Origin of the sequence: Aureimonas flava, from assembly GCF_003583935.1 — a bacterium.
Classification (GTDB): Bacteria; Pseudomonadota; Alphaproteobacteria; order Rhizobiales; family Rhizobiaceae; genus Aureimonas; species Aureimonas flava.
Genome location: NZ_QYRN01000005.1, coordinates 280,639 through 391,221 on the forward strand (window position 1 = coordinate 280,639; position 110,583 = coordinate 391,221).

At 70.3% G+C, this 110,583-nt stretch carries 113 protein-coding genes, 1 other RNA gene and 1 pseudogene (2 of these 115 cut by a window edge); 56 read left to right on the forward strand and 59 right to left on the reverse strand.

Annotation, left to right across the window (positions count from 1 at the left end; genetic code table 11):
* Positions 1–967: the 3' portion of an FAD-binding oxidoreductase gene (locus D3218_RS11150; RefSeq protein ID WP_119540149.1), read on the forward strand. Its footprint begins 443 nt before the window's first position; only the last 967 of its 1,410 coding nucleotides appear in the window; the start codon falls outside the window, past its left edge; it ends in the stop codon at positions 965–967.
* A gap of 27 nt (positions 968–994) precedes the next feature.
* On the opposite strand, the gene D3218_RS11155 is transcribed toward D3218_RS11150, so the two are convergent.
* The 5 genes from D3218_RS11155 to D3218_RS11175 form a co-directional block, all read right to left on the reverse strand.
* Positions 995–2,251 carry a serine hydrolase domain-containing protein gene (locus tag D3218_RS11155; protein ID WP_245415007.1) on the reverse strand — a complete coding sequence of 419 codons (1,257 nt, stop codon included), beginning with the start codon at positions 2,249–2,251 and terminating at the stop codon, positions 995–997.
* A gap of 73 nt (positions 2,252–2,324) precedes the next feature.
* Positions 2,325–2,855 carry a retropepsin-like aspartic protease family protein gene (locus tag D3218_RS11160; protein WP_119540150.1) on the reverse strand — a complete coding sequence of 177 codons (531 nt, stop codon included), beginning with the start codon at positions 2,853–2,855 and terminating at the stop codon, positions 2,325–2,327.
* Positions 2,856–2,968: 113 nt separating this feature from the next.
* Positions 2,969–3,598, reverse strand: a complete 630-nt coding sequence (upp, locus tag D3218_RS11165; RefSeq protein WP_119540151.1) for a uracil phosphoribosyltransferase — start codon at positions 3,596–3,598, stop codon at positions 2,969–2,971.
* 81 nt (positions 3,599–3,679) lie between these two features.
* Positions 3,680–4,873 carry a phosphopentomutase gene (locus tag D3218_RS11170; protein ID WP_119540152.1) on the reverse strand — a complete coding sequence of 398 codons (1,194 nt, stop codon included), beginning with the start codon at positions 4,871–4,873 and terminating at the stop codon, positions 3,680–3,682.
* A gap of 83 nt (positions 4,874–4,956) precedes the next feature.
* On the reverse strand, positions 4,957–5,403 hold the full coding sequence (locus D3218_RS11175; RefSeq protein ID WP_119540153.1) for a pilus assembly protein N-terminal domain-containing protein: 447 nt from the start codon (positions 5,401–5,403) through the stop codon (positions 4,957–4,959).
* Positions 5,404–5,646: 243 nt separating this feature from the next.
* Between D3218_RS11175 and D3218_RS11180 the strand changes: the two genes are divergently transcribed.
* The 9 genes from D3218_RS11180 to D3218_RS11220 all read left to right on the forward strand — a co-directional run bounded on the left by D3218_RS11180 (position 5,647) and on the right by D3218_RS11220 (position 14,425).
* Positions 5,647–5,826 (forward strand): Flp family type IVb pilin, encoded by a 180-nt coding sequence (locus D3218_RS11180; protein WP_119540154.1) that lies wholly within the window; start codon positions 5,647–5,649, stop codon positions 5,824–5,826.
* 52 nt (positions 5,827–5,878) lie between these two features.
* Complete coding sequence (locus tag D3218_RS11185) at positions 5,879–6,370, forward strand: A24 family peptidase (protein ID WP_119540155.1); 492 nt, start codon at positions 5,879–5,881, stop codon at positions 6,368–6,370.
* A gap of 127 nt (positions 6,371–6,497) precedes the next feature.
* Positions 6,498–7,319 carry a Flp pilus assembly protein CpaB gene (gene cpaB / locus D3218_RS11190; protein WP_119540156.1) on the forward strand — a complete coding sequence of 274 codons (822 nt, stop codon included), beginning with the start codon at positions 6,498–6,500 and terminating at the stop codon, positions 7,317–7,319.
* Between the two features lie 3 nt (positions 7,320–7,322).
* Positions 7,323–8,900, forward strand: a complete 1,578-nt coding sequence (locus D3218_RS11195; protein WP_119540157.1) for a type II and III secretion system protein family protein — start codon at positions 7,323–7,325, stop codon at positions 8,898–8,900.
* On the forward strand, positions 8,897–9,604 hold the full coding sequence (locus D3218_RS11200) for a CpaD family pilus assembly protein (protein WP_119540158.1): 708 nt from the start codon (positions 8,897–8,899) through the stop codon (positions 9,602–9,604). The genes D3218_RS11195 and D3218_RS11200 overlap by 4 nt, the downstream gene beginning before the upstream one ends.
* Before the next feature lie 13 nt (positions 9,605–9,617).
* Positions 9,618–10,892: a CpaE/TadZ family protein gene (locus tag D3218_RS11205; RefSeq protein ID WP_119540159.1), complete on the forward strand. Its 1,275-nt coding sequence runs from the start codon at positions 9,618–9,620 to the stop codon at positions 10,890–10,892.
* A gap of 13 nt (positions 10,893–10,905) precedes the next feature.
* A complete protein-coding gene (locus D3218_RS11210; protein ID WP_119540160.1) occupies positions 10,906–12,384 on the forward strand; it encodes a TadA family conjugal transfer-associated ATPase in 1,479 nt (492 codons plus the stop codon).
* The gene (locus tag D3218_RS11215; protein ID WP_119540161.1) at positions 12,381–13,379 is read left to right on the forward strand and encodes a type II secretion system F family protein; all 999 of its coding nucleotides are present in this window, start codon (positions 12,381–12,383) and stop codon (positions 13,377–13,379) included. Before D3218_RS11210 ends, D3218_RS11215 begins: the two co-directional genes overlap by 4 nt.
* A 56-nt stretch (positions 13,380–13,435) precedes the next feature.
* Entirely contained in the window at positions 13,436–14,425 is a 990-nt protein-coding gene (locus tag D3218_RS11220; RefSeq protein WP_119540162.1) for a type II secretion system F family protein, read from the forward strand.
* Positions 14,426–14,574: 149 nt separating this feature from the next.
* On the opposite strand, the gene D3218_RS11225 is transcribed toward D3218_RS11220, so the two are convergent.
* Entirely contained in the window at positions 14,575–15,459 is an 885-nt protein-coding gene (locus D3218_RS11225; protein ID WP_245415008.1) for a tetratricopeptide repeat protein, read from the reverse strand.
* Positions 15,460–15,558: 99 nt separating this feature from the next.
* On the opposite strand from D3218_RS11225, the gene D3218_RS11230 reads away from it, so the two are divergent.
* The 3 genes from D3218_RS11230 (at position 15,559) to D3218_RS11240 (ending at position 18,224) form a co-directional block, all read left to right on the forward strand.
* On the forward strand, positions 15,559–16,941 hold the full coding sequence (locus D3218_RS11230; RefSeq protein ID WP_119540163.1) for a leucyl aminopeptidase family protein: 1,383 nt from the start codon (positions 15,559–15,561) through the stop codon (positions 16,939–16,941).
* 72 nt (positions 16,942–17,013) lie between these two features.
* On the forward strand, positions 17,014–17,364 hold the full coding sequence (locus tag D3218_RS11235; protein ID WP_119540164.1) for a MarR family transcriptional regulator: 351 nt from the start codon (positions 17,014–17,016) through the stop codon (positions 17,362–17,364).
* Complete coding sequence (locus tag D3218_RS11240; protein ID WP_119540165.1) at positions 17,361–18,224, forward strand: C40 family peptidase; 864 nt, start codon at positions 17,361–17,363, stop codon at positions 18,222–18,224. The genes D3218_RS11235 and D3218_RS11240 overlap by 4 nt, the downstream gene beginning before the upstream one ends.
* A 4-nt stretch (positions 18,225–18,228) precedes the next feature.
* On the opposite strand, the gene D3218_RS11245 is transcribed toward D3218_RS11240, so the two are convergent.
* The 9 genes from D3218_RS11245 to D3218_RS11285 form a co-directional block, all read right to left on the reverse strand.
* On the reverse strand, positions 18,229–19,125 hold the full coding sequence (locus D3218_RS11245) for a 2-hydroxyacid dehydrogenase (RefSeq protein ID WP_168990495.1): 897 nt from the start codon (positions 19,123–19,125) through the stop codon (positions 18,229–18,231).
* Positions 19,126–19,166: 41 nt separating this feature from the next.
* Positions 19,167–19,826: an NUDIX domain-containing protein gene (locus D3218_RS11250; protein WP_119540167.1), complete on the reverse strand. Its 660-nt coding sequence runs from the start codon at positions 19,824–19,826 to the stop codon at positions 19,167–19,169.
* Positions 19,823–21,478, reverse strand: coding sequence for an ABC transporter ATP-binding protein (locus D3218_RS11255; protein ID WP_168990483.1), 1,656 nt, complete (start codon positions 21,476–21,478; stop codon positions 19,823–19,825). The genes D3218_RS11250 and D3218_RS11255 overlap by 4 nt, the downstream gene beginning before the upstream one ends.
* A 15-nt stretch (positions 21,479–21,493) precedes the next feature.
* Positions 21,494–22,501, reverse strand: a complete 1,008-nt coding sequence (locus D3218_RS11260) for a cation diffusion facilitator family transporter (RefSeq protein WP_119540168.1) — start codon at positions 22,499–22,501, stop codon at positions 21,494–21,496.
* 7 nt (positions 22,502–22,508) lie between these two features.
* The gene (locus D3218_RS11265) at positions 22,509–23,615 is read right to left on the reverse strand and encodes an ABC transporter permease (RefSeq protein WP_119540291.1); all 1,107 of its coding nucleotides are present in this window, start codon (positions 23,613–23,615) and stop codon (positions 22,509–22,511) included.
* A 121-nt stretch (positions 23,616–23,736) separates the two neighbouring features.
* Positions 23,737–24,822 carry a microcin C ABC transporter permease YejB gene (locus D3218_RS11270; protein ID WP_119540169.1) on the reverse strand — a complete coding sequence of 362 codons (1,086 nt, stop codon included), beginning with the start codon at positions 24,820–24,822 and terminating at the stop codon, positions 23,737–23,739.
* A gap of 38 nt (positions 24,823–24,860) precedes the next feature.
* Positions 24,861–26,741: an extracellular solute-binding protein gene (locus D3218_RS11275; RefSeq protein WP_119540170.1), complete on the reverse strand. Its 1,881-nt coding sequence runs from the start codon at positions 26,739–26,741 to the stop codon at positions 24,861–24,863.
* A gap of 10 nt (positions 26,742–26,751) precedes the next feature.
* Positions 26,752–28,698 (reverse strand): extracellular solute-binding protein, encoded by a 1,947-nt coding sequence (locus D3218_RS11280; protein ID WP_425359304.1) that lies wholly within the window; start codon positions 28,696–28,698, stop codon positions 26,752–26,754.
* A 238-nt stretch (positions 28,699–28,936) separates the two neighbouring features.
* The gene (locus D3218_RS11285; RefSeq protein ID WP_119540172.1) at positions 28,937–29,917 is read right to left on the reverse strand and encodes a c-type cytochrome; all 981 of its coding nucleotides are present in this window, start codon (positions 29,915–29,917) and stop codon (positions 28,937–28,939) included.
* 219 nt (positions 29,918–30,136) lie between these two features.
* Here D3218_RS11285 and D3218_RS20110 point away from each other — a divergent pair.
* Positions 30,137–30,838: pseudogene (locus tag D3218_RS20110) on the forward strand (3-deoxy-manno-octulosonate cytidylyltransferase); the annotation flags it as partial.
* Complete coding sequence (locus tag D3218_RS20115) at positions 30,812–31,726, forward strand: prephenate dehydratase (protein ID WP_245415021.1); 915 nt, start codon at positions 30,812–30,814, stop codon at positions 31,724–31,726. The pseudogene D3218_RS20110 and the gene D3218_RS20115, both read left to right, overlap by 27 nt.
* A 74-nt stretch (positions 31,727–31,800) precedes the next feature.
* Here the strand turns inward: D3218_RS20115 and D3218_RS11295 are convergent, their stop codons facing one another.
* The 3 genes from D3218_RS11295 to D3218_RS11305 form a co-directional block, all read right to left on the reverse strand.
* A complete protein-coding gene (locus tag D3218_RS11295) occupies positions 31,801–31,947 on the reverse strand; it encodes a DUF1127 domain-containing protein (protein WP_119540174.1) in 147 nt (48 codons plus the stop codon).
* A gap of 137 nt (positions 31,948–32,084) precedes the next feature.
* The gene (gene nudC, locus D3218_RS11300; protein WP_119540175.1) at positions 32,085–33,011 is read right to left on the reverse strand and encodes an NAD(+) diphosphatase; all 927 of its coding nucleotides are present in this window, start codon (positions 33,009–33,011) and stop codon (positions 32,085–32,087) included.
* Complete coding sequence (locus tag D3218_RS11305; RefSeq protein ID WP_119540176.1) at positions 33,008–33,427, reverse strand: HIT domain-containing protein; 420 nt, start codon at positions 33,425–33,427, stop codon at positions 33,008–33,010. The genes nudC and D3218_RS11305 overlap by 4 nt, the downstream gene beginning before the upstream one ends.
* 30 nt (positions 33,428–33,457) lie before the next feature.
* Here D3218_RS11305 and ffs point away from each other — a divergent pair.
* From ffs to D3218_RS11330, 5 genes are all read left to right on the forward strand, one after another.
* An RNA gene (gene ffs, locus D3218_RS11310) (signal recognition particle sRNA small type) lies at positions 33,458–33,554 on the forward strand.
* Positions 33,555–33,779: 225 nt separating this feature from the next.
* Positions 33,780–35,714, forward strand: coding sequence for a DNA polymerase III subunit gamma/tau (locus tag D3218_RS11315; RefSeq protein ID WP_119540292.1), 1,935 nt, complete (start codon positions 33,780–33,782; stop codon positions 35,712–35,714).
* 24 nt (positions 35,715–35,738) lie between these two features.
* Positions 35,739–36,062, forward strand: coding sequence for a YbaB/EbfC family nucleoid-associated protein (locus tag D3218_RS11320; protein ID WP_119540177.1), 324 nt, complete (start codon positions 35,739–35,741; stop codon positions 36,060–36,062).
* 64 nt (positions 36,063–36,126) lie between these two features.
* Positions 36,127–36,732 carry a recombination mediator RecR gene (recR, locus tag D3218_RS11325; RefSeq protein ID WP_119540178.1) on the forward strand — a complete coding sequence of 202 codons (606 nt, stop codon included), beginning with the start codon at positions 36,127–36,129 and terminating at the stop codon, positions 36,730–36,732.
* A 78-nt stretch (positions 36,733–36,810) separates the two neighbouring features.
* Complete coding sequence (locus D3218_RS11330) at positions 36,811–38,034, forward strand: lytic murein transglycosylase (RefSeq protein WP_119540179.1); 1,224 nt, start codon at positions 36,811–36,813, stop codon at positions 38,032–38,034.
* Between the two features lie 63 nt (positions 38,035–38,097).
* Here D3218_RS11330 and ppa read toward each other — a convergent pair whose 3' ends face one another.
* The 4 genes from ppa to D3218_RS11350 form a co-directional block, all read right to left on the reverse strand.
* The gene (gene ppa, locus D3218_RS11335; protein WP_119540180.1) at positions 38,098–38,673 is read right to left on the reverse strand and encodes an inorganic diphosphatase; all 576 of its coding nucleotides are present in this window, start codon (positions 38,671–38,673) and stop codon (positions 38,098–38,100) included.
* Positions 38,674–38,777: 104 nt separating this feature from the next.
* Positions 38,778–39,284 carry a GNAT family N-acetyltransferase gene (locus tag D3218_RS11340; protein ID WP_119540181.1) on the reverse strand — a complete coding sequence of 169 codons (507 nt, stop codon included), beginning with the start codon at positions 39,282–39,284 and terminating at the stop codon, positions 38,778–38,780.
* Between the two features lie 157 nt (positions 39,285–39,441).
* Positions 39,442–39,825, reverse strand: coding sequence for a PH domain-containing protein (locus tag D3218_RS11345; RefSeq protein ID WP_119540182.1), 384 nt, complete (start codon positions 39,823–39,825; stop codon positions 39,442–39,444).
* Positions 39,826–39,827: 2 nt separating this feature from the next.
* Complete coding sequence (locus tag D3218_RS11350) at positions 39,828–40,856, reverse strand: zinc-binding alcohol dehydrogenase family protein (protein ID WP_119540183.1); 1,029 nt, start codon at positions 40,854–40,856, stop codon at positions 39,828–39,830.
* A gap of 162 nt (positions 40,857–41,018) precedes the next feature.
* Between D3218_RS11350 and D3218_RS11355 the strand changes: the two genes are divergently transcribed.
* The gene (locus tag D3218_RS11355; RefSeq protein WP_245415009.1) at positions 41,019–42,458 is read left to right on the forward strand and encodes an Nramp family divalent metal transporter; all 1,440 of its coding nucleotides are present in this window, start codon (positions 41,019–41,021) and stop codon (positions 42,456–42,458) included.
* Between the two features lie 90 nt (positions 42,459–42,548).
* On the opposite strand, the gene D3218_RS11360 is transcribed toward D3218_RS11355, so the two are convergent.
* From D3218_RS11360 to D3218_RS11370, 3 genes are all read right to left on the reverse strand, one after another.
* Positions 42,549–42,737 (reverse strand): hypothetical protein, encoded by a 189-nt coding sequence (locus tag D3218_RS11360; RefSeq protein ID WP_119540185.1) that lies wholly within the window; start codon positions 42,735–42,737, stop codon positions 42,549–42,551.
* A 159-nt stretch (positions 42,738–42,896) separates the two neighbouring features.
* Entirely contained in the window at positions 42,897–44,726 is a 1,830-nt protein-coding gene (typA, locus tag D3218_RS11365; protein WP_119540186.1) for a translational GTPase TypA, read from the reverse strand.
* Between the two features lie 125 nt (positions 44,727–44,851).
* Positions 44,852–46,900, reverse strand: a complete 2,049-nt coding sequence (locus D3218_RS11370; RefSeq protein WP_119540187.1) for a M3 family metallopeptidase — start codon at positions 46,898–46,900, stop codon at positions 44,852–44,854.
* A gap of 232 nt (positions 46,901–47,132) precedes the next feature.
* On the opposite strand from D3218_RS11370, the gene D3218_RS11375 reads away from it, so the two are divergent.
* On the forward strand, positions 47,133–47,540 hold the full coding sequence (locus tag D3218_RS11375) for a MarR family winged helix-turn-helix transcriptional regulator (RefSeq protein ID WP_245415010.1): 408 nt from the start codon (positions 47,133–47,135) through the stop codon (positions 47,538–47,540).
* A gap of 2 nt (positions 47,541–47,542) precedes the next feature.
* Here the strand turns inward: D3218_RS11375 and D3218_RS11380 are convergent, their stop codons facing one another.
* A complete protein-coding gene (locus D3218_RS11380; protein ID WP_119540189.1) occupies positions 47,543–48,556 on the reverse strand; it encodes an LLM class flavin-dependent oxidoreductase in 1,014 nt (337 codons plus the stop codon).
* Between the two features lie 181 nt (positions 48,557–48,737).
* On the opposite strand from D3218_RS11380, the gene D3218_RS11385 reads away from it, so the two are divergent.
* Positions 48,738–50,516: an L-lactate permease gene (locus D3218_RS11385; RefSeq protein WP_119540190.1), complete on the forward strand. Its 1,779-nt coding sequence runs from the start codon at positions 48,738–48,740 to the stop codon at positions 50,514–50,516.
* Between the two features lie 70 nt (positions 50,517–50,586).
* Here the strand turns inward: D3218_RS11385 and D3218_RS11390 are convergent, their stop codons facing one another.
* A complete protein-coding gene (locus D3218_RS11390) occupies positions 50,587–51,807 on the reverse strand; it encodes an argininosuccinate synthase (RefSeq protein ID WP_119540191.1) in 1,221 nt (406 codons plus the stop codon).
* 289 nt (positions 51,808–52,096) lie between these two features.
* Here D3218_RS11390 and D3218_RS11395 point away from each other — a divergent pair, with 289 nt between their 5' ends.
* Positions 52,097–52,735, forward strand: coding sequence for a LysE family translocator (locus tag D3218_RS11395; RefSeq protein WP_119540192.1), 639 nt, complete (start codon positions 52,097–52,099; stop codon positions 52,733–52,735).
* Between the two features lie 10 nt (positions 52,736–52,745).
* Here the strand turns inward: D3218_RS11395 and D3218_RS11400 are convergent, their stop codons facing one another.
* The 8 genes from D3218_RS11400 to D3218_RS11435 all read right to left on the reverse strand — a co-directional run bounded on the left by D3218_RS11400 (position 52,746) and on the right by D3218_RS11435 (position 58,300).
* A complete protein-coding gene (locus tag D3218_RS11400) occupies positions 52,746–53,405 on the reverse strand; it encodes a glutathione S-transferase family protein (RefSeq protein WP_119540193.1) in 660 nt (219 codons plus the stop codon).
* Positions 53,406–53,451: 46 nt separating this feature from the next.
* The gene (locus D3218_RS11405; RefSeq protein ID WP_119540194.1) at positions 53,452–53,673 is read right to left on the reverse strand and encodes a BrnA antitoxin family protein; all 222 of its coding nucleotides are present in this window, start codon (positions 53,671–53,673) and stop codon (positions 53,452–53,454) included.
* 10 nt (positions 53,674–53,683) lie between these two features.
* A complete protein-coding gene (locus tag D3218_RS11410; RefSeq protein WP_119540195.1) occupies positions 53,684–54,124 on the reverse strand; it encodes a hypothetical protein in 441 nt (146 codons plus the stop codon).
* 30 nt (positions 54,125–54,154) lie between these two features.
* Positions 54,155–55,378, reverse strand: a complete 1,224-nt coding sequence (rlmN, locus tag D3218_RS11415) for a dual-specificity RNA methyltransferase RlmN (RefSeq protein WP_119540196.1) — start codon at positions 55,376–55,378, stop codon at positions 54,155–54,157.
* A 202-nt stretch (positions 55,379–55,580) separates the two neighbouring features.
* Entirely contained in the window at positions 55,581–56,081 is a 501-nt protein-coding gene (locus D3218_RS11420) for an invasion associated locus B family protein (protein ID WP_168990486.1), read from the reverse strand.
* A gap of 255 nt (positions 56,082–56,336) precedes the next feature.
* Positions 56,337–56,798: a YkvA family protein gene (locus tag D3218_RS11425; protein ID WP_119540197.1), complete on the reverse strand. Its 462-nt coding sequence runs from the start codon at positions 56,796–56,798 to the stop codon at positions 56,337–56,339.
* Between the two features lie 82 nt (positions 56,799–56,880).
* Positions 56,881–57,462, reverse strand: coding sequence for an RNA 2',3'-cyclic phosphodiesterase (thpR, locus tag D3218_RS11430; protein WP_119540198.1), 582 nt, complete (start codon positions 57,460–57,462; stop codon positions 56,881–56,883).
* A 184-nt stretch (positions 57,463–57,646) separates the two neighbouring features.
* Positions 57,647–58,300 (reverse strand): arylesterase, encoded by a 654-nt coding sequence (locus tag D3218_RS11435; RefSeq protein WP_119540199.1) that lies wholly within the window; start codon positions 58,298–58,300, stop codon positions 57,647–57,649.
* Positions 58,301–58,395: 95 nt separating this feature from the next.
* Here D3218_RS11435 and D3218_RS11440 point away from each other — a divergent pair, with 95 nt between their 5' ends.
* From D3218_RS11440 to D3218_RS11460, 5 genes are all read left to right on the forward strand, one after another.
* Entirely contained in the window at positions 58,396–59,109 is a 714-nt protein-coding gene (locus D3218_RS11440; protein ID WP_119540200.1) for an ABC transporter ATP-binding protein, read from the forward strand.
* Positions 59,110–59,186: 77 nt separating this feature from the next.
* Positions 59,187–61,679: an ABC transporter permease gene (locus tag D3218_RS11445; RefSeq protein ID WP_119540294.1), complete on the forward strand. Its 2,493-nt coding sequence runs from the start codon at positions 59,187–59,189 to the stop codon at positions 61,677–61,679.
* 214 nt (positions 61,680–61,893) lie between these two features.
* The gene (locus D3218_RS11450) at positions 61,894–62,670 is read left to right on the forward strand and encodes a Bax inhibitor-1/YccA family protein (RefSeq protein ID WP_119540201.1); all 777 of its coding nucleotides are present in this window, start codon (positions 61,894–61,896) and stop codon (positions 62,668–62,670) included.
* Between the two features lie 137 nt (positions 62,671–62,807).
* Positions 62,808–63,365: a GNAT family N-acetyltransferase gene (locus D3218_RS11455; protein WP_119540202.1), complete on the forward strand. Its 558-nt coding sequence runs from the start codon at positions 62,808–62,810 to the stop codon at positions 63,363–63,365.
* Between the two features lie 87 nt (positions 63,366–63,452).
* A complete protein-coding gene (locus tag D3218_RS11460; RefSeq protein WP_119540203.1) occupies positions 63,453–64,187 on the forward strand; it encodes a DUF4396 domain-containing protein in 735 nt (244 codons plus the stop codon).
* A 7-nt stretch (positions 64,188–64,194) separates the two neighbouring features.
* On the opposite strand, the gene D3218_RS11465 is transcribed toward D3218_RS11460, so the two are convergent.
* From D3218_RS11465 to acnA, 3 genes are all read right to left on the reverse strand, one after another.
* On the reverse strand, positions 64,195–64,575 hold the full coding sequence (locus D3218_RS11465; RefSeq protein WP_119540204.1) for a DUF2794 domain-containing protein: 381 nt from the start codon (positions 64,573–64,575) through the stop codon (positions 64,195–64,197).
* A 160-nt stretch (positions 64,576–64,735) separates the two neighbouring features.
* The gene (locus D3218_RS11470; RefSeq protein WP_168990487.1) at positions 64,736–65,518 is read right to left on the reverse strand and encodes a DUF1223 domain-containing protein; all 783 of its coding nucleotides are present in this window, start codon (positions 65,516–65,518) and stop codon (positions 64,736–64,738) included.
* Positions 65,519–65,711: 193 nt separating this feature from the next.
* Complete coding sequence (acnA, locus tag D3218_RS11475) at positions 65,712–68,465, reverse strand: aconitate hydratase AcnA (RefSeq protein WP_119540206.1); 2,754 nt, start codon at positions 68,463–68,465, stop codon at positions 65,712–65,714.
* A gap of 366 nt (positions 68,466–68,831) precedes the next feature.
* Here acnA and ccmA point away from each other — a divergent pair, with 366 nt between their 5' ends.
* From ccmA to D3218_RS11505, 6 genes are read left to right on the forward strand one after another with little or no spacing between them, the layout of a single operon-like run.
* Entirely contained in the window at positions 68,832–69,512 is a 681-nt protein-coding gene (gene ccmA, locus D3218_RS11480) for a heme ABC exporter ATP-binding protein CcmA (RefSeq protein WP_119540207.1), read from the forward strand.
* Positions 69,512–70,171, forward strand: a complete 660-nt coding sequence (gene ccmB, locus D3218_RS11485; protein WP_119540208.1) for a heme exporter protein CcmB — start codon at positions 69,512–69,514, stop codon at positions 70,169–70,171. The genes ccmA and ccmB overlap by 1 nt, the downstream gene beginning before the upstream one ends.
* Before the next feature lie 15 nt (positions 70,172–70,186).
* The gene (locus D3218_RS11490) at positions 70,187–70,621 is read left to right on the forward strand and encodes a GNAT family N-acetyltransferase (RefSeq protein WP_119540209.1); all 435 of its coding nucleotides are present in this window, start codon (positions 70,187–70,189) and stop codon (positions 70,619–70,621) included.
* 41 nt (positions 70,622–70,662) lie between these two features.
* The gene (locus tag D3218_RS11495; RefSeq protein ID WP_119540210.1) at positions 70,663–71,415 is read left to right on the forward strand and encodes a heme ABC transporter permease; all 753 of its coding nucleotides are present in this window, start codon (positions 70,663–70,665) and stop codon (positions 71,413–71,415) included.
* A 4-nt stretch (positions 71,416–71,419) separates the two neighbouring features.
* Positions 71,420–71,593 carry a heme exporter protein CcmD gene (gene ccmD / locus D3218_RS11500; protein ID WP_119540211.1) on the forward strand — a complete coding sequence of 58 codons (174 nt, stop codon included), beginning with the start codon at positions 71,420–71,422 and terminating at the stop codon, positions 71,591–71,593.
* 44 nt (positions 71,594–71,637) lie between these two features.
* Positions 71,638–72,186, forward strand: coding sequence for a DsbE family thiol:disulfide interchange protein (locus D3218_RS11505; RefSeq protein WP_119540295.1), 549 nt, complete (start codon positions 71,638–71,640; stop codon positions 72,184–72,186).
* On the opposite strand, the gene D3218_RS20265 is transcribed toward D3218_RS11505, so the two are convergent.
* Positions 72,183–72,308 carry a hypothetical protein gene (locus tag D3218_RS20265; RefSeq protein WP_280959969.1) on the reverse strand — a complete coding sequence of 42 codons (126 nt, stop codon included), beginning with the start codon at positions 72,306–72,308 and terminating at the stop codon, positions 72,183–72,185. The genes D3218_RS11505 and D3218_RS20265 overlap by 4 nt on opposite strands.
* Positions 72,305–73,522: an MFS transporter gene (locus tag D3218_RS11510; RefSeq protein WP_119540212.1), complete on the reverse strand. Its 1,218-nt coding sequence runs from the start codon at positions 73,520–73,522 to the stop codon at positions 72,305–72,307. The genes D3218_RS20265 and D3218_RS11510 overlap by 4 nt, the downstream gene beginning before the upstream one ends.
* 113 nt (positions 73,523–73,635) lie before the next feature.
* On the opposite strand from D3218_RS11510, the gene D3218_RS11515 reads away from it, so the two are divergent.
* The gene (locus D3218_RS11515) at positions 73,636–74,205 is read left to right on the forward strand and encodes an NUDIX hydrolase (protein ID WP_119540213.1); all 570 of its coding nucleotides are present in this window, start codon (positions 73,636–73,638) and stop codon (positions 74,203–74,205) included.
* 56 nt (positions 74,206–74,261) lie between these two features.
* Here the strand turns inward: D3218_RS11515 and D3218_RS11520 are convergent, their stop codons facing one another.
* From D3218_RS11520 to D3218_RS11550, 8 genes are all read right to left on the reverse strand, one after another.
* Positions 74,262–74,852, reverse strand: a complete 591-nt coding sequence (locus tag D3218_RS11520) for an IMPACT family protein (RefSeq protein WP_119540214.1) — start codon at positions 74,850–74,852, stop codon at positions 74,262–74,264.
* A gap of 33 nt (positions 74,853–74,885) precedes the next feature.
* Complete coding sequence (locus tag D3218_RS11525; protein ID WP_119540215.1) at positions 74,886–75,752, reverse strand: tellurite resistance TerB family protein; 867 nt, start codon at positions 75,750–75,752, stop codon at positions 74,886–74,888.
* Positions 75,753–75,851: 99 nt separating this feature from the next.
* Entirely contained in the window at positions 75,852–76,499 is a 648-nt protein-coding gene (locus tag D3218_RS11530) for a septation protein A (RefSeq protein ID WP_119540296.1), read from the reverse strand.
* A 56-nt stretch (positions 76,500–76,555) separates the two neighbouring features.
* On the reverse strand, positions 76,556–77,923 hold the full coding sequence (gene ftsY / locus D3218_RS11535; RefSeq protein ID WP_425359305.1) for a signal recognition particle-docking protein FtsY: 1,368 nt from the start codon (positions 77,921–77,923) through the stop codon (positions 76,556–76,558).
* Positions 77,924–78,060: 137 nt separating this feature from the next.
* A complete protein-coding gene (locus D3218_RS19955; protein ID WP_210209668.1) occupies positions 78,061–78,342 on the reverse strand; it encodes a hypothetical protein in 282 nt (93 codons plus the stop codon).
* Positions 78,343–78,365: 23 nt separating this feature from the next.
* Entirely contained in the window at positions 78,366–79,658 is a 1,293-nt protein-coding gene (gene mtaB / locus D3218_RS11540) for a tRNA (N(6)-L-threonylcarbamoyladenosine(37)-C(2))-methylthiotransferase MtaB (protein ID WP_245415011.1), read from the reverse strand.
* The gene (gene dapF, locus D3218_RS11545; RefSeq protein ID WP_119540217.1) at positions 79,655–80,548 is read right to left on the reverse strand and encodes a diaminopimelate epimerase; all 894 of its coding nucleotides are present in this window, start codon (positions 80,546–80,548) and stop codon (positions 79,655–79,657) included. The genes mtaB and dapF overlap by 4 nt, the downstream gene beginning before the upstream one ends.
* Positions 80,549–80,626: 78 nt before the next feature.
* On the reverse strand, positions 80,627–81,391 hold the full coding sequence (locus D3218_RS11550) for a sulfite exporter TauE/SafE family protein (protein ID WP_119540218.1): 765 nt from the start codon (positions 81,389–81,391) through the stop codon (positions 80,627–80,629).
* A gap of 194 nt (positions 81,392–81,585) precedes the next feature.
* Here D3218_RS11550 and rplS point away from each other — a divergent pair, with 194 nt between their 5' ends.
* From rplS to leuC, 3 genes are all read left to right on the forward strand, one after another.
* Positions 81,586–82,044 (forward strand): 50S ribosomal protein L19, encoded by a 459-nt coding sequence (rplS, locus tag D3218_RS11555; RefSeq protein WP_119540219.1) that lies wholly within the window; start codon positions 81,586–81,588, stop codon positions 82,042–82,044.
* A gap of 111 nt (positions 82,045–82,155) precedes the next feature.
* Positions 82,156–83,208 carry a bile acid:sodium symporter family protein gene (locus D3218_RS11560; RefSeq protein WP_119540220.1) on the forward strand — a complete coding sequence of 351 codons (1,053 nt, stop codon included), beginning with the start codon at positions 82,156–82,158 and terminating at the stop codon, positions 83,206–83,208.
* A 288-nt stretch (positions 83,209–83,496) separates the two neighbouring features.
* Positions 83,497–84,912: a 3-isopropylmalate dehydratase large subunit gene (leuC, locus tag D3218_RS11565; protein WP_119540221.1), complete on the forward strand. Its 1,416-nt coding sequence runs from the start codon at positions 83,497–83,499 to the stop codon at positions 84,910–84,912.
* Positions 84,913–84,937: 25 nt separating this feature from the next.
* Here leuC and D3218_RS11570 read toward each other — a convergent pair whose 3' ends face one another.
* Positions 84,938–86,137, reverse strand: a complete 1,200-nt coding sequence (locus tag D3218_RS11570; protein ID WP_119540222.1) for a GGDEF domain-containing protein — start codon at positions 86,135–86,137, stop codon at positions 84,938–84,940.
* A gap of 212 nt (positions 86,138–86,349) precedes the next feature.
* On the opposite strand from D3218_RS11570, the gene D3218_RS11575 reads away from it, so the two are divergent.
* From D3218_RS11575 to dps, 8 genes are all read left to right on the forward strand, one after another.
* Complete coding sequence (locus D3218_RS11575; protein ID WP_119540223.1) at positions 86,350–86,820, forward strand: GNAT family N-acetyltransferase; 471 nt, start codon at positions 86,350–86,352, stop codon at positions 86,818–86,820.
* A gap of 163 nt (positions 86,821–86,983) precedes the next feature.
* Positions 86,984–87,373 (forward strand): succinate dehydrogenase, cytochrome b556 subunit, encoded by a 390-nt coding sequence (sdhC, locus tag D3218_RS11580; RefSeq protein WP_119540224.1) that lies wholly within the window; start codon positions 86,984–86,986, stop codon positions 87,371–87,373.
* Positions 87,374–87,387: 14 nt separating this feature from the next.
* Entirely contained in the window at positions 87,388–87,765 is a 378-nt protein-coding gene (gene sdhD / locus D3218_RS11585) for a succinate dehydrogenase, hydrophobic membrane anchor protein (RefSeq protein ID WP_119540225.1), read from the forward strand.
* 5 nt (positions 87,766–87,770) lie between these two features.
* Complete coding sequence (sdhA, locus tag D3218_RS11590; RefSeq protein ID WP_119540226.1) at positions 87,771–89,606, forward strand: succinate dehydrogenase flavoprotein subunit; 1,836 nt, start codon at positions 87,771–87,773, stop codon at positions 89,604–89,606.
* A gap of 157 nt (positions 89,607–89,763) precedes the next feature.
* Complete coding sequence (locus tag D3218_RS11595) at positions 89,764–90,930, forward strand: App1 family protein phosphatidate phosphatase (protein WP_119540227.1); 1,167 nt, start codon at positions 89,764–89,766, stop codon at positions 90,928–90,930.
* Positions 90,931–91,075: 145 nt separating this feature from the next.
* Entirely contained in the window at positions 91,076–91,855 is a 780-nt protein-coding gene (locus D3218_RS11600; protein ID WP_119540228.1) for a succinate dehydrogenase iron-sulfur subunit, read from the forward strand.
* A 69-nt stretch (positions 91,856–91,924) separates the two neighbouring features.
* The gene (gene msrA, locus D3218_RS11605) at positions 91,925–92,548 is read left to right on the forward strand and encodes a peptide-methionine (S)-S-oxide reductase MsrA (RefSeq protein ID WP_119540229.1); all 624 of its coding nucleotides are present in this window, start codon (positions 91,925–91,927) and stop codon (positions 92,546–92,548) included.
* Between the two features lie 117 nt (positions 92,549–92,665).
* Positions 92,666–93,169, forward strand: coding sequence for a DNA starvation/stationary phase protection protein Dps (dps, locus tag D3218_RS11610; RefSeq protein WP_119540230.1), 504 nt, complete (start codon positions 92,666–92,668; stop codon positions 93,167–93,169).
* A 102-nt stretch (positions 93,170–93,271) separates the two neighbouring features.
* Here the strand turns inward: dps and fsa are convergent, their stop codons facing one another.
* Positions 93,272–93,925 carry a fructose-6-phosphate aldolase gene (fsa, locus tag D3218_RS11615; protein WP_119540231.1) on the reverse strand — a complete coding sequence of 218 codons (654 nt, stop codon included), beginning with the start codon at positions 93,923–93,925 and terminating at the stop codon, positions 93,272–93,274.
* Between the two features lie 274 nt (positions 93,926–94,199).
* Here fsa and D3218_RS11620 point away from each other — a divergent pair, with 274 nt between their 5' ends.
* The 9 genes from D3218_RS11620 (at position 94,200) to D3218_RS11660 (ending at position 102,931) form a co-directional block, all read left to right on the forward strand.
* Positions 94,200–96,374 carry a primosomal protein N' gene (locus D3218_RS11620; protein ID WP_483458055.1) on the forward strand — a complete coding sequence of 725 codons (2,175 nt, stop codon included), beginning with the start codon at positions 94,200–94,202 and terminating at the stop codon, positions 96,372–96,374.
* 148 nt (positions 96,375–96,522) lie between these two features.
* On the forward strand, positions 96,523–97,026 hold the full coding sequence (locus D3218_RS11625; RefSeq protein WP_136625084.1) for a hypothetical protein: 504 nt from the start codon (positions 96,523–96,525) through the stop codon (positions 97,024–97,026).
* A 75-nt stretch (positions 97,027–97,101) separates the two neighbouring features.
* Positions 97,102–97,497, forward strand: a complete 396-nt coding sequence (locus D3218_RS11630; RefSeq protein WP_119540234.1) for an AGROH133_08824 family phage infection protein — start codon at positions 97,102–97,104, stop codon at positions 97,495–97,497.
* A gap of 213 nt (positions 97,498–97,710) precedes the next feature.
* A complete protein-coding gene (locus tag D3218_RS11635; RefSeq protein WP_119540235.1) occupies positions 97,711–98,271 on the forward strand; it encodes a F0F1 ATP synthase subunit delta in 561 nt (186 codons plus the stop codon).
* On the forward strand, positions 98,271–99,800 hold the full coding sequence (atpA, locus tag D3218_RS11640) for a F0F1 ATP synthase subunit alpha (RefSeq protein WP_119540236.1): 1,530 nt from the start codon (positions 98,271–98,273) through the stop codon (positions 99,798–99,800). The genes D3218_RS11635 and atpA overlap by 1 nt, the downstream gene beginning before the upstream one ends.
* A gap of 54 nt (positions 99,801–99,854) precedes the next feature.
* The gene (locus D3218_RS11645; RefSeq protein ID WP_119540237.1) at positions 99,855–100,742 is read left to right on the forward strand and encodes a F0F1 ATP synthase subunit gamma; all 888 of its coding nucleotides are present in this window, start codon (positions 99,855–99,857) and stop codon (positions 100,740–100,742) included.
* Positions 100,743–100,850: 108 nt separating this feature from the next.
* Positions 100,851–102,302 carry a F0F1 ATP synthase subunit beta gene (gene atpD, locus D3218_RS11650; RefSeq protein WP_119540238.1) on the forward strand — a complete coding sequence of 484 codons (1,452 nt, stop codon included), beginning with the start codon at positions 100,851–100,853 and terminating at the stop codon, positions 102,300–102,302.
* 4 nt (positions 102,303–102,306) lie between these two features.
* Positions 102,307–102,534, forward strand: coding sequence for a glutathione S-transferase (locus tag D3218_RS20120; protein WP_119540239.1), 228 nt, complete (start codon positions 102,307–102,309; stop codon positions 102,532–102,534).
* Positions 102,527–102,931 (forward strand): F0F1 ATP synthase subunit epsilon, encoded by a 405-nt coding sequence (locus tag D3218_RS11660; RefSeq protein WP_119540240.1) that lies wholly within the window; start codon positions 102,527–102,529, stop codon positions 102,929–102,931. Before D3218_RS20120 ends, D3218_RS11660 begins: the two co-directional genes overlap by 8 nt.
* 80 nt (positions 102,932–103,011) lie before the next feature.
* On the opposite strand, the gene D3218_RS11665 is transcribed toward D3218_RS11660, so the two are convergent.
* The 9 genes from D3218_RS11665 to D3218_RS11705 all read right to left on the reverse strand — a co-directional run.
* Positions 103,012–103,539: a GNAT family N-acetyltransferase gene (locus D3218_RS11665; protein WP_168990488.1), complete on the reverse strand. Its 528-nt coding sequence runs from the start codon at positions 103,537–103,539 to the stop codon at positions 103,012–103,014.
* Positions 103,536–104,051 carry an RNA pyrophosphohydrolase gene (locus tag D3218_RS11670; protein WP_119540242.1) on the reverse strand — a complete coding sequence of 172 codons (516 nt, stop codon included), beginning with the start codon at positions 104,049–104,051 and terminating at the stop codon, positions 103,536–103,538. The genes D3218_RS11665 and D3218_RS11670 overlap by 4 nt, the downstream gene beginning before the upstream one ends.
* Before the next feature lie 83 nt (positions 104,052–104,134).
* Complete coding sequence (locus tag D3218_RS11675; protein WP_119540243.1) at positions 104,135–105,307, reverse strand: divergent polysaccharide deacetylase family protein; 1,173 nt, start codon at positions 105,305–105,307, stop codon at positions 104,135–104,137.
* A 98-nt stretch (positions 105,308–105,405) separates the two neighbouring features.
* The gene (locus D3218_RS11680) at positions 105,406–106,752 is read right to left on the reverse strand and encodes a S41 family peptidase (RefSeq protein ID WP_119540244.1); all 1,347 of its coding nucleotides are present in this window, start codon (positions 106,750–106,752) and stop codon (positions 105,406–105,408) included.
* The gene (locus D3218_RS11685) at positions 106,742–108,166 is read right to left on the reverse strand and encodes a murein hydrolase activator EnvC family protein (protein ID WP_168990489.1); all 1,425 of its coding nucleotides are present in this window, start codon (positions 108,164–108,166) and stop codon (positions 106,742–106,744) included. The genes D3218_RS11680 and D3218_RS11685 overlap by 11 nt, the downstream gene beginning before the upstream one ends.
* Before the next feature lie 240 nt (positions 108,167–108,406).
* Complete coding sequence (gene rlmH / locus D3218_RS11690; protein ID WP_119540246.1) at positions 108,407–108,889, reverse strand: 23S rRNA (pseudouridine(1915)-N(3))-methyltransferase RlmH; 483 nt, start codon at positions 108,887–108,889, stop codon at positions 108,407–108,409.
* Positions 108,890–108,920: 31 nt separating this feature from the next.
* Positions 108,921–109,331 (reverse strand): ribosome silencing factor, encoded by a 411-nt coding sequence (rsfS, locus tag D3218_RS11695; protein WP_280959972.1) that lies wholly within the window; start codon positions 109,329–109,331, stop codon positions 108,921–108,923.
* Between the two features lie 77 nt (positions 109,332–109,408).
* The gene (locus tag D3218_RS11700) at positions 109,409–110,002 is read right to left on the reverse strand and encodes a nicotinate-nucleotide adenylyltransferase (RefSeq protein ID WP_119540248.1); all 594 of its coding nucleotides are present in this window, start codon (positions 110,000–110,002) and stop codon (positions 109,409–109,411) included.
* A gap of 41 nt (positions 110,003–110,043) precedes the next feature.
* Positions 110,044–110,583: the end of a glutamate-5-semialdehyde dehydrogenase gene (locus D3218_RS11705; RefSeq protein ID WP_119540249.1), read on the reverse strand. It continues 735 nt past the right edge of the window; only the last 540 of its 1,275 coding nucleotides appear in the window; the start codon falls outside the window, past its right edge; its stop codon occupies positions 110,044–110,046.

Below are 110,583 nucleotides of genomic sequence, written 5' to 3' on the forward strand. Positions count from 1 at the left end.
CGGCAGCCACGCCTTCCGTTTCGGCATGATGCAGGATCTCGTGCTGGGGCTGGAGGTTGTGCTGGCCGACGGCACGGTCTGGAACGGCCTGCGGGCCGTGCAGAAGGACAATGCCGGCTACCAGCTCCGCCGGCTGTTCTGCGGCTCGGAAGGCACGCTCGGCGTCGTCACCCGCGCCGTTCTGAAGCTCCATCCCGCGCCCCGCCAACGCGCGACGGCGCTCCTGGTCCTGCCCGATGCGGCCGCCACGGTGGCCTTCGGCACGCGGCTGCGGGCGGAGGCGGGGGACGTGCTCACCGGACTGGAATTCTTCAGCGAGATCGGGCTCGAACTCGCGCTGCGCCACATCCCGGCGCTCTCCTATCCGCTGGGGACGCGGGGCGGCTGCTACCTCCTGGTGGAGGTCGCCAGCGCCTCCGACTGCATGCCGCTGGAGGACATCCTCTCCGCCACGCTCGAATGGGGCATGGGGGAGGGGCTCGTGCTGGACGGGACGATCGCCGCCTCGCAGGCCCAGCGCGCGGCCTTCTGGCGGCTGCGCGAGGAGCAGCCGGAGGGCCAGCGGCTGGAAGGGGCGCAGCTCAAGCACGACGTCGCCGTGCCGCCCGGCCGGATCGCCGAGTTCCTGCGGGCGGCCGGTGCGCTGTGCGAGCGCCTCCTGCCGGGCGTGCGCGTCAACCCGTTCGGCCATCTGGCGGACGGCAACGTCCACTACAACCTATCGCCCCCGGAAGGGGCGGCGGACTTCGACGGCAGGGCCGGCGAGATCGGGCTCGCCGTCGCGCGGCTGGCGACCGGGATGGGCGGCAGCTTCGCGGCCGAGCACGGCCTCGGGCAGGCCAAGGCTGGGCTCGCCGACACGCTGCGCTCGCCCGAGGAGCGGCGGCTGATGCGGGCGCTGCGCCGGGCGCTCGATCCCGGCGAGACGCTCAACCCCTGGGCGTTGGCGCCGGCGGACGGGGGGTAGAGCCGATCCGCCCCTCGCCGGCCACCCTCAGTCGAGCGCCGCGGCGACTGCGTCGAAGAACACCAGCGGATCCACGGGCTCCTTGCCCACGGGTTTGGGCTGCGCGCCGAAGGTGACGATCACGACGTCGCGCTTGGGATTGATGTAGATGTTCTGCCCCTGGATGCCGATCGCGGCGAAGGCGCCGTCGGCGATCGACGGCTCGGTCCAGCCCGTCCACCACATGTAGCCGTAGTCGAGCTTGGAGCCGTCCTCGAGCGCGGTCGGGCCGGCGGCTTCCCGCACCCAGCCGTCCGGCAGGATCGAAGCGCCGTCGATCGTCCCGTTCTCCAGGAAGAACTGGCCGAAACGGGCGTAGTCGCGTAGCGTCGCCGAGATGCCGGAGCCGCCGATCTCGTGCCCGTCCGGCGAATCCAGCCACCAGTTGGCGTCCGCCTCCATGCCGTAGGGCACCCAGATCTTCTCCGACAGGTACTCGGCCAGCGGCTTGCCGACCGCGCCGCGCACGACCTCGCCGAGCACCTGCGTCTCGCCGGTGGAGTAGTTGTTGGCGGTGCCGGGCTCGGCCGCGCGCGGCAGGCTCGCCATCAGCTTCATCGCGGAGCCCGGCTCCTGCGAGACCTGCGCCTTCAGGAGCGCGCGCCGGTCGGAGGCCGGGTCGGTATAGGTCTCGTTCCAGCGAACGCCCGAGGTCATCGTCAGCACGTCGCGCAGGGTGACGCCCTCGTAGGCGCTGCCCTTCAGGGCGGGCACGTGGTCGGTGACCGGCGCGTCGAGACCGGAGAGCTTGCCCTCCTTGATGGCGATGGCGGCGAGCGTCGAGGTGATGGACTTCGCCACCGACATCGACATCCAGCGCGTGTCCGGCGTGTTGCCGCGCTGGTATGTCTCGAACGCGACCTTGCCGTCCTTCAGCACGATCATGGCGGTGAAGCTGTCCAGCGCCATCACGTCGAAGAGGTCGTAGGTCTTGTCTCCCTCGGTGAAGACGACCTCGCCGAGCGGCGTCTCGGCTGCGGGGAGCGCGCGCACGGTGCCGCCGGCCGCGATCGTGCGCGTCGGGAACAGGCGGTCGATGTTGCGGAAGGTCGACACCGCCTGGTCGGGCAGGAGCTTGCCTTCGTAGACCTGCGTGACCGTCCCGATCGGCTCCTGCGCATGCGGATAGTCCGCCGCCCGGCTCGGCGCCGCAACCAGCACCAGGCCTGCCAGGGCGCAGGCGATTCCCGTTCCGCTGCGCGCCCGCGCGCCCGCCGTCCCCACGATCCGCTTCCGCATCGCCATCTCCCCTCCGAATCAACGTGGGCAGTGTTTCCCGGCTAAGGAGCGGAAGGCAAGGCAGGACGGGAACGCGCGTCTACTGCGACAGCGTCAGCCGTCCGCCTTCCGCCTGGAAGCGCGCGAGGCGCTTCAGGAAGCTCATGCCGAGGAGCGTCGTGCCGGGGCCTTGCCCCTGCAGCACCATGACGTCGACGTCGAACAGCTCCACCGGGCCGATCGACAGGCGCCGCACGCTGGCGAGCGCGGCCCGCACGCTCCCCTGCGCCGTCTGCGCCCGGTACACGAAGTCGGATGGCCCGACGCGCAGCCCGAGGCGCCGTGCCGCGTCCTCGCCGAGCGCCACGTAGGTCGCGCCCGTGTCGATCATCACGTCCTCGTTTCGCCCGTCGAACCGGGCGAGGGTGCGGAAGTGGCCGTCGGCGCCCGCTTCGAGGCGGACGGTGCGGCCGGTGGCCGGCGGCAGGGCAGCCTCCACGACGGGTCGGGGCGAATCCAGTCGCTCCACCTCGCCCTCCGAGACGAGGTTGGCCCGGTAGCGCTCGAAGGCGGAAGGGAAGACGAGCGCGATCGCCGTGGCGCCGACGAGAAGGGGAAGGAGCTTGGACATCGGCCGGCATCCGGGACTGGCGCGCCGAAAGCGCCGCGCCGGTCCAGCCTGAACCAGCCGGGTTGCCAAAGCGTTGAGGCGCGCGAACCTCGCGCGGGGCAGGGGGCCGGCGGCTACTTGGTGCCGTACATCCGGTCGCCCGCGTCGCCGAGGCCCGGCACGATGTAGCCCTTCTCGTTGAGCTGCCGGTCGATCGCGGCGGTGAAGACCGGAATGTCGGGATGGGCGTCGCGGAAGCGTCGGATGCCCTCGGGCGCCGCGAGCAGGCACAGGAAGCGGATGTTGCGCGCGCCCCGGCTTTTCAGCATGTCCATGGCGGCGGTGGCCGAGTTCGCCGTGGCCAGCATCGGGTCGACCACGATGATGAGGCGGTTCTCCAGATCCTCCGGCGCTTTGAAGTAGTATTCCACCGGCTGCAGCGTCTCGTGGTCGCGATACAGGCCGACATGAGCGACGCGCGCGGCGGGCACCAGGTCGAGCATGCCCTCCAGGAGCCCGTTGCCGGCGCGCAGGATGGAGGCGAAGACCAGCTTCTTGCCTTCCAGGATGGGCGCCGTCATCGGCTCCATCGGCGTCTCGATCTCGACTGTGGTGATGTCGAGGTCGCGCGTCACCTCGTAGCACAGGAGCGTCGAGATCTCGCGCAGCAGGCGGCGGAAGCTCGCGGTCGAGGTTTCGCGTTTGCGCATCAGGGTCAGCTTGTGCTGGACCAGCGGATGATCGATCACGGTGACGCCGTCCATGCGGATGTCCCTTCGGCTGATGTCTGCCCCAAGCCTCTAGTGCCTGCGGCCCGCGCCGCCAAGGTCGCGGGGTCCGGGCGTCTACAGAAAGCTCGCCCCGTGCGGGCCGTGCGGCAGGCCGAGATGGGCGGCGACGCTCTCGCCGATGTCGGCGAAGGTGGGGCGGGTGCCGATCGAACGCGGCCGGATGCCCGGCCCGAAGCCGAGCACGGGCACTCGCTCGCGCGTGTGGTCGGTGCCGGGGAAGGTGGGATCGCAGCCGTGGTCGGCGGTGAGGATCGCAAGGTCCCCGTCCCTGAGGCGCACCGCCAGCTCGGGCAGGCGCCGGTCGAAGGCCTCGAGCTCCGCCGCGTAGCCGGCGACGTCGCGCCGATGGCCGTGCACGCTGTCGAAGTCCACGAAGTTGGCGAACACGAGGTCGCCGTCGCCCGCCTCGTCCACCGCGCCGAGAAGCGCGTCGAACAGGGCCATGTTGCCGTTGCCCTTGCGCACCTCGGAGATGCCGCGATGGGCGAAGATGTCGCCGATCTTGCCGACCGCCGTCACCCGGCGTCCGGCGGCCAGCGCGCGGTCGAGAAGGGTGGGCTCGGGCGGGGGAACGGCGTAGTCGCGGCGGTTGCCCGTGCGCCGGAAGGTGGCGGCGGTTTCGCCGAGGAACGGCCGGGCGATGACGCGGCCGATGTTGAGCGCGTCGACGTGCCGGCGCGCGATCTCGCACAGGGCGTAGAGCCGGTCGAGACCGAAGGCGGTCTCGTGGGCGGCGATCTGCAGCACGCTGTCGGCGGAGGTGTAGAGGATCGGCATGCCGGTGCGCAGGCTGCGCTCGCCCTCGGCCGCGATGATCTCGGTGCCGGACGCATGTCGGTCGCCGAGGATGCCGGGAAGACCGGCCTCCCGCACGATCGCGGCGACGAGCGCGGAGGGCAGGCAGGGCACGGTGTGCGGAAAGTAGCCCCAGTCGAAGCGCACGGGCACGCCCGCGATCTCCCAGTGGCCGGAAGGGGTGTCCTTGCCGCGGCTGATCTCCTCGGCCGCGCCGTGCAGCCCCGCGGGCGCCGGGCCGTCGTCGAGACCGGCGGCGGCGAGAAGGCCGAGGCGTTCGAGGTGCGGGATGGCGAGCGGACCCTTTCGCAGACCCGCCCTGTCGGCCCGACCGGCGAGCGCGGCCGCACGGATGTGGCCGAACGTGTCGGCGCCCGAGTCGCCGAAGTCGGCGGCGTCCGGCGCGTGGCCGATGCCGAAGCTGTCGAGCACGATCAGGATTGCGCGGGCCAAGCGTCCCTCCTCTTGCGGGCCTCCCTTCGGCGACGAAAGCGGCCGATCCTGGGCGGCCCCGGATCGGGCCGCGCGCGGGCCGCTCAGTTGGCCGGCTGGGACAGGCCGTCGTGCTGCTTGACCTGGTCCACGGCCACGCTGAAAGCGCCTAAGTCGTCGCCGATCACGACCTTCGGCGCGCAGATCGGCGAACAGGAATAGGTGGTCCTCACGTCCTGTCGATACACGCGCACCGAGTGGTCCTCGACGCTGGAAACCAGAACGCTGTCGTCCAGCATGACCTCGCCGTCGTTGTCGAGGACCACGAGGTTGGTCACGCCGTAGGACCGCCCGGTCAGCACCAGCGTGCGCGAATCGTGGATCGTGATGTCGGCGATCGAGGGGTTGCCGATGATCACGCTGGCCGCCTGTCGCGGGATGCGCAGGATCCGAGCCTGGTCGATCGGCACGGTCAGGCCGTCCGTGCTTCCGGCCTGCGCGACGGAGGGACCGGCAAGAAGGACGACCGCTGCGAGAACGACGTGACGCATGGAACAGACTCCGCCGGTCGCAAGATGCCGGCAGTCCAATTCGTAATGCCGCGATGATTAAGGAGAGGTTGCCTCACTTCGTTTGCAATGCCTTCACCATGGCGCGAGCGGGAAAGGTTTCACGCTTTCTTAAGGGTGTTCCTTAAGCCAGCGGAAAACGCTTCCCGGTAGTGTGGGACATACCGAACGACGGACGATGTCGGGTCGTCGGGACTGGTTTCCATCGAACGGGCAGGAGTTTCCATGTTCAAGCTCATCAAGCGTTTCCGCAAGAACGAATCCGGCGCGACCGCGATCGAATACGGTCTGATCGCCGCTCTCGTCGGCATCGCCATCATCACCGGCGCGAGCGCGCTCGGTTCGTCTCTGAGCAGCACCTTCTCCTATATCGGCACCGAGCTCGACGGCGCCCGCCCGAACTAACCGATATCACTACGAAGGTTAGCTGACCCGACGAAGAGGAGGACCCGTTTCCATGGCAGCGGTCCTCCTTTTCGCGTTTCCGATCGCCATGGTCCTGGCCGCGGCCACCGACCTCGCCTCCATGACGATCCCCAATCGGCTGGTCCTGGCGCTGGCGCTGGTGTTCCCGGCCTTCGCCCTGGCCGCCGGCTGGCCCCTGCCATCCGTCGGGGTGCATCTCGCGGCGGGCCTCGCCATGCTGTGCATCACCTTCGGGTGCTTCGCCGCCGGCTGGATGGGCGGCGGGGACGCCAAGCTCCTGGCGGCGGCCGCGTTGTGGCTCGGCCCGACGCCCACGCTACTGACCTTCCTGGTCTGGACCTCGGTCCTCGGCGGCGTCCTGACGCTGGCCTTCGTTCTCGCCCGGACGTGCCTTGCGCCCACCACCGGCGTGGCATCCCTGGACAGGCTCCTGCGCGCCGACACCGGCATTCCCTATGGGGTGGCCATCGCGGGCGGGGGGCTTCTCTCGGTCCCGGCGCTGCTGGCGACGCTGCCCGCCTGACGGTCCGGTTTACGGTTCCTCACCCCGGACCGCCCGCGTCAGCAAAGCGTTAACCATGCCTTGAGGATTTATCCTCCATAACGCCTCATCGGTCGATTTCCCCGAGACCGCAAGAGGAGTTGAGAGGATGCAGGCAGCCCGCTTGGCGATCTTCGGCGTAGCAGCCGTGGCTGCGGTCGGGGCCGGTTTGCTCGCACTGAACCTCGGCAAGGCACCGCCCGAGCCGATCATCATCTCCGCGCAGCCCGTCCAGCCGCCGATCAAGCTCGTGGAGGTCCTCGTGGCCTCCAAGGACATCGGCATGGGATCGGCCACCGCCGGCGCGCTCGACTGGATGAAGTGGCCCGAGGACGGCGTCACCGAGACGCTGATCCGCCGCGACAAGCGGCCCGACGCCATCGACGAGCTGAAGGGCACGGTCGCCCGCCAGAGCTTCTTCTCGGGCGAGCCGATCCGCGAGGCGAAGCTGATCCACTCCGATCGCGGCTTCATGTCCGCGATCCTGCCGACGGGCAGCCGCGCCGTCGCGGTGCAGATCTCGCCCGATACCTCCGCCGGCGGCTTCATCCTTCCGAACGACCATGTCGACGTCATCATGACGCGCGCGCGTCCGACCGTCGAAGGACAGCCCGCCAGCTTCGACACCCAGACCGTCCTGAAGAACCTGCGCGTCCTCGCCATCGACCAGACGATCGAGGAGAAGGAGGGCGAGCGGGTGGTCGTCGGCTCCACCGCGACGCTGGAGGTCGATCCCAACCAGGCCGAGGCGCTGACGGCGGCCCAGCGCATGGCGGACCGGCTGGTCCTGTCGCTGCGCTCCCTGTCCGACTCCGTACCCGGCTCGCCCGGCTACGCCGCCTTCCTGCTGGAGCAGGCGAAGGGTCCGAGCCACAACGAAATCCGCCTCGTCCGCTATGGCAAGACGACCAACCTGACCGCGGGGAACTGACCGATGGCCAACCGCATCCTGCGACCCCTGGCCCATGTCGCCATGGCCGCCTTGGCGGCCGGCGCGCCGGACATGGCGCTGGCCGCGTCGAACGACGCCATCATCTCCGTGCACCGGCTCAACCAGACGATCCCGCTCGGCCTGGCCAAGAGCAAGGTGGTCGATCTGCCGCGCGACGCCCACGACATAGTGGTGGCCGATCCCTCGGTGGCCGACGCGGTCACGCGCACGCCCCGGCGGATCTATCTCTTCGGCAAGCGGGTCGGTCAGACCAACATCTTCGTGTTCGATGCGGCCGGTCGCGAGATCGCCGTCCTGGACCTCAAGATCGAGCGCGACATCGAGGGGCTGGCCGCCACCATCCGCCGCTTCATCCCGACCGCGGACGTCAAGGCGGAGATGCTGAACGACAACGTCATCCTGACGGGAACCGTGCAGAACGCGCAGGACGCGGCACGCGCCGTGGACCTCGCCACGATCTTCACGCGCGGCGGCGAGGCGACCACGGGCCAGTACGTCAGGACGGCGTCGGCCTCGAGCACGTCGGCCAGCATTTCCTCCTCGTCCGTCTCGCAGATCGCCCCGAGCCTCCAGCGCAGCCAGATCGTGAACCTCCTCCAGATCCAGGGCGAGGACCAGGTCACGCTCAAGGTGACCGTGGCGGAGGTACAGCGCTCCATCGTGAAGCAGCTCGGCATCGACGGCATCGGCATCGCCTCGATCGACGGCATCGCTTTCTCCGCCGCGACCGACAACCCGTTCGGCCTCGGCAAGGCGATCTCGAACTCCGGCCTCAACCTCCTGAACGGCGGCAGCAGCGACAACGGCATCTCGGCCCAGCTCCAGGCGCTGGAGCAGGCGGGCGTGATGCGCACCCTGGCCGAGCCGAGCCTCACGGCCATCTCGGGCGAGAGCGCCTCGTTCAAGGTTGGCGGCGAGTTCTCGATCGCCAGCGGCAAGAGCGAGACCGCGCAGACGCGCACGGCGATCCTCAACAACGCCGGCAACATCGTCGGCTACGACACGACGCCGGCCAGCGTGGAGTACGAACACCGCGAGATCGACTACGGCATCGGCCTCGACTTCACCCCAGTGGTCCTGTCGCCTGGCCGCATCAGCCTGAAAATCCGCACCTCCGTGTCCGAGCCGACCTTCGAGTCGCCTTACGCCATTCCGGGCGGCATCGCGCCGGGCGTCAATCTCGTGGGTATCCGCAAGCGCCTCGCCGACACCACGGTGGAGCTGCCCTCCGGTGGCAGCCTGGTGATCGCCGGCCTCGTGCGCGACGAGATGCGGCAGGTGATCTCCGGCTATCCCGGCCTGTCCAAGATCCCGATCCTCGGCACGCTGTTCCGCTCGCGCGACTTCCAGCGCTACGAGACCGAGCTCGTCGTGATCGTGACGCCCTACCTCGTGCGGCCCGTGGCGCGTCAGGACCTCGCGCGGCCCGACGACAACCTGGCCTTCACCTCGGACGGTTCCGGCAACCTTCTCGGCCGCATCAACCGCGTCTACGGCCGGTCCGAATCCGCCCCTCCGTCCAGCCGCTACCACGGCACCGTTGGATACATCTACAAATGAGAGCGCACGCGACCCCCTCCGCCGCCCGGCGCCTCGCCTCGGCCGGCTTCGTCCTGGCCGCCCTCGGCCTCGCCGGCTGCGCGCAGCGCCCGGACGCCTCGTTGAACTTCGTGCCGGACGACTACCGCGCCCGCCATCCGATCATCGTCGGCGAGGCCACGCAAGACCTCGACATCCTGGTCGCCTCGTCCGAGACGCGACTGACCTACGCCGACCTCACGCGGGTGCAGAGCTTCGCCGCGCGCTTCCGCGCCTCCCGCGCCGCCGTGATCCGCATCCAGACCCCGGCCGGCACGCGCAACGCCGCCGCGGCGGGGCTGGTGGTCAAGGACATGGTGCGCGCGCTGGGCCGCGAAGGCGTGCCGCACTCGCGCATCCTCGTCTCCTCGTACGACGTCGACGCCGGCGGCGAGGCGTTCCCGATCCGCCTCTCCTTCAACGGGCTCACAGCCGCACTCGACCACCCGTGCGGCCAGTGGCCGAAGGATCTCGGCGACACCTACCAGAACCGCAACTACGAGAACTTCGGCTGCGCCAGCCAGGCCAACCTCGCCGCCCAGATCTCCGATCCGCGCGACCTGCTCGGGCCGCGCGGCATGAGCGAGATCGACGCCGAGCGTCGGACCACAGTGATCGGCGACTACCGGCAGGGCAACGCGACGGCCTCCGAACGAAGCCGAACCGAATCCAACTACGACTGGTAGGAAGGTGCCGTCCATGTCATCCACGCCCTTCTCCGAGACCGCCTACCATCTCGACGACGAGACGCTGAGGGAGCGCCTCGACGCGCTCCGACCCATCCCGCGCATCTCGGTCCAGGCCTTCTGCGAGACGCCCGAGGTCGCAGGCGTGATCGAGGCCGCCGGTGCCGATCGGCGCATGTCCAAGGCGCATCTGCGCGTCCACACCGGGGGCATCCGCGCCGCGGCCGAACACTACGCTTCGGCGCCCACGCCCAACCTGGTGATCCTGGAATCCCAGTTCGCCCCGGCCGAGCTCCTGGCCGAGCTCGACACGCTCGCGGAAGTCTGCGATCCCGGCTCGAAGGTCGTGGTGGTCGGCCACTGCAACGACGTGTCCCTGTACCGCGAGCTGACGCGGCGCGGCATCTCGGAATACGTGCTGGCCCCCATATCCCTGTCCGAGCTCGTGGGCCTCGTGTCGCAGCTCTTCGCCGCGCCGGACGCGGCGCCGCTGGGCCGCTCGGTCGGATTCGTCGGCGCCAAGGGCGGCGTCGGCTCCTCCACCGTCTCGCACAACGTCGCCTGGTCGATCGGCAAGCTGTTCGCCTCCGACGTGGTGCTGGCCGACCTCGACCTGCCCTTCGGCACCGCCAACATCAACTTCGACAAGGATCCCGCCCAGGGTGTCGCCGAGGCCGTGTTCTCGGCCGACCGGCTGGACGAGGTGTTCCTCGATCGCCTCCTGGCCAAGTGCGCCGACCACCTGTCGCTGCTGGCGGCCCCGTCGACGCTGGAGCGGACCTACGACTTCGAGCCGGAGGCCTTCACGCCGCTGATCGAGGCGGCCCAGCGCGGCACGCCCTCGGTGGTGCTCGACCTGCCCCATGCCTGGAACGACTGGACGCGCAGCGTGCTCCAGCGGATCGACGAAATCGTCATCGTGGCGACGCCGGACCTCGCCAACCTGCGCAACGCCAAGAACCTCGTCGATACGCTGAAGCGGCTGCGGCCGAACGACGTGCCGCCGCGGCTCGTGCTCAACCAGACCGGCATGCCCAAGCGCCCCGAGATCGACCCGCAGGAGTTCGCCGAGCCGCTGGGCCTCGCCCCGCTGGCGACGATCGCCTTCGACCCGGCCGTGTTCGGCACGGCGGCCAACACGGGGCGGATGGTCTGCGAGGCGGAGCCCAAGCATCCGTCGGTGGAGGCGTTCGCCGAGATCGCCCACGCGGTGACCGGGCGCAACCCCGCCAAGCGGGCGCAGAAGTCGGCGCGGTCCGGCCTGTTCGGCCTGATGCGCCGCCGCTAGGTTCGGAGGAAACATGTTCGGAAAGCGCGGACCCGACACCCCGGCCAAGGCTCCCATGCCGGCCGCCGCCCTGGCACCGGCGCCCGCGCGCCCGGCGGCTCCCGCCCCGGTCGCGGCTCCGGTCGCGGCGGCGGCGCCCGCGCCGGCGCGCCGCGCCCCCGAGCCGCCGCCCGCATCCGCAACCGCCGCCAAGCCCCGGTCCGACAGCTACTACGAGACCAAGAGCAAGGTCTTCGCCGCGCTGATCGACACGATCGACCTGTCGCAGCTCGCCCGGCTCGAAACCGAAGCGGCGCGCGAGGAGATCCGCGACATCGTCAACGACATCATCGCGATCAAGAACTTCGCGATGACGATCGCCGAGCAGGAAAGCCTGCTGGCCGACATCTGCAACGACGTGCTCGGCTACGGGCCGCTCGAGCCGCTGCTGGCGCGCGACGACATCGCCGACATCATGGTCAACGGCGCCCGGCAGACCTTCATCGAGGTCGCCGGCAAGGTGCACGAGGCGGGCGTCCGCTTCCGCGACAACCAGCAGCTCCTCAACATCTGCCAGCGCATCGTCAGCCAGGTCGGGCGACGCGTCGACGAATCCTCGCCGATCTGCGACGCGCGCCTGCCCGACGGCAGCCGCGTCAACGTTATCGCGCCCCCGCTCGCCATCGACGGCACCGTCCTGACGATCCGCAAGTTCAAGAAGGACAAGCTGACGCTGGATCAGCTCGTGAACTTCGGCGCGATCTCGCCAGAGGGCGCGGAAATCCTTCAGATCATCGGTCGCGTCCGCTGCAACATCGTGATCTCGGGCGGCACGGGCTCGGGCAAGACGACGCTCCTCAACTGCCTGACGCGCTACATCGACGAGGACGAGCGCATCATCACCTGCGAGGACTCGGCCGAGCTCCAGCTCCAGCAGCCCCATGTCGTGCGCCTCGAGACCCGCCCGCCCAACATCGAGGGCGAGGGCGAGATCACCATGCGCGATCTCGTCAAGAACTGCCTGCGCATGCGCCCCGAGCGGATCATCGTCGGCGAGGTGCGCGGCCCCGAGGTCTTCGACCTCCTCCAGGCGATGAACACGGGCCACGACGGATCGATGGGAACGATCCACTCCAACTCGCCGCGCGAGTGCCTCAACCGTATCGAATCCATGATCGCCATGGGCGGCTTCTCCCTGCCGTCGCGCACGGTCAAGGAGATCATCACGGGCTCCATCGACGTGATCGTGCAGGCGGCCCGCCTGCGCGACGGCTCGCGCCGCATCACCCACATCACCGAGGTGCTGGGGATGGAGGGCGACGTCATCACCACGCAGGACCTCTTCGTCTACGACATCCTCGGCGAAGACACGCGCGGTAGGCTGATGGGCCGCCACCGATCCACCGGCGTCGGGCGCCCGGCCTTCTGGGACCGCGCGCGCTACTACGGCGAGGAGCAGCGGCTCGCGCGCGCGCTCGATGCGGCCGAGGTCAAGGGCGGGACGGGCGCATGATCGCGATCGCGTTCGTCGCCCTCGCCACGATCGCGCTCGGGGCCCTGACCTATGCGATCCTGGAGCCCCGCCTCCAGGTCGAGAAGAACGCGCGAAGCCGCCTCGGCCAATACAAGCAGAGCGAGAGCGATGCCCTCGCGAAGCGGCAGGCGCGCGACCGCATGCAGGAGGTGGCCAAGCGCCGCAAGTCGATCCAGTCGTCCCTGGACGACCTCGACAGCAAGCAGAAGGCCAAGTCCCGCCACGCCCGCAACGCGACGATCGACAGGCGCATCGTCCAGGCGGGGCTCAAGCTGTCGATGCGCGCCTTCGTGCTCGCCAGCGTCGGGCTCGGCGTCGTGATGGCCCTCGTGGCGCTCGTCTGCGGCGCTCCGCTGCTGGTGGCCGCCGGCATCGGCATCGTGGGCGGCCTCGGCGTGCCGCGCTGGCTCCTCGGCTTCCTGCGCAAGCGGCGGCAGAAGAAGTTCGTGGACGAGTTCGCCAATGCCGTGGACGTGGTGGTGCGAGGCATCCGATCCGGCCTGCCCTTGAACGACACGCTGCGCATGGTGGCCGCCGAGACGCCGGAACCCGTCCGCTCCGAGTTCGCCCGCGTGGTGGAGGGGCTTCAGATGGGCCTCTCGATGACCGAGGCGGTGGAGCGGCTCTACCAGAACATGCCCCTGGCCGAGACCAACTTCTTCGCGATCGTGGTGTCGATCCAGAGCCAGGCGGGCGGCAATCTCGGCGAGGCCCTGTCCAACCTGTCGCGCGTCCTTCGCGAGCGAAAGCGGATGAAGGGCAAGATCCAGGCGATGTCCATGGAGGCCAAGGCATCCGGCGCCATCATCGGCGCTCTGCCGTTCATCGTCGGCTTCCTCGTCTACCTCACCTCGCCCGACTACATCTCGATCCTCTTCACCACCAGCTCGGGCAACCTGGTTCTCGTGTGCGCGGGCATCTGGATGTCGGTCGGCATCGTCGTCATGCGCAACATGATCAACTTCGACTTCTGACGCCGCGCGGTGGCCTCGGCGCCACCCGGACGGCGGCCCTCTAGGATGCAGCGCCCATGGACGCAGTTCTGAGCCTCCTCGGCCTATCGAGCCAGGCGGCGCTCGGCCTTCTGGTGGCCGTCGCCGTGTTCGCGACCTTCGTCTCGGTGGCGCTGCCGCTGCTGACAGGGCGCGAGATGAAGACGCGGATGCGCGCCGTGGCGCTGGAGCGCGAGGAACTGCGCGCGAGAGAGCGCGCGCGCCTGGCGAGCGAGCGCGACTTGGGGCGCGGCCGAGGCCTGCGCAAGGAGCAGGACGTGTCGTTCGCGGCCCGCGTCGTGGAGCGGCTGGACCTGCGCACCGCGCTGATGGACGAGGCCACGCTGGCCAAGCTGCGCGTGGCGGGACTGCGCTCGCAGCGGGCCACCACCCTGTTCCTGTTCTGCCGGGTGACCCTGCCGCTCGTGTTCGGTCTGCTGGCTGTCTTCTACATCTTCGGCCTCAAGCTGATGGCGGGATACACGCTTCCCGTGCGCCTGTTCGTCTGCATCCTGGCGGCCTATGCCGGGTTCTACGCGCCCAACTTCTACGTCAGCAACCGATCCACCAAGCGCGGCCAGTCGATCAACCGTGCCTGGCCGGACGCTCTGGACCTGCTCCTGATCTGCGTCGAATCCGGCAATTCGATCGAGGCCGCGTTCCGCCGCGTCGCGGACGAGATCGGCATCCAGTCGATCGAACTGGCGGAGGAACTGGTGCTGGTCTGCGCCGAGCTCTCGTATCTGCCGGAACGGCGCCAGGCCTACGAGAACCTCGTCGCCCGCACCGGCATGGAATCGGTGCGCTCCGTCTCCACCGCGCTGATCCAGGCCGAGCGCTATGGCACGCCGCTCGGCGTGGCGCTGCGCACCATGTCCCAGGAAAGCCGCGACATGCGCATGATGGCGGCCGAGAAGAAGGCCGCCGCGCTGCCTCCCAAGCTCACCGTGCCGATGATCCTGTTCTTCCTGCCGGTTCTCTTCGCCGTGATCATCGGCCCGGCCGCGATCCAGATCATCAACCGGTGAAGCGATGACCCTGGAGGATGCGGGTGTGGCCGGTCCTACGCCGGCCGATCCGTGACGTCCGGACGCAAAGGATGCGTCGCGACGTCGCCCGTTCGCGTAGCGTTCGCTAGGCGGACGGCCGCGCCTCCATTCAGGCGGCGGGGCGTGCGTCAGCCGCGGTCCTCGGCGGCGAGTTCGGACCAGGTGTTCTTCTGCGACAGCATCTGGCGCAGATAGACGACGTTGGCCTTGGCCTCCTCGGGGCTGAGAACGGCCGAGGCGGTGCGCTCGGCCTCGTCGAACCGCCCCTGCAGGCCCATCACCAGCGCCAGGTTCTGGCGCACGCGGGCGTCGGCGCCGGGCTGGGCCACGGCGCGCGAGAGGTAGCTCTCGGCCTTCGGCAGATCGTTGGCCAGAAGGTAGGACATGCCGAGGTTCGACAGGATCGAGGGCTCGCTCGGCTGGATCACCAGCGCCTTCTCGTAGAGGACGCGCGCCTTCTGGGGCTGGCCGAGCTGGTCGAGGATGGCGCCTTCGGCCGAAAGGAGGCGCCAGTCGGGGCGGTCCGGCGTCTGGGCGCGGCGCACGGTCTCCAGCGCCTTGGGCAGATCGCCGGCGGCGGCCAGCGCCTTTCCGTAGGCCGACAGGACGTCGCGGTCGTTGGGATGGGCGATCGCCATCTGCTGCATCACAGCGAGCGACTGATCGTTGCGGCCGGTCATCTGGAGCGCCGAGGCGAAGGCGAGGCCGTTGTCCTTGTCCTTCGGGTTGCCGTCGTAGCGCGCGCCGTAGGCCCGGACCGCGCCGGCCAGTTCCTCGGCCGACATCTCGGACAGCGGCTTCTCGCCGCGCAGGGCGGTGGCCGAGGCGGACGCCGCAGGGGAGGGGCCGATCGACCCTGTGTGCATGCGCGAGGTCTGGTTGCAGCCGGCCAGCGCCGCCAGCGCGGCCAGGCCCCCGGCGAGCGCCGCCCGCCTTGCGCGAAGCGCCGGCCGGGCGTAGGCCCCTTCGTGAAGCGAGGCGGCGGACCGGCTGAAAGGTTCGATGGCGCGCATGGGTCCCGATCCGGCTGTGCAGTCTGTCGCCAAGCCATAAATCGTTAACCTTACCGCTCCCTTAATCCTTCGGAGCGCGCCACGAGGAACCCATCGCCCATGACATCCCGCCTCCTGCCCCCGGGTTCCGCCGCACGCCCCGTCCACCTCGCGGGCGAGGGCGACACCGCCGCGCTGCCGGAGGCGCTCGGGTCCTGGGCCCGCGCGACGGGCTGGAAGGGCGGAGCGGGCAGCGTCCTTCTCGCGCCGGGCGCCGACGGGGCGCTCGCCTCGGCCGCGCTCGGCCTCGGCGCACCCGGCGCCGGCGCGGCGGAGCGGTCGCTGCTCACCGGCGCGCTGGCGACCGGCCTGCCGGCCGGCGACTGGGCCTTGGCCGCCGGCCACGGGCTGGACCCGGATCTGGCGGCGCTCGGCTTCCTGCTCGGCGCCTATCGCTTCGACCGCTACCGGTCCAAGGCCGCCGACGACGGGCCGCGGCTGGCGCTGCCCGAGGGTGCCGACGAGGCGCGCGTGCGCCTGGAGGCGGCCGCCGCCGCGCTGGTGCGCGACCTCGTCAACACGCCCGCCAACGATCTCGGGCCGGACGGGATCGAGGCGGCCGCGCGGGCGCTGGCGCGCGAATACGGGGCGAGTGTCTCGGTGACGGCGGGCGACGAGCTTCTGTCCGCCGGCTTCCCGATGATCCACGCCGTGGGCCGTGCGAGCGCGGTGGCTCCACGCCTGATCGACATCGGCTGGGGTCCGGAGGACGCGCCCCGCGTGACGCTGGTGGGTAAGGGCGTCGCCTTCGATACCGGCGGTCTCGACATCAAGCCCGCGTCCGGCATGCTCCTGATGAAGAAGGACATGGGCGGCGCGGCCAACGTGCTCGGGCTTGCCCGCATCGTGATGGGCGAGGGGCTGCGGGTGCGCCTGCGCGTGCTGATCCCGGCGGTCGAGAACGCCATCGCCGGCAACGCCTTCCGGCCCGGCGACGTGCTGCCGAGCCGCAACGGCAAGACGGTGGAGATCGGCAACACGGACGCGGAAGGGCGGTTGATCCTCGCCGACGCCCTGAGCCTTGCCGACGAGGAGGCGCCCGAGATCCTGGTCGACATGGCGACGCTCACGGGGGCCGCGCGCGTCGCGCTGGGCCCGGACCTGCCGCCCTTCTTCACCGACGACGAGGGTTTCGCGGCCGAGCTCGCGGCCGCGGCGTCCGCCGTTCACGACCCGCTCTGGCGCCTGCCTCTCTGGAAGCCCTACGCGCGGAACCTCGCCTCCAAGATCGCCGACGTCAACAACGTGACGGCCGACGGGTTCGCCGGGTCGGTCACCGCGGCGCTGTTCCTGCAGGGCTTCGTCGCCCGGGCGAAGACCTGGGCGCATCTCGACGTCTACGGATGGCGCCCGCAGGCGGGGCCGACCGGCCCGGCCGGCGGCGAGGCGCAGGGCATCCGCGCGCTCGCCAGGGTGCTGCGGGCGCGCTATCCGGCTTCTTGAAACGGCCTCAATCCCCATGTCCTGTGACCGGACCGGTTCCGAAACGAGAGCCGGATTCGGTGGGGACCGGGGATGGCGATCGAGATCCGCCCGGCGCAGGCACTGCGCCTGCTGCACGGCAACGCATTGAAGCAGACGCACGAGGCGGGACCGGATCTGACGACCCGCCAGACCGCGATCCTCCTGACCGTCTATCTGGAGCCGCCGCCCCATACGGTGCGTGGGCTGGCCGAGAAGCTGAAGGTCACCAAGCCCGTGGTGACGCGCGCCCTCGACACGATGGGGCGGCTCAACCTCCTGGAGCGCCGGCGCGATCCGCAGGACCTGCGCAACGTGCTCGTGCGCCGCACGGTGGAGGGCAGCCTCTTCGTGTCGCAGATGGCCGACCGGCTGGTGGACGAGGCAGGCGGGCTCGCCCGATGACGGTGGCGCTGGACCGCCGCATCCACGCCGCGCGCCCGGACCTTGCCGACGAGCGGCTGCGCGGGCGCGTCGAGGCCGACCGCTTCGTGCGCGGCGAGCCCGCTCACGTCGACGCGCCGCTGGCCGACCTGCGCCGCCATCCCTCGCCCGACGCCCCGCTGGAGACGCAGTCCCTGCACGGAGAGTCGGTGACGATCTTCGAGGAGACGCCGGAGGGCTGGTGCTGGGTGCAGCTCGAGCGCGACCGCTATGTCGGCTGGATGCCGGCCGCGGCGATCCTCGCGGGGCCGCCGCCGGAGGCGACCCACCGGGTGCGCGTGCCCCGGACCTTCGTCTTCCCGGGCCCGGACATCAAGCGCCCGCCGATGCGCGAGCTGACGCTGGGCGCGCGCGTCAGCGTCCGTGCCGAGGCCGAGGACCACAACGCCACCTATGCGCTGATGCTGCCCTTCGGCGCGGTCGTGGTGCAGCATCTCGAACCCGCCGATGTCCGCACCGCCGATTTCGTTTCGGTGGCGGAAGAGTTGCGGGGGGTGCCCTACCTATGGGGCGGCAAGTCGGCTTCGGGCATCGACTGCTCGGGCCTCGTGCAACTAGCCTTGAGCTTTGCGGGCATCGAGGCGCCGCGCGACACCGATCTTCAGGCCGCGTCGCTGGGGCGTCCCCTCCGGGCGGACGAGCCCTTGCAGCGAGGCGACCTCGTGTTCTGGCGCGGCCATGTCGGGGTGATGCTGGACGGGGAGACGCTGCTCCACGCCAACGCCCACCACATGATGACGGCGGCCGAACCGCTGGCCGAGGCCGAGCGGCGGGCGCTCGCCAAGGGCTCGCCCGTGACGGTGCGGCGGCGCCTCGGCTAAGGCGTCAGTAGCCGGCGCCGCGATCCACCACGTTGCCGAGCGCCTCGCCGCGCCGGTGCGCCGCGATCTGCGACATGATGATCGGTGCGAGCGCCGCCGGATCGGACGAGGCGGCGGCGTGCGGCGTCACGAACACGCGGGGATGGCGCCAGAGCGGGCTGTCCGGGGCGAGCGGCTCGCGCTCGAACACGTCGAGCGAAGCCTCCATCAGGCGCCCGTCGTTCAGCGCGCGCAGGATGGCGGAATCCTTCTGGAGGCCACCGCGCCCCGCGTTCACCAGCGAGGGCGTGCCGAGCGGCGTCTCCCGCTTCAACCGCGACAGGAAGCCGTCGTCGATCATGCCCCGCGTTTCCGCGGTGAGCGGCAGGAGCACGACCAGGATGTCCGCCCGCGACAGCACGGCGTCGAGCCCGGCCTCGCCGTGGAAGCACTCGACGCCTTCGACCGTCTTCGGGCGGCGGCTCCAGCCCGAGACGCGGAAACCGAGGGTCCCGAGCTTGGATGCGGCGTCGCGGCCGAGTTCGCCGAGCCCGAGCACGCCGACCTCGATCTCGGACGCCGCCGGCTGGCGCCGCTCGTTCCAGATCCGCGCCGCCTGCTGCGCGCGGTAGGTCATGCCGCGCCGGTGGTGGTCGAGCACCCGCCACACGACGTATTCGCTCATGCGGTGGGTCAGGTCGTCGGCCACGATGCGCAGGATCGGCACGTCCGGCAGCGTCTTGTCCTGCAGGATGTGATCGACGCCGGCGCCGAGCGAGAACACGGCGCGCAGGTTCGGCAGGTTCGACAGCACGCCGGGCGGCTGCCGCCAGACCACGGCGTAGTCGATGCTCTCGTCGGCCGCGCTGGCGGGACGCAGCACCACCGTTTCGCCGGGCGCGGCCGCCAGGAGGGCCTCCATCCAGCGCGTGGCGTCGAAACCGGTGACGGAAAGGAGGATGCTCAAGAGACGGGGTCCGTTTGGATCGAATCGGCGAGAAGCGCGGCATGGGCACGGCCGTGGCGCGCGAACCAGTGCGTCGCGCAGACCAGGAACCCGTTCTGCACGGCGCCCCGGTCCACCGCGTCCAGCAGCGCGTCGAAGGGGGCGGGGATGGCGAGGATGTCCTCGTCCTCGTCGGCCTTGCCGCCCCGGCCGGTGAGGTGCGCGGTATCGACGATGGCCAGGAACACCATCGCCAGTTCGTCGGTGAGCCCGGGCGTCGACAGGACGGAGAAGCAGTGCGCCACCGCGCGCGGCCGGAGACCCGTCTCCTCCTCCAGTTCGCGCGCGGCGCCGGCGGCGGGGTCCTCGCCCTCGTCGATGCCGCCGGCCGGCAGCTCCAGCGGCGCGGCGTGAGGCGTCGCGAGCGCGGCGCCGACGCGGAACTGGCGGATCACGACGATCGCGTCCCGCGCCGGATCGTAGGGGATCACCACGGCGCAGCGCCCGCCGCGCACGATCTCGCGCCGCACCCGCCCGCGCCGCGCCTCGGCCAGCGGCGCGTGGGTCAGCGTGAGCACGTCGAGCGGGCGGAACCCGTCGAACACGCGCCGCTCCTCGCTGACGGAGAAGTCGAGCGGCTGGTCCTCCAACCGCGCGCGGTAGGTCGGGGCGCTCACTGGGCGACGTCCGCCGCGCCGGCCGCCTCGATGCGGAAGGCGGCGGCCATCAGGGCCTTGGTGTAGTCGGTCTTCGGGCGCTCGAAGATCTCCTCCGAGGGGCCGCGCTCCACCACCTGGCCGCCGCGCATCACGATCACCTCGTTGGCGAGCGCGCGCACGACCTTGAGGTCGTGGCTGATGAAGAGATAGGCGAGGTCGTGCTTGCGCTGAAGGTCGCGCAGGAGATCGACCACCTGCGCCTGCACGCTCATGTCGAGCGCCGAGGTCGGCTCGTCCAGCATCACGAAGCGCGGGTTGAGCACCATGGCGCGGGCGATGGCGACGCGCTGGCGCTGGCCGCCGGAGAACTCGTGCGGGTAGCGGAAGCGCGTCGCGGGATCGAGGCCGACCTCCTCGAGCGCGGAGACGACGCGCGCGTCCCGCTCCGCCTTCGAGAGCTTCGGCTGATGCACCTGCAGGCCTTCCGCCACGATGTCGGCGATGGGCATGCGGGGGCTGAGCGAGCCGTAGGGGTCCTGGAACACGATCTGGATGCGGTCGCGCCAGTCGCGCATCTCGCGCGACGACTTGGTGTCGATCCGTGTCCCGTCGAAGCGGATCTCGCCCTCGCTCGCGATCATCCGGCAGAGCGCGAGGCCGAGCGTCGTCTTGCCCGAGCCGGATTCGCCGACGACGCCGACCGTCTGACCGGCGCGCACGGCGACGTCGATCCCGTTCACCGCCTTCACATGGTCGCTCACGCGCCGCATGAGGCCCGTGCGCACGGGAAACCAGACCTTCACGCCCCGGCCTTCCATGACGAGCGGCGCGTTGGCGTTGGCGGCCGGCGGGCGTCCCTTCGGCTCGGCCGCCAGAAGGTGCTTGGTGTAGGCGTGCTGCGGGTTGGCGAAGATCTCCGCCGTCGGTCCGGTCTCGACGATCTCGCCGCGATACATCACGCAGACCCGGTCGGCGATGCGCCGGACGATGCCGAGGTCGTGGGTGATGAAGAGGAGGCCCATGTCCCGCTCGGCCTGGAGCCGTTTCAGGAGCTCGAGAATCTGCGCCTGCACCGTCACGTCGAGCGCGGTGGTCGGCTCGTCGGCGATCAGGAGGTCCGGCTCGTTGGCGAGCGCCATGGCGATCATTACGCGCTGCCGCTGGCCGCCCGACAGCTGGTGCGGATAGGAGCCGAGCCGCTTCTCGGGCTCGCGGATGCCGACCTGATGGAGCAGCTCGAGGGTGCGCTCGCGCGCGGCCCTGTCGGACAGGCCGCGATGGATCTTCATCACCTCGCCGATCTGGCGCTCGATCGTGTGGAGCGGATTGAGCGAACTCATCGGCTCCTGGAAGATCATCGAGATCTTGTTGCCGCGCACGCCGCGCAGCGCCTTGTCGTCGGCGGCGATGAGATCCTTCCCCTGGAAGACCACGGCGCCGCCGGGATGGCTGGCGGACGGATAGGGGAGGAGCTTGAGGATCGACAGCGCCGAGACCGACTTGCCCGACCCTGATTCGCCGACGAGCGCCACCGTCTCGCCCTTGTGGATCGCAAAGGACACGCCTTTGACGGCAAGGCTCGTCTCGCCGTTCTGGTGGAAGGCGACCTTCAGGTCGCGGACGTCGAGAAGCGGTGCGCCGGCGTCGGGGCGGGGGGCGATCTGGCTCAAGCGGCTCTCATCCTCTCAGGCCGGACGGGGGTGGGCGCCGTGGGCGTGGTGATGGTGCCCGTGATCATGGCTCGCGTGGTCATGGGCATGATCGCCGCCGCAGGCGGTTCCCGCATCGGCGCAGTGCCCGTGCTCGAGTTCCACCGTCGCGTGGTCGATCCGGAAGTCGTCGCTCAGCATCGCCTTCACGCGGCGCACCACGGCCGTCCCGTCGGCGCCCTCCGGCACGCAGACATGAAGCGTCGCCGCCCGGCGGCGCGGCGTGATCATCCAGACATGGACGTGGTGCACGTCCTCGATGCCGGGGATCGCTGCGCGCAGGTGGCGGCCGACCTCCGTGCCGTCGACGCCCGCCGGCGCACCCTCCAGGAGCACGTGCGCGGACTCCCGCACCAGACGCCAGGCGTTGGCGAGGATCAGGAGGCAGACGAGGACGGACAGGATCGGGTCGATCTGCGTCCAGCCGGTGGCAAGGATCACCACCGACGCCACGATGGCGGCGACGGAGCCGAGAAGGTCGCCGAGGACATGCAGCAGCGCGCCGCGCATGTTGAGGTCTTCCTTGTCGCCCCCGTGGAGCACGTAGAAGGCCGCGACGTTGACGAGGAGACCGGCGACGGCGACGACCAGCATCGGGCCGGCGAGGATCTCGACCGGCTCCGAGAACCGCCGCCACGCCTCGTAGACGATCACGGCGGTGATGCCGAAGAGCACGAGGCCGTTGGAATAGGCGACGAGGATCTGGAACCGGTCGTAGCCGTAGGACCGCTTGGCGTCGGCCGGCCGAAGGGCGAGGCGCGCGGCGGCGAAGGCCAGGACGAGGCCGGCGAAGTCCACGAACATGTGGCCGGCATCGGCGAGAAGCGCGAGCGAGCCGGAGATCAGACCGCCCGCGATCTCCGCCAGCATGAAGAGGCCGGTGAGGGCCGCCGCGATGCCGAGCCGCTTGGTGCTGGCATGCGCGGCATGGTCGTGGTGGTCGTGGCCGGCGTGGTCGTGGGAATGGCCGTGATGGTCGCTCATGACGCGGTCACCGGAAGCTCTTGCGAGGGTCGAAGGCATCGCGCACCGCCTCGCCGACGAAGACGAGAAGCGAGAGCATCAGCGACAGGACCACGAAGCCCGAGATGCCGAGCCAGGGTGCCTGGAGGTTGTTGCGGCCCTGCGCCAGGAGCTCGCCGAGGGATGGCGAGCCGGGCGGCAGTCCGAAGCCCAGGAAGTCGAGCGACGTCAGCGTGGTGATCGACCCGTTCAGGATGAAGGGCAGGAAGGTCAGCGTCGCCACCATGGCGTTGGGCAGGAGGTGGCGGCCCATGATGGTCCAGTCGCCGACGCCGAGCGCGCGGGCGGCATTGACGTATTCGAAGTTGCGCGCGCGCAGGAACTCGGCCCGCACCACGCCCACGAAGGCCACCCACGAGAACAGGAGCATGATGCCGAGGAGGATCCAGAAGCCGGGCGGCAGGATCGCGGCGACGATCAGGAGCAGGTAGAGCACCGGGATCGAGGACCAGATCTCGATGAAGCGCTGGAACAGAAGATCGACCCAGCCGCCGAAATAGCCTTGAACGGCGCCCGCGAAGACGCCGATCACGGCCGAGGCGGCGGTCAGGATCAGGCCGAACAGGACGGAGATGCGGAAGCCGTAGATCAGCCGGGCGAGCACGTCCCGCGCCTGGTCGTCGGTGCCGAGCCAGTTCCAGTTGCCGACCGTGCAGTTGGGGTCGGCCACCCCTTGCGGGTAGCGCGCGCAGCGCTCCTCCTTGGAGAAGGTCCAGGACGGCGGGGAGGGGGCGGGCGTCGGGATCTCGTTGTTGACGCTCTGGTAGGAGTAGCGGATCGGCGGCCAGATCATCCAGCCGTTGGCGGCGATCTCGTCCTGGATGAACGGGTCGCGGTAGTTGGTGACGGGCAGGAAGCCGCCGAACACCTCCTCCGGGTAGTCCCGGAAGATCGGCGCGTAGTACTCGTTCTTGTAGGAGATCAGGATCGGCTTGTCGTTGGCGACGAACTCGGCGCAGAGCGTCACCACGAAGAGCAGGCCGAAGATCCAGAGCGACCACCAGCCGCGCCGGTTGGCCTTGAAGTTCTGCCAGCGGCGCTGGTTGAGCGGGGACAGGCGCGGCGGCCGGCCCATGGCGACCACCGGCGGCCCGGCCTGGGCGACGCCGCTGGCGCCGCCCTGCGCCTCGCGCAGCGTGGCCGGCTCGGCCGGGCGATCCTTGGCGTTGCGGTCCTCGACGGTATCGGTCACCGGGTCAGACCTCCCGCCGCTCGAAGTCGATGCGCGGATCGATCCAGGTATAGGTGAGGTCGGAGATCAGCGTGGTCACGAGCCCGATCAGGGAGAAGATGTAGAGCGTGGCGAACACCACCGGATAGTCCCGCTTGTAGATGCTCTCGAAGGACAGGAGGCCCAGCCCGTCCAGGGAGAAGATGGTCTCGATCAGCAGCGAGCCGGCGAAGAAGGCCGAGATGAAGGCGCCCGGAAAGCCGGCCACGATGATGAGCATTGCGTTGCGGAAGACGTGGCCGTAGAGCACGCGCCGCTCGGCGAGGCCCTTGGCCCGCGCGGTGGTCACGTACTGCTTGCGGATCTCGTCCAGGAACGAGTTCTTGGTCAGGAGCGTGGTGGTGGCGAAGGCCGAGAGCGACAGCGCGATCAGCGGCAGCGTCAGGTGCCAGAAGTAGTCGGCGATGCGCGCCGGCCAGGACAGCTGCGCCCAGTTGTCGGAGGTGAGGCCGCGCAGCGGAAACCAGTCGAGGAACGAGCCGCCCGCGAACAGGACGATCAGCAGGACGGCGAACAGGAAGCCGGGGATCGCGTAGGCGACGATGATGACGGCGCTCGTCCAGGTGTCGAAGCGCGAGCCCTCGTGCAGCGCCTTGCGGATGCCGAGCGGGATCGAGATCACGTAGGAGAGAAGCGTGATCCAGAGGCCGAGCGAGATCGATACGGGCAGCTTCTGGACGATCAGGTCGACCACGGTGGCGTTGGAGAAGAAGCTCGTCCCGAAGTCGAAGCGGGCGTAGTTCCAGATCATCTCGCCGAAGCGCTGCCAGGCCGGCTTGTCGAAGCCGAACTGCTCCTCCAGCCGCTTGATGAACTCCGGGTCGAGCCCCTGCGCCCCGCGGTAGCCGGACGTGTCGCCGCTCTGGGCGGCCATGTCGCCGCCCCCGCCGCCCAGCCGGTCCGCCGCGCCGCCGCCCTGGCCCTGGAGGCCGGCGATCACCTGCTCCACCGGGCCGCCGGGCGCGAACTGGATGACCACGAAGGACACGGCCATGATCCCGAGCAGCGTCGGGATCATCAGGAGAAGGCGTCGAAGGATGTATGCGGCCATTCAGCGGTTCCGTTGTGCGAAGGCGTCGGCGGGCGCGATCACGCCCGGCCGATCGCCTTGGCCTTGGATTCGTCGTACCACCAGAGATGTTCCACCGGAAAGCCGTATTCGGGCTTCGTGGGCGCCATGCCGAACATGTCCCACCACGCGCTGTTGTGGCCCTCGGCGTGGATGTTCGGGATCCAGTCGAGCCGCCAGCGCAGCACGCGGTCGAGCGCGCGCATGGTATGCGTCAGCTCGTCGCGGCTCCTCGCCTCGCCGATCCGGTCGAGAAGTCGGTCCACCGCCGGGCTCGCCATGCCGGGATAGTTGTAGGACCCGTCGCGGTCGCGCGCGTTCGAGCCGAAGAAGAGCGACATCCCTTCGCGCGTCGGCGTGCCGTTGAAGCCGAAGCGGCAGAGGATCATGTCGAAGTCGAAGCGGTTCAGCCGGTCCTGATACTGGGCGGCGTCCACCACGCGCATCGACGCCTCGACGCCGAGCAGCTTCATGTTCTCGACCATCTTCCCGTAGACGCGACCCTGCTCGGGGTCGTTCAGGAGATATTCGAGGCGGAATGGCTGGCCGGCCGCGTCCACTAGGGTCGAGCCCCGCCGCGTCCAGCCGGCGGCGGCGAAGAGCTCGGAGGCTTCGCGCAAGGGCCGACGGTCGCGGCCCGAACCGTCGGTGACGGGCTGGGTCCAGACCTCGCCGAAGACCTCCGGCGGCAGGTCGGCCCGCAGCGGCTCGAGGACGGCGAGTTCCTCCGGCGTCGGCGCGCCGGTCGCCACGTAGTCCGACAGCTCGAACGGCGACTGAGAGTGCTGGCGCAGGCCGAACAGGAGGTTGGCGTTGGTCCACTCGAAGTCGAAGCACAGGTTGATCGCGCGTCGCACCCGCGCGTCGCCGAACTGGGCCCGGCGCTGGTTCAGCGCCCAGCACTGGAAGTTCGGCCAGCTCTCGCCGGGGATGGTGTCGCGCTTCACGCGTCCGTCCTGCGCGGCCGGGAACGCGTATTCGCTCGCCCAGGCGCGCGGCGTGAACTCCTCGCGATAGGTCACGTCGCCCTTCTTGAAGGCTTCCAGCGCGGCTTGACGGTCTCGGAAGCACTCGACGCGGATGGTCTGGAAATGGCCGAGCCCCTTGGAGAAGGGCATGTCGCGGCCCCAGTAGTCGGCGCGCTTCTCGTACTCGATGAAGCGCCCGGCGGCGTAGCGGCCCACCTCCCATGCTCCGGAGCCGGGAATAGCATCGAAGCCGCCCTGCCCGAAGGGTCGGTCGGCGAAGAAGGCGGCCGGCACGATCGGCATCGACAGCGCGGCCAGCGCGGTCGGCACGGTCTGGCGGCCGGAAAAGACGATGCGAACGGTCCGCTCGTCCTCGGCGGCGACCTCGGTCACCTCCACGAGCTGGATGGCAAGGGACGGATGGCCCTCCCGTTTCAGCGTGTCGTAGGAGAACACGACGTCGGCGGCCGTCACCGGCGCGTCGGTCGAGAAGCGCGCCTCAGGCCGCAGCCGGAAGGTGAAGCGGTTGCCGTCGGCGGAGACCGCGACGCTTTCGGCCAAAAGCCCGTAGATCGCGTCCGGCTCGTCCAGCGTGGAGAGCATCAGGCCCTCGTAGAGCATCTCCATGCGCGGCGGCGCGTTGCCTTGGAGCACCAGCGTGTTGAACGTGTCGAACGTGTCGGGGGACTGGTTGAAGAACCAGGACGGCACGGTGAAGGTGAACCGGCCGCCGGCCGGCGCCTCCGGCGTCGCGTAGTCGAACTGCGCGTAGTCCGCCGGATATTTCAGATCGCCGAAGGCCGACAGGCCGTGCAGCGGCGTGTCGGCGGGATTGTCGGCGAAGGACAGGCGGGGCAGGGCGGCGGCCGCCGCCGCGCCCATCGCCAGCTTGCCGAAATGGCGACGGCTGATGCGAACGAAGCTTTCCGTCATCGGTCGGCCCTCAGGGTCGCGAGGCGGGAATGGCGGGCGCGGCGGCCGGGTCGGGCGCGCCCGCAGCCGCCTGATCTGCCGGCGTGTTCACCGGCACCTCGCCCTTGACCCACCACGAGAACGGATCGATGCCGGCATAGGCCGGTCGCCGCTCGGGCATGCCGAACTTGTCCCACCAGGCGAGCCAGATGTTGGGGTTGTGGTACTGCGGCACGACGTAGAAGTTCCACAGGAGAACCCGGTCGAGGGCGTGCGTCGCGGCCACGAGACTGTCGCGGTCCGGCGCGTAGATGATCTTCTCGATGATGGCGTCGACGGCCGGGTTGCGGATGCCGGCCGCGTTGCGGCTACCCGGCTGGCTCGCCGCCGCGCTGGACCAGAAGTCGCGCTGCTCGTTGCCGGGCGAAAGAGACTGCGCCATGACGTCGGTCACTACGTCGTAGTCGAAATTGTCGGCGAGCGCCTGATACTGCGAGGCGTCCACGATGCGCGTCGAGGTCTCGATGCCGAGACGCTTGAGCTGGTTGGCGAAGGGATCGATGACGCGGCTCGAGGACGGGTCGGCCGCCAGGAACTCGATGCGGAACGGCTCGCCCTTGGCGTTCACGAGCTGCGAGCCCTGCCGCTTCCAGCCGGCCTGCGTCAGGAGTTCGAAGGCCTCGCGCAGGTAGGTGCGCTCGGCGCCCGGGTCCGAGTAGTCGGGCAGGGTGAAGGGCGTCGTGAAGACTTCGGGCGGGATCTCGGCGCGCAGCGGCTCGAGGATCTTCAGCTCCGCCTCGCTCGGCAGGCCCGAGGAGGCGAGCTCGGTGCCCTGGAAATAGCTCGTGGTGCGCGCGTACTGCCCGTAGAACAGCGAGCGGTTCATCTCCTGGAAGTTGTAGGCGAGCGTCAGCGCGTGACGCGTGCGCGGATCGGAGAACTTCTCGCGCCGCGTGTTGAGCACGAAGCCCTGCATCGGCTCGCCGCTCTCGGAGGGAATCGCCTCCTTCTTGACGCGCCCGTCGCGGAAGGCGGGGAAGTCGTAGCCCTGCGCCCAGCGGCCGGCGCTGTTCTCCGAGCGGTAGTCGGAGAAGCCGCCGCGCTTGAAGGCCTCCCAGCCGGCGCTCTGGTCGCGGAAGTAGGTGTAGCGGATCTCGTCGTAGTTGAAGCGGCCGCGGCGGGGGCCCTTGTCCGCCGCCCAGTAGTCCGGCACGCGCTCCCAGGTGACGGTGGACCCGGGCTGGTAGGCCTTGACGCGGTAAGGGCCCGATCCGACCGGGACCTCCAGCGTCGGGTTGTCGATGTCGCGCTTGCGCCCCTGCGCGTCCGTGCCTTCCCAGAAGTGCCGGGGCAGCACCACGAGGTCGCCCATGATGTTGGGCAGCTCGCGGTTTCCGGTCTGATCGAAGCGGAAGGTCACCTCGCGCTCGCCGGTCACCTCGGCGCTGGTCACGTTGTGGTAGTAGTTGGCGTAGAGCGGGGACAGGCGCGTCACCGTCCGGAAGGTCCAGATCACGTCGTCGGCGGTGATCGGCTGCCCGTCCTGGAAGCGGGCGTCGGGATCGAGACGGAAGGTGACGGAGGAGAAGTCGTCCGGGTAGCGCATCGCCTCGGCGATCAGCCCGTGGCTGACGCCCGGCTCGTCCGGTGCCTGGTCCATCAGCGTGTCGTAGGCGATCCCCCCGCCGAAGGCGGCGAAGCCGGCCGCCGGGGTGCCTCGGACGGGGAAGGGGTTGAAGCTGTCGAACGTCCCCGACGTCTGGAGATTGAGGCGCCCGCCCTTCGGCGCGTCGGGGTTCACATAGTCGTAATGGGCGAAGTCGTCGCCGTATTTCGAGGGCCGGATCAGCGACGACGAGGTCCGCCATTCGCCCGCCTGCCGCGTCGGCGTACCGGGCGCTGCGGGTGCCGCCGCCTCCTGCGCCAGGGCCGGCGCGCCCGACAGGGCGAGGAAAGCGGTCAGGGCGAGGGCGGACACGGCGCGCGAGACTGGCGGCAAATCGATCTCCATCTGGCGGGGCCGGCGCGGCGGGCGGGCCGGATGCCCAGACCCCGCCCGAGCTTTGTGGCCTTCCTCGGGCGAAAGGCGCGTCTGACGAAAGTGTAAGCTTCGCCGCCACCCTGTCCACCCGAGCTAGCGCGCGAACCGGGCCCGAAACGAAGAAAGCCGGACCTTGGCCGGTCCGGCTTTCCCGTCGTCGAAGCGTCTTCTGTGCTTACTGCGCCGGAGCCGGAGCCGGAGCCGGATTTTCGGCCGGGGCGGCGGGAGCCGCCGGCGTCGCGGGGGCCGGGTTCTGCTGCGGGGCCTGCGTGCCCGGTGCCTCCGGCGCGGCCTGGCCCGGCTCGGCCGGCGGCACGGGGGCACCCGCCGGCGCGCTGGTCGCGTTGTCGCCGGTGGCGGGCACCGTTCCGGCGGGCGGGGTGGTCGGGGCGGCGCCCGTGGTCTGGTCGGTGGTGCCGGCGCCCTGCGGCTGGCTCACCGCGTCGTTGGGCAGCGCGTTCGCGTTGGTGGTGGCGTTCGGCGTGGTCGGCGCGGGGGCGGCCGCGCCCTCGGCGGGCGCCGCGGCACCCTCGGCCGGCGCTGCCCCTTCGGCAGGTGCCGCGCCCTCGGCCGCCGCTTCGCCGCCGGCCGGCGCGCCGGCGTCGGGCGCGGGCGGCGGGGGCGGGTTGTCGGACAGGGTGCCGAGATAGGCGAGAAGGTCCGCGCGCTCCTGGTCCTTCGGGATGCCCGCGAAGCCCATGGCCGTGCCCTGGACGTACTGCTTGGGGCCGTGCAGGAAGTGGTTCAGGTGGTCCCAGTCCCAGACGACCGACTTGCCCTGCGAGAACTCGGTCAGCGCCGCCGAGTAGCTGAAGCCCTCGTGCGAGGCGATCGGCCGGTTCACGATGTCCCACAGGTCGGGGCCGACCTTGTTGGGGCCGCCCTTCTCGCCCGAGTGGCAGGCCTGGCAGCGCTTGAAGATCGCCGCGCCCGCCTCGGCGTTGGCGGACTGCATGAGCTGGCCGACCGGCGTCACCTCGTTGGCGGCCGGGGCGGCGCCGCCGCCGGCCGGCGCGTCGGGCACCGCGATCTCGAAACCGGGTTTCTCGGGCGTCTCTGCGTGGAAGATGCCCTCGGCCAGTAGGCTGCCGCCGAACAGAACGAACACGGTGCCGAGCAGGGCGCCGAAGATCTTGTTGGCCTCGAACGAATTCATGATAAAGGGCGGCTCCCTCTGCAGCCGGCGCAAGGGGCCGACGACACGCGCTTTCGACGTTCCGCGGACCGAAGCGTGTTCCGCCGGCTCCGGCGGCCCCTGCTGAGCCCGTCAATTGGAAGCGTTCTGACATTCCGATCGGAATCGATCAAGCGCCCTCCTGTCACAGCTTCGCCTAAATTTCCCACGTCCGCACCAGAGTTCCCGTCCATGTCCACCATGATCCTCATCCCGTCCCGACTGGCCTCGACCCGGCTTCCCGCCAAGCCGCTCGCCGACATCGCGGGACGTCCGATGATCGTGCGCGTGGCCGAGCGTGCGCGCGAGGCCGCCATCGGCCGCGTCGTGGTGGCCACCGACGATCCCTCGATCCGGGACGCGGCGGTGGCGGCCGGCTTCGAGGCGGTGATGACGGGCGGCCACCACCAGTCGGGCTCGGACCGGATTTTCGAGGCGCTGGAGCGCCTCGATCCGGCGGGCGAGGTGGAGACGGTGATCAACCTCCAGGGCGACCTGCCGACCATCGAGCCGGAGACGATCCGCGCCGTGCTGCGCCCGTTCGAGGATCCGCGCTGCGACATCGCAACCGTCGCGGTCGCCATCGCGAACGAGGCGGACCGGGACGATCCGAGCGTGGTCAAGCTGGTCGGCACGCCGGTGGGGCCGGACCGGCTGAGCGCCCTCTACTTCACCCGCGCCACGGCGCCCACGGGCGAGGGGCCGCTCTATCACCACGTCGGCATCTACGCCTATCGGCGGGCGGCGCTCGCGCGTTTCGTGGCGCTCGCGCCCTCGCCGCTGGAGACGCGCGAGAAGCTGGAGCAGCTCCGCGCGCTGGAAGCGGGAATGCGGATCCAGGCGGAGGTCGTGGACGCCGTGCCGCTCGGTGTCGACATGCCCCATCAGCTGGAGGAGGCGCGCCGCTTCTTCGAGCCGGCGGCCCGTTCGGGCCGGATTTCCTTCCAGGGCGAGCCGGGCGCGAATTCCGACACCGCGTCCCGCACCATGTATCCCGATCTCGAGCCCCTGCCGTGCCCGACCTTCGAGGATGCGCTGGCCGCCGTGACGCGCGGCGAGGCCGACCTCGCGATGATCCCGATCGAGAACACCATCGCCGGCCGCGTCGCCGACATCCACCATCTCCTGCCCGTCTCGGGCCTCCAGATCGTGGGCGAGTTCTTCCTTCCGATCCGCTTCCAGCTCATGGCGAAGCGCGGGGTGGCGATGGGCGACATCCGCGAGGTGCACAGCCATATCCACGCCCTCGGCCAGTGCCGCGGCATCCTGCGCCGCAACGGCTGGAAGCCGGTGGTGGCCGGCGACACGGCCGGAGCGGCGCGCGTCGTCTCGCAGATGCCGGAGCCCCACGTCGCCGCGCTCGCGCCGCGCCTGGCGGCCGAACTCTACGGGCTCGACATCCTGGCCGAGAACGTCGAGGACGCCGAGCACAACACGACGCGCTTCGTGGTCCTGTCGCGGCCGGGCCGGGGGCGGGAGCTCTGGGCGCCGCGCTCGGAGGGGGTGGTGGTGACGACCTTCGTGTTCGAGGTGCGCAACCTGCCGGCCGCCCTCTACAAGGCGCTCGGAGGCTTCGCCACCAACGGCATCAACATGACCAAGCTCGAAAGCTACCAGCTCGAGGGCAAGTTCGTGGCGACGCAGTTCTTCTCCGACATCGAAGGCCATCCCGAGGACCCGGGCGTCGCCCGCGCGCTGGACGAGCTGCGCTTCTTCTCCAAGCGCGTGTCGATCATGGGCGTCTACCCCGCTTCGCCGGACCGTCCGGCCCATCCGCACGCGGCGGACTGAGGGCGCCCCGCCCCAACGAAAAAGGCCCCGCGCGAGCGGGGCCTTTTTCGTTGGGGCGATGGAGAAGCGGCGGCTTAGCGGCCGACGCGCACCATGCGGTCGATGTCGCCGCGCAGCACGCCGATGTCGCTCAGCATGCGGTCGTCCATGCTGTTGAGCTCGATGATGGTGCGGCGGTGCGAACGGAAGGACTGGATGCGCTGGGCGATGGAGTTGAGCATGGGAGCCTCGGGGAACGTCGGATTTCGTTGAACCCGATATACGCCCCGCAGATGCTTAAAAGGAGAGCATGTTTCGCACGACTGTTGTGCACATCGCGCATAACTCCGCCAATTCCGCGTTCATGTCATCTTAATGCCTATTTCGAAGACAGCTCGTTGCCGCTTGCGAAGGCAGCCAGCAGGTGGTGCGCGATCGCGAAGCGCGCCGGCGCGACGAGGCCCTCTGGATGCCGGTTCTCCATCATCGCCCGGACCTCCGCGCGGTCGAACCAGCGGCAGTCCTCAAGCTCGGTGGCGTCGAAGGCGATCGGCCCGTGGGGGCTCCGCGCGATGCAGCCGATCATCAGCGATCCGGGGAAGGGCCAGGGCTGCGAGGAATGGTAGCGCACCTCGTCCACCGCAAGGCCGGCCTCCTCCAGGGTCTCGCGCCGGACGGCGTCCTCCAGCGTCTCGCCCGCCTCCACGAAGCCGGCGAGGCACGACCACATGCCGGGCGCGAAATGCGGCTGGCGACCGAGCACGCAGCGCCCGGCCCCGTCGTGCACCAGCATGATCGACACGGGGTCGGTGCGCGGGAAGACGAGGTGCCCGCAGGCCGTGCAGCGGCGGCGGAAGCCGGCCGCCTCGCTGCGCGTCGGCGCGCCGCACCGCCCGCAGAAGCGCGCCGAGGCGTGCCAGTTCAGGAGATGGGCGGCCTGGGCGAGCTGCCCCTCCACCTCGGGCGGCAGCACCTCGCGCATGCCGAGCGCGCGAAGGTCCCAGCCGGCGACGTCGCCGTCCGGCTCGCGCGGCGCGATCGCGGCGGCGAGCCGGGGCGCGCCTCCCTCGTGCCCCAGCAGCAGTTCGATCGCCGCGTCGCCCGCCAGCGCGGCGGCCTCCGCCACAGAGAAGGCCGGGTCGGGCGTCTCGTCGCCCCGGCATAGCCACTGCCCGCCGGCGGTGAGGTAGACGCGCGCGGCGGGATCGGCGAGCGCCTCGGCCAGCGACGCCTCGTTGCGCAGTTCGCCGTCGCGGCGCAGCGGGTTGCGGGAGTAGCCGAGGCGGGGAGGATCTGCGGGGGTCATGCGAGTCTTTCCAGGACGGAGCGGGCGAGCGCCTCCTCGGCGCCGGCCGGATAGGGAAGGGCGCTCTCGAAGCCCCAGACCGGCCTCGGCCAGTTCGGGTCGCCGGACGAGCGCGCGACGACGTGGAGATGGAACTGCCGGACGACGTTGCCGAGGGCGCCGAGATTGATTTTCTCCGACCCCGTGGCCGCGCTCAGGACCTCCGCGACGCGGTTCGCCTCCGCCAGGAGCGCCAGCCGGTCGCGTTCCTCCAGGTCGAACAGCTCGACCAAGGCAGGCCGGCGGGGCACCAGGATCAGCCAGGGCCAGCGCGCGTCGCGCATCAGCAGGAGCCGGCACAGCGGCAGGTCGCACAGGAAGCGCGTGTCCGCGTCGAGGCGTTCGTCGAGCGAGAAGGCGAGGGGGTCGGCTTGCATTTCGAGGCGATCTCCACGATATGGAGGGCGGGAGGTTGGTGGTGGACGAGCCGCTCGCCAACCGGGTCAGGTCCGGAAGGAAGCAGCCCCAACGATTCCGGCACGGGTCATCGTGCCAGCCTCCCACCCTTTCGTCCGGCATCCGGTGTCCGGGGCGATTCGCCTTCATAGGCGAAGCGCGCGGTCGCCGCGAGATGCGACGGATCTGCCCATCCCGAGCCCGATCGCTTTTTCCATGTCGGCCGTCGCTGCGACGGCGCGCCGATTGCATTGTGCGAAAAGCCGCGTAGGGTCGCGCCGGCGCCGCCGGCTCGAGCAGCCGGTCGCCGCGCCCCGCAGCCGAATGGAGCCGATGGCCGAGGATCCCCATCCCCCGACCGCCGCGACGCCCTACCGCGTCCTGGCGCGCAAGTACCGTCCCCGTTCCTTCGACGACCTGATCGGCCAGGAGCCGATGGTGCGCACCCTGACCAACGCCTTCGAGGCGGGGCGCATCGCGCAGGCCTGGATGCTGACCGGCGTGCGCGGGGTCGGCAAGACCACCACGGCGCGCATCCTCGCCCGTGCGCTGAACTACGAGACCGAGACCGTCCACCAGCCGACGATCCACATGATCGAGCCCGGCCTCCACGATCAGGCGATCATGGAGGGGCGCCATGTGGACGTGGTGGAGATGGACGCCGCCTCGCACACGGGCATCGACGACATCCGCGAGATCATCGCGCAGGTGCGCTACCGCCCGGTCTCGGCGCGCTACAAGGTCTACATCATCGACGAGGTCCACATGCTGTCCACGCAGGCCTTCAACGGCCTGCTGAAGACGCTGGAGGAGCCGCCAGAGCACGTGAAGTTCGTGTTCGCCACCACCGAGATCCGCAAGGTCCCCATCACCGTCCTGTCGCGCTGCCAGCGCTTCGACCTGCGGCGCGTCGATCCGGCCGTGATGATCGCGCACCTGCGCCGGGTACTGGACGCCGAATCCGTCGAAGCCGACGACGACGCGCTGCGCCTCCTCGCCCGCGCGTCGGAGGGATCGGTGCGCGACGCGCTGTCGCTCACCGACCAGGCGATCGCCCACGGCGCGGGCCATGTCGAGGCCGGCACGGTGCGCGACATGCTGGGCCTTGCCGACCGGGCGCGCATCGTCACCCTGTTCGAGCTGCTGATGCGGGGCGACGGAGCGGGGGCGCTGCGCGAGTTCGCCGGACAGTACGAGGTCGGCGCCGATCCGCTGGTGGTGCTGACGGACCTTGCGGACTTCACCCATCTCGTCACCTCGCTGCGCTTCGTGCCCGAGACCGCGGGCGACGCCTCGCTTTCGCCGGTCGAGGTGGAGCGCGGCCGCGACTTCGCCGAGCGCCTGTCGGTGCGCACCCTGTCCGAGGTCTGGCAGATGCTGCTCAAGGCGATCGAGGAGACGCGCGCGGCGAGCGCGCCGCGGCAGGCGGCCGAGATGGCGCTGATCCGCATCGCCTACGCCACCACGCTGCCCTCGCCGGAAGACCTCGCCCGGCTCCTGCGCGAGGGGGGCGCGCGCCCGGCGTCGAGCTCCCCCGGGCCGTCGAACGGGGCGGCAGCGCCGCGCGGCGACGGCGCACCGGCTGCGGTCGCGCCGTCCGTCTCGGCAGCCGTCGCGGCCCCCCCGCCGACGGCGCCGCAGATGCGCGCCGGCGGGCCGACCCTGGCCGCGCGCATGGTGGCCTCCGCCCCGCAGCCCGTGTCGCCGGCCGCCGCGCCCGCCGTGGTGGCGGACCCCGACAGCCTGCCAGCCTCGCTGCGCGACCTGGAGAGGCTGGCGGGCGAGCGGCGCGACTCCCGCATGAAGGCATGGATCCGCCGCTATCTGCGCCTCGTGCGCATGGAGCCCGGACGCCTGGAGATCGAGCTTGCCGATGGCGCGCCGGTGGCGCTCTCCGGCGAGCTCACCAAGCGGCTGTTCGAATGGACCGGCATGCGCTGGGTCGTCACGGTGGCCGGCAAGGGCGGCGGCGAGACGCTGGAGGAGGCGGACGCCGCGCGCCGTGCGCGTCTGATCGCCGAGGCCGAGGCCGACCCGGAGGTCGCCGCGATCCTCGCCGCCCTGCCGGGCGCGAAGGTGCGCGAGGTGCGCCTGCGCGGGGAGCCGGAACCGGCCGAGCCGGCCGACGACGGACCGCCGCTCGCCGACGAGAGCGACCTGCCGGAACGCATCGACATCGACCCGTCGGACCTTGGCTTCGACGGCGGCGATGACGACATGGGGGAGGGCGTCCTGTTCGAGGCGGACGCCGACCCCGAGGACGACTGACATCAACAGCAAGGGACAGGGCGCATGAAGGACCTCATGGGCATGATGAAGCAGGCCAAGGCCATGCAGGAGAAGATGCAGGGGTTGCAGGCCGAGATCGCCGAGACCACGGCCTCCGGGCAGGCCGGCGGCGGCGTCGTGTCGGTGACGCTGAAGGGCACGGGCGAGCTGGTCTCGGTCGAGCTCGACCCCTCGCTGCTCAAGCCCGACGAGAAGGACATCCTCGAGGATCTCCTGGTCGCCGCCCATGCCGACGCCAAGCGCAAGCTCGACGCCGTGGTGCAGGAGAAGACGCAGGCCCTGACCGCCGGCCTGCCGCTGCCGCCGGGCATGAAGCTGCCTTTCTAGGCGTCCGTCTCCCAGCCGCCGGGCGCCCGCGCGCCCGGCTTCGCCCCTTCGAGGCCGCCCTTCCATGTCCAAGACCATCGCCGGCCCCGAGATCGAGCGGCTGATCCAGCTTCTGTCGAAGCTTCCCGGCCTCGGCCCCCGCTCGGCCCGGCGCGCCGCGCTGCACCTCGTGAAGCGGCGGGAGCAGATTCTGCGGCCCTTGGGCGATGCGATGGCGGAGGCCGCCGAGAAGGTGCGCGTCTGCTCCAACTGCGGCAACATCGACACGCGCGACCCCTGCACGATCTGCCGCGACCCCGCGCGCGACCAGACCACGGTGATCGTGGTGGAGGACGTGTCCGACCTCTGGGCGCTGGAGCGGGCCAAGGCCCTCAACGCCGCCTATCACGTGCTGGGCGGCGTCCTGTCGCCTCTGGAAGGCGTCGGCCCCGACGACCTCACCATCCGCCGCCTGGTGGAGCGCGTGGCGGAAGGGTCGATCGGCGAGCTGGTGATCGCCGTCAACGCCACCGTCGAGGGGCAGACCACCGCGCACTACATCATCGACCAGCTCGCCGACTTCGATGTCTCGGTCACCCGCCTCGCGCATGGGGTGCCGGTGGGCGGCGAGCTCGACTACCTGGACGAGGGCACGCTCTCGGCCGCCATGCGCTCGCGCACGAAGATCTGATTCCCCGCCGCCGCGAGATCGACGCAAGCCCGCCGCATTAGCCTTCCGGCAGGACGAGGCATGCCGGGGACTTGAGACATGAGACGGATCGCATGGGCGCTGGCGGCATGGCTGGCGATGGGCGGGGTCGCCGCGGCGCAGGACGTGCAGGCCGGCTTCCGCGCCTTCCTGCAGAACGACATCTGGCCCGAGGCCCGCGCCGTCGGCGTGTCGCGGCGCACGTTCGACGCGGCATTCGAGGGCGTGCGCGCCAACACCAAGCTCCCCGACCTCCAACTGCCCGGCGACGCGGCCAAGGTCGAGGAGATCAACCGGCAGGCCGAGTTCCAGAGCCCGACCGCCTATTTCGACGAGGCGAAGATGGCGGCGACCGCCGCCCGCGGGCGCGCGATGCTCGCGCAGTATGCCGGCGTCATTAAGCGGATCGAGGCGCGCTACGGGGTTCCGGGGCCGATCGTGGTGGCCGTCTGGGGGCGCGAATCGGGCTACGGCGCGGCCAAGATCCCCTACGACGCCTTCGAGGTGCTCGGCACCAAGGCCTATCTCGCACGGCGCAAGGAGATGTTCCGGGCCGAGCTCATCGCCGCGCTCCGGATCGTCCAGGACGGAGACCTGACGGCGGCGCAGATGAAGTCGTCCTGGGCCGGCGCGCTCGGCCAGCCGCAGTTCATGCCGACCAAGTTCCGCGCGCTCGCGGTGGACTTCGACGGCGACGGGCGCCGCGACATCTGGAACTCGGTGCCCGACACGCTCGCCTCGATCGCCAACTACCTGCGCCAGTCCGGCTGGCAGCCGGGGCGCGACTGGGGCTTCGAGGCCAGGGTGCCCGCGTCGGTGTCCTGCACGCTGGAAGGGCCCGACCAGGGGCGTCCGATCGCCGATTTCGCCCAGGCCGGCGTGACCCGCGTCTCGGGCCGCGCGTTTCCGCCGAACGAGATGCGGGCGACCGGCCATCTCCTGATGCCGGCCGGGCGCTTCGGGCCGGCCTTCGTGGCCACGCCCAACTTCTACGTCATCAAAGAGTACAACAACTCCGACCTCTACGCCCTGTTCATCGGGCACCTCGCCGACCGGATGGCGGGCGGCGGCCCGTTCTCGGGCGAATGGCGCAAGGTCGCGGGGCTGACGCGGGGCGACGTCGCGCGGCTCCAGGAGCGGCTCGTCGCGCGCGGCTACGACGTCGGTCGTCCGGACGGGCTCGCCGGCTTCAAGACGCGACGCTCGATCGGCGCCTATCAGGAAAAGGCGGGCCTGCCCTCCACCTGCTGGCCGACGCGCGAACTCGCCGCGCAGATGCGCTGAGCCGCCACGAAAAAGGGGGCCGCGGGGCCCCCTTCTCGAATTGGATCGTGCGTCCGGACGGCGTCAGGCGTTTTCCTGGCCCACGGGCGTCGCGGTCCTCTCCGCCTCCGTCGCGGCGTCGTAGCGCGCGACCGCCTCGCGGATCATCGTCTTCGCCTCGGCCGCGCCGGCCCAGCCGCCGATCTTCACCCACTTGCCGGGCTCCAGATCCTTGTAGTGCTCGAAGAAGTGCTCGATCTGCTTCAACGTGATCTCGGGCAGGTCGGTGTGCTCGAAGACCTTGGTGTAGCGCTGGGTCAGCTCGGGCGAGGGGACCGCGATCACCTTCTCGTCCAGACCCTTGTTGTCCTCCATCTTGAGGACGCCGATCGGGCGGCAGTTGATGACGCAGCCGGGAAACAGCGGGCGCGTCGAACAGACCAGGACGTCGATCGGGTCGCCGTCGTCCGACAGCGTGTGCGGCACGAAGCCGTAGTTCCCCGGATAGGTCATCGGGGTGTACAGGAAGCGATCCACGAAGAGCGCGCCGGACTCCTTGTCCATCTCGTACTTGATCGGATGACCCCCGACCGGCACCTCGATGATGACGTTGATGTCCTCGGGCGGGTTCTTGCCGCGAGCGATGGCGTCGATGCGCATGGAAATCTCCGAGTTGAGCTCGGCGGTTCCTAGCCAATCGCCGCGCGGGAGGCAATCGAAGGCGCACGGAAGGGTGAACGGCCGCCCGCCCGATGCCGGGGCGCCTACTGGAAGCAGTAGGCGATCTTGTGCAGCGTCACGCCCTCGAACGTCTCCGACCCGGTCGCCACGTCGGCGCCGCCGGCCGCTTCGTAGAAGCGCACGGCGTTCTCGTTGTCGGCGAGCGACCAGACCGCGACGCCGCGAAGGCCGCGCGCCGCCATCAGCGTGCGGCAGGCGTCGAACAGGCGCCGCCCGAAGCCGACGCCCTGGAACTCGGGCTTCAGATACAGCTCGTAGACCTCTCCGTCGACGCTGAGGCCCCGCGTGCGGTTCCGGCCGACCGTGGCGTAGCCGACGATCTCGCCGCCGTATTCCAGCACCAGGATGGTGGCCCGGTTGGCGATGGCCCGCGACCACCAGTCCGGCCCGCGCCGCGCCACCATGGCCGAGAGCGCCCGGTAGGGAATCAGGCCCCGGTAGGCCGACGTCCAGGACGCGGCGTGCACCAGCGAAAGCGCGCCGGCGTCGGCGGCCTCGGCAAGTCGGACATCGGCGGCGATCGTCTTCATGTCGCGTTAACTATGATCGCGGCGGGACGATCCATCGAATTCGACCGAAATGTGGACCGGGTATGTCGAGGGCATGCCATTGCGTTCTGGTAGCTCGGAGGGGCGAGCGCCTCAATGGCTCGCGAGGCAAATCCCCACCGCAATGCGGCGGGCGTCCTCAGCCCCGCCCGAGGGTGCCGGAAGCCAGCGCCTTCTGGATGCCGGCGAGGTTGGTACCGCGCGACAGGTTCTGCAGGAAGGGCTGCGACTGGCCGGACACCCAGATGCGCAGCTCGGCGTCCGCGTCGAAGGAGCCGGCCGTCTCCACCGAGAACATGGTGATCGCCCGGTAGGGGATCGAATGGTAGGCGCGCTTGCGCCCGGTCATGCCCTGCTTGTCGACCAGGATCACGCGCCGGTCGGTGAACGCCATCTGGTCGCGCACGATCTGGAAAGCGACCTCGATCGTCTCGTCGGGCAGCAGGACCGGCTCCAGCTCGCGGGCGAGGGCGCCGGTGTCGAGGTCGCTGGCAAGGCCCAGGAGGCCCGAAAGGAGACCCATCCTCAAGCCTCCGGCGTCGCGGCCGGCCAGCCGGCGATCACGGTCTTGCCGAGCGTGCGCCCGGTCTCGCTCATCCGGTGCGCCTCGCGCACCGTCTCCGCCGAGATCGGCGCGAGGGTGCGGGTGCGGGTCGAGCGAATGCGCCCGGCGTCCACCAGCCGCGAGACCTCGGCCAGCAGCCGGTGCTGCTCGATCATGTCGGCGGTCTGGAAGACGGGGCGCGTGAACATGTACTCGAAGTGCAGCGACACCGATTTGAAGCGGATCGGCGACAGGTCCATCTCCGCGCTGTCGATCACGCAGAGATGCCCGAACGGGCGGATCAGAAGCCCGATGTCGGCCATGTGGTCCGGCGTCCGGGTGACGCCGAAGACGTAGTCCACCGGGCCGAGGCCCAGCGCCTCGATCTGCGGCGCCATGGGCTGCGAATGGTCGATCACGTGGTGGCAGCCGTGGTCGAGCGCGAAGTCCCGGCTCTCGGCGCGCGAGGCGGTGCCCACCACGGTCAGCCCGGTCAGCTCTCGGGCGAGCTGCGTGGCGATCGAGCCGACGCCGCCGGCCGCCCCGATCACCAGGAGCGTGCCCTTCTCGCTGAGGTCGGGCTGGATGCGGAAACGGTCGAACAGGGTTTCCCAGGCCGTGATCGCGGTGAGCGGCAGGGCGGCCGCGTCGGCGAAATCGAGGCGTGACGGCTTGCGGGCCACGAGCCGCTCGTCCACGAGCTGGAATTCCTGGTTGGAGCCCGGCCGGTCCACGGCGCCCGCGTAGAACACCGCGTCGCCGGGGCGGAACAGGGTCGCGTCCTCGCCCGCCGCCTCCACCGTGCCGGCCGCGTCGAAGCCGAGGATGCGCGGCAGCCGGGCGGGATCGCCCACCGGACCGCGCTGCTTGGTGTCCACCGGGTTGACCGACACCGCCTCGACCCGGATCAGGAGATCGCGGCCCGTCGGCGTGGGCGGCGGCAGGTCGAGATCCGCCAGATGCTCGACCGACCCGTCGGGAGGCGACGCCGCGTATCCCACCGCTCTCATGCTCGCCTCCGTCGCCTTTCGCCCGGCTGACCTATCGCGCGGCGCGCCGGCATCAAGGTTTCGTGGCGGTGCGGGCGCCTTTCCCGCAGCGCCCTATCTAGGGGGATTGCCCGAGGGGGCGCCCGCCGCGCTGGGGTCGGCGGGCCGCAATCAGGAGGATCGATGTCCAACCCAAGCAGGGAGATGCGCGGCTCGGCCGCCGATCTCTTCCCGACCCATGTCCTGGGTCGACCGGAGGTGCGCGAGCTACCGCCCGCGCCCGCCAACACCGGAAAGCTGATCGGCCCCGGCATCGTCGCCGCGGGCGTCGGCCTGTCGTCCGGCGAGTTCATTCTCTATCCCTACATCGCCAGCCAGGTCGGCATGGCCTTCGTCTGGGCGGCGCTGCTCGGCGTGATGACCCAGTTCTTCCTGAACATGGAGATCGAGCGATACACGCTGGCGACCGGCGAGACCGTGCTGACGGGCTTCAGCCGGTTCTGGCGGCACTGGGGCCTGGTGTTCGCGCTGATGACGTGCTTCGCCAATCTGTGGCCCGGCTGGGCGACGAGCTCGGCCACCATGCTGTCCTACATCGTGGGCGGCGAGCCACGCTGGATCGCGATCGCCATGCTGATCTCCATCGGGCTGATCCTGACGCTGGCGCCCGTGGTCTACGTCATGCTGGAGCGGCTCCAGATGGTGAAGGTCGCGGCCGTCGGCCTGCTGATCGTCATCGCGGGCTTCTTCGTGATCACGGCCGAGGACTGGGCGGCCCTGCCGCAGATCGTCACCACCGCCTCGATCCCGACCGAGCTCGGCTTCGCGCTGCTTCTGGGCGCGCTGGCCTTCGCGGGCGCCGGCGGCGGCCAGAACCTGTGCCAGTCCAACTGGATCCGCGACAAGGGTTTCGGCATGGGCAAGTACGTGCCGCGCATCCGGAGCCCGGTGACCGGCCAGCCCGAGGCCGCACCCTCGACCGGCTTCGTGTTCGAGCCGACGCCCGAGCACATGGCTCGCTGGAACCGCTGGTGGCGCTTCGCCAACTGGGAGCAGCTCCTCACCTTCGTGGCGATCACCTTCGTCACCATCACGTTCACCTCGCTTCTCGCCTATGCGACGGTCTACGGGCAGGAGGGGCTCCCCAACTCGGTGGCCTTCGTGCAGAGCGAAGGGCAGGTGCTGGCCGAGCGGGTCGGCGGCTGGTTCGGCGCGCTGTTCTGGTTCATCGGCGCCTTCTCGCTGTTCGGGGCGGCCACGGGCATCGTGGACTATACGGCCCGGCTGGCAGCCGACGTGCTGCGCACCTCCTACCTGAAGCGCGCGAACGAAAGCCGCCTCTACTTCTGGATCGTCTGGACCCTGGTCGCGATCGGCGTGGTGGTCCTCCTGGCCGGGCTCACGCAGCCGCTCGTGCTGCTGGTGATCTCGGCCTGCGTCGGCGGCCTGATGATGTTCATCTATTCGGGTCTCCTGATCCGCCTCAACCGTCGCCTGCTGGTGCCCGAGATCCGGCCGGGACCGGGCCGCGTCGCGGCGCTCGCCTGGGGCTTCCTGCTGTTCGGCTTCCTGTCGGTGCTCACCGTGGCCCAGCAGATCCCGAAGCTCTGGGGGGGCGGCTGACCACATGAAAAAAGGCGGTGCCGGTTCCCGGCATCGCCTCGCTCGCGTCGATCGTTCGTGAGTGCGCCAGCCGTCCCGTCGGTTCCGCCCTCAGGCCTTGGTGGCGGCTCGAAGGCCCGGCGGACGGCGGTTCATCCAGCCCGCGCCCTGTCCGGCCTGCATCGACTGGTCCGGCAGGGAGGCGCCGAGCGCGCTGAACCAGTCCTTCCGGTTCATGTCGATCGGCTGGAGGTGGTTGTCGGCGACGATCTCGCCGGCTTGGGGCGACAGGTACGACATGGCACATCCTCCTTGCCCGCTGAACGGCCGGAAGGGGGGCGCGTTCCTGCGGATGATGAAGGATTCGGCGCGATGATGCATTCGTGAACATGCGCCCACGAAAAAGGGGACGCGGGCGGTGCCGCGTCCCCTCGATAGGATCGTTCGTCGAGCTGGAGGTCAGGCGACCTTGCGGCTCTTCTCGAAGCGCTTGCGCTCGTTCGGGTCGAGATAGAGCTTGCGCAGGCGGATGTTCTTCGGCGTCACCTCGACCAGCTCGTCGTCCTGGATCCAGGAGAGGGCGCGGTCCAGCGTCATGCGGATCGGCGTCGTCAGCTTCACCGCCTCGTCCTTGCCGGCGGCGCGGATGTTGGTGAGCTGCTTGCCCTTGAGGACGTTCACCTCGAGGTCGTTGTCGCGGCTGTGGATGCCGATGATCATGCCCTCGTAGACCTTCACGCCCGGATCGATGATCATCGGGCCGCGGTCCTCGAGGTTGAACATGGCGTAGGCCACGGCCTCGCCGGCGGCATTGGCGATCAGGACGCCGTTGGTGCGGCCCGCCAGCGCGCCCTTGTAGGGGGCGTAGGAGTGGAACAGGCGGTTCATGATCGCCGTGCCGCGCGTGTCGGTGAGCAGTTCCGACTGGTAGCCGATCAGGCCGCGCGTCGGCGCATGGAACACGAGGCGCTGGCGACCGCCGCCCGACGGGCGCAGCTCCTTCATCTCGGCCTTGCGCTCGCTCATCTTCTGCACGACGACGCCCGAATGCTCCTCGTCGACGTCGATCACGACCTCTTCGATCGGCTCCAGCGTGTCGCCGGTGGCCTCGTCCTTCTGCATCACGACGCGCGGGCGCGAGACGCCGATCTCGAAGCCCTCGCGGCGCATGGTCTCGATCAGCACCGCGAGCTGAAGCTCGCCGCGGCCCGACACGAAGAAGGAGTCCTTGTCCTCCGATTCCTCGATCTTCAGCGCGACGTTGCCCTCGGCCTCCTTGAGCAGGCGGTCGCGGATTACGCGGCTCGTCACCTTGTCGCCCTCGGTGCCGGCGAGCGGCGAGTCGTTGACGATGAAGCTCATGGTGACGGTCGGCGGGTCGATCGGCTGCGCCTTGAGCGCCTCGCTCACGGACGGGTCGCAGAACGTGTCGGCGACGGTGCCCTTCTGGAGGCCCGCGATGGCGACGATGTCGCCCGCCTCGGCGTACTCGATCGGCGTGCGCTCCAGGCCGCGGAAGGCGAGGATCTTGGAGATGCGGCCCGACTCGAGCTGCTGGCCCTCGCCGTTCAGGACCTTGATCGTCTGGTTCGGCTTGATCGAGCCGGACTGGATGCGGCCCGTGATGAGGCGGCCCAGGAACGGGTTGGCCTCAAGGATCGTGCCGATCATCTTGAACGGCTCGTCCTTGCCGGCGGTGTCCGGCTCGGGAACGTGCTTCAGGATCAGGTCGAACAGCGGCTCCAGGCCCTTGTCCTGCGGGCCCTCCGGCGCCTCGGCCATCCACCCGGCGCGGCCCGAGCCGTAGAGCACGGGGAAGTCGAGCTGCTCGTCGGTGGCGTCGAGATTGACGAACAGGTCGAAGATCTCGTTCAGAACCTCCTCGTGGCGCTGGTCGGGGCGGTCGATCTTGTTGATCGCCACGATCGGCTTGAGGCCGACCTTGAGCGCCTTGCCGAGCACGAACTTGGTCTGCGGCATCGGGCCTTCCGACGCGTCCACCAGGATCACGGCGCCGTCCACCATGTTCAGGATGCGCTCCACCTCGCCGCCGAAGTCGGCGTGGCCCGGGGTGTCGACGATGTTGATCCGCGTGTCCTTCCACTCCACCGAGGTGGCCTTGGCGAGGATCGTGATGCCACGCTCCTTCTCGAGGTCGTTGGAGTCCATCGCGCGCTCTTCGGTGCGCTGGTTCTCGCGGAACGAGCCGGACTGGGCGAGCAGCTTGTCGACCAGGGTCGTCTTGCCGTGGTCAACGTGCGCGATGATCGCGATGTTGCGGAGCTTCATGTGTCGGGTCACCGGAAGGAGTTGAAACGCGTTTGGAGGCGCGTCTCAGAAGAAACGGCCCAAGGACGTCGCGGTCATTGGGCCGCTCCTTAAAGGATTTTTCGCAAAAGCGAAAGGGAGGTCCGTCAGGCCGCGAAACCGCGCTTGCGCATCAGCGCGTCCGGGTCGGGCGCGCGGCCGCGGAACCGCTCGTAGAGGGCGGCCGGGTCGTCCGAGTCGCCGGCGGCGTAGACGAACCGCCGGAGCCGCCCGGCGGTCTGCGCGTCGAACGGGTCGCCCGCCTCGCCGAAGGCCTCGAAGGCGTCGGCGTCGAGCACCTCCGACCACATGTAGGAATAGTAGCCCGCCGAATAGCCGTCGCCCGAGAAGATGTGGGCGAAGTGCGGCGAGCGATGGCGCATCACGATCTCCCGCGGCATGCCGAGCCCTGCCAGGATTTCCGCTTCGCGCGCCATCGGGTCGGCCGGCGCCTCCCGCTCGCGGTGGAACAGGAGGTCCACCAGGGCGGAGGCGGTGAACTCCACCGTGTCGAAGCCCGCGTCGAAGGTCCGCGCCGCCTCCAGCTTCCGCATCTTGGCGGCCGGCAGCGGCTCGCCCGTCTCGGCGTGCAGCGCGTGGCGCTCGAGGATCGCCGGCACGGTGAGCCAGTGCTCGAAGAGCTGGGACGGCAGTTCCACGAAGTCGCGCGCCACGGCGGTGCCGGCGAGCGAGGGGTAGGTGACGTCCGACAGGAGCCCGTGCAGCGCGTGGCCGAACTCGTGGAACAGCGTGCGCGCGTCGTCCACCGACAGGAGCGCCGGCCGGCCGCGCGCCGGCTTGGCGAAGTTGCACACGTTGTAGATCACGGGCGTCTGGCCGCCGTCGATCCGGTGCTGCGAGCGCAGCGCGCTCATCCAGGCCCCGGATCGCTTGGAGGTGCGGGCGAAATAGTCGCCGATGAAGAGGCCCCGTTCGGTCCCGTCGGCGTCGAGGACGCGCCAGACGCGCGCGTCGGGATGCCAGGCGCGGATCTCGGGCAGGGGCTCGAACCGCAGGCCGAACAGCCGGCCCGCGACGTCGAAGGCGGCCTCGATCATCCGGTCGAGCTGGAAGTACGACTTCAGCGCCCCCTCGTCGATGGCGAACTCCGCCTGCCGCCGCTTCTCGGCATGGAAGCGCCAGTCGGCCGCCCCGAGTGGGGCGTTGTCCCCGCCGGAGGCCGCCAGGGTCGCGAGCGTGCGGGCGTCGGCCTCGGCGCGCTCGCGCGCCTTGTCCCAGACGCGCCGCAGCAGGGCCTCGACGGTCTCGGGCGTCCCGGCCATCGTGTCGTCGAGCTTGTAGGCGGCGAACGAGGGGAAGCCGAGGAGCCTCGCTTTCTCGGCCCGCAGTCGCAGGATCTCGGCGAGCACCGGGCGGTTGTCGGTCGCGCCCTCGCGCTCGCCCCGCCGCGTCCACGCCCCGAACACCTCCTCGCGCAGGCCCCGGTCCGGGCAATAGGTGAGGAACGGCACCACGATCGAGCGCGACAGGGTGACCACGTGGCCCGTCAGCCCCCGTTCGGCGGCGGCGTCCGCCATGGCCGAGACCAGGAAGGCCGGCAGGCCCGCGAGGTCGGTTTCCGCCACGGGGCGCGCGTAGGCGCTCTCGTCGGCCAGAACGTTCTGCGAGAAGCCCGTGCCGAGTTCGGCGAGCCGCGCGTTGATGTCGGCGAAGCGCTGTCGGTCGTCGCCCGCGAGCCGGGCGCCCGAGCGCACGAAACCGGCATGGGTGCGCTCCAGGAGGCGCATCTCCTCGGCGCCGAGGCCGGCCTCGGCGCGTCGCTCGAACAGGGCGTCGATCCGCGCGAACAGGGCGGCGTCCAGCGAGATGCGCGAGCCGTGGCGCGAGAGCGCGGGCGAGACGTCGCGCTCCACCTGCTGGATGCCCTCGCTGGTATGGGCGCCGGCCAGCGCGAAGAACAGCGAGGCGACGCGCGACAGCGGACGGCCCGCGCGCTCCAGGGCGAGGATCGTGTTCTCGAAGTCCGGCTCGGCGGCCTCGCCGGCGATCGCCTCGATCTCGGCCGCGTGCGCGTCCATCGCCCTGCGGAAGGCTGCGGCAAAGTCGTCCGGCGCCAGGCTTTCGAAGTCCGGAAGCAGCTGCCGCTGGGGAAAGGCAAGGCGGGAATCAAACGCCTCGATTTGGGATTCTGTCATTTTTAGGCTCATTTTCAAAGAATCGTCCCTTGCCCGTAGCCGTCGAATGAAGGACATGGTGCGGGCGACACGTGACGTCTCGGCCGATCGAAGGAACGGCTTGGCTCTCGATTGACGAAAAAGGCGGCGACCTGTGCCAGACTTGACGATGGGAAATGCGTTCGGGTTTCTCCTTACCGATACGTCTCGGCTTTTCCGACAGTATTTCGAGAAGACCGTCGCGGAAAACGGGTTGGGGCTGACCCCGGGTGAAATTCGGGCGCTCGGCCACGTGATCCGCTTCCGAGGGTCGCGCCAGGCGGTGCTCGCCGAACGGATGGGCGTCGAGCCGATGACCCTGTCCGCCTATCTCGACCGGCTGGAGGCGCGCAAGCTGATCCACCGGACGATGGACCCCAACGACCGCCGGGCCAAGCTGATCGAGCCGACCGAAGAGGCGTTCCGCATCATGCGCGAACTCGATCCGCTGTTCGACAAGATCTTCAGCTTCGCCACGCAGGGGCTCACCGAGGAGCAGATTCGCGCGGCCGGCGCCGTGCTGCGCATCGTGCGCGGCAACCTCAGCACCGACCCGCAGCTCGAGGAGCCGGTGAACCTCCTTTGCAAGGAGCCGCGCGCCGAGGGTTCGAACACGGCCTGACCCTATTCGGCGGCCTGCACGCTCGCGCCACCGATCGCGCGCATCGCGTCGGCGGCCAGCGCGAAGGAGTGCAGCCGGGCGCCGTGGTCGTGGATCTGGCCGGTCAGGATCACCTCGTCCGGCCGATAGCGGGCGACGAGCCGCTCCAGCCCCTCGCGAACCCGCGGCGGTCCGCCCACCACCGAGACGCGCAGCGCCTCGTCTACCATGGCGCGCGCGCCGGCGTCCAGAACCGCGTCGATATCGTCGACCGGCACGGGCAGCGGGCCAGGCCGACCCGAGCGCAGGCGCGCGAAGGCCTGCTGCATCGACGTCTGGAGGCGGCGGCCTTCGGCGTCCGTATCGGCGGCGAAGACGTTGATCGCCAGCATGAAGTGCGGCGCCGCCCACTCGGCCGAGGGTCGGAACGTCTGCCGGTAGATCTCCGCCGCGTCGTCCAGCGCCTGCGGGGCGAAGTGCGAGGCGAAGGCGTAGGGCAGGCCGAGATGGGCGGCGAGCTGCGCCCCGTAGAGGCTGGAGCCGAGGATCCAGACGGGCACGTTCGTTCCCGCGCCCGGCACGGCGCGAAGCCGCTGGCCGGGCTCGGCGTCGGCGAAATAGCCCATCAGCTCCACCACGTCCTGCGGGAAGCTGTCGGAGCTCTCGAGATTCCGGCGCAGCGCGCGGGCGGTCATCATGTCGGTGCCGGGCGCCCGGCCGAGCCCGAGGTCGATGCGGCCGGGATAAAGCGTCGCCAGCGTGCCGAACTGTTCGGCGATCACGAGCGGCGCGTGGTTGGGCAGCATGACGCCGCCGGCGCCGACGCGGATGGTTCGCGTGCCGGCGGCGACGTGGCCGATGGCCACCGCCGTCGCGGCGCTGGCGATGCCGGTCATGTTGTGATGCTCGGCCAGCCAGAAGCGCCGATAGCCGAGCCGCTCTGCCGCGCGGGCCAGATCCAGCGAGTTGGCCAGCGCGTCGGCCGCCGTGCCGCCTTCGGGAATGGGCGAGAGGTCGAGGACGGAATAGGGGATCATCGTCGGGCCTTCCTGCGAACGTCCCACCCAATTGGTTGCCCGAACACACGATTGTAAGGCCCCGCAAGCATCGAACCGCCTGCGCAACGTTGCGGCGGGGCGGCGCATGCGGTTGACTGCCCGATGCGGCGAGGGCGGGAGGCCCGAAGCCGATTCGACACGTGCAAGATGGGAGGGTCTCTTGCCGCAGTCCGTTCTTTTCGTGCTGGCGCTACTGCCGATCGCGGTGGTGCTGGTGCTTCTCGTCGTGATGCGCCGCTCGGCGAAGTTCGCCATGCTGGTCGCCTATGCCACCGCGGTGGTGCTGGCGCTGGCCGTCTGGGGGCAGACGTTCGGCACGGTCGCCGGAGCGACGGTCAACGGTCTGGTGACCGCGCTGACGCTTCTCTTCATCATCTTCGGCGCGATCCTGCTGCTGCAGACGGTCCAGGAAAGCGGCGCCATCCGGGCGATCCGCCGGGGCTTCACCGAACTGTCGCCGGACCGGCGCATCCAGGCGCTCATCGTCGCCTGGCTGTTCGGCTCGATGATCGAGGGTGCCTCGGGCTTCGGAACGCCGGCGGCGGTCGCCGCCCCGCTGCTGGTCGCGATCGGCTTCCCGGCCATGGCCGCCGTCCTGGTGACGCTCATCATCCAGTCGACGCCGGTCTCCTTCGGAGCCGTGGGCACGCCGATGCTGGTCGGGGTCGGGACGGGCCTGTCCAACAGCGACATGGTGACCCAGAGCATCGCGCCCACGACGCTCTCCGAATACGTCGTGCAGCTGGCGGTCAACGTCGCCATGGTGCATGCGCTGGTCGGCTTCGTGGTGCCGCTCATCATGGTGGGCATGCTGACGCGCTTCTTCGGTGCGAACCGCTCGTTCCGCGAGGGGTTCGCGGTCTGGCCGTTCGCCCTGTTCTGCGGCTTCGCCTTCACGGTTCCCTATTTCCTGGTGGCGCTGCTGCTGGGCCCGGAGTTCCCGTCGCTGCTGGGCGGCCTGATCGGCCTCGCCATCGTGGTGCCCGCCGCGCGCCGGGGCTTCCTGATGCCCGCGACGCGCTTCGACTTCCCGGCCCGCGCCGGCTGGAACGAGAACTGGTTCGGGCGGATGCGGACCGCAGGCGACGGGGCCGAGGACGCGGCGGAAGGCCAGGGCATCTCGCTCCTGCGCGCCTGGTCTCCCTATCTCGTCGTCGCCCTGCTCCTGGTGGCGACGCGCACCGTTGCGCCCCTGAAGGCGGCGCTGACCTCGCCCGACGCGACGCTCGCCTTCCGCGACCTGTTCGGATCGGGCATCAACGCCAGCGCCCAGCTCCTGTATTCGCCGGGCACGATCCTGATCCTCGCATCGCTCCTGTCGTTCCTGATCTTCCGCATGTCGGGACGGGCCTACGGTCGGGCCTGGCGCAACTCGGCGGCGACCATGGTCTCGGCCGCCCCGGCGCTCCTGATCGCGGTGCCGATGGTGCAGGTCTTCATCAACACGGGGCGCGGGCCGCTGGAATCGATGCCCCTGGTGCTGGCCGAGACGGTGGCCGGCGTGACGGGGTCGCTCTGGCCCCTGTTCTCGCCGCTGATCGGGGCGCTGGGCGCCTTCGTCGCCGGCTCCAACACCGTGTCCAACATGATGTTCTCGCTGTTCCAGTTCTCGGCGGCCGAGCAGATCGGACTGACCGGCCTGTCAACGATCCTGGTGGTCACGCTCCAGGCGGTCGGCGGCGCGGCCGGCAACATGATCTGCGTGCACAACGTGGTGGCGGCCTCGGCCGTGGTCGGCCTCACCGACCGCGAGGGGGACGTGATCCGCATGACGCTGATCCCGATGGCCTACTACACGCTGCAGGCCGGCCTGATCGGCATGGCGCTGATCGCCGGCGGCATCTGGTGGGTGCTGGCGGCTCTCTGGCTCGCCGTGGTGCTCACGGGGATGACGTTCAACAGGGGCCGGGCCTTGCCGGGTTCGGTCGCCACGGCCTGAGCGGGCCGGCAGACACGCGAAGGGGCCGGCGGAGCGATCCGCCGACCCCGTTCGTTTAGCGTCCCCGACTTCAGAGGCCGTTGCGCTTGGCGAGCGTGCGCAGGCGCAGGGCGTTCAGCTTGATGAAGCCGGCGGCGTCCTTCTGGTCGTAGGCGCCCTGGTCGTCCTCGAAGGTGACGAGCTTGTCGGAATAGAGCGACTTCGGCGACGCGCGGCCGGTGACCATGACGTTGCCCTTGTAGAGCTTCAGCGTCACCTCGCCCTCGACGTGTTCCTGGCTGCGGTCGATCAGGGCCTGCAGCATCTCGCGCTCCGGCGAGAACCAGAAGCCGTAGTAGATGAGCTCCGCGTAGCGCGGCATCAGCTCGTCCTTGAGATGCGCGGCGCCCCGGTCCAGTGTGATGCTCTCGATCGCGCGGTGGGCGGCGAGCAGGATCGTGCCGCCCGGCGTCTCGTAGACGCCGCGCGACTTCATGCCGACGAAGCGGTTCTCCACGAGGTCGAGCCGGCCGATGCCGTTGTCGCGGCCGTAGTCGTTGAGCTTGGCGAGCAGCGTCGCGGGCGACAGGCGCGTTCCGTCGATCGACACCGCGTCGCCGCGCTCGAAGCCGATGGTGATCGTGGTCGCCTTGTCGGGCGCGGCCTCGGGCGAGATCGTGCGCATGTGGACGTATTCCGGCGCCTCGACGCTCGGATCCTCCAGCACCTTCCCTTCGGAGGACGAGTGAAGGAGGTTGGCGTCGACCGAGAAGGGGGCTTCGCCCTTCTTGTCCTTGGCGACCGGGATCTGGTTCTTCTCGGCGAAGTCGAGAAGGTCCGTCCGGCTCTTGAACGACCAGTCGCGCCAGGGAGCGATGATCTTGATGTCCGGATTCAGCGCGTAGGCCGAGAGCTCGAAGCGAACCTGGTCGTTGCCCTTGCCGGTCGCGCCGTGGGCGATGGCGTCGGCGCCGGTGCGCTTGGCGATGTCGATCAGGTGCTTGGAGATCAGCGGCCGGGCGATCGAGGTGCCCAGGAGATAGACGCCCTCGTAGACCGCGTTGGCGCGGAACATCGGGAACACGAAGTCGCGCACGAACTCCTCGCGCACGTCCTCGATGAAGATCTCCTTGATCCCGAGCATCTCGGCCTTGCGGCGCGCGGGCTCCAGCTCCTCGCCCTGGCCGAGATCGGCGGTGAAGGTGACCACCTCGGCGCCGAGCTCGGTCTGGAGCCACTTCAGGATGATCGATGTGTCGAGGCCGCCGGAATAGGCGAGAACCACCTTCTTGACGTCGCGCGGAAGAGCCATGCTTCGGAATGTTCCCGGAAAGAGGACGATCGCGCCCCGAACCGGGAGCGCCGACGGCGCCTTTCGGGCAAGGGCGCCCCGAAGGTTCCGTCGGGCGCTCTTAACAAAGCGCCGTGGGCGAAGAAAGAGCGCAGGCGCCCGGCGACAGGTCGCCGCCGCTTTCCCGCGACCTCGCGATGACGTAAGAGTGATCCTCCGACGACGGGGCGCGGCACGAGCCCGGCGCACCCCCGATCCGGCTCACTGTCCTCGAGGCCCGCGCACGCGGGCGGCTCGCACCGGAGGCCGCATGACCTTCCTGCCGGATCTGTCGGCCCTTGCGGCCTTCACCCTGGCCGCCGTGGTGCTGACCATCACGCCCGGACCGGACATGACGCTGTTCCTCGGGCGCACGCTGGCGCAGGGGCGCCGGGCGGGCCTTGCCGCCTATTGCGGCGCCTGCACGGGATCGCTGATCCACACGACGCTGGCCGCCGTCGGCCTCTCGGCCCTGATCGCCGCCTCGCCGGAGGCGTTCCTCGCGCTGAAGGTCGTCGGCGCGGCCTATCTGGTCTGGCTGGCCGTGCAGGCGATCCGCCACGGCTCGTCGCTTTCGGTGGACAGAGCCAGGACGCCGCCCCAGCCCTTCGCCGCCAACTGGGCGACCGGGATCGGGATCAACCTCCTGAACCCGAAGATCATCCTATTCTTCGTGACGTTCCTGCCGCAGTTCGTCGCCGTTGGCGATCCGCATGCGGGGGGCAAGCTGTTCTTCCTCGGCGTCTACTTCATCGTGGTGGCGACGCCGATCACCTTCGCGATGATCCTCGCCGCCGACCGCATCGCCGCGACGCTCAAGACCAAGCCGGCCGTGATGCGCTTCATCGACTGGCTGTTCGCCTCGGTCTTCTCGGCCTTCGCGGTCCACATCCTGCTCGCCCGGGCCTGAGAGGCGCCCGTCAGGCGTAGGCGTAGGGGCCGCCGCGCTCCAGCGCCGCGCGATAGGCCGGTCGGGAATGGACGCGTTCCACGAAGGCCGGCAGGTTGCGCCGCGCGCCGAAGCCGACCCGCGCGCCGGCGGCCTCCAGCGGAAAGCTCATCATCACGTCGGCGATCGTCGGCTCCGGCCCGGCGAACCAGCCGCTGTCGGCCAGCGCCGCGTCCCAGTAGTCGAAGAGTTCGGCGAGGCGGGGCGCGAGGAGATGGGCGTCCACGCCCCGCATCAGCGCCTTGGCCACCGGCCGGATCAGCACGGGCGCCTGGCTGGGAATGCGGGCGAACACGAGCTTCATGAAGAGCGGCGGCATGGCCGACCCTTCCGCATGGTGCAGGAAATGCTGCATGCGCCACCAGTCGGGCGAGCCGCGCTCGGGCTGGAAGCGGCCGTGCCCGTGCGTCTCGGCGAGATAGGCGACGATCGCCCCGGTCTCGGCGAGGACGAGATCGCCCTCGGTCAGCACGGGCGACTTGCCGAGCGGGTGCACGGCCTTCAGCTCGGGCGGCGCCGCAAGGCTCGGCAGGCGCTCGTAGCGCCGCACCTCGTAGGGCACGCCGAGCTCCTCGAGCAGCCATAGGACGCGCTGCGAGCGCGAGTTGTTCAGGTGATGGAGCACGATCATGCCAGGCGAACTGGCACGATCGGCCCGTACAGCAAGGTCCGACGGTCTATTTCCCGGCCGCGCGGCGCAGCGCCTCGGCCATCCGGTCCTGCCAGCCGGGCCCATCCTCCTGAAACCACTCCAGCACCTCGGAATCGACCCGCAGCGTCACCTGCTCGCGCCGGCCGGGAACGGCGGGCGCCTCGCGCATGCGCTCGGGCGGCTTGACGGTGGCGGCCTTGAAGGCGGCTTCGGCGGCATCGCGCGGGTTGGAGGGTCGGCGGGCCATGGGGGCTCCTTCAGGGACGGGGAGGGGGAGGCGTGGCGGCTCTGCGTCGACGCCACGTGCCGGCGCCGTGGCCGGCGACCAGCCAGTAGACGAGCGCGAAGGCGAGGCCCGCGACGATCATCGCGGTCTCCAGCGCCGTGCTGCCCGCACCCGGCGGAATGCGCGCCGCCGCGAAGCCGGCGAGGATGCCCGTGCCGGCATGCACGAGGAGCGAACGCCAGCCGAGCGCCTCGGTCAGCACCATGAAGATGCCCCATGGCACGAGCGCCAGGGTGCCGACCTGCGCCGCCTGCGCGAAGAAGCCGACCGACAGTTCCAGCCAGACGCCCGGGGGGGACGACGCGCCGGAGGGCAGATCGACGAAGGGCCACAGGAGGGCGAAGCTCGCGGCGAAGCACGCCAGCACGAAGCCGATCGGGATTAGGAACAGGAAGCGCAGGACCTGGGCCATGCGGGGGAGCTGCCGGGACGGCGCGCGACGTCAGACCGCGACCGCCGCCTCCAGCGCCAGCCGGTCGCCGCGCTTCATACGCTCGGACTCGGACTTGAGCTGGCCGCAGGCGGCGAAGATGTCGCGCCCGCGCGGCGTGCGGATCGGCGAGGCGTAGCCGGCCTGGTTCACGAGATCGGCGAAGCGCTCGATCTGGTCCCAGTCGGAGCACTCGTAGGGGCTGCCCGGCCAGGGGTTGAACGGGATCAGGTTGATCTTGGCCGGAATGCCCTTGAGGAGGCGCACCAGCTCGCGCGCGTCGGCCAGGCTGTCGTTGACGCCTTTCAGCATCACGTATTCGAAGGTGATGCGCTTGGCGTTGGACAGGCCCGGATAGGCGCGGCAGGCGTCCATCAGCTGGCGGATCGGGTACTTCTTGTTGATCGGCACGAGCACGTCGCGCAGTTCGTCGGTCACCGCGTGGAGCGAGATGGCGAGCATCACGCCCATCTCGTCGCCCGTCTTCGGGATCATCGGCACGACGCCGGAGGTCGACAGCGTGATGCGGCGCCGGGACAGGGCCAGCCCGTCGCCGTCCGACACCACGGCGAGCGCCGCCTTGACGTTGTCGTAGTTATAGAGCGGCTCGCCCATGCCCATCATCACGACGTTGGACACGAGGCGCCCCTCGGAGGGCACGATGGCGCCCTGGGGCGTCGCCGCGTCGGGGAAGTCGCCCAGCCGCTCGCGCGCCGTCAGCACCTGGCCGACGATCTCCGACGGCTCGAGGTTGCGCACGAGGCGCTGCGTGCCGGTGTGGCAGAAGGTGCAGGTGAGCGTGCAGCCGACCTGGGATGAGACGCACAGCGTGCCGCGCCCTTCCTCGGGGATGTAGACGGTCTCGATCTCCACCGGGCGGCCGGCGCCGCGCGGGGGAAAGCGGAACAGCCACTTGCGCGTGCCGTCGACGGAGATCTGCTCCTCGACGATCTCCGGCCGCGCGATCTCGAAATGCTGGTCCAGCGTCGCGCGAAGATCCTTGGAGACGTTGCGCATCTCCTCGAAGTCCCGCACGCCGCGCACGTAGAGCCAGTGCCAGAGCTGCTGGACGCGCATCTTCGCCTGCTTGGGCGGAATGCCGGCCTCCACCAGCGCCGCGCCCATCTCCTCGCGCGACAGGCCGAGCAGCGAGCGCCGGGCCGAAGCCGGGGCGGCGACGGGCGCGGCCGGGCGCGCGCCCGGCGCGGAACTCGTGAGGTCGATCGACACGCTCATGAAGATACCTTGCCCCGCGCGAGGCTCGCGCTCGCGCCCCGCTTCTCGTACTGGACTTCGTCTGGATCGGCTTCAAATGATCCGAAACGAGCGAATTCGCAAGGGGTTGGGGCTCGAAAGCCTGTCGTGCAGGCGGCGGCGGACATGAAAAAGGGCGCCGGATCGTCGGCGCCCCGTGGTCGTTCGGCCGCTTCGGCGCCGCCTACTTGCAGCTCGCCAGCGAGTTGATCGCTGCCGTCACGCCGGCGAGCGAATAGGTGTAGTTGGTCTGCGTGCCGCGCTGCGAGACCGCGTCGACCTTCATCGACCGCCCGGCCTTCAGGGCCGCCACGAGCTGCGGCTCCTCGGCCGCGTTCTCGACCCAGGCGCTCTCGCCGCGGGTGAACAGGGCGAACTTCTTGCCGTCGACGTCGACCGTGACCTTGGATCCGTCGCGCAGGGGATAGCCCATCACGACCTGAGGCTCGTAGGCGCTCTTGTTGCCGGGCTTCTGGGACACGAGGAAGAAGATGTCGCCGTGGTCGACGCTGGACGGCTGCATCGTCTTCGGCGTCGACAGGACGTAGCAGACCTTGGATCCGCTGGAGTCGTAGGAATAGCTGCCCCAGTCGTTGTACTGGTTCATGCGGGTCGGTGTCTGGGCGGCAGACGCCACGCTGGAGAGCGCCACCATCGCGACCGCCGCCGTCAGAGCATACTTCATGGAGTTCGTGTCCCCGCTTGGTCCGGAATGCCATTCGACGCTCGACCCGTCGGCAGGCCGAGCGCGCTCGTGGCCGCAGGGTGGGCGATAAGCCTTTCCACAGGGTAAACGAACCGGAAATTCCCGAACACGCATTCGAGACTTCGTCGCTTCGCGGCGTGAGCGCGCGACGCGGTTGCGGCCCGCCCACGAGCGACCGGGACCGACGAGGACCGAACGAATGGGGCGATAGTGGGACCATCGCCCGACACCGCGTCAGGCGGGGCGGGCGGACCCTTCGGGATCGTCCTTCAGCGTTTCGCGCGCCCGCTCGTAGTGCTCGGGCCGGATGTTCTTCTGCACCGCCGAGAAGGCAGCCAGAAGCACGGCCACGTCGTCGGTGAAGCCGAGACCGACGATGAAGTCGGGAATCACGTCGAAGGGCAGCACGAAATAGGCGAGGGCGGCCAGGAGAACCCCGCGCGAGGCGGCCGGCGTGGCGGGGTCCAGCGCGCAATGGTAGGAGGCGACCACGTCCTCCATGAAGGGGATGTGCCGCGCCGCGCGCCTCAGCGTGGCGAAGAACCCCTTGCGCACGCGCTGTTCCTGCCGGGCCTGCTCCGCGGCGTCGCCCGGCAGCAGGATCTCGCCGACCAGCGCCTCGTCCGGTGCCGTCGGGACGATCTGGACCGTGCCGTCCGGCGCCTCGCCTGCCGTCGATCCGTTCTGGTCCGTCATGGCCGTCTCCTGCGTCAGTTCTCCCCCGCACCGGCGATATGGCGTGCGCCCGGCCGGGTTTCAAACCGGCCGGGCGATGGGGTCAGCGGGTGGCGTGGGCGAGCGCGCCGGCCTCGCGCAGCGCCGGCACGGCGTCCAGCGGGAACGCCTCCTCCATCACATAGGGGCCGCCGCCGACCGAATCCTTGGACGAGAACAGGACGAAGCGCGTGGCCTGGAACGCGGGCGCGCGGAAGCCTCCGCGCAGGGCCAGATAGTGGGCGACCTCCTCGCTCCGGCCGTTGCGAAGGCGGGCGAGCGTCACGTGCGGCGTGAACTTGCGCGGGTCCGCCGGCACGCCGAGCCGCTTGAGGATGCGGTCGAGCTCGCCCTGGAGAAGGTCGAGCGGCTGGGAGGGCTCGACATCGGCATAGACCGAATGCGGTTTCTTTCCGCCGAAGGCGCCCAGGCCCCGCAGCGTCACCGGGAAGGGCGCGCGGCGGACGCGGTCGAGCGCGGCCACGATCTCGTCCGCCATGCGCGCCTCGACGTCGCCGACGAAGCGCAGGGTGAGATGGTAGTTCTCCGCGTCGATCCAGCGGGCGGAAGGCAGGCCGCCGCGCAGGAAGGAGAGCGCCATGGCGGCGTCGCGCGGGATCTCGAGGGCGGTGAACAGTCTCGGCATTGCACGATCCTTCCCGTTCGGGGCCACGCTCGAGACCAGGCGCCTGCCTGTCACGGGAGCGCGACCGAGTGCCTTACACGGGGAAGACTTTCATCACGGGTTTTGGACTTCAAGGCTCGCCGCCGCCTTCTTCACAGAAGCCGGGCCTGCGTTGCTGCGATGCACCAGGGCCGTGCCGCCGCGGTCATCCCTTGGCGCCGGCGGCCGCTTCCAGAGCCTGCACCACCTGCGGCAGGATCCCCCGCACGATCACCGCCACGCCCTTCGCGTTCGGGTGCATGTAGTCCTGCTGGTTGAGGCCAGCCTGGCCAGCCACCCCGTCCAGGAAGAACGGGTAGAGCGGCACGTCGTGCTTGCGCGCGAGATCGGTGTAGATCGGGTTGAAGGCGGTGGCGAAGTCGGCGCCCATGTTGGGCGGCGCGATCATGCCGGCCAGAAGCACCTGCGTGTGCGGCCGGGCCTTCAGCTTGCCCAGGATCGCGTCGAGATTGGCGCGGGTGACGTCCGGGCTGACGCCGCGCAGCGCGTCGTTGGCGCCGAGCTCCACGATCACCACGTCGGCGGAGGCCGGCACCGACCAGTCGAGCCGCGCGAGGCCTCCCGCCGTGGTGTCGCCCGACACGCCCGCGTTGACGACGCGCGCCGGATGGCCGCTCGCGGCGAGCGCCGCCCCGAGCTGTTCGGGGAAGGACTCCCCGGGGCCGACGCCGTATCCGGCCGAAAGACTGTCGCCGAAGGCCACCACCTCGGGTGCCGCCTGCTGCGCCCCGGCGGGCGCTGCGAGCGCCAGGCCGAGACCGATCGTCACGAAGGCGAGAAGCGATTGGAAGCGCTGCATGGGCCACCCATATTCCGCGTTGCGGCAAGGCGCCCGCGCCCGCCGGACGGCAGGCTTCGGGCACCGCGCAGGCAGGATATAGGAAGGACGTCGCCTTGGCTGAAGCAGCGGTCCGGTTACGAAATGTTCAACTGACGCTGGGATCGGGCCGCAGCGCGGTGCATGTCCTCAAGGGCGTCGACCTCGACGTGTCGCGCGGCGAATCCGTCGGCATCGTCGGCCCGTCCGGCTCGGGAAAGTCCACGCTGCTCATGGTGCTGGCGGGGCTGGAACGCGCCGACGACGGGCTGGTGGAGATCGCCGGCCAGGCGCTCGGCCCCTTGAGCGAGGACCAGCTCGCCGCCTTCCGGGGCCGGCATGTGGGCATCGTCTTCCAGTCCTTCCACCTCATTCCCAACATGACCGCGCTGGAGAACGTCGCCGTGCCGCTGGAGCTGGCGGGCGTGCCGGACGCGTTCGCGCGGGCCGAGCGCGAGCTCGCCGCCGTGGGGCTCGCGGCGCGCGTCACCCACTACCCGGGCGAGCTGTCGGGCGGCGAGCAGCAGCGCGTGGCTCTGGCCCGCGCGCTCGCGCCCGAGCCCAACATCCTGATCGCCGACGAGCCCACCGGCAATCTCGACGGCGAGACGGGCGCCCAGATCGCCGACCTCCTGTTCTCCGAGCAGGCGCGGCGCGCGATGACGCTCATCCTCGTCACCCACGACCGGACGCTCGCCGCCCGTTGCGGACGCGAGGTGGCCGTGCGCTCGGGCGTGGTCGAGGCCGGCGGCCGCAAGGACAGGGCCGCATTCGCGGAAGCCGCCCAGTGAGCGAAGCGCGCCCTGCGGCTTCGGCCGCGCGCCCGGCCGGTTCCCTGGCGCTCGCCTTCCGCTTCGCGCTTCGCGAGATGCGCGGGGGGCTGCGCGGCTTCGTGATCTTCCTCGCCTGCCTGACGCTCGGCGTCGCCTCGATCGCGGCGGTGAACTCGGTCTCCGAGATGATGACCAGCGGCATCCAGCGCGAGGGTCGCACGATCCTCGGCGGCGACATGCGCTTCGGCCTCAACCAGCGCCGGGCGAGCGCCGAGGAGCGCGCGTGGCTCGGCGGGCTCGGCACCGTGGCCGAGACCGGCTCGCTGCGCTCCATGGCGCGCCTGCCGGACGGCTCGAATCAGACCCTGAGCGAGCTGAAGGCGGTGGACGCGAGCTATCCGCTATTCGGCACGGTCGGATCCGAGCCCGCTGCGCCGCTGGCCGATCTGCTGGCCGAGCGCGACGGACGCTTCGGTGCGCTGGCCGCGCCCGAGTTCTTCGACCGGCTCGGCATCCGGCCCGGCGCCACGGTGCGCGTCGGACAGATCGAGATCGAGCTGCGCGGCGTGCTGACCCGCGAGCCGGACGTCCTGTCCGACGGCTTCATCTTCGCCCCGCGCCTCCTGGTCTCGCTCGATGCCCTGGCCGCGACCGGGCTCGTGCAGCCGGGTTCGCTGGTGGAATACGACTACAAGCTCCGCTTCGCCGATCCCTCGCGCGACCCCGAACTCGTCCAGGCCGAGGCCAACACGCGCTTTCCCCAGGCCGGCTGGAGCATCCGCGATGCGAGCGAGGCGGCCCCGTCGCTCCAGCGCAACATCGAGCGGTTCTCGCAGTTCCTGACACTGGTCGGGCTGACCGCGCTGGTGGTGGGGGGCGTGGGCATCGCCAACGCCGTCTCGGCCTATCTCGATTCCAAGCGCACGGTGATCGCCACCTTCAAGAGCCTCGGAGCCAGCGGCCGCTTCGTGGTCACGGTGTATCTTCTGCAGATCCTGATCCTTTCGAGCGTCGGCATCGTGCTCGGCTTGCTGCTGGGCGCGACGGCCCCCTTCTTCGCAGCCCGCTTCCTGGAAGCGCACATTCCGATCGCGGCGGAGGCGTCGGTCTATCCGGGCGCGCTGCTGATCGGCGCGGTGTTCGGCTATCTCACCGCGCTGGCCTTCGCGATCCTGCCGCTCGGGCGCACGCGCGACGTGGCGGCGACGGCCCTGTTCCGCGCCAACGACGGACCGGGAACGCTGCGGATGCGCTGGGCCTATGCCGGCACGGCGCTGCTCCTGGCCGCCGGGGTCGCCGCTCTGGCGCTGGCGATGTCCAGCGACCGGGGCGTGGCGGGCGTGTTCCTGGTGGCCACCGCGGTCGCCTTCGTGATCCTGCGGCTCGTCGCCATGGCGATCCGCTGGGGTGCCGCACGGCTGCCGCGCGTGCGCTCGACACCGCTGCGGCTGGCGATCGGCAATATCCACCGGCCGGGCGCGCTGACGGCCTCCGTGGTGCTGTCGCTGGGGCTCGGGCTGACGCTCCTGGTCACGCTCGCCTCGATCGACCGCAACCTGCGCAACGAGATCGGCGGCACGCTGGCGGCCCGCGCGCCGAACTTCTTCTTCGTCGACATCCAGTCCGCCGAGGTGGACGCCTTCCGCACCGCCATCTCCGCGCTCGCCCCCGGTTCGACGCTCCAGGACGTGCCCATGCTGCGCGGGCGCATCACGCAACTTCGCGGAACGGACGTGTCCAAGGTCGAGGTGCCGCCCGAAGGCGCCTGGGTGCTGCGGGGCGATCGGGGCATCACCTACGACGCCACGCTGCCGGAAGGTGCGACCCTCACCGCGGGCGAGTGGTGGCCGGCCGACTACGCGGGCGAGCCGCTCGTCTCCTTCGCGGCGGAGGAGGCGGGCGAGCTCGGCCTCCGGATCGGCGACACGATCACCGTCAACGTGCTCGGTCGCGACATCACCGCGCGCATCGCCAACCTGCGCGAGGTGCAATGGGAATCGCTTGCCATCAACTTCGTGATGGTGTTCTCGCCCAACACCTTCGCCGGCGCACCCCATGCCTGGCTGGCGACGCTGCAGATGCCGAACGACACGCCGGAAGCCGAGCGCGCGGTGCTGTCGGGCATCTCCAACACCTTCCCCTCCGTGACCACCGTACGCGTCAAGGACGCCCTGGACGCCGTCAACGCGCTGGTGGCGCAGCTCGCCCTGGCGATCCGCGCCGCGGCGGCCGTGGCACTGGTCGCCTCCGTCCTGGTCCTGTCGGGGGCGCTTGCCGCCGGCAATCGGGCGCGCGTCCACGACGCGGTGGTCCTGAAGACGCTGGGCGCGACGCGCGCGACGCTGATCCGCGCCTATGTGACGGAATACATGTCGCTGGGCGCGGCCACCGCGCTGTTCGCCGTGGGCGCCGGAGCTCTGGCCGCCTGGTACGTGGTCGCCCGCGTCATGCGGCTGCCCTTCGTCTTCGACGGCGGCCTGGCGGTGGTCACGCTCGTGGCGGCGCTGGTTCTCACCGTCGGGTTCGGCCTCGCCGGCACTTGGCGCGTCCTCGGCCAGAAGGCGGCGCCGGTGCTGCGCGAGCTCTAGGAAAGCGCCGATCATGGTCAACGAAGCGCTGATGACGGAAATTTAATCGCTCCGAGACGGCTGGAATCGCGATCCGGCCGCCGACGGCCTTGTGACTCGCGGTATGCCCTCGCATATTTCCCGCAAGGCTAGCTGCGAGTCCCGCCAGCGGCGCCTCGGCTCCACTCGGATCCGATCGACACCGACGGGACCAGACGCGAAGGGAAATGTTTCGATGGCGCAGAAATGGAACCAGGGCGTGAGAAGCGTTCCGGCTGCGGGCAGCCGGATCGACGCCTCGATCGACCAGGGCCTTCGGGCCTACATGCTCAAAGTCTACAACCTGATGGCGGGCGGTCTCGCCATCACCGGCATCGTGGCCTACGCCGTCTACGCGGCGGCCGTGTCGGCCGAGCCGACGGCCTACGCCATCCGCCCGGACGTCTACCTCACCGACTTCGGCTACGCGATGTTCGTCTCGCCCCTGAAGTGGGTGATGATGCTGGCGCCGCTTGCGATGGTGTTCTTCCTGTCGTTCCGCATCTCGCGCATGAGCGTGCAGGCCGCCCAGACCACGTTCTGGGTCTATGCCGCCATGGTCGGCGCGTCGCTGTCGACGATCTTCCTCGTCTACACGCACGATTCGATCGCGCAGGTGTTCTTCATCACCGCCGCCTCGTTCGGCGCGCTGTCGCTGTTCGGCTACACCACCAAGCGCGACCTGTCGGCGATGGGCTCGTTCCTGATCATGGGCGTGTTCGGCATCGTGATCGCGATGCTGGTGAACATCTTCCTCCAGTCCTCGGCGCTCGGCTTCGCCATCTCGGTGATCGGCGTTCTCGTGTTCGCCGGCCTCACCGCCTACGATACGCAGCGCATCAAGGAGATGTACTGGGAGGGCGACGACACGCTGGTGGCCGGCCGCAAGGCGATCATGGGGGCGCTGTCGCTCTACCTCAACTTCATCAACATGTTCATGTTCCTCCTCCAGCTCTTCGGCAACCGAGACTGAGCGGGTCGAGGCAGGATCGGATCGAAGGGGCGGCTCGCAGGGGCCGCCCTTTTTCGTTCGGGCCCCCGAGCCCTGCGTTGAGCCGGCGGGGCGCGCCTTCTAGGATGCTCCGCACTCCTCTCTCGACGGCAGTATCCATGAGCGCCTTCACCCTTCGCGACGCGTCTTTCGACGACATCCCCGCCATCGCCCGCATCTACGCGGAGGCGGTGCTGCACGGGACCGCGACCTACGAGCTGTCGCCGCCCGACGAAGCGGAGATGTCGCGCCGCATGGGCGAGCTGCGGCGGCAGGGCTATCCATACTCGGTCGCCTGCGACAACGCAGGGGCAGTGATCGGCTATGCCTATGCCGGCCCGTTCCGCGCCCGGCCGGCCTATCGCTGGACCGTCGAGGACTCGATCTATCTGGCGCCGGAAGCGCGGGGGCAGGGGGTCGGCGCCGCGCTTCTCCAGCGCCTTCTCGACGCCGCGCAGGCGCTCGGCTTCCGTCAGATGATCGCGGTGATCGGCGATGCCGGCAACGCGCCCTCGATCCGCGTCCACGCCAAGCACGGCTTCACCCATGTCGGCGTGTTCGAGGGCTCGGGCTTCAAGTTCGGCCGTTGGATCGACACGGTGCTGATGCAACGCGCGGTGAACGGCGGCAAGGATACGCTGCCTGACGAGGCCGCCTATCCCGGAACACTCGTGTGACGCCCCGCGACGCGCGCGGACATCGCAGGGAACGGTAGACGAACATCGGCGCGGCGCCATGTCTCACGAAACCGTGAGGCGTTGCGCATGTTTCCCACCTGGCTCCACATCCTGTCGATCGCAGCCCTTGCGATCGGCGTCCTGTGCGCGCTCGGCGTCCTGGTGGACATCCTGCGGCGTCCGCAGCCGATGGCGATCATGAACGTCGTCTGGCCCGTCACGGCCCTGTTCGGGACGGGCGCCGTGGTCTGGGCCTACCTGCGCTACGCTCGCGCGGACGGGAACGGGAGCGACGCCCACCGCGACATGCACGGCGGGGGAATGTCGGATCGCGCCTCCGCTCCGTTCCCCGTGATGGTCGGCAAGGGGGCGCTCCACTGCGGCAGCGGCTGCATGATCGGCGACATCGCCGCGGAGTGGCTGGCCTTCCTGGTGCCGGCGGTGGCCGTGTGGTTCGGATGGCAGTCCGTGTTCGCGGAAAAGATGTTCGCCGTGTGGGTGCTCGACTTCGTGTTCGCCTTCGCGCTCGGCGTCGTGTTCCAGTATTTCGCCATCGTTCCGATGCGCGATCTGTCTCCGGGAGAGGGGATCGTCGCCGCCCTGAAGGCCGACACCCTGTCGCTCATCGCCTGGCAGGTCGGCATGTATGGCTTCATGGCCTTCGCGCAGTTCTACCTGTTCGGGCATCTCCTCGGCCAGCGCGCGGAGGTGGACACGCCCGAGTTCTGGTTCGCCATGCAGGTCGCGATGGTCTGCGGCTTCGCCACCAGCTACCCGGTGAACTGGTGGCTGATCCGGTCCGGCATCAAGGAGCGGATGTGAGGCCGGCTCACTCCTCGATCAGCTTGAGGCTCTTGTCGAAGACGCGCAGCACCGGCTCCAACTCGTGCCCGCGCTTCATCACCAGGCCGCTGGCGGCGGTAACGCTGTAGGCGCCCTGGCGGCGGGCGAGCTTCGGGTTCTTCTCGATGCGGAAGAGCGGCATCTCGGAGGCGCGGCGGAAGATCGAGAAGACGGCGCGGTCTCTCAGGGTGTCGATCGCGTAGTCCCGCCATTCGCCCGCCGCCACCATGCGCCCGTAGACCCGGAGGATCTGCCCGAGCTCGTGCCGGTCGAAGGAGACGATCTCGGGAGCCGCCGATCCCCGGACCTGCGCGAGGTCGATCAGGGTGGCGGAGGGCTGCGACAGTGTATCGGTCAAATCGTCCATTCCCCATTGCCGTCCCGGTGGCGCGGGCGCCTTGCCGGGCAGGACAGGCCTCGTCCGGCCTCGAGCCTGCGACATCATCCTGTCATGGAAATGGAGGCGGGCCCAGCCGGTTGCAAACCGGACCGCGCCTGTGACGGCCGAACGGCCCGGCGGCCGCGGCTCAGAACTCCAGGGCCGCCGCCGCGAGGATCGGGCCCGGCTTGTTGTCCGCACCCACCGCCTGCAGCAGCGCGGCAAGGCCCGTGCGTCCGTCGCCGTCGCCCACCAGCAGCGACAGCGGCATCTCGAGCTCGATCGGGGCGCCGTCCACCGAACCGAGGATGCGCCAGTCGCGAACGGGGAAGTGGTCGATCAGCGTCCGGCCGGCCGGCATCGCGCCCGGCACGACGGTCTCCACGCGTTCGGAATAGGTGACGAGGACCAGGATCGGCGGCGAGCGCCCGGCTTCGCCGCCGGTGGCGCTGGCGCGGATATGCAGGGCGTCGCCCTGCGTGCGCATGCGGATCTCGCCGGCGGCCTGCGCGCTGCCGAGCGGCGTCTCCGCCATGGCTTGGGCGAGCGCCCGCTCGTCGGCGCCGCCCAGCGCCTGCCGGCCGTTGACCACGACCTGCGGCGTCACCAGCGCGCCGAGCTTGAGCCGCTTGGCATAGGCCTTCTGCCGGGCGGTGTTGCGACGGTCGGCGAGCTTGTCCCGCCATCCGGTATAGTCCCAGTAGTCCACGTGGTAGGCGAGCACCACGATGTCGGGCGCGGTGCCGAGGCGGCCGACCACCGCACCGGCCGGCCGGCATTCGCGGCAGCTCTGGCTGGTGAAGAGTTCGAGAACGCCGCGCACGTCCCGGCTTGAGACGCTGCGATCGCCGGCCAGGGCCGGCGGCGCGGCCGCGAGAGCCAGTCCGGCAAGGCTGAGGAACCCGAGGGCGACGGATCGGCGTGAGGTCACGAGGTTCGGTTCCCTGCCGCTTCGATGCCCCATACATGGACCGGGCCGGTGGCCGGATGAAGCGCCGATCGATCGCGAGACGTTCAATTGGGGGTGAAGCAGAAGGGCCGCGAACGAAAACGCCGCCGCCCCGGGAGGGGCGGCGGCGTGGAGGTGTCGGCGATACCGGACGGCCGGTGTCGGCGCGCCGGCCTTAGGCGGCGAGCTGGCGCAGCACGTAGTGCAGGATGCCGCCGTTGCGGAAGTACTCCAGCTCGTCCAGCGTATCGATGCGGCAGAGCAGCGGAACGGTCAGCACCTCGCCGTCGGCGCGGGTGATGGTGGCGTTCATGGTCTGGCGCGGGCGCACCTCGGTGAGGCCCTCGATCGTCACCGTCTCGTCGCCGGTGAGGCCGAGCGTCTGCCAGCTCGTGCCTTCCTGGAACACGAAGGGCACGACGCCCATGCCCACGAGGTTGGAGCGGTGGATGCGCTCGAAGCTCTGCGCGATCACGGCGCGAACGCCGAGCAGCACGGTGCCCTTGGCCGCCCAGTCGCGCGAGGAGCCGGTGCCGTACTCCTTGCCGGCGAAGACCACCAGCGGAACCTCGTCCTGCTGGTACTTCATCGCCGCGTCGTAGATCGCGAGCTGCTCGCCCGAGGGGTAGTGCTTGGTGATGCCGCCTTCCACGCCCGGAACCATCTGGTTCTTGATGCGGATGTTGGCGAAGGTGCCGCGCATCATCACTTCGTGGTTGCCGCGACGCGCGCCGTAGGAGTTGAAGTCCACCGGGCGCACCTGGTGCGAGACGAGGTACTCGCCCGCCGGGCCGTTCTTCTTGATCGAACCTGCCGGCGAGATGTGGTCGGTGGTGATCGAGTCGAGGAAGAGCGCGAGGACGCGCGCGTCCTTGATGTCGGTGACCGGCTTCGGGGTCATCGACATGCCCTCGAAGTAGGGCGGATTCTGCACGTAGGTCGAGCGGTCGTCCCAGTCGTAGGTCAGGCCGCCGGACACGGCGATCTTCTGCCAGTTCGGATCACCCTTGAAGACGTCCGAGTAGCGGCTCTCGAAGAGGTCGCGCGTCACCGTCCGGCGGACGATCTCGGAGACCTCCTGCGTGGTCGGCCAGATGTCCTTCAGGAAGACGTCGTTGCCGTTCTGGTCCTGGCCGAGCGGATCCTTGGTGATGTCCACGAACATCGAGCCGGCGATCGCGTAGGCCACCACCAGCGGCGGCGAGGCGAGGTAATTCGCCCGCACGTCCGGGTTCACGCGGCCCTCGAAGTTGCGGTTGCCCGAGAGCACCGACACGGCCACGAGGTCGTTCTTGTTGATCGCCTCGGAGATCGCCTCGGGCAGCGGGCCCGAATTGCCGATGCAGGTGGTGCAGCCGTAGCCGACGAGGTTGAAGCCGAGCGCGTCGAGATCCTTCTGGAGGTCGGCCTTCTCGAGATACTCGGTGACGACCTGGGATCCCGGCGCCAGCGAGGTCTTGACCCAGGGCTTGGGCTTCAGGCCGAGCGCCGCCGCCTTGCGGGCGACGAGGCCGGCGGCGACCAGGACGTTGGGGTTCGAGGTGTTGGTGCAGGAGGTGATTGCCGCGATCACGACGTCGCCGTCGGAGATGCCGTGCGTCGCGCCCTGGACCAGATGGCGCACCGTCTCGGGCGTCTGGGCCGGCGGCACGGCGCCCTCGTCCATGAAGCGCGAATCACCGACCGAGGTCGGCAGCTCGCTCCGCTTGCGCCCGCCCTGGAGCTCGGCGAGCGCCGTGCGGAACTTCGGGGCGGCCTCGGTCAGGGCGACGCGGTCCTGCGGGCGCTTCGGCCCGGCCAGCGAGGGCACCACGGTCGTCAGGTCGAGCGAGAGCGTGTCGGTGAACACCGGCTCGGCGGCCGTGGCATCGAAATACATGCCCTGCGCCTTGGCATAGGCCTCGACCAGCGCGATGCGGGCCTTGTCGCGGCCGGTGGCCTCGAGATAGGCGATCGTGTCCTTGTCGACCGGGAAGAAGCCGCAGGTCGCGCCGTATTCGGGCGCCATGTTGGCGATGGTCGCCTGGTCCTCCAGCGTCAGGCTGGCGAGGCCCGGGCCGTAGAACTCGACGAACTTGCCGACCACGCCCTTCTTGCGCAGCATCTCGGTGACGGTGAGCACGAGGTCGGTCGCCGTGGTGCCCTCGGGCAGCTTGCCGTCGAGGCGGAAGCCGATGACCTCGGGGATCAGCATGGAGATCGGCTGGCCCAGCATGGCCGCCTCGGCCTCGATGCCGCCGACGCCCCAGCCGAGGACCGCCAGGCCGTTGACCATGGTCGTGTGCGAATCGGTGCCGACCAGCGTGTCGGGATAGGCGACGGTCTCGCCGTTCTCTTCCTTGGTCCACACCGTCTGGGCCAGGTACTCGAGGTTCACCTGGTGGCAGATGCCGGTGCCGGGAGGCACGACGCGGAAGTTCTGGAAGGCGCCCGAGCCCCAGCGCAGGAACGTGTAGCGCTCGCCGTTACGGTCGTACTCGACGTCGACGTTCTTGGAGAAGGAGTCCGGCTGGCCGAAATAGTCCACCATCACCGAGTGGTCGATCACGAGGTCGACCGGCACGAGCGGATTGATCTTCTTCGGGTCGGCGCCGAGCGACTCGGTGGCGTCGCGCATGGCGGCGAGGTCCACCACGGCCGGAACGCCGGTGAAGTCCTGCATCAGGACGCGCGCCGGGCGATAGGCGATCTCGTGGCCGGCCTTGCCCTTGTCGTCCAGCCACTTGACCATGGCGCGGATGTCGTCGGCCAGAACCGTGCGACCGTCCTCGTTGCGCAGGAGATTCTCGAGGATCACCTTGAGGGAGTAGGGCAGGCGCGAAGCGCCCTCTAGTCCGTTCCGCTCGGCCTCCCTGAGGTCGAAGTAGACGTAGGACTTGCCGCCGACGTCGAGGGTCTTGCGGCTTTTGAAGCTATCGGGATGGGACATAGAACTCTCGTTCCTTCTCGAACCAAAGAATGTCCGAAAGGCGAACGACCGCCGCGCCCTCGGGCCGGGCACGATGGAGATGCGGGTACGACCATTTCCGCCCGTCCGCCTCAGTACCCGCTCGGGACGAGCGGGGCACGGAGATCGGCGCTGATGACTCCACGCCGGTCGCTGGTGTGGTTGGGCGCCTTATAGGGAAGATTGTAATGGCTATAAAGGGGTCAAAGCGCGCGGCATCGCCTTTGGGTTAGGGAATTCCATCCTCGGCGGACCCGGCTTGCGTTCGCGCGGGCCAGCCGCCAGAAACGGAACCCTGACACTGTCCGGCCCGCGTCCCGCGGCCGCGGGGAAGAGGCCGTTCCGCCCGTGCTCCAGCTCACCCTTTCCGGCCTCGTGGTCGGCCGCGGACGGCGCGCCCTGACGCGCCCGATCGGGCTGACGCTGCGGGCGGGCGAGGCGCTGCTGGTGACCGGGCCGAACGGGGCGGGCAAGTCGAGCTTCCTGCGCACGCTGGCGGGCCTCCTCCCGCCGCTCGCCGGCACCGCCGCGATCGAGGGCGCGCGGGCCGCCGACGGCGAGCCGGCGCGACGCCCGATCGAGGCCGGCCACTATCTCGGCCACCGCAACGCCCTGAAGCCGGCCCGGCCGGTGGGCGACGAACTCGCCTTCTGGGCCGCCTTCGGCCGCCGCGCCGCGCTGCGACCCGCCGCCGCCTTGGCGGCGGTCGGGCTCGAGGGAACCGAGGCCCTGGCCGTGGGCGCCCTGTCGGCCGGCCAGCAGCGTCGCGCGGCCTTCGCGCGGCTGCTCGTGGACGATCGCCCCCTGTGGCTCCTGGACGAGCCGACCACCGCGCTCGACGCCGCCTCGCAGGCGCGCATCGCCGAGCTCTGCCGACAACGGCTCGCGAGCGGCGGCATCGTGGTCGCCGCCACGCACCAGCCGCTCGACGTCGGGGCGGCGCGCGAGCTCGCGCTGGAGCCGCTCGCCCGCGTCCAGCCGGCGACGGCGACGGGTGACGACGACGGCGGCTGGGACGAGATCGGCTGATGCGCGCGCTGTTCCTGCGCGATCTCGCGCTGCAACTGTCGGGTTCGGGCGGCGGGCTCGTGGGCGTCGTGTTCTTCCTGGCGGTGGTGGCCACGATCCCCTTCGGCGTCGGTCCCGACCTCGCGCTCCTGTCGCGCATCGGGCCGGCGATCCTCTGGATCGGCGCGCTTCTGTCGACGCTGCTGACGCTCGACCGCCTGTTCCAGGCCGACCGCGACGACGGCAGCCTCGACCTCGTGCTGACCGGGCCGGTCGCGGCGCCGCTGGCGGTGCTCGCCAAATGCGCCGCGCTGTGGTGCGCCTCCTGCCTGCCGCTGGTGCTCGCGAGCCCGCTGCTCGGCCTGTTCCTGGCGCTGGAGCCGGCCGCGCTCCTCGCCACCGCGCTGACGCTTCTGGTGGGCACGCCGGCGATCGTGCTGATCGGCGCCGTGGGGGCGGGGGTCGCCGCGTCGCTGCCGCGCGGCGGCGTCCTGGTCTCCGTCCTGGTGCTGCCGCTCGCCGTGCCGGTACTGATCTTCGGCGTCTCGGCGACCTATGGCGCGCTGAACGACGCGGCGCTGTTTCGCGCGCCCTTCCTGATCCTGTGCGCGCTGACGCTCGCCTACGGCGTTCTCGGCCCCTTCGCGGCGGCCGCGGCGCTGAAGCTTTCCACGGATTGAACCGGAGCCGGAACGATGTCCGACGCCTACACCCTGATCGAGGGCGCCCCCGCCGTCGCCGACTATCGGCGGCTGCGCGAGGTCTCCGGCCTCAGCCCGAAGACGCAGGAGGCGGCCGAGCGCGGTCTACGGGGAACCCTGTTCGCCGTGACGGTCGCGGCGGGCGGTCGTACGATCGCCATGGGCCGCGTGATCGGCGACGGCGGCGCCTTCTACCAGGTGGTCGACATGGCGGTGGAGCCGGAGCATCAGGGGCGGGGCCTCGGCCGGCGGATCTTCGCGGCGCTGATGGACTGGCTCCACGAAAACGCCCCGAACAGCGCCTATGTCAGCCTGGTCGCCGACGGCGACGCGCGGCACCTCTACGCCAAGTTCGGCTTCGAGCCGGTGATGCCCGCCTCCATCGGCATGGCCCGGTGGATCGGCGGACGCCCGGCCCGGGGCACCTGACGTTTGCGGCGCGCCGAGAGCCGGTCTAGAAGCTGGAATCCATGAGCGACCTCGCCGCACGTCCCTCCCGCTTCGCGCTTCTGGCGAACCCGACCCGGTTCCTGGACCTCTCGGGGCGCGTCCAGCCCTGGCTCTACGGGCTGGCGCTGGCGTTGCTCGCGGTCGGCCTCGCGCTGGCCCTCCGGGCCCCGGAGGACTACCAGCAGGGCACCACGGTACGCATCCTGTTCGTGCACGTGCCGTTCGCCTGGCTGTCCATGATGGTCTGGACGGTGATGAGCGTCTCCGCGCTGGGGCTCCTCGTGTGGCGCCACCCGATCGCCGAGGTCTCGATCCGCGCGGCGGCGCCGATCGGCGCGGTGTTCACCTTCCTCTGCCTCTTCACGGGCTCGGTCTGGGGCCGTCCGATGTGGGGCACGTGGTGGGTCTGGGACGCGCGCCTCACCTCGGTCTTCGTCCTGTTCCTGATGTATCTCGGGCTCGTCGCCCTGACCCGCGCCTTCGAGGAGCCGCAGCGGGCCGGTCGCATGGCCGCGATCTTCGTGCTGGTGGGCTTCGTGATCATCCCCATCATCAAGTTCTCGGTGGACTGGTGGAACACGCTGCACCAGCCAGCCAGCGTCCTGCGCATGGACGGCCCGGCGCTCGCGGCGGTCTATCTGTGGCCGCTCGGGCTCTGCGCGGCCGGCTTCTCCACGCTGTTCTTCGCCCTGCACCTCACCGCCATGCGCACGGAGATCCGCCGCCGTCGCCTCCTCAGCCTGCAGCGCCGCCGCGCGCTCGGAAGCGCCTGAGGCGATGGAGGACAGCTACGTCGCCTTCGTGGCCGCGGCCTACGGCATGGCGGGCCTGGCGCTGGGGGCGCTCAGCCTCTGGGTCTTCCTGGACGCGCGCGCCGTGAAGCGACGGCTCGCCGCGCTGGAGGGCGTCTCGGGTCGGGGGCGCGGCCCGGACGGGGGAGGCGGGCGGTGAGCGAGGCGCAGCCGCCCGGCCCGCGCCGGCGTCCTCTCCTGGTGATGCTGCCCGTGGTGATCTTCGCGGGGCTGGCGGGCGTCTTCCTGTTCCAGCTCCTGTCCGGGCACGACCCCCAGGTGCTGCCCTCCGCGCTGATCGGCAAGCCGGCGCCCGAGACGCGGCTTCCGGCGCTCGCAGGGTTGGTGAACGCCTCCGGGGCGCCGGTGCCCGGCCTCGACCTCGTGCCGGGCGACGGCAGGACGCGCCTCGTCAACGTCTTCGCGTCCTGGTGCGTGCCCTGCCGACAGGAGCACCCGGCGCTGATGGCGCTGTCGCAGGACCCGCGCTTCGACATCGTGGCCATCAACTACAAGGACAAGCCGGCCAACGCGCTCGGCTTCCTGCGCGAACTCGGCAATCCGTTCGACGCGGTGGGCACCGACGAGCCCGGCCGCTCCACCATCGACTGGGGCGTCTACGGCGTGCCCGAAACCTTCCTGGTCGGGCCGGACGGGACGATCCTGTGGAAGGGCACCGGACCGCTGACGCGCGAGAGCGTCGAGGCCGGCCTCCTGCCGGCGCTCGCCCGGATCGCGCCGCCGAACTCCTAGAGGCAGAAGCCGAAGGCCATGCCGGTCCACAGGCCGAGGCCCTCCGCCCGCCACAGGGCGTAGCCGAGGGCCGAGAGGCCGGCCAGAAGGCCGATGGCGACGAACTCCACGCGCCGGCTCATGCCGCGAGCCCGGCGCTCGCCCGGCGCATCGGCGCGTCGCGGATCGGCAGGTTGGCGAGCGCCGCCACCACCGCCAGCACGATCGACACCGTCCAGGCGAGATCGTAGCTGCCGGTCCGCTCGAACAGGAGCCCGGCCGCCCACGCTCCGAAAAAGGCGCCGATCTGGTGGCTCATGAAGACGATGCCGAACAGGGTTGACAGGTAGCGCACGCCGAAGATCTGGCCGACCAGCCCGCTGGTCAGCGGCACGGTGCCCAGCCACAGGAAGCCCATGGCGCAGGCGAAGACGGTCACCGAGAGCGGCGTGAAGGGAACCGCCAGGAAGGCGGCGATCACCACCGCCCGGCCGAAATAGATCGCGGCCAGCACGTTCTTCTTGCGCAGCCGGTCGGCCGACAGGCCGAAGACGTAGGAGCCGAGGATGTTGAAGAGGCCGACCAGGGCGAGCGCCCGCGCGCCGACGCCGGGGTCGAGGCCCTCGTCCGCGAGGAAGGCGGGAAGGTGGGTCGCGATGAAGGCGACGTGGAAGCCGCACACGAAGAAGCCGACGTTGAGGAGCCAGTAGCCGCCGTGTCCTCGGGCCTCGCGCAGGGCGTCCCCGAGCCGCTGGGCGGGCGCGGCCGCCGTGCTCGCGGCGACGGCCGGCCGGCCGGCGATGCCCGCCGCCAGCAGCACCATGGCCGCGGCCAGCACGGCGCCGGCCACGAGCGCGCCGCGCCAGCCGAGGGCGGCGACCGCCATCTGCATGGCCGGCACCAGCAGGAACTGGCCGACCGAGCCGCCGGCGGTGACGATGCCGAAGGCGAGCCCGCGCTTCTCGGCGGGCACGAAGCGCCCGACGGCGCCCAGCACCACCACGAAGGTGACGCCGGTCATGGCGAGGCCGAGAAGCGTGCCGAGCGTCATCTGCAGGCCGAAGGCGCCCGCCGCCTGCGAGGCGAGCACCAGGCTGACGGCGTAGACGAGGCCACCCGCGGCCGCCACGCGCCCCGCGCCGTGTCGGTCCGCCAGCGCCCCGACGAAGGGCTGCGCGACGCCGAGGAGGAGGTTCTGGAGCGCGATCGCGAGGCCGAAGGCCTCGCGCCCGACGCCGATCTCCAGCTCCACCGGGCGCAGGAGGAGGCCGAAGCTCTGACGCAGGCCCATGGCGATGGTGACGATCACCGCGCCGCAGAGAAGGGCGATCCAGGGCGACCGGGCGGCTGTCGGCATGACACATATCCTTGCGGCGGGACGCTCGCCGCCGACCTCCGGTCTAGCGCAAGGCGGGCCCCGCCGGAAGCGACCCGTCGCCGCCCGCCGCGCCCGCCTTATCTTTTCGCCGCATGAACCAGACGAGCCCCGCCTTCTCCGTCCGCGTCCCGGATGGCGACGTCCTGCCGCGCAAGGTCTGCGACCGCTGCGGCTTCATCGCCTACGAGAACCCCAAGATCGTGGTCGGCTCCGTGGTGCGCCACGAGGGGCGCGTCCTGCTGTGCCGTCGGGCGATCGAGCCGCGCCGGGGCTTCTGGACCATCCCCGCCGGCTACATGGAGCTGAACGAGACGCCGGAAGGCGGCGCGATGCGCGAGGCGCGCGAGGAGGCGGGGGCGGCGATCGCCATCGAGCGGCTGCTGGCGGTGTACAGCGTGCCGCGCATCAGCCAGGTGCAGCTCATCTTCCGCGCCCGCCTCGCGGCGCAGGACGTCGCGCCTGGCATCGAGACCCTGGAGCTTCGCTTCTTCGGCGCGGACGAGATACCCCGCGACGAGCTGGCCTTTCCCTCGGTCCACTGGGCGCTGGACCACGACCGCGAAGCGGAGGCGGGGGCGCCCCCGGTTCCCTTCGGCAACCCGGCCGGCGCGGCGGGCGACCGCATGCCCGACGGGCGGATGCTGCCGGTGGGCGAGTTCTAGACCCCGGTCGCCGGCGCGCCGGACGGGCCCAAACACGCGTCCGGTCCGGGCGGTCCCTACTCGTCGACGCGCGACACGGCGAGACGGCCGCCGGTCTCCTCGATAAGCGCGGCCGCCACCGCATCGGCCTCGGTTTCGGGCAGACGGGCGCGGATCGTCGCGCCCGTGGCGTTGAAGACCTGATCCTCGATCGTGACGCCGGCCCGCGCCTGGAGGCGGGCCTGGACGAGGGCGAGGTCGGCGAAGCGACAGTCGAGGGCAAGCGTGCAGGCGTCCACCAGCGGCACCTTCTCGGCCGCGCGCAGGCACGCGGCGGCGGTGCCGCCATAGGCGCGGATCAGTCCGCCGGCGCCCAGAAGCACGCCGCCGAACCAGCGGGTGACGACCACCAGCACCCGGTCGAGCTCCTGACCGTCGATCGCCTGGAGAATCGGCTTGCCGGCGGTGCCGCTCGGCTCGCCGTCGTCGTTGAAGCGATACACGGCGCCGACGCGCCAGGCCCAGCAGTTGTGGCTCGCCTGCCCATCGCTCCACTCGGCGAGGAGGCGCCGGGCGTCCGCCTCGCCGTCGATCGGAGCGGCCCGCGCCAGGAACCGGCTCCTGCGGATCTCCTGCGCGAGACGCTCGTGTCGGGTGAGGGCGAACATGGCGGCAGGCTAGAGCCCCGCCGCCGCGTTGCGTCAAGCCTGCGCGTCGTCGGTCGCGCGGCGGATCTCGGCGACGAGCTCCGGCGGCAGGTCGAGCCGGGCGGCCAGGAGGTCGAGATAGGCGCGTTCGGCCGGGTGGTCGGCGTCCACCACGAGGACCGAGGCGGTGTAGACCTCGATGGCCGTCTCGCGGTCGCCCGCCTCGGCCACGATCTGGTCGATCGAGAGCGGCCGGCGCATCTCGTCCATCAGAAGGCCCTTGTCCTCGGCGTCGAGGTCGAGGTCATCGATCCGGCCGAAGATCGCCTCCTCTTCGGCCCGGTCGATGTAGCCGTCGGCCTTGGCCGCGGCGATCATCGCGGACAGGAGCAGCCGGGCGCGGCGCTCGGCCTCGGTGTCGTCTTCCGGGTGGAAGCGGGTGCCGGCGACGCGCGGGATCTCGCCCGGCGGCACTCGGGCCGCGTCCGCCTGGGCCGGGGCGGCGCCGCCGGCGGCCTGCTGCTGCGCCTGGTAGTTGGCCCAGGCCTTGTAGCCGAGGCCCGCCACCAGGGCGAGGCCGCCGAGCTTGAGGGCGGAGCCGCCGAGCTTCCTGCCGCGCTTGCCGCCCAGGAGCTTGGTGGCGAGGCCGCCCGCGATCGCGCCGCCGATCGCCTTGCCCGCGATGCCGCCGCCGAACGATCCGGCCGATCCCCCGCGCGAACCGGACAGGACGCCGCCGATCAGGTCCCCGATCCCGCCGCCCGAGCGCGCGCCGGTGCCGCCGAGCGCGCCGCCGAGCGTCCTCGCCAACGTGTCCTGCATCGAACCGCCGCCGGCACCTGGCTGGCCGGGGCGGGCGCCGGTCTCGTACCCGCGCCCCGTTCCCAGGAACTGATCCAGTAGCTTCTGCGCGTCCACCATCGGCCGATTCCCCGCGTTTCTCGTCTGGGAACCGATGTGGGATGGCCGTCCGCCGCTACAAGCGCGACGGGGCGGTTCGGGCGCGCGCCGCGTTCACGCTTACTTGTCGAAGAGCGGCTCCAGCGAATGCCGCTTGAGCAGCGGGAACTGGCACAGCATGAAGGCGACGGTGATCGGCATCGTGCCCCAGACCTTGAAGGCCACCCAGAAGTCGGTCGAGAACAGGCGCCAGACCACCTCGTTGAGGACGGCGAGGAACACGAAGAACAGGCCCCAGCGCAGCGTCAGCTTGCGCCAGCCCTCGTCGTCCAGCTTGAAGGCCTGGTCGAAGACGTAGCCGAGCAGCGACTTGCCGAAGGCGAGCCCGCCGAGCAGCACGGCGGCGAACAGGCCGTTGACGATGGTCGGCTTCATCTTGATGAAGACCTCGTCCTGCAGCCAGAGCGTCAGGGTGCCGAACACCACCACCACGGCGCCCGAGACGATCGGCATGATCGGCAGCGTTCGCGTCAGCGCGTAGGAGACGGCGAGCGCCACCACGGTCGCGATCATGAACAGCGCGGTCGCCACGAAGAGCGGGCCGCCGAGGTTCCCCAGCGCCGGTACGGCATGGGCGATCGCGTCGCCCCGGCTGTTGGCGAAGAAGAAGACCACCAGCGGGCCCAGCTCCAGCGCGAACTTCAGGATCGGGTTGATCTCCCGGCGTCCCGGCGTGTTGGGCGGCTTCTCGATGATCTCGTCGGACATGATCGTTCCTTTCGCGCGGCGGCCTTCGCGGGTGTCCCGCGCCATCGCGGCTGATTTCAGGCGGTGCCGGCCCGGCCCGCGATGGCCTCGGCGAAGTCGCGCGCCTTGAAGGGCTCGAGATCGTCGATGCCTTCGCCGACGCCCACGAAGAACACCGGAAGCTTGTGCTTGGCGGCGATGGCCACGAGGATGCCGCCGCGCGCCGTGCCGTCGAGCTTGGTCATCACGAGGCCGTTGACGCCGGCCACGTTGCGGAAGATCTCGACCTGGGACAACGCGTTCTGGCCCGTGGTGGCGTCCAGCGTCTGGAGCACCGTGTGCGGCGCGTCGGGCTCGCGCTTCTGGAGGACGCGCACGATCTTGGCGAGTTCCTCCATCAGCTCGGCGCGGTTCTGCAGCCGGCCGGCGGTGTCGATGATGAGGACGTCCGAACCGTTGCGCACCGCCTCGTCGTAGGCCTCGAAGGCGAGGCCGGCGGCGTCGGCGCCGATCGCCTTGGCGACCACGGGCGAGTTCGTGCGCTCGCCCCAGATCTTGAGCTGCTCCACCGCGGCGGCGCGGAACGTGTCGCCGGCCGCGAGCGTCACCTTGAGCCCGCCCTGCACCAGCTTGGCGGTCAGCTTGCCGATGGTGGTGGTCTTGCCCGTGCCGTTGACGCCGACCACGAGCATGACGTGCGGCTTCACCGAAAGGTCGAGTTCCAGCGGCCGGGCGACCGGCGCCAGGGCCTTCTCGACCTCGTCGGCGAGGATCGCGCGCACCGCGTCGCCCGAGATCTCCTTGCCGAAGCGGCCGTCCGACAGGCGGTCGGTGATGCGCATGGCGGTCTCGACGCCGAGGTCGGCCTGGATCAGGACGTCCTCGAACTCCTGCAGCGTCTCCTCGTCCAGCCGCCGCTTGGTGAACAGCGCGGTGATCTGACCCGAGAGCTGGTTGGAGGAGCGCGCCAGGCCTTCGCGCAGGCGCTGGAAGAAGGGCTTTCGCGGCTCGGCGGCGAGCACCGCGTCGGCGCGGCTCTCCTTGAGGCTCCAGCCCTCGCCGTCCACCGGCAGGCGCGCGGGCGAGGCGGGAACCGGCGGCAGACCGGGCAGGCCCGCGAGCGGACCGCCGGGCGCTCCACTCGCGGCGACGTCCAGCCGGTCCGGCGCGTCCGAGCCGGGGGCGGAAGGGGCCGCGCTCTCGTCCGTCTCCTCGTCGGGGGGAAGGGGTGCGTCGAGCCAGGCGAACTCGTCGCGCTCGTCGGCGACCGGCTCCGGTTCGAGCGGGGTGGCCTCCGGCTCGTCGGCGACCGCGCCGGCGTCGATGCCGCCGTCGCCCTGCACGATCGCGGCCTCGGCGGGAGCAAGGGCGCCGGCCTCGCGCTTGGCCTCGTCCCCAGCGGCCTCGTCCGGCGCGTCGTCCGCCTCCGCGGCCGGCGCGTCCAGCCAGGAGAAATCCGCCTCGGCCTCGCGGGCGGGCGTCAGCGGCTCGTCGAGAAAGCGGGTGTCGTCGCTCGGCGCGTGGTCCTCCGGTTCTTCCGCCGCGGGGGCGACGGGGAGGACCGGGGCGGCCGGTTCAGCCTCTAGTGCGGAGTTTTTTTTTCAGCCGAGACGGCCGCGCCGTCCTGATCCAACGGGCGGAGCGGCTCGATGCCGCCGCCGGCCGGCTCGTCGGCGGCCGCTCCCGCCTCGGAATCGACGTCGGCCGAGGCCATCGCCGGCTGGTGGATCTCCGGCGCGGTGGCGTCGGGCCGCGCGGCGGTGGTGTCCTGCGTGCGGGCGAGGCCTCCCTCGTGCTGGGTGCGCTCGTCTTCCTTCGCCCCGAAGGAGAAGATGCGACGGAAGAAGCCCTTTTGCTCGGTCATGCGGTGCGATCCGATCGGTCAGGTCAGGCTGCGACGCGCGCGGCCGTGAGGGGGGTGGCGAGGAGGCGTTCGCCCGTTTCGCCATGAATGATAGCGTCCACGATCTCGCCGGGGAGGCCGGCGTGGATCTCGGCGAGCGTGAAGTCCTCCGTGCGGCCGAGCCCCTCGCGCTCCACCAGCACCGAGCGGCGCTGGCCGACGGCGCGGGCGAGATGGGCGCGGTAGGCCGCCTCGCCCAGCGCCCGAAGGCGCGCGGCGCGTTCCTTGACCACCGCCTTCGGCAGTTGCGGCATGCGCGCGGCGGGCGTGCCCTCGCGCGGGGAGAACGGAAACACGTGCAGCAGCGTCAGCCCGCAGTCGTCCACCAGCCGCAGCGAGTTCTCGAACATCGCCTCGGTTTCCGTCGGGAAGCCGGCGATGATGTCGGCGCCGAAGACGATGTCGGGCCGGCGGGCGCGCAGCTCGGCGCAGAAGCGGATGGAATCGTCGCGCAGGTGCCGGCGCTTCATGCGCTTCAGGATCATGTCGTCGCCCGCCTGGAGCGACAGGTGCAGATGCGGCATCACCCGCGCGTCGCCGCCCACCGCCTCCACCAGCGCCTCGTCGGCCTCGACGGAATCGATCGAGGACAGGCGCAGGCGCCTGAGGTCGGGCACGTGCCGCAGGATCGACTGCACCAGCGTGCCGAGGCGCGGGGTGCCCGGCAGGTCGGCGCCCCAGCTCGTCATGTCGACGCCCGACAGCACGACCTCGCGATAGCCGTTGGCCACGAGCCGCTTCACCTGGTCCACCGCCGCGCCCATCGGCACGGAGCGCGAGTTGCCGCGCCCGAAGGGGATGATGCAGAAGGTGCAGCGATGGTCGCAGCCGTTCTGCACCTGCACGATGGCGCGGGCCCGCCCCTCGATCGCGTCCACCATGTGCCCGGCGGTCTCGCGCACGCTCATGATGTCGTTGACGCGGATCTTCTCGGCGGCCGCTACGCCGAAGTCGGGCAGCGCGCGGTAGCTCGCCGCGCTGAGCTTCTCCTCGTTGCCGATCACGGCGTCGACCTCGGCCATCGCGGCGAAGCTCGGCCCTTGCGTCTGCGCGGCGCAGCCGGTGACAACGATGCGCGCCTCCGGGTTGTCGCGGCGCGCGCGACGCACGGCCTGGCGTGCCTGGCGAACCGCCTCGGCCGTGACCGCGCAGGTGTTGACGAGGATCGCCTTGCGTCCGTCGGCGCCCAGGCCCGCCTCGCCGGCCTCGCGCCGCATCACCTCCGCCTCGTAGGTGTTGAGGCGGCAGCCGAAGGAGATGACCTCGACGCCGCTCATGCGCGCGCCTCGGCGGGCGCCTCGTCGCGCGCGAAGGCGCCGGTCGCCGGGTCGAGCGTGCCGGACCATTCCCATTCGGCGGGGCCGGTCATCAGCACGTGGTCGTCGCCGCGCCATTCGATCAGCAACTCGCCGCCCGCCGGCACGGCGACGGCGACCGTGCGCCCCGTGCGCCCCGTGCGCGCGCCCGACACCGCCGCCGCGCAGGCGGCCGAGCCGCAGGCGCCGGTGAGGCCGGCGCCGCGCTCCCAGGTGCGGATGTCCATGCTGCCGGCCGAGGTGACGCGGGCGAGGGTGATGTTGGCGCGGTCCGGGAAGATCGGATGGTTCTCGAGGATCGGGCCGAAACGGTCCAGCGCATAGGACCACACGTCGCCGCTCACCCAGAACACGGCGTGCGGGTTGCCCATGGAGGCGACGGAGGGCGAGTGGAGGACCGGGGCGTCGATCGGCCCGATCTGCAGCTCGATCGCCCGCGTGTCGGCGAAGGGCTCGGCGAGCGGGATCGCCTGCCAGTCGAAGCGCGGCAGGCCCATGTCCACGGTGACGAGCCCGTCGGCGCGCTCGAAGGCCTCCAGGAGCCCGGCGCGGGTCTCGAACACGAAGTCGCGCCTGCCCGTCTCGGCGGCCAGCGCCTGCACCACGCAGCGCGTGCCGTTGCCGCAGGCGCCGGCTTCCGTGCCGTCGGCATTGTGGATGCGCACATAGGCGAAGGTGCCCGGCGTCACCGGGTCGTGGATCGCCATGATCTGGTCGAAATGCGTCTCCGACCGGACGGCGAGCGCACGCGCGGCCTCGGGCGCGACCCTCGCCGACGTGCCGCGCAGGTCCGCGACCAGGATCTCGTTGCCGAGCCCGTTCATGCGGGCGAAGGGGATCGGGTGCGTCATGGTCGCAAGAGGGCCGGTGGCTCGGGGTTCGCGGCCTATATGGCAAGAACCGGCCGCCATTGCTACCCGGCCGGCAGGTCAGCCCGCCGCGTTGCGCCAGAAGTAGTAGACGGCGAGGGCCAGGCCCACCGCGATCACCGCCGCGCGCACATAGGGCTGGGGCACCCGGCGCGCGGTCCACACGCCGGCATATCCGCCGAGCGCGACGCCGGGCATCATCACCGCGGCTTCCGCCCAGGCCACGACCCCGCCCGACACGAAGACCACGATCGCGACGACGGCGATCACGGTGGCCAGCATGTTCTTCAAGGCGTTGAGCCGGTGGTAGTCGCCCCCCTGCGTCAGGCCGAGCGTCGCCAGCATCATGATGCCCATCCCGGCGCCGAAGAAGCCGCCGTAGATCGAGGTGGCGAACTGCACGGCCGGGCCGGCGAGCCCCTTGCCCGCCGCCGATTCCGCCGCGTGGCGGGGCTTCGGCTTGAGCCAGGGGCCGGCGGCGAACAGGGCCGTGGCGGCGAGCAGCAGCCACGGCACCATGGACTGGAAGCGCGGATTGTCGAGCGACAGGAGCACCAGCGCGCCGACGCAGGAGCCGAGGACGGAGGCGAGCGCCAGCATCAGCGCGCCGCGCCACATCCGCCGGATGTCGCTCCAGTAGGCGAGGGTGGAGGTGACGTAGCCCGGGAACTGCACCACGGACGAGGTGGCGTTGGCGGCGATCGGCGACACGCCGCCCAGCGTCATCGCCCCGAAGGTCAGGAACGTGCCGCCACCCGCGACGGCGTTGATCGCGCCGGCCAGGAAGCCGGACAGGAACAGCGACAGGGCATAGAGAAGCGTCATCGGGCGGCTCCGGCGCAAGGATCGCCCGTTGCATAGGCGATGGGCGCCCGCGCGCATAGCCGCGCGCGCGCCTGCCCGGCCCCTCGACAAGGCGGCCTCCTGCGTGTAAGAGCGCCACGCTTTCCTCAGAATAACTTGACCGTGTTTCACGGCCATGACCGGCCCCGCCGGCATGAAACGAACCGAGGCAGACCATGAACATCATCGCCGAACTGGAGGCCGCAGAGGCCGCCCGCATCGCCGCCATCCGCACGCTTCCGACCTTCTCGCCGGGCGACACGCTGCGCGTCAACGTCCGCGTGACGGAAGGCACCCGCACCCGCGTGCAGGCCTACGAGGGCGTCTGCATCGCCCGCTCGGGCGCCGGCATCCAGGAGAACTTCACCGTTCGCAAGATCTCCTACGGCGAGGGCGTGGAGCGCGTGTTCCCGATGTACTCGCCGGCGCTGGAGTCGGTCGAGGTGGTCCGCCGCGGTCGCGTGCGTCGCGCCAAGCTCTACTACCTGCGCGACCGTCGCGGTAAGTCGGCCCGTATCGTCGAGGCCACCAACGTGCGCGCCCGCAAGCTCAACGACGACGCCCGTGCCGTCGCCGCCGAGGAGCGCGCCGCCAAGGAAGCCGCCAAGAACGCCGCCAAGGCCGCCGCCGAGTAAGCCTCGGTCTTCCGTCGAATCCGGTGAAGGGCGGCCCTCGTGCCGCCCTTTCGCGTTTCGGATGGGCGCTCGGCCGCACCCGGGCGCCCGCCCATCGAGAAGAGGTCCGCCATGAGCCTTCGTCGTCGCCTGCGGGCGATCCCCGTCGACCGCTTCCTCCTGCTCCTGATCGCGACGGTGGCGCTCGCGGCCGTGCTTCCGGCGCGCGGAGAGGTGGCGGTGGCGTTCGACTGGATCACCTACGGGGCCATCGCGCTCCTCTTCTTCCTCTACGGCGCGCGGCTCTCGCCGCAGGCGGTCTGGGCGGGCCTCCTGCACTGGCGCCTCCAGGGACTGGTCTTCCTGTGCACCTTCGCGCTGTTTCCGATCGTGGGGCTCCTGGTCGCGCCGTTGGCCGGGCGGATCCTGCCGGCCGAACTGGCGCTCGGCATCCTCTACCTCACCCTCCTGCCGTCCACGGTGCAGTCCTCGATCGCCTTCACCTCCATCGCGGGCGGCAACGTGCCGGCGGCGCTGACCAGCGCCTCCGTGTCCAACATGCTGGGCGTCCTCGTCACGCCCGCCCTGGTGCTGCTCGTGGCCAGCGGGTCGGGCAACGCCTTCTCGTTCGACGCGATCGAGAAGATCGCGCTGCAGATCCTCGCCCCGTTCGTCGCCGGCCAGATCGCGCGGCCGCTGATCGGCGCCTGGCTCGCGCGCCACAAGCCGGTGACGCTGGTGGTGGATCGCGGTTCGATCCTTCTGGTGGTCTACGCGGCCTTTTCGGAGGGTGTCGTGGCGGGCGTCTGGACGAGCCTGGGGTGGAGGGACCTCGCCGTCGTGGTGCTCCTGGACGTCGCGATCCTTGCCTTCGTCCTGGCGACGACGACGCTGCTCGCGCGGCGTCTCCGCTTCAGCCGCGAGGACGAGATCGCCATCGTGTTCTGCGGCTCCAAGAAGAGCATGGCGACCGGCATCCCGATGGCCGGCATCCTGTTCGCAGGCCATGCCATGGCGCTCGTGGTGCTGCCGCTGATGCTGTTCCATCAGATCCAGCTCTTCGCCTGCGCCGCGCTCGCGCAGCGCTACGCGCGCCGCGCCGGCGCGCCGGCGCCGAGCCTCGCCGAGGCGGCCGGGGCCGAGCGACGGAGCGTCGAGGGGGCGGCCGCCACCACCAACCCGTGAGCCCCGCGCCCCGCCGGCCGGGGCCCATTGCGCAGCCGGCGGCGCGGGCGTATTTTGGAACCATGCGAAGAAGCGCGACATCCGCAGGGCGCCTGCCGACCACGCTGGGGTTCTCCCCGGTCGAGGACCGCGCGCGCATGCCCGGCCGCTTCTTCTACCGGCAGATCTCGGCCGTCCACCTTACGGCCTGAGTCCGCGCCGGGCCGCGCCCAGCGCCCTCACCATTTCTTCCGACGTTCGGCAGGCGGCCCCCAGCGGCTGGCCGGCCCCTTTCGAGATCCCGAACCGATGAGCCAGACCGCAAAGCCCCGCACCCTCTACGACAAGATCTGGGACGACCATGTCGTCGCGGTGGGCGAGGGGGGCGAGAGCCTTCTCTATATCGATCGTCACCTGGTGCACGAGGTGACGAGCCCGCAGGCCTTCGAGGGTCTGCGCTCGGCGGGGCGCAAGGTCCGCCACCCGGCGCGCACGCTCGCCGTGGTGGATCACAACGTGCCGACCTACGACCGGCGCGGCGGCATCCACAACGAGGAAAGCCGCATCCAGGTCGAGACGCTGGCGCGCAACGCGGCCGAGTTCGGCGTCGAGTATTTCGACGAGGTCGACCAGCGCCAGGGCATCGTCCACATCATCGGCCCCGAGCAGGGCTTCACCCTGCCGGGCATGACGATCGTGTGCGGCGACAGCCACACCTCCACCCACGGCGCCTTCGGGGCGCTGGCGCACGGCATCGGCACGTCGGAGGTCGAGCATGTGCTGGCGACCCAGACGCTGATCCAGCAGAAGGCCAAGAACATGCTCGTCCAGGTGGACGGGCGGCTCCCCGCAGGCGTCACCGCCAAGGACATCATCCTCGCCATCATCGGCGAGATCGGCACGGCCGGCGGCACGGGCTACGTCATCGAATACGCCGGCGAGGCGATCCGGGCGCTCTCGATGGAAGGGCGAATGACGATCTGCAACATGTCGATCGAGGGTGGCGCGCGCGCCGGCGTGATCGCGCCCGACGAGACCACCTTCGCCTATATCGAGGACAAGCCGCGCGCGCCCAAGGGGGCGGCCTTCGAGCAGGCCGTCTCCTATTGGCGCACCCTGCACACCGACGAGGGCGCGCATTTCGACAAGGTGGTGCGCCTGGACGCCGCCAACCTGCCGCCGATCGTCTCCTGGGGCTCGAGCCCCGAGGACGTCGTGTCGGTGACCGGCACGGTGCCCGACCCGGAGGCGATCGCCGACGAGAACAAGCGCGAGACCAAGAAGCGCGCGCTGGACTACATGGGCCTGACGCCGGGAACCCCGATGACCGACCTCGCGGTGGACCGCGTGTTCATCGGCTCCTGCACCAACGGGCGCATCGAGGATCTGCGTGCCGTCGCCAAGGTCGTCGAAGGGCGAAAGGTGGCGGACACCGTGTCGGCGATGATCGTGCCCGGCTCGGGGCTCGTGAAGCTCCAGGCCGAGGCCGAGGGTCTCGACGCGATCTTCAAGGAGGCCGGCTTCGACTGGCGCGAACCCGGCTGCTCCATGTGTCTCGGCATGAACGAGGACCGGCTCAAGCCCTTCGAGCGCTGCGCCTCGACCTCGAACCGCAACTTCGAGGGCCGCCAGGGCTTCAAAGGGCGCACGCATCTCGTCTCGCCGGCCATGGCCGCCGCGGCGGCGATCGCGGGCCGCTTCGTCGATATCCGCGAGTGGCGCTGAGGGACCCGGGGAAGCCGGCCTCGCGTCAGCGGGCCAGCACCCCGGCGTGCCGGACGAGACGCGGCAGGGGAGCCGGCAACACCGGCTGCCCTGCCGCTTCCACCACCACCTTGTCGCGCCCGTTCGCCTTGGCGCGGTAGAGCAGCGTGTCGGCGCGGTCGATGGCGCCCAGCAGCGGCTCGTCCGCGCCGAGCGCCACCACGCCGAAGCTCGCGCTGAGCGAGAGGCCGGACAGCCGGCCCGGCCACAGCACTCGACGGGTGGCGACGCGAAGCGCCTCGGCGGTCGTCGCGCCCGCTTCGAGATCCACGTCCGCGACGACCATCACGAACTCCTCGCCGCCGATCCGCGCGATCAGCCCGTCCCGTCCGAGGATGCGCGCGCACAGGGCCGCGTAGCCGCACAGCACGGCGTCGCCCGCCTCGTGCCCGTAGCCGTCGTTGATCGACTTGAAATGGTCGAGGTCGCACAGGATCAGGGCGATCGGCGCGGCGCGCCCGGCCCTCCGGCGCAGCGCCTCGACGCGCTGCTCCAGCCCGCGCCGGTTGAGCGCTCCGGTCAGCGCGTCCACCGTCGATTCGCGCCGCAGCCGCGCGATGATGTCGAGCGTCGTGGTCAGGATCACGCAGATGGCGAGCATCACGCCGGTCGCCGCGCCGTTGAGCTGGAACACGAAGCCCCAGTCCGTGTCGCGCCAGTTCGACACGGTGAGCCCGTCGGGCGGGGCGGACAGGAGCAGCGCGTTCTGGAACAGGAGGCTGATCGCGATCAGCGTGCACAGGCCGAGAAGGAGCGGCTTCAGGTCGCCCTCGTCCCGGCGCATCTCGTAGGCCGACAGGAGCATCAGCGCGGCGCAGGCGGACTGGACCGCCAGCACCTCGTGCAGCACCGAGCCCTCCATGATCGAGAGCCCGCCGGCCGCGCTCGCGCTGCCGGCCACCACCAGCGCGGCCAGCCACAACCATCGCGGGCGCCGCCCGGCGCGTGACGCGAAGGCGGCGTTGGCGATGGCCAGCGCGATCAGGAACATCGTGTCCTCGATCGTGGGCTTCACCACGCTGCCGGGCGTCGTCGGCAGGATCGTCATGGCAAAGCCGATCGACGCCACGAAGAAGCCGGCGCTCCACCAGAGGAGGCTCCGGTGCAGCCGGGACAGGAACAGGAAGCAGAGCGCGAGGGCGCAGAAGAGGATCGGCACCGACCAGGCGAGGATGTCGGCGCGCATCGGTCCAGCTCCCCTCGATCCCGGTCGATTCGTGATCCGCGCCCCGACATACAATCCACGGGCGAACGCGTGTGCGGCTGCCGCACGGCGGGGAATGTGTAGCCGGGACCGTCTGCGTAACGCAAGGGCAACTCGGCGGCGAACGTGCGCCTCGTTTCCGGCGTGCCGACGCCCGACTTGACGCCCGTCCGCTTCCGCCGCACACCAGCGGCATGAGCCTCAGCGAACGTGTCCCCGACATCGAGATCGGCCTTCTGCGCCTCAAGGACGCGCGCGATCTGGCGCCGCTCCTGGCCGCCTACAATCAGGCCATGTTCCGCGGCGCGCCGGGCGCTCCGGACACGTTCTACGCAGAGCAGCTCCTGCAGGACCGGACGGGCGAGATCCTGGGTGCGCGGCTCGACGGCGAACTCGTCGGCTTCCTCCAGTTCTACGACCTGCCCGATCCCTGGACGGGCATGCGGGCCGGCCTGGCGGACCACGTGTTCGTGGACCAGCGCCACCGCCGCAAGGGCATCGCCAAGGCGATGGTGGATCTCCTGGCGGAGGAGGCCGATTCGCGCGGCTGGTCCCGCCTCGTGCTCAACGCGCCGCGCCACGGCGGCTCGGGGCGCCATCTCTACGAGAAGGTGGCCGAGCCGGCGGACTGGTCGAGCTACGTGCTGCGCTTCATCGATCGTTGAGCCTGCGCCTGCGGCGCAAGCGACATTCAATCGGTTTGGGGGCGAAAGCGCCCGATCGCGGCTTGATTTCGCAGCCGCACAGGTTCTTTAGAAGCAGTCCAGCCGCGTGCGCGCTCTTGCGACCCACGCCCTTCGCCAGCCGCGATCGCCCACGGAGTGATCCTTGTCAGACATCAAATCCGCACGGCCCCTGTCGCCGCATCTCACGGTCTACCGGTTCCGGCCGACGATGGCCATGTCGATCCTGCACCGCATCACGGGCGGCGCGCTCTACGTGGGAACGGCGCTGGTGGTCTGGTGGCTGGTCGCCGCCGCCAGCGGCCCGGAGGCGTTCTCCTGGGCCTCGGGCTTCTTCGGCTCGATCCTTGGCCGGCTGATCCTGTTCGGCTACAGCTGGGCGCTGCTCCATCACATGGCGGGCGGCATCCGCCACCTGATCTGGGACACGGGCGCCGGCCTCGGCCGCGAGGAATCCACCAAGTTCGCCATCGCCACGCTGGTCGCCTCGCTCGTGGGCACCGTTCTCCTGTGGCTGGTCGTCGTCATCGTCTGAGGAAGGGTCCCGTCATGGACATGAGAACGCCTCTCAAGCGGGTTCGGGGCTACGGTGCGGCGGGCGAGGGCACCGGCCACTTCTGGCTGCAGCGGCTGACCGCCGTCGCCAACCTCTTCCTGATCTCCTTCTTCGTGGTGCTGCTGATCGCGCTGCACGACGAACCCTATGCCGGCGTGCGCGCCGCCTTCGCCAATCCGCTGGTCGGGCTGGTGATGGGCCTCGTGGTGATCGCGGTCTGCGTCCACATGCGCCTGGGCATGCAGACCATCATCGAGGACTACGTGCACGGCGGCGCCCGGGTGGCCCTCGTCATCCTCAACACCTTCTTCGCGGTGCTCGTCGCCTCGGCGAGCCTCTTCGCGATCGTCAAGATGAGCTTCGGAGCCTGAACACCATGGCGACTGCCCAGCCCCATCGCAGCGCGCCGGCGCAGAACGGCAAGGCCTACGCCTTCGTCGACCACACGTTCGACGTCGTCGTGGTCGGCGCCGGCGGCGCGGGCCTGCGCGCCACGCTCGGCGCGGCCCAGGCCGGCCTCAAGACCGCCTGCATCACCAAGGTCTTCCCGACCCGTTCGCACACGGTGGCCGCGCAAGGGGGCGTCGCCGCCTCGCTCGGCAACATGGGCGAGGATAACTGGCGCTGGCACATGTACGACACCGTGAAGGGGTCGGACTGGCTGGGCGACCAGGACGCCATCGAGTACCTCGTGCGCGAGGCGCCCAAGGCGGTCTACGAGCTCGAGCATTTCGGCGTGCCCTTCTCGCGCACCACGGACGGCAAGATCTACCAGCGCCCGTTCGGCGGCATGACCACCGACTTCGGCAACGGTCCGCCCGCCCAGCGCACCTGCGCCGCCGCCGACCGCACCGGGCACGCGATCCTCCACACGCTCTACGGACAGTCGCTCCGCTACTCGTCGGAGTTCTTCATCGAGTATTTCGCGATCGACCTCATCATGGACGAGGAGGGCGCCTGCCGCGGCGTCGTCGCCCTCAACATGGACGACGGCTCGATCCACCGCTTCCGCTCCAAGAAGGTGATCCTGGCCACCGGCGGCTACGGCCGCGCCTACTTCTCGGCCACCTCCGCCCACACCTGCACCGGCGACGGCAACGCCATGGTGCTGCGCGCCGGCCTGCCGCTGCAGGACATGGAGTTCGTGCAGTTCCACCCGACCGGCATCTACGGCGCGGGCTGCCTGATCACGGAGGGCGCGCGCGGCGAGGGCGGCTACCTCACCAATTCCGAGGGCGAGCGCTTCATGGAGCGCTACGCGCCTTCCGCCAAGGACCTCGCCTCGCGCGACGTCGTCTCGCGCTCCATGACCATGGAGATCCGCGACGGCCGGGGCGTCGGCAAGAACAAGGATCACATCTTCCTGCACCTCGACCATCTTGATCCGAAGATCCTGCACGAGCGTCTGCCGGGCATCTCCGAATCGGCCCGCATCTTCGCGGGCGTCGACGTGACCAAGGAGCCGATCCCGGTCCTGCCGACCGTCCACTACAACATGGGCGGCATCCCGACGAACTATCACGGCGAGGTGCTGACCAAGCGCGACGGCAACCCGGATTCGGTGGTGCCGGGCCTGATGGCCGTCGGCGAGGCGGCCTGCGTGTCGGTGCACGGCGCCAACCGCCTCGGCTCCAACTCGCTGATCGACCTCGTGGTGTTCGGCCGCGCGGCGGGCCTGCGCTGCGCCGAGACCGTCTCGGCCGGCGAGAGCCACGCGCCGCTGCCGGCGGACGCGGGCCAGAACTCGCTCGCCCGCCTCGACCGCTTCCGCTACGCGCAAGGGTCCACGTCCACGGCCGAGCTTCGCGACGACATGCAGCGCACGATGCAGTCCAACTGCGCCGTGTTCCGCACGGGCGAGGTGTTGGAGGAAGGCCACGAGAAGATCCACCGGGTCTGGAAGGCGTCCGACGACGTGCGCGTCACCGACCGCTCGCTGATCTGGAACACCGACCTCATCGAGACGCTGGAATACGACAACCTGATCGCCCAGGCCGTGGTCACCATGGATTCGGCGCTCGCCCGCCAGGAATCGCGCGGCGCCCATGCCCGCGAGGACTTCCCCGACCGCGACGACGCCAACTGGATGAAGCACACGCTGAGCTTCTGCGACACGGTGGCCAAGACCGTGACGCTGGAGGACCGGCCTGTGCACACTTACACGATGTCGAACGAGATCGAGTACATCCAGCCGAAGAAGCGCGTCTACTGATCCGACGGAACGCCCGGTCCATGTCGCGGGCCGGGCCGCACGCCGTCTCCGGCGTCGGCCTCGGCCGGCGCATGGCGCGCGTCTCAGCGAGACATCCGAAGGGCGTCGTGGTGAGGCACATCTTTCCGACCCACGCAGGCTTTGCTATCGCCGACGCATGATCTCGGACACGCTGCGCGGTATCGGCCGGCACATCCTTCGTCGCAGCCGCGTCCTGCGCTTCACGGTGAAACGGGCCGTCGGGCTGACCGACCGGCCGACGCTGGTGGTCTATCCCGGCCGGGTGGCGCGGGGGCGGCTGACGATCCTCGGGCGCGTTCTGGAGGATGAGGGCGTCTTCGACGCGCCCCATTCCAACTCCCGCCTGCGCAATCTGTGGCTGACCTTCAAGCGCTACGAGACCGACGAGATCGGCGGCGCGCGCGTGCGCTACGAGGGGCCGGCCGGGTCGGGCGAGGTCTTCAGCGACACCGAAGGCTATTTCGACCTCGACCTCGACGCCGCGCATCTCGGCGACGATGCGGGGCCCTGGACGCCGCTGCGCTTCACGCTCGAGACCGCGCGCGGCTACGACTTCCGGCCGGTGCAGGCGGAGGGCCGGGCGCGCGTCGTCTCGCGCGCGGCGCGCTTCGGCGTGATCTCGGACATCGACGACACGATCATCCACACCGGCGCCTTCAAGCTCCTGCGGCACTGGCGCATCGTCACCGCCAACTCGCCGGAGGCGCGCACCGCCTTTCCGGGCGTCTCGGAATTCTATCGGGCCCTGTGCGAGGGCTCGGCCGGGCCGCAGACCAACCCGGTCTTCTACGTCTCGTCCAGCCCCTGGAACCTCTCCGACATCTTCGAGCGCTTCATGGCGCTGAAGAACATTCCCGCCGGGCCGATGCTGCTGCGCTCGCTGTCGAGCGACGCGCTCGGCTGGCTCCTGCGCCGCCATCGCAGCCACAAGGACCAGGAGATCGACGGGCTCCTGGCGGACTATCCGCACCTGCGTTTCGTGCTGATCGGCGATTCCGGCCAGAAGGACGCCACGGTCTACGCCGCGGCGGTGGAGCGCCATCCCGGCCGCATCCTCGCCGTCCATATCCACGACGTGCGCCCCGCCGGCACCGCGTCCGACGAGGTGGAGCGCGAGTTGCGGCGCATCGAGGCGGCGGGTGTGCCGACGACGCTCGGGCGCACGCTGGAGGCGGCGGCCGCCCATGCCGAGGGCGCGGGCCTGGTCGCGGCCGGCACCCATGCCGCCGTGCTCGCCGAGATTGCCGACGAAGCCGGCAAGCCGGAGCGGTTCGGGCCCTTTCCCGTGATCGTCCAGCCCTGATCGGGCGGTCCGGTTCAGGCTTCGGAAGGGCTTTGCCGCATACAAACGGTTTAACGCCGACGGCGACACCGTGCCGTGTTGCACTGCCCGCGCATTCGTGTTTAGCCCCATTCTAAAGACGCGCATCCCTGTCCAGGACCCGGCCATGGTCGAACTCTCGCTCCCCAAGAACTCCGTCGTGCAGAAGGGCAAGGTCTGGCCGAAGCCGGCCGGCGCCAAGTCCGTGCGCGAGTTCGGCATCTACCGCTGGTCCCCCGACGACGGCCAGAACCCGCGCGTCGACACGTTCTACGTCGACACCGACGACTGCGGCCCGATGGTGCTCGACGCTCTGCTCTGGATCAAGAACAAGGTCGATTCGACCCTGACGCTGCGCCGCTCCTGCCGCGAGGGCATCTGCGGCTCCTGCGCCATGAACATCGACGGCTCCAACACGCTCGCCTGCACCAAGGGCATGGACGAGGTGAAGGGCGCGGTGAAGGTCTATCCGCTGCCGCACATGCCGGTGGTCAAGGATCTCGTGCCCGACCTCACCGTGCCCTATGCCCAGCTCCGGTCGATCGAGCCCTGGCTGAAGACCGAGACGCCCGAGCCCGAGAAGGAATGGCGCCAGAGCCACGAGGACCGGGAGAAGCTCGACGGCCTCTACGAGTGCATCCTGTGCTTCTGCTGCCAGACCTCGTGCCCGAGCTACTGGTGGAACGGCGACCGCTACCTCGGCCCGGCCGTGCTGCTCCAGGCCTATCGCTGGCTCATCGATTCCCGCGACGAGGCGACGGGCGAGCGGCTCGACAATCTCGAGGATCCGTTCCGCCTCTACCGCTGCCACACGATCATGAACTGCACGCAGGCCTGCCCCAAGGGGTTGAACCCGGCCAAGGCGATCGCCGAGATCAAGAAGATGATGGTGGAACGGCGCGTCTGACGGTCGCCTTGCATCCGCCGGGATCGTCGGGCCGTATCTGAAGGGCCGACCCCCCGCGGAGACCCTTCGATGATGCGTTCATCCTTCCTGCGGCCGGGCGTTCTCGCGCTCGGCCTTTTCGTCGCTCTCACGCCGCTCGCCGCCCAGGCCGACGAGGCGATCCTCGCGGGCGGCTGCTTCTGGTCGATGGAGACCGACCTCGACCATGTCGAGGGGGTGACGAAGACCGTCTCCGGCTATACCGGCGGCCATCTTGCGAACCCGACCTACCAGGACGTCATCACCGAGACGACAGGCCACTACGAGGCGGTGAAGGTCACCTACGATCCCGCGAAGATCTCCTACGACCAACTTCTCCAGGCCTACTGGCACTCGATCGATCCGACCGACGCCGGGGGTCAGTTCTGCGACCGGGGCGATTCCTACCGCACGGCGGTGTTCGCGATGAACGGCGCGCAGAAGAGCGCCGCCGAGGCCAGCCGCAAAGCGGTGCAGGCGGAGCTGGGGCAGAAGGTCGCGACCGCGGTGCTGCCGGCCTCGCAGTTCTACCCGGCCGAGGACTACCACCAGGACTACGCCCGGAAGAATCCCGGCCACTACAAGCGCTATCGCATGGGTTGCGGGCGGGACGCCGCGGTCAAGGCGGTCTGGGGCGCGAAGGCGCAGCAGGAGCTCAAGGGCAATCTCGGCTAGGCCCGCGGCAACGCGCGCCGGGGACAACCGGGAACCGATCGCCGTCCCCGCGCGTACTGGAGCCGACGCATCCGGCGCGCGGCGCCGGACCCTGTACGCGGTTTCCAGGAGACTACGATGGCCAAGAAGGGCACGACGCCGATCCACCCGACCAAGAACAGCCTGAACGAGAACCTGCGACGCTCGATGATCGAGCTGCTCCAGGTTCACCTCGCGTCCGCCATCGACCTCAGCTACCAGGCAAAGCAGGCGCACTGGAACGTCAAGGGCCCGAACTTCTACGGCACGCACCTCCTGTTCGATCAGCTCCACGAGGAGGCGGAAGGTTACGTCGACACGATCGCCGAGCGCCTGACGGCCCTCGGCGGACAGGCGCGCGGGACGGTCCAGGCCTCCAGCGAGGCTTCGGTCCTCGAGCCCTATCCGCTGGATCTCGTGGACATCATGGGCCACCTGAAGCGCCTTGCCGACAGCTACGCCAAGTGGGGCGGGGCGCTGCGCGAGGCCGTGAGCGAATCGGACGAGGCGGGCGACGACCTGACCTCCGATCTCTTCACCGAGGTCGGGCGCGGCGTCGACAAGTCGCTCTACTTCCTCGAGAGCCATTTCCAGCACGCCTGACGGCATCCGGTGCGCCGGCCGTTCTCCTCCCCGGTCATGGCGCACGAAAAAGGGCGGCTCGCGAGAGCCGCCCTTTTTCGTTGCGGTGATGGAGGCTTCGCGTCAGCCGATCGACTGGCCGGTCTTGGCCCAATCCGCGACGAAGGCCTTGAGGCCGTTGTCGGTCAGCGGATGCTTGACAAGCGACTTCAGCGTCGCCGGCGGGACGGTCGCCACGTCGGCACCGAGGAGAGCCGCCTCGCGCACGTGGTTGGGCGTGCGGATGGAAGCGGCCAGGATCTCCGTCTCGAAACCGTAGTTGTCGTAGATGCGGCGGATGTCGGAGATCAGCTCCATGCCGTCGATGTTCATGTCGTCCAGCCGGCCGACGAAGGGCGAGATGTAGGTCGCGCCGGCCTTGGCCGCGAGCAGGGCCTGGTTCGCCGAGAAGCACAGCGTGACGTTGGTCTTCAGCCCGTCGGACGTGAAGTGCTTGCAGGCCTTCAGACCGTCCAGCGTCAGCGGCAGCTTGATGACGATGTTGGGCGCGATGTCGGCGAGGATCTTGCCTTCGCGCATCATGCCGTCGAACTCGGTGGAAGCGACCTCGCCGGAGACCGGGCCGTCGGTCACTTCGCAGATCTCCTTCAGGAGTTCCTTGATCGGCCGGTTGGCCTTGAGGACCAGCGACGGGTTGGTGGTCACGCCGTCGATCAGGCCGGCGTCCTGAAGTTCCCTGATCTCGGCGATATCGGCCGTGTCGACGAAAAATTTCATGGAATTGGTCCTTCGCGCTCACCGGCGGCCGGCCCCTCCCGAGGCCAACGGGCGCCGCCGTCGATCCTGATGTCAGGTGGTGATATAGGAGCGCGTATCGGAAGCAAGCGGGAAATCGGCCGTGCCCGGCGCGCCCCTTTCATCCCACTTCCCAAACGACGATATGGTGGCAGAGGCTCCCCGACGCGGCGCCGTCCCCGTTCACGATCACGCAGCCCTTCGCTTGGACCAGACCCCCGCCCGCATCTCCGATTCCCTGTTTCCGCCGGAGGCGCTGCCCGGCGGGCCCGTCGTCGTGCCGGTGCTGGTGCCGCTGCCGGCCGAGCGCCCCTATTCCTACCGCGTGCCCGAGGGGATGGTGGTCGAGCCGGGTTCGATCGTCCAGGTGCCGCTCGGGCCGCGCCAGGTCGCGGGCGTCGTGTGGGACCAGCCGACAGACCCGGTCGACGCGCGCAAGCTGCGCGCCATCACCCACGTCTTCGACTGCCCGCCGCTCGACGCCGCGATGCGCCGCTTCGTGGACTGGGTGGCGGACTACACGCTCTCGCCGCCGGGCCTGGTGGCGCGGATGGTGCTGCGCGCGCCGGTCGCGTTCGATCCCGAGCCGCACGTGGACGGCCTGCGCGCGACCGGCACCGCGCCGCCGCGCATGACGCCGACGCGCGCGCGCGTCCTGGAGACGCTCGCGGCGTCGCCCGCCTGGACCCGCTCGGGCCTCGCCCATGCGTCGGGCGTCGCCGTGTCGGTGGTGGACGGGCTCCTGAAGGCGGGCGCGCTGGAGCCGGTGTCGCTTCCGCCGCACCCGGCGGTGCCGGAGCCCGACACCGCGCATCGCAGAGCCGAGCTGACGCCCGACCAGCGCGAGGCCGCCGATCGGCTGATCGCGCCGGTGGAGGCGGGCGACTTCTCGGTCAGCCTCCTCGAAGGCGTCACCGGCTCGGGCAAGACCGAGGTGTATTTCGAGGCCGTGGCGCGTGCGCTCGATCGGGGCGGGCAGGTCCTGATCCTCCTGCCCGAGATCGCGCTGACGCAGAGCTTCATCGACCGCTTCCATGCCCGTTTCGGCGCGGAGCCGGCGCAGTGGCACTCGGACGTGCCGCCCCGCATGCGCGAAAAGGTCTGGCGGCAGGTGGCCGAGGGGCGCGTGAAGGTCGTGGCGGGCGCCCGCTCGGCCCTGTTCCTCCCGTTTCCCGAACTCGGACTGGTGATCGTCGACGAGGAGCACGACCCCGCCTACAAGCAGGAGGACCGGACCTTCTATCACGCACGCGACATGGCCGTGGTTCGGGGGCGGGAAGGGGGCTGCCCGGTGATCCTCGCTTCCGCCACGCCCTCCCTGGAAAGCCGGGTCAACGCGCGGGCGGGGCGCTACGCCCACGTGCCGCTGGCGAGTCGCTTCGCCGATGCGGCCCTGCCCGACCTGTCGCTGGTGGACCTGCGCCGGCATCCGCCGGCACGTGGCCGCTTCCTGTCGCCGGTGCTGCTGACGGCGATCGAGGAGACCGTGGCGCGGGGCGAGCAGGCGCTTCTGTTCCTGAACCGTCGAGGCTACGCGCCGCTGACGCTCTGCCGCGCCTGCGGCCACCGCTTCCAGTGCTCGCAGTGCTCGGCGTGGCTGGTGGACCATCGCCTGCGCGGCACCCTCCAGTGCCACCATTGCGGCCATGCCCAGCACCGGCCGGAGAGCTGCCCGTCCTGCGGCGCGCTGGACCATCTCGTGGCCTGCGGTCCGGGGGTCGAGCGTATCGCCGAGGAGATGCTGGAGACCTTCCCGGAGGCGCGCACGATCCTCCTGTCGTCCGACCTGCCCGGCGGCGCGCGGCGGCTGCGGCGCGAGCTCGACGCCGTGGCCGACGGCGAGGCGGACATCGTAATCGGCACGCAGCTCGTCGCCAAGGGCCATCACTTTCCGTTGATGACGCTGGTCGGCGCGGTGGACGCCGACCTTGGTCTTGCCAACGGCGATCCGCGTGCGGCCGAGCGCACCTTCCAGCTCCTGCATCAGGTGACGGGCCGTGCCGGCCGGTCGGGGCTCGCGAGCCGGGGGATGATCCAGACCTGGAGCCCGGAGCATCCGGTGATGCAGGCGCTGGTCGCGAGCGACCCGGACCGCTTCTACGACCGCGAGGCGGACGAGCGCGAGCGCGCGGGCCTGCCGCCCTTCGGCCGGCTGGCGGCCGTGATCGTGTCGGCCGACACGCGGCGAGAGGCGGAGGGTCACGGGCGCGAACTGGCACGCGCGGCGCCGGAGGACATGGGCATCGAGCTCCTCGGCCCGGCCGAGGCGCCGCTCGGCCTGGTGCGCGGTCGCCATCGGTTCCGGCTCCTGGCGCAGGGCGGGCGGCGCGCACCGCTGCAGGCCTTCCTGCGCGCCATGATCGCCGCCGCCCCGCGTCCGCGCGGATCGGTGCATGTGCAGGTCGACATCGATCCGCAGAGCTTTCTCTAGGGTCGAGCCCCTCTGCGATCCGAACGGGAACGACGCCGTGCCGCTCGTCTTCTCGGCGGAGGCGGCAAGCCTCGCCTTCGTGCCCTTGTCAGTGTGGGCCCGTTCCTGCCATGCCGGATGCGATGGATGACCGCGGCGGGAGGGGCAGATGGCAATGGGACGGATCGGGCTTGCGGTTCTCGCGCTCCTGGCCTGCGCGCCGGCCCTCGCGCAGGAGGGCGGCTCCGGCGCCGAACCCGCGCCGCAGCTCGGGCCGCCGGCCGCGCAGGACACGATCTTCTGGTACCCCGCGCCGTCGCGCTGCACCTATTTCACCCCGGAGGCGAGGGCGGCGTTCCGCTTCGACGACCCGCAGACCTGGCGCTTCGCCTTTCTGGTGATGCGCGAGACCAAGGCGGAGAATCCGGCCGAGCGCGGCTACGTCATGGTGGACGGGGTGCTGCGCGAGCTGGAGAAGGTGCGCTCGGGTGCCGACGGGGCGCAGGCCAACGTCACCGTGTGGCGCTCGGCGGGCGAGCCGCGCGTGAACGTCAACATGACGATGCGCGAGACGGGCCGGACGGCCGAGGCGGTGAGCCTTGCCGGCACCATGACGCTGATTCGCGGCGAGGGGCGGAAGGAGATCGCGGTGGAGGGGAACTGCACCGGCTGAGCGTCCGCCTTTGCCGCCCTTCCGGTTTTCCGCTAATCCCTCGCCGCATCGTTTCCCACAGCGTCGCGAGACCCGATGCCGATCACCCTTCCCGCCACCACGGCCGATGCGCTGCCCTTCGCGGCCGCCTGCTTCAGCATCCTCTACGGGCTGTTCGCGCTGTTCGCGCCCGGCGTCTTCCTGCGCATGGCGAAGCTCCAGCCGATCGGCGAGCGCCGGGTCGGCCTGTCCGAGATCCGCGGCACGCTCGCCGGCTTCCCGCTCGGCACCGGGCTCGTCACCATGTTCTTCTTCGACCAGCCCTTCATGCAGATGACGCTGGGGGCGGGCTGGCTCTTCGTCGCCTTCGGGCGGCTCGTGTCCATCCTGTCGGACGACGCGTCGAGCTTCGGCAACTGGCTCTGGCTGCTCGTCAACTTGGTCCTGGCGGGGGCTTGCCTCGCGCCCGTTTTCGGTCTCGTGGCCGCCTGAAGCACGGCCCGGTAAACCATGCTGTGAACCCGCGTTTCCGGCGCTGAAGCTCTGTTGTGGAGTGGGGAACCCTGTGCTAGACGACCCCACATCGCGGTCAGGCCGGGGACAGGTTCCTCGGCGTTCGCGACCTTTTTTTGACCTGTTCCCAGAAGCCTTCGCGACTTGATCGGGCGGGTCCGGGAACCCAGATAAGAAGAGAAGCGATCGTCCGTGGCACAATCCTCCTCTCCGGTTTCCGGGGTCGCCGAACGCTACGCCCAGTCCCTCTTCGAGCTTGCTCGCGACGAAGGTTCGATCGACGCGACGGAGTCCGAGCTTCTCCAGTTCCAGTCGCTCGTCGATGAGAATGCCGACTTCCGCCGGCTCGTCGAGAGCCCGGCCTACACGTCGGACGACCAGCTCCGCGCGATCTCGGCCGTGGTGGCCGAGACCGGGCCGAGCCAGCTCGTCGGCAACTTCCTGAAGGTCGTGGCCGCCAACCGCCGCCTGTTCGCCCTTCCGTCCATCGTGCGCGGGTTCCGCGAGATGGCCGCCGCCCATCGCGGCGAGGTCGACGCCGAGGTGGTCAGCGCCCATTCGCTGAACGACGAGCAGCGGCGCGAACTGCGCGACGCGCTCGGCCGCTACACGTCGAAGACTGTCACCATGCGCGAGAGCGTCGACCCTGCGATCCTCGGCGGCCTCGTGGTCCGCATCGGCTCGCGCCAGATCGACACCTCGCTTCGCACCAAACTCTCATCCCTTAAGCTTGCGCTGAAAGAGGTCGGCTGATGGACATCCGGGCCGCGGAAATTTCCGCAATCCTCAAGAACCAGATCAAGAACTTCGGCAACGAGGCGGAAGTCTCCGAGGTCGGCACGGTTCTTTCCGTCGGCGACGGCATCGCGCGCGTCTACGGCCTCGACCAGTGCCAGGCCGGCGAGATGGTCGAGTTCCCCGGCGGCGTGCGCGGCATGGCGCTGAACCTCGAGTCCGACAATGTCGGTATCGTGATCTTCGGCTCCGACCGCGACATCAAGGAAGGCGACACCGTGCGCCGCACCGGCGCGATCGTGGACGTGCCGGTGGGCAAGGGTCTGCTCGGCCGCGTGGTCGACGGTCTCGGCAACCCGATCGACGGCAAGGGCCCGATCGAGGCGACCGAGCGCCGCCGCGTCGACGTCAAGGCGCCGGGCATCATCCCGCGCAAGTCGGTGCACGAGCCCATGTCGACCGGCCTCAAGGCCATCGACGCGCTGATCCCCGTCGGCCGCGGCCAGCGCGAGCTGGTGATCGGCGATCGTCAGACCGGCAAGACCGCCATCCTGCTCGACACGTTCCTGAACCAGAAGCCGGCGCACGACGCGGGCAACGAGAAGGACAAGCTGTTCTGCATCTACGTGGCGATCGGCCAGAAGCGCTCGACCGTCGCCCAGTTCGTGCGCACGCTGGAAGAGCGCGGCGCCATGGCCTACTCGATCGTGGTCGCCGCGACCGCGTCCGATCCGGCCCCGCTCCAGTACATCGCGCCCTTCGCCGGCTGCGCGATGGGCGAGTATTTCCGCGACAACGGCATGCACGCCGTGATCGCCTATGACGACCTGTCCAAGCAGGCCGTCTCCTACCGTCAGATGTCGCTTCTGCTGCGCCGCCCGCCGGGCCGCGAGGCCTATCCGGGCGACGTGTTCTACCTGCACTCGCGCCTCCTGGAGCGCGCGGCCAAGCTCAACGACCAGATGGGCGCCGGCTCGCTGACCGCCCTTCCGGTCATCGAGACGCAGGCCAACGACGTGTCGGCCTACATCCCGACCAACGTGATCTCTATCACGGACGGGCAAATCTTCCTGGAGACCAACCTGTTCTACCAGGGCATCCGCCCGGCGGTGAACGTCGGCCTCTCGGTGTCGCGCGTCGGCTCGGCCGCCCAGATCAAGGCGATGAAGCAGGTCGCCGGCTCGATCAAGGGCGAGCTCGCGCAGTATCGCGAGATGGCCGCCTTCGCGCAGTTCGGCTCCGACCTCGACGCCTCGACGCAGCGCCTCCTGAACCGCGGCGCGCGCCTGACGGAGCTCTTGAAGCAGCCGCAGTTCTCGCCGCTGAAGACGGAAGAGCAGGTCGCGGTGATCTTCGCGGGCACGCAAGGCTATCTCGACAAGCTCAAGGTGTCGGACGTCGGCCGCTTCGAGGAGGGGCTCCTCACCTCGCTGCGCACCGAGCACAAGGACGTGCTCGAGACGATCGCCACCGAGAAGCAGCTGTCGGACGACACGCGCTCCAAGCTCAAGACGGTGCTCGAGCAGTTCTCGAAGTCCTTCGCCTGAGCTGATCGCCGCTCGAACTAACGGCCACGGCCGCCCAGGAGACTGACCCGACAGATGGCTTCGCTCAAGGATCTGCGAAACCGCATCGCCTCGGTCAAGGCGACGCAGAAGATCACCAAGGCCATGCAGATGGTCGCGGCGGCCAAGCTCCGCCGCGCCCAGGACGCGGCCGAGGCGGCTCGCCCCTATTCCGAGCGCATGGCATCGGTTCTGGCCAACATCGCGGGCGCCATGGAGGACGGGGAAGCTCTGCCTCTGATGGCGGGCACCGGCAAGGACGACGTGCACCTGCTCGTCGTCTTCACCTCCGACCGCGGCCTGTGCGGCGGCTTCAACTCGCAGATCGTGCGTCTGGTCCGCGAGCACGTCCGCCGCCTGGAAGGGCAGGGCAAGACCGTCAAGATCATCTCGGTCGGCAAGAAGGGCACGGACCTGATGCGCCGCGACTTCGGCGATCGGATCGTCGCCCGCCTCGACCATGGCGGTGCGCGCACGATCGGCTTCTCGGCTGCCGAGACCGTCGCCGACAAGGTGATGGAGATGTTCGAGGCCGGCGAGTTCGACGTGGCCACGATCTTCTACTCGGCCTTCGAGAACGTCATCACCCAGCGTCCCACGGCCCAGCGGATCATCCCCGCCGAGGTTCCGACGACGGACGAGGCGACGACGCAGGCCGCCGGCGCCACCGCGCTCTACGAATACGAGCCCGGCCCGGAGCAGATCCTGGCGGACCTCATCCCGCGCAACATCAAGGTGCAGATCTTCCGGGCGCTGCTCGAGAACGGCGCCTCGGAGCAGGGCGCGCGGATGAGCGCGATGGACAACGCCACGCGCAACGCCGGCGACATGATCAACAAGCTCTCGATCTCCTACAACCGTCAGCGCCAGGCGCAGATCACGACGGAACTGATCGAGATCATCGCGGGCGCCGAGGCGCTCTAAGGATTCCCGGCAGCGCCGCCCAAAGGGGTGGCGCGCCGCAGTACGACACGATGGGCGCGAGGGGGCGGGGCCGCCGGACGCGCCGAGAGAACCCGAGAGGAAACTCGCATGGCTGACACTCTGGATATGAACGGCCGCCGCGGCCGCGTCGCGCAGGTCATCGGCGCCGTCGTCGACGTGCAGTTCGACGACCACCTGCCCGAGATCCTCAACGCGCTGGAAACCGAGAACAACGGCAACCGCCTCGTGCTCGAGGTCGCCCAGCACCTCGGCGAGAACACCGTGCGCACGATCGCCATGGACCTCACCGAGGGCCTGGTGCGCGGCCAGCAGGTGGTGGACACCGGCACGCCGATCCAGGTTCCGGTCGGCGACGGTACGCTCGGCCGCATCATGAACGTCATCGGCGAGCCGATCGACGAGGTGGGCCCGATCGAGTACACGGCCAAGCGCGGCATCCACCAGCCGGCTCCCCCCTATGTCGAGCAGAACCCCGAGTCGCAGATCCTGGTCACCGGCATCAAGGTGATCGACCTCCTCGCGCCCTACGCGCGCGGCGGCAAGATCGGCCTGTTCGGCGGCGCTGGCGTCGGCAAGACGGTTCTGATCCAGGAGCTGATCAACAACGTCGCGAAGGCGCACGGCGGCTACTCGGTGTTCGCCGGCGTCGGCGAGCGCACGCGCGAGGGCAACGATCTCTACCACGAGATGATCGAGTCCGGCGTGAACAAGGACCCGCACGAGAACGGCGGCTCCACCGCCGGCTCGAAGGCCGCGCTGGTCTACGGCCAGATGAACGAGCCTCCCGGCGCGCGCGCCCGCGTCGCGCTGACCGGCCTCACCATCGCCGAGAATTTCCGCGACCAGGGCCAGGACGTGCTGTTCTTCGTGGACAACATCTTCCGCTTCACGCAGGCGGGCTCCGAGGTGTCGGCGCTTCTCGGCCGCATCCCCTCGGCGGTGGGCTACCAGCCGACGCTGGCGACCGACATGGGCGCCATGCAGGAGCGCATCACCACCACCACCAAGGGCTCGATCACCTCGGTGCAGGCCATCTACGTGCCCGCCGACGACCTGACCGACCCGGCGCCGGCGACCTCGTTCGCCCACCTCGACGCGACCACGGTTCTCAACCGTGCGATCTCGGAGAAGGGCATCTACCCGGCGGTGGATCCGCTGGACTCCACTTCGCGCATGCTGTCGCCGATGATCCTCGGCGAGGAGCACTACGAGACGGCGCGTAAGGTCCAGTCGATCCTGCAGAAGTACAAGTCGCTGCAGGACATCATCGCGATCCTGGGCATGGACGAGCTGTCGGAAGAGGACAAGCTCACCGTCGCCCGCGCCCGCAAGATCGAGCGCTTCCTCTCGCAGCCGTTCTTCGTGGCCGAGGTGTTCACCGGCTCGCCCGGCCAGCTCGTGCCGCTGGAGGACACGATCCGCTCGTTCAAGGGCCTGGTCGAGGGCGAGTACGACCACCTGCCGGAAGCCGCCTTCTACATGGTCGGCTCGATCGACATGGCGATCGAGAAGGCCCAGAAGATGGCCGCGCAGGCCTGACGCCGTGGTCGCGTCCGAGAGCCTTCGCATCGAGGACGCGGTCAACGAGACCTGCCCGTGGTCGGGACAACCGATCTCGGGCGACGCGTTGACACTGTATCGGGATCGGGTGGTCGGGTTCTGCAATCCCGGCTGCCGCGACAAATTCGAGATCGCGGTTCGACATTTCGACACCGCGCTTCAGGCTGAGCTCCACTTGGGGAGCCGAGCAAGGCAGGCGGATCGTGGCTGAGAGCTTCAAGTTCGAACTGGTGTCTCCGGAGCGTCTGCTCCTGTCCGAGCAGGTTTCGGCCGTCGTCGCTCCCGGCAGCGAGGGCTATTTCACCGCCATGCCCGGCCATGCACCGCTGATGACGACGCTGAAGCCCGGCGTCGTGCAGGCGACGCTGGCCAGCGGCACCGAGCGCCGCATCTTCGTCCACGGCGGCTTCGCCGACATCAACCCGGAAGGCTTCACGCTGCTCGCCGAGCACGCGGTGCCGGTGGAGGAGATCGACGTCGCCGATCTCGACCAGCAGATTCGCAACACCGAGGAAGACGTCGCCGACGCGACCGACGCCGCCGTGCGCCTGCGCGCCGAGCGTCGGCTGGCCGACCTGCGCAACGCCAAGGAAGCCCTCGGCTTCTGATCCGGCGCGCGGTCGCGTTGTTCGCATACGAGATGGCCCGGTTGCATCCGCAGCCGGGCCTTCGTCGTTCATGCCGTCCCTCAGTCGTCGTCCTCGTCGTCGCCGGCGCCGAACGCGTCGGGGTAGACGAGGACGCCGGACCAGCCGGCCAGCGCACCCGGCACGAGCTCGAGGGCCTGGAAGTTCGGTCCCGCCCAGGGCACCACAGCGCCGCGCGCCAGATTGGCGCGGAAGCCGAGCCGGCCGTAGAAGCCGGGATCGCCCAGCACGAACACCGAGCGCCATCCGCGCTCGCGCGCGAGGTCGAGGCCGAAGCGGACAAGCCTCACCCCGATGCCCTCGCCCTGCCGGTCGGGCACCACGGCAACGGGTCCGAGGGCCAGCGCCCGGTCGGCGCCCTCCAGCGCGGTGAACAGGGCATGGGCGACGAAATAGTCGCCGTCCGTCGCGACCACCGAGATCACGTCGTGGCCGGCGGAGACGATCGCATGGGGGAGGCGGGCTTCCTCGTCCCGCCCGAAGGCGGAGGCGTGGATGGTCTGGACGAGCACCAGCTCGCCCGCCGCCATCTCCCGGATCGCCAACCGCGAGGGCTCGCGCGCGCTCATTGCGATGCCTCCAGCGGGCGGAAGGCGGCGATCACCTGATCGTAGACGGGCCGCTTGAACGGGACCACGAGATCGAGGACCTCGTCCATCGTCTTCCAGGCCCATTCGCTGAACTCGGCCGTGTGGCCGCCGGGCGGCGGATCGATCTCGACCTCGCCGTCCTCGCCCTCGAAGCGGAAGGCGAACCACTTCTGCATCTGGCCGCGGTAGCGCCCCTTCAGCGCGACGCCGACGAGTTCGGGCGGCAGTTCGTAGCGCAGCCAGCCGTCCGTCGTCGCCAGAAGGGAGACCGAGCGGATGCCCGTCTCCTCGTGCAGCTCGCGGCGCGCGGCGACCAGCGGATCCTCGCCCTCGTCGATGCCGCCCTGGGGCATCTGCCAGAGCTGGGCGGCACCGTCCATCTCGCCTTTCGGCTCGGCGATGCGGCGTCCGACGAAGACCTTGCCTTCGGCGTTGAGGACCATGATGCCGACGCAGGGACGATAGGGCAGCGAATCGGGGGTAGGGGACATGCGGGCTCCGGGCTTCATTCCCGAAGGCTAACGCATCCGGCAGGGCGATGAAACGTCGGGGCCCGGCGCCGGGGTCCCGCGCGTCAGCTCCGCGCCTCCGGGTCGAAGGCGAGCGCCGATACGGGAACGATCTCGATGCCGCGCTCGGCGGCAGCGGCGACCCAGTCCCGTATCCCGTCGATCGACGCGTCGAAGGCGCTGGCTGTGCCGATCGCCGTGCCCTTGGCGCGCGCGATGCGCTCCAGCACGTCGAGCTGGCGCGCGATCGCCTCGGGCTCGCGGTCCGCGTCGATCACGAGGTCGGCGGCGGCGAAGGGGGTTCCGTTGGCGAGGGCGACGTCGCGCGCCTCCGAGCGGGGGGAGGTGCCGTCGTCGAGATAGAGCAGCCCGCGCTTCGACATCTCGCCGAGGAACGGTTGGAGCGCCGCCGGGTCGGCGTTCAGCCGCGCACCCATGTAGTTCATGACGCCGACGTAGTTGGTGATGCGGCCCATCGACCAGTGGAGGTCGTCGAGCCGCCCGGCGGCCGCATCGGCGACCTTCAGCGTGTGCGGACCGGCCGAGACGTTGGGATAGCCGAAGGGCTCCATCGGAGCCTGGAGCAGCACCTCGTGGCCGCCGCGCCGCCCGGCCTGGAGCCAGCGGTCGAGGCTGTTGCCCTCCGCGGCGAAGGCGAGGGTCACGCCTGCAGGCAGTTCCTCCACCGCCCGCATCGAGCCGCTCTGGCTGACGCCGAGACCTCCGACGACGATGGCGATGCGCGTGCCGCCCGTGCCGGACCAGTCGCCGGCATAGACGTCGAGCGGCCGTCGTCCGTCAGTGCCACGCACCGGCAGCGGCCCGAAGTCCGTCTGCTCCAAGAGGGCCTGCTCGGGCAGGTGGGCGAAGGCGGAGGGCTGGCGCAGCGAACCCGGCTCGAGGACCCGGATCGAACCGGTCAGCGGGTTGCCGTCGTCCACCAGCGGGCGCCGCCCGTCGGCGTCGGCGATGGTGAAGCCGCCGCCGGGCTCCATGCGCAGGACATTGGGCTGGCGCTCCGCCGGCTCCGCGACCTTCTGCGCGACGACCTCCGACGGGGCGATGGGCGCGACGGGGGGCGGCGCGAAGCCCGGCTGCATCAATGCGGTGGCGACGGAGCCGGCCGCCACGAGCGCCACGAGGCAGGCGCCGCCGAGCCAGGGGCCGCGCGCGCGTCGTCGCGTCCCGGCGACGGGAGCGAGGGTCTGGCCAAGGGGGCGATAGAGCTCTTCACGCATGCATCCTTCATAGGACGCAAGACTGGATCGGGGCTTTGCCTGCGCACGAAAAAGGGCCCCGGCGTCGCCGCCGGGGCCCTCGATCTCGCGCCGTCCACTCAGTTGGCGGCGGAAGCGGTGTCCTGCTTGGGCGGGAAGGCCGCGTTGGTCTTCACGCCGCGCAGGAGGTCGTAGGCGTACTGGAGCTGCAGGTCGTCCTTGGCCTCGGGCGGCACGTAGTCGAGCGAGCCGGAACCCTCGTCGCCTTCCTCGGCGCCCTGAATATGGCCGCGCAGCGACGATTCGCCCATCTTGAGGTCTTCGTCGGCCTTGAGGCCCATCTGCGCCTTGATCTCCTCGGGCAGCGGCTGCTCGACCTCGATGTCGGGGCGGATGCCGCGACCCTGGATGGAGGAGCCGGAGGGCGTGTAGTAGAGCGCCGTGGTCAGCCGCAGCGCGCCGTTGGCCCCGAGCGGGATGATGGTCTGCACGGAGCCCTTGCCGAAGGAGCGCGAGCCGACGATCGTCGCGCGCTTCTGGTCCTGCAGCGCGCCGGCGACGATCTCGGACGCCGAGGCCGAGCCGCCGTTGACCAGGACCACCAGAGGCTTGCCGTCGATGTCGTCGCCCGAGCGGGCGTTGTAGCGGCGGGTCTCCTCGGCGTTGCGCCCGCGCGTCGAGACGATCTCGCCGTTCTGGAGGAAGGCGTCGGAGACGCTCACCGCCTCGTCCAGGAGGCCGCCCGGATTGCGACGCAGGTCGAGCACGTAGCCCTTGAGCTTGTCGCCGGGAATCTTGGCCTTGATGTCGGCGATCGCCTCCTCCATGCCGGAGGTGGTCTGCTCGTTGAAGCGCAGGAGCTTGATGTAGCCGACGTCGTTCTCGACCGTGTGGCGAACGGACGGGACCTTGATCTCGGCGCGCTCGATCTGGAGGCGCACCGGCTGCGTCGCACCCTCGCGGATGATGGTGAGGTCGACCGAGGTGCCGATCTCGCCCTTCATCTTCTCGACGGCTTCCGCCAGCGTCAGGCCGCGCACCTGCTCGCCGTTGATCTCGGCGATCAGGTCGCCGGCGAGCACGCCCGCCTTGTCGGCCGGGGTGCCGTCGAAGGGCGAGATGACCTTGACGAGCTCGTTCTCCATCGTGACCTCGATGCCGAGGCCGCCGAACTCGCCCCGCGTCTCGGTGCGCATGTCCGCCGTTTCCTTGGCGTTCATGTAGCTCGAATGCGGGTCGAGCGAGGTCAGCATGCCGTTGATGGCGGTCTCGATCAGCTTCTGGTCGTCCGGAACGTCGACATACTGCGCGCGCACGCGCTCGAAGACGTCGCCGAAGATGGCGAGCTGGCGATAGGTGTCGGATCCGGCTGCGTTGGCGACGCCGGCATGCGGTCCCACGAAGGCCGTCATCGCGGTGGCACCCAGAAGCGCTCCCGCGAAGAGAATGGAGAGCTTACGTATCATTCCTCGTCCTTCCAGATGATCCATCCGCCCACCAAGGGTCCGGATCGACCGGTTTCCCGTCCTTGCGAAATTCCACGTAGAGCGAGGGTTCGGCCTTCGACACGTCCGCTTCCGCCGCACTTGCGATCCGAAGGGCCCCCATCGCCGCCAGGGGCTCTCCCGCGAGGACGAACTGTCCCACCGCAACATCGATCCGGCTCATGCCGGCCAACACGATATGATAGCCACCGCCCGCGTTCAGGATCAAGAGTTGGCCGTAGGAGCGGAACGGTCCCGCATACAGGATGTGCCCCTCTGCCGGCGCCGTCACCAGATCCCCCGCCCGCGCGGCGAGGAGGATCCCCGACGACGGACGACCGAGATCGTCCTTCTCTCCGAACCCCTGGACGAGCGTCCCGGATACGGGGAGCACGAGGCTCTTCTTCAATGTCGAAAATGGGGCGGTGGGCTCCAGCCTCGTCATTTCCTTGCGCAGTGCGGCGATGTCGTAGGTATGCGGCTGCGCCTCCGCGTCGGGCCCTGCCGCCATGCGCCCCACGGTTCCGGTCGGGGCGGCCTTCGCGGCCTCGGCGGCGATGCGCTGGCGCTCGGCTTCCGCCTCCGCCGCCATGCGGGCGCGCTGCGCCTCGTCCTGGCGCGAGCGTTCGGCCTCGGCCTCCAGCGAGGCGATCAGGTCCTGCAGCGTCGTGGCGCGCGCGGCAAGGTCGGCGGCCCGGCGGTTCTCCTCGCCGATGCGCCCGCGGCCCTCGGCCTCCAGCTTCTGCTTCTCGGCCATCAGCCGGTCGAGCCGGGCGGCTTCCTCGGCGCCCCGCGTTCCGGCGTCGGCGAGCCGCGCCCGCTCGCCTTCCAGCGCCTGGCGGATCGCGGCGAGGCGCTGGAGGTCGGCGACCAGGCGTTGGGTCTGCTCGCGCATCTCCGGCACCACGGCGCCGAGCAGGATGGCGCTTCGCACCGAGCCCAGCGCATCGCCGGGCTTGACCAGCAGCGCGGGCGGAGGCGCGCGGCCCATCCGCTCCAGCGCGGCGAGCACCTCGGCCAGCACGCCGCGCCGCTCGCGCAGCGAGGCCTTGACCCCCGTCTCCTGTCCGACCAGCGAGGCCAGCCGGCCTTCGGAGGCGGTGATCTCGGCGGAGATGCGCTTCTGCTCGGCAGCGGCGAAGATCGTCGCCTCGCGGATCCGGTCGCGGTCGGCGGCGAGCGCGGCCACCTCGGCGTCGAGCCGCTGGGTGAGTTCCTTGGAGCGACGGAGTTCGGCGGTGATGCGGTCGAGTTCGGCCCGGTTGCCGGACTGCCGGTCCGCCAGCGCGGCCGTGCCGGACGATGCGGCCGCGCCGGGCGCCGGGGGGGCGCCGTCCGGCGCGGCGAGCGTACCGGTGGCGAGGGGCAGTGCTAGGAGGAGCGTCAGCCCAGCCAAGCCCGCCCCGGCACCGCGCCGCAAGGCCGCACACATCCCGCCCAACCGCTATCCTCGCCCGCCGTGCCGCTCCATGGCCGCAAGACTACCGGCGGGAGCTTAAGATATCATCAACCATGCCGGGGCGGGTCCGCCCCGGCCCATTCCGTTTCGCAGACGAGCGGGGCGGGCCCGCGGCAGACAACCGGCGGGCGGGCGATTTCGCGGTCCTGTTGCAGTCCTGCATCGCGCGGCGGCGCGTCAGGACCGGTGGTAGGGGTGGCCGGCGAGGATGGTGGTGGCGCGGTAAAGCTGCTCGGCCACCAGGATGCGCACGATCTGGTGCGGCAGGGTCAGCCGCCCGAAGGCGACGGCCGTCTGCGCCCGCGCGCGCAGCTCGGGCAGCAGGCCGTCCGGCCCGCCGATCACGAGCGCGAGGTCGCGCAGCCCCTCGTCGCGCAGCCGGGCGATCTCGCCCGCGAATTCCGGCGAGCTCGGCATGCGGCCGGTCTCGTCCAGCACCATGAAGGCGGCGCCGGCGGGCAGGGCGGCCTCGATGCGGGCGGCCTCGTCGCGCTTGCGCTCGGGCACCGTGGCCTGACGCGCCTCGGCGAACTCCAGCACGCCGCCCCATTCGAGGCCGAGCGGCGCGCCGGTCTTGCGAAGGCGGTCGAGGTAGCGCGCGGCGAGGTCCTGTTCGGGGCCGGCCTTCATCCGGCCGACCGCCACGATCCAGAGCCTCAACGGCCGGGAGCCGGGAGGGGACGGACCCGGATCAATGGACGACCGTGTCGCCCGCCTCGCCGACGCTCCACATCTTCTCGATGTTGTAGAAGGAGCGGACCTCGGGCCGGAAGATGTGGACGATGATGTCGCCCGCGTCGATCAGCACCCAGTCGCCGTTCTGGAGGCCTTCGACCTTGGCATTGCCGTAGCCGGCCTCCTTGAGGTCGCGCAGGAGATGGTCCGCGACGGCCGAGACGTGGCGATGCGAGCGCCCGGACGCGATGACCATGTGATCGGCGAGCGCCGACTTGGTCCTCAGGTCGATCGATACGACGTCCTCGGCCTTGGAGTCGTCGAGGCTGGCGGTGACGAGGTCGACGACCGGCCGGTCGGGAAGCGGGGCCTCCCGCTCGGGGGAGAGGGTGTCGACGTCGTCGTTCAGTTCGGCAGCGGGTCTCAGCTAAGTGCTCCTTTCGAGCGTTGCGGCGGGGCTTCACTTTCGCCCCGCAAGTAAAGTGGCAAGGATCGATGACCCTTTCAAGACGAGCGGGGCGCCGCCTCCCTTAGGCGGGTAGACGACAGCGCGGACCGCCGGCCGTGCAGGAAGGTCCAGGCCGGCGGGGCGAGCGCCGGCAGAAGCCGCGCGTCGGCCTCCGGAAGCCGGGCGGCGGCGAGCGTGCGCGCCGCGGGCGAGGACAGCGGCGCCAGGGTGGCGCCCGGCCTGTCTACCACCGCGATCGGCAGCCGGGCGGCGATCGCCCGCCAGGACTGCCAGCGATGGAAGGTCGCCAGGTTGTCGGCACCCATCACCCACACGAAGCGCGCCGCCGGTCGGTGGGTCAGCACCAGATCCACCATGTCGGCCGTATAGCGCACGTCGTGAGAGGCCTCGAAGGCGGTGACCACGATGCGGCGATCCTCGGCCAACCGGCGGCACAGCGCGAGCCGATCGGCCAGGGGGGCGGGGGGGCGTCCGGCCTTCAGCGGATTGCCGGGGCTGACGATCCACCACAAGCGGTCGAGCCGCAGCCGCCGCAGCGCGGTTTCGGCCACCAGCAGATGGCCCTCGTGCGGCGGATCGAACGATCCGCCGAAGAGGCCCACCCGGAGGCCGGCGGGCGCAGGGGGCATCCGCAGGTCTTCGGGGCTCGGCTCGCGCGGCGTGTCGATCCTCAAGGGCGGAGCTGACCGGTGCCGGAGACGCGGTAGTTGAAGCTCGTGAGCTGCTCCACGCCCACCGGGCCGCGCGCATGCATCTTGCCCGTCGCGATGCCGATCTCGCCGCCGAAACCGAATTCGCCGCCGTCGGCGAACTGGGTCGAGGCGTTGTGGAGGAGGATCGCCGAGTCCACGGCGCCGAAGAAGCGCGCCGCGGCGGCCTCGTCCTGCGTCACGATCGCCTCGGTGTGGCCGGAGGAGAAGCGCGCGATGTGTGCGATCGCTCCTTCGACGCCGTCCACGATCTCCACGGAGATGATCGCGTCGAGATACTCGGTGCGGAAGTCCTCCTCCGTCGCGGGTGCGGCATCCGGGTAGAGGGCGCGCACAGCGTCGCTGCCGCGCACCTCGCAGCCGGCCGCGCGCAGCGCGTCGAGGATGGGGCCGAGATGCGTTCTTGCCGCCGCCTGGTCCACCAGCAGCGTCTCGGCCGAGCCGCAGATGCCGGTGCGCCGCATCTTGGAGTTCAGGGTGACCTCGACGGCCATCGCCGG

Bases quoted from the DNA above. Each gene is read 5' to 3' on its own strand.
- D3218_RS11155 (WP_245415007.1), bottom strand. From the start codon at position 2,251: ATGGCGATGCGGAAGCGGATCGTGGGGACGGCGGGCGCGCGGGCGCGC.
- D3218_RS11160 (WP_119540150.1), bottom strand. From the start codon at position 2,855: ATGTCCAAGCTCCTTCCCCTTCTCGTCGGCGCCACGGCGATCGCGCTC.
- upp (WP_119540151.1), bottom strand. From the start codon at position 3,598: ATGGACGGCGTCACCGTGATCGATCATCCGCTGGTCCAGCACAAGCTG.
- D3218_RS11175 (WP_119540153.1), bottom strand. From the start codon at position 5,403: ATGCGTCACGTCGTTCTCGCAGCGGTCGTCCTTCTTGCCGGTCCCTCC.
- D3218_RS11180 (WP_119540154.1), top strand. From the start codon at position 5,647: ATGTTCAAGCTCATCAAGCGTTTCCGCAAGAACGAATCCGGCGCGACC.
- D3218_RS11185 (WP_119540155.1), top strand. From the start codon at position 5,879: ATGGCAGCGGTCCTCCTTTTCGCGTTTCCGATCGCCATGGTCCTGGCC.
- cpaB (WP_119540156.1), top strand. From the start codon at position 6,498: ATGCAGGCAGCCCGCTTGGCGATCTTCGGCGTAGCAGCCGTGGCTGCG.
- D3218_RS11195 (WP_119540157.1), top strand. From the start codon at position 7,323: ATGGCCAACCGCATCCTGCGACCCCTGGCCCATGTCGCCATGGCCGCC.
- D3218_RS11200 (WP_119540158.1), top strand. From the start codon at position 8,897: ATGAGAGCGCACGCGACCCCCTCCGCCGCCCGGCGCCTCGCCTCGGCC.
- D3218_RS11205 (WP_119540159.1), top strand. From the start codon at position 9,618: ATGTCATCCACGCCCTTCTCCGAGACCGCCTACCATCTCGACGACGAG.
- D3218_RS11210 (WP_119540160.1), top strand. From the start codon at position 10,906: ATGTTCGGAAAGCGCGGACCCGACACCCCGGCCAAGGCTCCCATGCCG.
- D3218_RS11215 (WP_119540161.1), top strand. From the start codon at position 12,381: ATGATCGCGATCGCGTTCGTCGCCCTCGCCACGATCGCGCTCGGGGCC.
- D3218_RS11220 (WP_119540162.1), top strand. From the start codon at position 13,436: ATGGACGCAGTTCTGAGCCTCCTCGGCCTATCGAGCCAGGCGGCGCTC.
- D3218_RS11225 (WP_245415008.1), bottom strand. From the start codon at position 15,459: ATGCGCGCCATCGAACCTTTCAGCCGGTCCGCCGCCTCGCTTCACGAA.
- D3218_RS11230 (WP_119540163.1), top strand. From the start codon at position 15,559: ATGACATCCCGCCTCCTGCCCCCGGGTTCCGCCGCACGCCCCGTCCAC.
- D3218_RS11235 (WP_119540164.1), top strand. From the start codon at position 17,014: ATGGCGATCGAGATCCGCCCGGCGCAGGCACTGCGCCTGCTGCACGGC.
- D3218_RS11240 (WP_119540165.1), top strand. From the start codon at position 17,361: ATGACGGTGGCGCTGGACCGCCGCATCCACGCCGCGCGCCCGGACCTT.
- D3218_RS11245 (WP_168990495.1), bottom strand. From the start codon at position 19,125: ATGGAGGCCCTCCTGGCGGCCGCGCCCGGCGAAACGGTGGTGCTGCGT.
- D3218_RS11260 (WP_119540168.1), bottom strand. From the start codon at position 22,501: ATGAGCGACCATCACGGCCATTCCCACGACCACGCCGGCCACGACCAC.
- D3218_RS11265 (WP_119540291.1), bottom strand. From the start codon at position 23,615: ATGGGCCGGCCGCCGCGCCTGTCCCCGCTCAACCAGCGCCGCTGGCAG.
- D3218_RS11270 (WP_119540169.1), bottom strand. From the start codon at position 24,822: ATGGCCGCATACATCCTTCGACGCCTTCTCCTGATGATCCCGACGCTG.
- D3218_RS11275 (WP_119540170.1), bottom strand. From the start codon at position 26,741: ATGACGGAAAGCTTCGTTCGCATCAGCCGTCGCCATTTCGGCAAGCTG.
- D3218_RS11285 (WP_119540172.1), bottom strand. From the start codon at position 29,917: ATGAATTCGTTCGAGGCCAACAAGATCTTCGGCGCCCTGCTCGGCACC.
- D3218_RS20115 (WP_245415021.1), top strand. From the start codon at position 30,812: ATGCCCCATCAGCTGGAGGAGGCGCGCCGCTTCTTCGAGCCGGCGGCC.
- D3218_RS11295 (WP_119540174.1), bottom strand. From the start codon at position 31,947: ATGCTCAACTCCATCGCCCAGCGCATCCAGTCCTTCCGTTCGCACCGC.
- nudC (WP_119540175.1), bottom strand. From the start codon at position 33,011: ATGACCCCCGCAGATCCTCCCCGCCTCGGCTACTCCCGCAACCCGCTG.
- D3218_RS11305 (WP_119540176.1), bottom strand. From the start codon at position 33,427: ATGCAAGCCGACCCCCTCGCCTTCTCGCTCGACGAACGCCTCGACGCG.
- D3218_RS11315 (WP_119540292.1), top strand. From the start codon at position 33,780: ATGGCCGAGGATCCCCATCCCCCGACCGCCGCGACGCCCTACCGCGTC.
- D3218_RS11320 (WP_119540177.1), top strand. From the start codon at position 35,739: ATGAAGGACCTCATGGGCATGATGAAGCAGGCCAAGGCCATGCAGGAG.
- recR (WP_119540178.1), top strand. From the start codon at position 36,127: ATGTCCAAGACCATCGCCGGCCCCGAGATCGAGCGGCTGATCCAGCTT.
- D3218_RS11330 (WP_119540179.1), top strand. From the start codon at position 36,811: ATGAGACGGATCGCATGGGCGCTGGCGGCATGGCTGGCGATGGGCGGG.
- ppa (WP_119540180.1), bottom strand. From the start codon at position 38,673: ATGCGCATCGACGCCATCGCTCGCGGCAAGAACCCGCCCGAGGACATC.
- D3218_RS11340 (WP_119540181.1), bottom strand. From the start codon at position 39,284: ATGAAGACGATCGCCGCCGATGTCCGACTTGCCGAGGCCGCCGACGCC.
- D3218_RS11345 (WP_119540182.1), bottom strand. From the start codon at position 39,825: ATGGGTCTCCTTTCGGGCCTCCTGGGCCTTGCCAGCGACCTCGACACC.
- D3218_RS11350 (WP_119540183.1), bottom strand. From the start codon at position 40,856: ATGAGAGCGGTGGGATACGCGGCGTCGCCTCCCGACGGGTCGGTCGAG.
- D3218_RS11355 (WP_245415009.1), top strand. From the start codon at position 41,019: ATGTCCAACCCAAGCAGGGAGATGCGCGGCTCGGCCGCCGATCTCTTC.
- D3218_RS11360 (WP_119540185.1), bottom strand. From the start codon at position 42,737: ATGTCGTACCTGTCGCCCCAAGCCGGCGAGATCGTCGCCGACAACCAC.
- typA (WP_119540186.1), bottom strand. From the start codon at position 44,726: ATGAAGCTCCGCAACATCGCGATCATCGCGCACGTTGACCACGGCAAG.
- D3218_RS11370 (WP_119540187.1), bottom strand. From the start codon at position 46,900: ATGACAGAATCCCAAATCGAGGCGTTTGATTCCCGCCTTGCCTTTCCC.
- D3218_RS11380 (WP_119540189.1), bottom strand. From the start codon at position 48,556: ATGATCCCCTATTCCGTCCTCGACCTCTCGCCCATTCCCGAAGGCGGC.
- D3218_RS11390 (WP_119540191.1), bottom strand. From the start codon at position 51,807: ATGGCTCTTCCGCGCGACGTCAAGAAGGTGGTTCTCGCCTATTCCGGC.
- D3218_RS11395 (WP_119540192.1), top strand. From the start codon at position 52,097: ATGACCTTCCTGCCGGATCTGTCGGCCCTTGCGGCCTTCACCCTGGCC.
- D3218_RS11400 (WP_119540193.1), bottom strand. From the start codon at position 53,405: ATGATCGTGCTCCATCACCTGAACAACTCGCGCTCGCAGCGCGTCCTA.
- D3218_RS11405 (WP_119540194.1), bottom strand. From the start codon at position 53,673: ATGGCCCGCCGACCCTCCAACCCGCGCGATGCCGCCGAAGCCGCCTTC.
- D3218_RS11410 (WP_119540195.1), bottom strand. From the start codon at position 54,124: ATGGCCCAGGTCCTGCGCTTCCTGTTCCTAATCCCGATCGGCTTCGTG.
- rlmN (WP_119540196.1), bottom strand. From the start codon at position 55,378: ATGAGCGTGTCGATCGACCTCACGAGTTCCGCGCCGGGCGCGCGCCCG.
- D3218_RS11420 (WP_168990486.1), bottom strand. From the start codon at position 56,081: ATGAAGTATGCTCTGACGGCGGCGGTCGCGATGGTGGCGCTCTCCAGC.
- D3218_RS11425 (WP_119540197.1), bottom strand. From the start codon at position 56,798: ATGACGGACCAGAACGGATCGACGGCAGGCGAGGCGCCGGACGGCACG.
- thpR (WP_119540198.1), bottom strand. From the start codon at position 57,462: ATGCCGAGACTGTTCACCGCCCTCGAGATCCCGCGCGACGCCGCCATG.
- D3218_RS11435 (WP_119540199.1), bottom strand. From the start codon at position 58,300: ATGCAGCGCTTCCAATCGCTTCTCGCCTTCGTGACGATCGGTCTCGGC.
- D3218_RS11445 (WP_119540294.1), top strand. From the start codon at position 59,187: ATGCGCGGGGGGCTGCGCGGCTTCGTGATCTTCCTCGCCTGCCTGACG.
- D3218_RS11450 (WP_119540201.1), top strand. From the start codon at position 61,894: ATGGCGCAGAAATGGAACCAGGGCGTGAGAAGCGTTCCGGCTGCGGGC.
- D3218_RS11455 (WP_119540202.1), top strand. From the start codon at position 62,808: ATGAGCGCCTTCACCCTTCGCGACGCGTCTTTCGACGACATCCCCGCC.
- D3218_RS11460 (WP_119540203.1), top strand. From the start codon at position 63,453: ATGTTTCCCACCTGGCTCCACATCCTGTCGATCGCAGCCCTTGCGATC.
- D3218_RS11465 (WP_119540204.1), bottom strand. From the start codon at position 64,575: ATGGACGATTTGACCGATACACTGTCGCAGCCCTCCGCCACCCTGATC.
- acnA (WP_119540206.1), bottom strand. From the start codon at position 68,465: ATGTCCCATCCCGATAGCTTCAAAAGCCGCAAGACCCTCGACGTCGGC.
- ccmB (WP_119540208.1), top strand. From the start codon at position 69,512: ATGCGCGCGCTGTTCCTGCGCGATCTCGCGCTGCAACTGTCGGGTTCG.
- D3218_RS11490 (WP_119540209.1), top strand. From the start codon at position 70,187: ATGTCCGACGCCTACACCCTGATCGAGGGCGCCCCCGCCGTCGCCGAC.
- D3218_RS11495 (WP_119540210.1), top strand. From the start codon at position 70,663: ATGAGCGACCTCGCCGCACGTCCCTCCCGCTTCGCGCTTCTGGCGAAC.
- ccmD (WP_119540211.1), top strand. From the start codon at position 71,420: ATGGAGGACAGCTACGTCGCCTTCGTGGCCGCGGCCTACGGCATGGCG.
- D3218_RS11505 (WP_119540295.1), top strand. From the start codon at position 71,638: ATGCTGCCCGTGGTGATCTTCGCGGGGCTGGCGGGCGTCTTCCTGTTC.
- D3218_RS20265 (WP_280959969.1), bottom strand. From the start codon at position 72,308: ATGAGCCGGCGCGTGGAGTTCGTCGCCATCGGCCTTCTGGCCGGCCTC.
- D3218_RS11510 (WP_119540212.1), bottom strand. From the start codon at position 73,522: ATGCCGACAGCCGCCCGGTCGCCCTGGATCGCCCTTCTCTGCGGCGCG.
- D3218_RS11515 (WP_119540213.1), top strand. From the start codon at position 73,636: ATGAACCAGACGAGCCCCGCCTTCTCCGTCCGCGTCCCGGATGGCGAC.
- D3218_RS11520 (WP_119540214.1), bottom strand. From the start codon at position 74,852: ATGTTCGCCCTCACCCGACACGAGCGTCTCGCGCAGGAGATCCGCAGG.
- D3218_RS11525 (WP_119540215.1), bottom strand. From the start codon at position 75,752: ATGGTGGACGCGCAGAAGCTACTGGATCAGTTCCTGGGAACGGGGCGC.
- D3218_RS11530 (WP_119540296.1), bottom strand. From the start codon at position 76,499: ATGTCCGACGAGATCATCGAGAAGCCGCCCAACACGCCGGGACGCCGG.
- D3218_RS19955 (WP_210209668.1), bottom strand. From the start codon at position 78,342: ATGACCGAGCAAAAGGGCTTCTTCCGTCGCATCTTCTCCTTCGGGGCG.
- mtaB (WP_245415011.1), bottom strand. From the start codon at position 79,658: ATGAGCGGCGTCGAGGTCATCTCCTTCGGCTGCCGCCTCAACACCTAC.
- dapF (WP_119540217.1), bottom strand. From the start codon at position 80,548: ATGACGCACCCGATCCCCTTCGCCCGCATGAACGGGCTCGGCAACGAG.
- D3218_RS11550 (WP_119540218.1), bottom strand. From the start codon at position 81,391: ATGACGCTTCTCTATGCCCTGTCGCTGTTCCTGTCCGGCTTCCTGGCC.
- rplS (WP_119540219.1), top strand. From the start codon at position 81,586: ATGAACATCATCGCCGAACTGGAGGCCGCAGAGGCCGCCCGCATCGCC.
- D3218_RS11560 (WP_119540220.1), top strand. From the start codon at position 82,156: ATGAGCCTTCGTCGTCGCCTGCGGGCGATCCCCGTCGACCGCTTCCTC.
- leuC (WP_119540221.1), top strand. From the start codon at position 83,497: ATGAGCCAGACCGCAAAGCCCCGCACCCTCTACGACAAGATCTGGGAC.
- D3218_RS11570 (WP_119540222.1), bottom strand. From the start codon at position 86,137: ATGCGCGCCGACATCCTCGCCTGGTCGGTGCCGATCCTCTTCTGCGCC.
- D3218_RS11575 (WP_119540223.1), top strand. From the start codon at position 86,350: ATGAGCCTCAGCGAACGTGTCCCCGACATCGAGATCGGCCTTCTGCGC.
- sdhD (WP_119540225.1), top strand. From the start codon at position 87,388: ATGGACATGAGAACGCCTCTCAAGCGGGTTCGGGGCTACGGTGCGGCG.
- sdhA (WP_119540226.1), top strand. From the start codon at position 87,771: ATGGCGACTGCCCAGCCCCATCGCAGCGCGCCGGCGCAGAACGGCAAG.
- D3218_RS11595 (WP_119540227.1), top strand. From the start codon at position 89,764: ATGATCTCGGACACGCTGCGCGGTATCGGCCGGCACATCCTTCGTCGC.
- D3218_RS11600 (WP_119540228.1), top strand. From the start codon at position 91,076: ATGGTCGAACTCTCGCTCCCCAAGAACTCCGTCGTGCAGAAGGGCAAG.
- msrA (WP_119540229.1), top strand. From the start codon at position 91,925: ATGATGCGTTCATCCTTCCTGCGGCCGGGCGTTCTCGCGCTCGGCCTT.
- dps (WP_119540230.1), top strand. From the start codon at position 92,666: ATGGCCAAGAAGGGCACGACGCCGATCCACCCGACCAAGAACAGCCTG.
- fsa (WP_119540231.1), bottom strand. From the start codon at position 93,925: ATGAAATTTTTCGTCGACACGGCCGATATCGCCGAGATCAGGGAACTT.
- D3218_RS11625 (WP_136625084.1), top strand. From the start codon at position 96,523: ATGGCAATGGGACGGATCGGGCTTGCGGTTCTCGCGCTCCTGGCCTGC.
- D3218_RS11630 (WP_119540234.1), top strand. From the start codon at position 97,102: ATGCCGATCACCCTTCCCGCCACCACGGCCGATGCGCTGCCCTTCGCG.
- atpA (WP_119540236.1), top strand. From the start codon at position 98,271: ATGGACATCCGGGCCGCGGAAATTTCCGCAATCCTCAAGAACCAGATC.
- D3218_RS11645 (WP_119540237.1), top strand. From the start codon at position 99,855: ATGGCTTCGCTCAAGGATCTGCGAAACCGCATCGCCTCGGTCAAGGCG.
- atpD (WP_119540238.1), top strand. From the start codon at position 100,851: ATGGCTGACACTCTGGATATGAACGGCCGCCGCGGCCGCGTCGCGCAG.
- D3218_RS11665 (WP_168990488.1), bottom strand. From the start codon at position 103,539: ATGAGCGCGCGCGAGCCCTCGCGGTTGGCGATCCGGGAGATGGCGGCG.
- D3218_RS11670 (WP_119540242.1), bottom strand. From the start codon at position 104,051: ATGTCCCCTACCCCCGATTCGCTGCCCTATCGTCCCTGCGTCGGCATC.
- D3218_RS11675 (WP_119540243.1), bottom strand. From the start codon at position 105,307: ATGCGTGAAGAGCTCTATCGCCCCCTTGGCCAGACCCTCGCTCCCGTC.
- D3218_RS11680 (WP_119540244.1), bottom strand. From the start codon at position 106,752: ATGATACGTAAGCTCTCCATTCTCTTCGCGGGAGCGCTTCTGGGTGCC.
- D3218_RS11700 (WP_119540248.1), bottom strand. From the start codon at position 110,002: ATGCCCCCTGCGCCCGCCGGCCTCCGGGTGGGCCTCTTCGGCGGATCG.